The 96,059-nt window shown below is 30.8% G+C and carries 89 protein-coding genes, 3 tRNA genes and 3 pseudogenes (1 of these 95 running past the window's edge); 47 read left to right on the top strand and 48 right to left on the bottom strand.

Annotated elements, in window-relative coordinates:
• Positions 1 to 1,216, top strand: a pseudogene (locus AJN56_RS08920) (DUF2920 family protein); the annotation flags it as partial.
• A gap of 13 nt (positions 1,217 to 1,229) precedes the next feature.
• Here the strand turns inward: AJN56_RS08920 and AJN56_RS07565 are convergent.
• The 6 genes from AJN56_RS07565 to AJN56_RS07540 are packed head-to-tail and all read right to left on the bottom strand — an operon-like array spanning position 1,230 to position 6,366.
• A complete protein-coding gene (locus tag AJN56_RS07565) occupies positions 1,230 to 1,451 on the bottom strand; it encodes an acyl carrier protein (protein ID WP_002869099.1) in 222 nt (73 codons plus the stop codon).
• A complete protein-coding gene (locus tag AJN56_RS07560; protein ID WP_002818746.1) occupies positions 1,451 to 2,512 on the bottom strand; it encodes a beta-ketoacyl-ACP synthase III in 1,062 nt (353 codons plus the stop codon). Before AJN56_RS07560 ends, AJN56_RS07565 begins: the two co-directional genes overlap by 1 nt.
• Positions 2,502 to 4,064 (bottom strand): HAD family hydrolase, encoded by a 1,563-nt coding sequence (locus AJN56_RS07555; protein WP_009882875.1) that lies wholly within the window; start codon positions 4,062 to 4,064, stop codon positions 2,502 to 2,504. The genes AJN56_RS07560 and AJN56_RS07555 overlap by 11 nt, the downstream gene beginning before the upstream one ends.
• A complete protein-coding gene (locus AJN56_RS07550; RefSeq protein WP_052806393.1) occupies positions 4,061 to 5,422 on the bottom strand; it encodes a MaoC/PaaZ C-terminal domain-containing protein in 1,362 nt (453 codons plus the stop codon). The genes AJN56_RS07555 and AJN56_RS07550 overlap by 4 nt, the downstream gene beginning before the upstream one ends.
• Positions 5,415 to 5,642 carry an acyl carrier protein gene (locus tag AJN56_RS07545; RefSeq protein WP_002807223.1) on the bottom strand — a complete coding sequence of 76 codons (228 nt, stop codon included), beginning with the start codon at positions 5,640 to 5,642 and terminating at the stop codon, positions 5,415 to 5,417. Before AJN56_RS07545 ends, AJN56_RS07550 begins: the two co-directional genes overlap by 8 nt.
• Positions 5,643 to 5,646: 4 nt before the next feature.
• A complete protein-coding gene (locus tag AJN56_RS07540; RefSeq protein ID WP_002869096.1) occupies positions 5,647 to 6,366 on the bottom strand; it encodes an AAC(3) family N-acetyltransferase in 720 nt (239 codons plus the stop codon).
• Between the two features lie 142 nt (positions 6,367 to 6,508).
• Between AJN56_RS07540 and AJN56_RS07535 the strand changes: the two genes are divergently transcribed.
• A complete protein-coding gene (locus AJN56_RS07535) occupies positions 6,509 to 7,405 on the top strand; it encodes a class I SAM-dependent methyltransferase (RefSeq protein ID WP_002869095.1) in 897 nt (298 codons plus the stop codon).
• Here the strand turns inward: AJN56_RS07535 and AJN56_RS07530 are convergent.
• The 4 genes and pseudogenes from AJN56_RS07530 to dcd all read right to left on the bottom strand — a co-directional run bounded on the left by AJN56_RS07530 (position 7,400) and on the right by dcd (position 11,445).
• Positions 7,400 to 8,708, bottom strand: a pseudogene (locus AJN56_RS07530) (DUF4910 domain-containing protein). The gene AJN56_RS07535 and the pseudogene AJN56_RS07530 sit on opposite strands and share 6 nt — an antisense overlap.
• Positions 8,701 to 9,831, bottom strand: a complete 1,131-nt coding sequence (pseC, locus tag AJN56_RS07525; RefSeq protein WP_002869094.1) for a UDP-4-amino-4,6-dideoxy-N-acetyl-beta-L-altrosamine transaminase — start codon at positions 9,829 to 9,831, stop codon at positions 8,701 to 8,703. Before pseC ends, AJN56_RS07530 begins: the two are co-directional and overlap by 8 nt.
• A complete protein-coding gene (gene pseB / locus AJN56_RS07520) occupies positions 9,832 to 10,836 on the bottom strand; it encodes a UDP-N-acetylglucosamine 4,6-dehydratase (inverting) (RefSeq protein ID WP_002869093.1) in 1,005 nt (334 codons plus the stop codon).
• Between the two features lie 48 nt (positions 10,837 to 10,884).
• The gene (gene dcd / locus AJN56_RS07515) at positions 10,885 to 11,445 is read right to left on the bottom strand and encodes a dCTP deaminase (RefSeq protein WP_002856264.1); all 561 of its coding nucleotides are present in this window, start codon (positions 11,443 to 11,445) and stop codon (positions 10,885 to 10,887) included.
• 147 nt (positions 11,446 to 11,592) lie between these two features.
• Here dcd and accB point away from each other — a divergent pair, with 147 nt between their 5' ends.
• Together accB and AJN56_RS07505 are read left to right on the top strand one after the other, a co-directional pair.
• The gene (gene accB / locus AJN56_RS07510) at positions 11,593 to 12,048 is read left to right on the top strand and encodes an acetyl-CoA carboxylase biotin carboxyl carrier protein (protein ID WP_002866271.1); all 456 of its coding nucleotides are present in this window, start codon (positions 11,593 to 11,595) and stop codon (positions 12,046 to 12,048) included.
• A gap of 1 nt (position 12,049) precedes the next feature.
• The gene (locus AJN56_RS07505; protein ID WP_002854112.1) at positions 12,050 to 13,381 is read left to right on the top strand and encodes an acetyl-CoA carboxylase biotin carboxylase subunit; all 1,332 of its coding nucleotides are present in this window, start codon (positions 12,050 to 12,052) and stop codon (positions 13,379 to 13,381) included.
• A gap of 37 nt (positions 13,382 to 13,418) precedes the next feature.
• Here the strand turns inward: AJN56_RS07505 and salC are convergent, their stop codons facing one another.
• Entirely contained in the window at positions 13,419 to 14,234 is an 816-nt protein-coding gene (salC, locus tag AJN56_RS07500; RefSeq protein ID WP_002856474.1) for a peptidylprolyl isomerase SalC, read from the bottom strand.
• Between the two features lie 64 nt (positions 14,235 to 14,298).
• On the opposite strand from salC, the gene gltX reads away from it, so the two are divergent.
• The 4 genes from gltX to AJN56_RS07480 are packed head-to-tail and all read left to right on the top strand — an operon-like array spanning position 14,299 to position 18,227.
• Complete coding sequence (gene gltX / locus AJN56_RS07495; RefSeq protein ID WP_002866270.1) at positions 14,299 to 15,690, top strand: glutamate--tRNA ligase; 1,392 nt, start codon at positions 14,299 to 14,301, stop codon at positions 15,688 to 15,690.
• Between the two features lies 1 nt (position 15,691).
• Complete coding sequence (locus AJN56_RS07490; RefSeq protein WP_002854063.1) at positions 15,692 to 16,927, top strand: malic enzyme-like NAD(P)-binding protein; 1,236 nt, start codon at positions 15,692 to 15,694, stop codon at positions 16,925 to 16,927.
• On the top strand, positions 16,924 to 17,550 hold the full coding sequence (gene upp / locus AJN56_RS07485; RefSeq protein ID WP_002831283.1) for a uracil phosphoribosyltransferase: 627 nt from the start codon (positions 16,924 to 16,926) through the stop codon (positions 17,548 to 17,550). The genes AJN56_RS07490 and upp overlap by 4 nt, the downstream gene beginning before the upstream one ends.
• A 5-nt stretch (positions 17,551 to 17,555) precedes the next feature.
• The gene (locus AJN56_RS07480) at positions 17,556 to 18,227 is read left to right on the top strand and encodes an MqnA/MqnD/SBP family protein (protein WP_002854065.1); all 672 of its coding nucleotides are present in this window, start codon (positions 17,556 to 17,558) and stop codon (positions 18,225 to 18,227) included.
• Here the strand turns inward: AJN56_RS07480 and AJN56_RS07475 are convergent.
• Complete coding sequence (locus tag AJN56_RS07475) at positions 18,224 to 18,874, bottom strand: potassium channel family protein (RefSeq protein WP_002853664.1); 651 nt, start codon at positions 18,872 to 18,874, stop codon at positions 18,224 to 18,226. The two genes, AJN56_RS07480 and AJN56_RS07475, sit on opposite strands and share 4 nt — an antisense overlap.
• 10 nt (positions 18,875 to 18,884) lie before the next feature.
• A complete protein-coding gene (locus AJN56_RS07470) occupies positions 18,885 to 20,228 on the bottom strand; it encodes a TrkH family potassium uptake protein (RefSeq protein WP_002855735.1) in 1,344 nt (447 codons plus the stop codon).
• A gap of 140 nt (positions 20,229 to 20,368) precedes the next feature.
• Here AJN56_RS07470 and AJN56_RS07465 point away from each other — a divergent pair.
• Positions 20,369 to 20,444: transfer RNA gene (locus AJN56_RS07465), tRNA-Phe, on the top strand.
• A 107-nt stretch (positions 20,445 to 20,551) separates the two neighbouring features.
• On the opposite strand, the gene AJN56_RS07460 is transcribed toward AJN56_RS07465, so the two are convergent.
• Together AJN56_RS07460 and AJN56_RS07455 are read right to left on the bottom strand one after the other, a co-directional pair.
• Positions 20,552 to 20,628: transfer RNA gene (locus tag AJN56_RS07460), tRNA-Ile, on the bottom strand.
• A 53-nt stretch (positions 20,629 to 20,681) separates the two neighbouring features.
• Positions 20,682 to 21,782 (bottom strand): FtsW/RodA/SpoVE family cell cycle protein, encoded by a 1,101-nt coding sequence (locus AJN56_RS07455; protein WP_002853654.1) that lies wholly within the window; start codon positions 21,780 to 21,782, stop codon positions 20,682 to 20,684.
• Between the two features lie 77 nt (positions 21,783 to 21,859).
• On the opposite strand from AJN56_RS07455, the gene AJN56_RS07450 reads away from it, so the two are divergent.
• The 17 genes from AJN56_RS07450 to AJN56_RS07370 all read left to right on the top strand — a co-directional run bounded on the left by AJN56_RS07450 (position 21,860) and on the right by AJN56_RS07370 (position 41,424).
• Complete coding sequence (locus AJN56_RS07450; protein WP_002856495.1) at positions 21,860 to 22,828, top strand: RluA family pseudouridine synthase; 969 nt, start codon at positions 21,860 to 21,862, stop codon at positions 22,826 to 22,828.
• Positions 22,773 to 24,008: a fibronectin type III domain-containing protein gene (locus AJN56_RS07445; protein ID WP_079860188.1), complete on the top strand. Its 1,236-nt coding sequence runs from the start codon at positions 22,773 to 22,775 to the stop codon at positions 24,006 to 24,008. Before AJN56_RS07450 ends, AJN56_RS07445 begins: the two co-directional genes overlap by 56 nt.
• The gene (trmB, locus tag AJN56_RS07440) at positions 24,008 to 25,186 is read left to right on the top strand and encodes a tRNA (guanosine(46)-N7)-methyltransferase TrmB (RefSeq protein WP_002856145.1); all 1,179 of its coding nucleotides are present in this window, start codon (positions 24,008 to 24,010) and stop codon (positions 25,184 to 25,186) included. Before AJN56_RS07445 ends, trmB begins: the two co-directional genes overlap by 1 nt.
• Positions 25,187 to 25,255: 69 nt before the next feature.
• Entirely contained in the window at positions 25,256 to 25,921 is a 666-nt protein-coding gene (locus AJN56_RS07435; protein WP_002856386.1) for a cell division ATP-binding protein FtsE, read from the top strand.
• Positions 25,908 to 26,714 (top strand): FtsX-like permease family protein, encoded by an 807-nt coding sequence (locus tag AJN56_RS07430; protein WP_002855793.1) that lies wholly within the window; start codon positions 25,908 to 25,910, stop codon positions 26,712 to 26,714. The genes AJN56_RS07435 and AJN56_RS07430 overlap by 14 nt, the downstream gene beginning before the upstream one ends.
• A complete protein-coding gene (locus tag AJN56_RS07425; protein ID WP_002856100.1) occupies positions 26,711 to 27,904 on the top strand; it encodes a murein hydrolase activator EnvC family protein in 1,194 nt (397 codons plus the stop codon). The genes AJN56_RS07430 and AJN56_RS07425 overlap by 4 nt, the downstream gene beginning before the upstream one ends.
• A 51-nt stretch (positions 27,905 to 27,955) precedes the next feature.
• Complete coding sequence (gene pyrH / locus AJN56_RS07420) at positions 27,956 to 28,675, top strand: UMP kinase (protein WP_002854049.1); 720 nt, start codon at positions 27,956 to 27,958, stop codon at positions 28,673 to 28,675.
• A 10-nt stretch (positions 28,676 to 28,685) separates the two neighbouring features.
• Complete coding sequence (locus AJN56_RS07415) at positions 28,686 to 28,910, top strand: DNA-directed RNA polymerase subunit omega (RefSeq protein ID WP_002853464.1); 225 nt, start codon at positions 28,686 to 28,688, stop codon at positions 28,908 to 28,910.
• Positions 28,894 to 31,089 carry a RelA/SpoT family protein gene (locus tag AJN56_RS07410; RefSeq protein ID WP_002856156.1) on the top strand — a complete coding sequence of 732 codons (2,196 nt, stop codon included), beginning with the start codon at positions 28,894 to 28,896 and terminating at the stop codon, positions 31,087 to 31,089. The genes AJN56_RS07415 and AJN56_RS07410 overlap by 17 nt, the downstream gene beginning before the upstream one ends.
• 11 nt (positions 31,090 to 31,100) lie before the next feature.
• Entirely contained in the window at positions 31,101 to 32,306 is a 1,206-nt protein-coding gene (gene tyrS / locus AJN56_RS07405; RefSeq protein WP_009882858.1) for a tyrosine--tRNA ligase, read from the top strand.
• Positions 32,303 to 33,394 carry a nitronate monooxygenase gene (locus AJN56_RS07400; RefSeq protein ID WP_002856032.1) on the top strand — a complete coding sequence of 364 codons (1,092 nt, stop codon included), beginning with the start codon at positions 32,303 to 32,305 and terminating at the stop codon, positions 33,392 to 33,394. Before tyrS ends, AJN56_RS07400 begins: the two co-directional genes overlap by 4 nt.
• Positions 33,394 to 35,373: an N-acetylmuramoyl-L-alanine amidase gene (locus AJN56_RS07395; protein ID WP_002869089.1), complete on the top strand. Its 1,980-nt coding sequence runs from the start codon at positions 33,394 to 33,396 to the stop codon at positions 35,371 to 35,373. Before AJN56_RS07400 ends, AJN56_RS07395 begins: the two co-directional genes overlap by 1 nt.
• A complete protein-coding gene (mnmC, locus tag AJN56_RS07390) occupies positions 35,370 to 37,211 on the top strand; it encodes a bifunctional tRNA (5-methylaminomethyl-2-thiouridine)(34)-methyltransferase MnmD/FAD-dependent 5-carboxymethylaminomethyl-2-thiouridine(34) oxidoreductase MnmC (RefSeq protein WP_002869088.1) in 1,842 nt (613 codons plus the stop codon). The genes AJN56_RS07395 and mnmC overlap by 4 nt, the downstream gene beginning before the upstream one ends.
• Before the next feature lie 119 nt (positions 37,212 to 37,330).
• On the top strand, positions 37,331 to 38,470 hold the full coding sequence (locus tag AJN56_RS07385) for a hydrogenase small subunit (protein WP_002856501.1): 1,140 nt from the start codon (positions 37,331 to 37,333) through the stop codon (positions 38,468 to 38,470).
• Between the two features lie 2 nt (positions 38,471 to 38,472).
• Positions 38,473 to 40,188, top strand: coding sequence for a nickel-dependent hydrogenase large subunit (locus tag AJN56_RS07380; protein WP_070246496.1), 1,716 nt, complete (start codon positions 38,473 to 38,475; stop codon positions 40,186 to 40,188).
• A gap of 10 nt (positions 40,189 to 40,198) precedes the next feature.
• Entirely contained in the window at positions 40,199 to 40,891 is a 693-nt protein-coding gene (gene cybH, locus AJN56_RS07375) for a Ni/Fe-hydrogenase, b-type cytochrome subunit (protein WP_002855770.1), read from the top strand.
• The gene (locus AJN56_RS07370) at positions 40,888 to 41,424 is read left to right on the top strand and encodes a HyaD/HybD family hydrogenase maturation endopeptidase (protein ID WP_002869086.1); all 537 of its coding nucleotides are present in this window, start codon (positions 40,888 to 40,890) and stop codon (positions 41,422 to 41,424) included. Before cybH ends, AJN56_RS07370 begins: the two co-directional genes overlap by 4 nt.
• On the opposite strand, the gene recR is transcribed toward AJN56_RS07370, so the two are convergent.
• From recR to AJN56_RS07355, 3 genes are read right to left on the bottom strand one after another with little or no spacing between them, the layout of a single operon-like run.
• Positions 41,421 to 41,993, bottom strand: coding sequence for a recombination mediator RecR (recR, locus tag AJN56_RS07365; protein WP_002894902.1), 573 nt, complete (start codon positions 41,991 to 41,993; stop codon positions 41,421 to 41,423). The two genes, AJN56_RS07370 and recR, sit on opposite strands and share 4 nt — an antisense overlap.
• Positions 41,993 to 43,228, bottom strand: coding sequence for an ArsS family sensor histidine kinase (locus tag AJN56_RS07360; RefSeq protein ID WP_002857920.1), 1,236 nt, complete (start codon positions 43,226 to 43,228; stop codon positions 41,993 to 41,995). Before AJN56_RS07360 ends, recR begins: the two co-directional genes overlap by 1 nt.
• Complete coding sequence (locus tag AJN56_RS07355) at positions 43,225 to 43,896, bottom strand: response regulator transcription factor (RefSeq protein ID WP_002853168.1); 672 nt, start codon at positions 43,894 to 43,896, stop codon at positions 43,225 to 43,227. Before AJN56_RS07355 ends, AJN56_RS07360 begins: the two co-directional genes overlap by 4 nt.
• 156 nt (positions 43,897 to 44,052) lie before the next feature.
• Between AJN56_RS07355 and dnaJ the strand changes: the two genes are divergently transcribed.
• Positions 44,053 to 45,177 carry a molecular chaperone DnaJ gene (gene dnaJ / locus AJN56_RS07350; protein ID WP_002864607.1) on the top strand — a complete coding sequence of 375 codons (1,125 nt, stop codon included), beginning with the start codon at positions 44,053 to 44,055 and terminating at the stop codon, positions 45,175 to 45,177.
• A gap of 114 nt (positions 45,178 to 45,291) precedes the next feature.
• On the opposite strand, the gene porA is transcribed toward dnaJ, so the two are convergent.
• Together porA and AJN56_RS07340 are read right to left on the bottom strand one after the other, a co-directional pair.
• On the bottom strand, positions 45,292 to 46,566 hold the full coding sequence (gene porA / locus AJN56_RS07345; protein WP_070294448.1) for a group 1 major outer membrane porin protein PorA: 1,275 nt from the start codon (positions 46,564 to 46,566) through the stop codon (positions 45,292 to 45,294).
• A 251-nt stretch (positions 46,567 to 46,817) separates the two neighbouring features.
• Positions 46,818 to 47,273 carry a low molecular weight protein-tyrosine-phosphatase gene (locus AJN56_RS07340; RefSeq protein ID WP_002869083.1) on the bottom strand — a complete coding sequence of 152 codons (456 nt, stop codon included), beginning with the start codon at positions 47,271 to 47,273 and terminating at the stop codon, positions 46,818 to 46,820.
• Positions 47,274 to 47,326: 53 nt separating this feature from the next.
• Here AJN56_RS07340 and AJN56_RS07335 point away from each other — a divergent pair, with 53 nt between their 5' ends.
• Both AJN56_RS07335 and AJN56_RS07330 read left to right on the top strand, forming a co-directional pair.
• On the top strand, positions 47,327 to 48,511 hold the full coding sequence (locus tag AJN56_RS07335; RefSeq protein WP_002864610.1) for an MFS transporter: 1,185 nt from the start codon (positions 47,327 to 47,329) through the stop codon (positions 48,509 to 48,511).
• Positions 48,512 to 48,528: 17 nt separating this feature from the next.
• Positions 48,529 to 49,191: a DUF4230 domain-containing protein gene (locus AJN56_RS07330; RefSeq protein WP_002853237.1), complete on the top strand. Its 663-nt coding sequence runs from the start codon at positions 48,529 to 48,531 to the stop codon at positions 49,189 to 49,191.
• Here AJN56_RS07330 and AJN56_RS07325 read toward each other — a convergent pair.
• From AJN56_RS07325 to guaA, 8 genes are all read right to left on the bottom strand, one after another.
• Positions 49,188 to 49,397: a 2-hydroxymuconate tautomerase family protein gene (locus tag AJN56_RS07325; RefSeq protein WP_002853198.1), complete on the bottom strand. Its 210-nt coding sequence runs from the start codon at positions 49,395 to 49,397 to the stop codon at positions 49,188 to 49,190. The two genes, AJN56_RS07330 and AJN56_RS07325, sit on opposite strands and share 4 nt — an antisense overlap.
• 57 nt (positions 49,398 to 49,454) lie before the next feature.
• Positions 49,455 to 49,937 carry a DNA-deoxyinosine glycosylase gene (locus AJN56_RS07320; RefSeq protein WP_002869082.1) on the bottom strand — a complete coding sequence of 161 codons (483 nt, stop codon included), beginning with the start codon at positions 49,935 to 49,937 and terminating at the stop codon, positions 49,455 to 49,457.
• Positions 49,934 to 52,093, bottom strand: coding sequence for a polyribonucleotide nucleotidyltransferase (locus tag AJN56_RS07315; RefSeq protein WP_002869081.1), 2,160 nt, complete (start codon positions 52,091 to 52,093; stop codon positions 49,934 to 49,936). The genes AJN56_RS07320 and AJN56_RS07315 overlap by 4 nt, the downstream gene beginning before the upstream one ends.
• A 69-nt stretch (positions 52,094 to 52,162) precedes the next feature.
• Positions 52,163 to 54,211 carry an LPS-assembly protein LptD gene (locus AJN56_RS07310; protein ID WP_002869080.1) on the bottom strand — a complete coding sequence of 683 codons (2,049 nt, stop codon included), beginning with the start codon at positions 54,209 to 54,211 and terminating at the stop codon, positions 52,163 to 52,165.
• Positions 54,201 to 54,653 carry an RDD family protein gene (locus tag AJN56_RS07305; protein ID WP_002855813.1) on the bottom strand — a complete coding sequence of 151 codons (453 nt, stop codon included), beginning with the start codon at positions 54,651 to 54,653 and terminating at the stop codon, positions 54,201 to 54,203. The genes AJN56_RS07310 and AJN56_RS07305 overlap by 11 nt, the downstream gene beginning before the upstream one ends.
• Entirely contained in the window at positions 54,650 to 55,900 is a 1,251-nt protein-coding gene (purD, locus tag AJN56_RS07300; RefSeq protein ID WP_002869079.1) for a phosphoribosylamine--glycine ligase, read from the bottom strand. The genes AJN56_RS07305 and purD overlap by 4 nt, the downstream gene beginning before the upstream one ends.
• Before the next feature lie 239 nt (positions 55,901 to 56,139).
• Positions 56,140 to 57,600, bottom strand: a complete 1,461-nt coding sequence (locus AJN56_RS07295) for a hypothetical protein (RefSeq protein ID WP_002894892.1) — start codon at positions 57,598 to 57,600, stop codon at positions 56,140 to 56,142.
• Between the two features lie 85 nt (positions 57,601 to 57,685).
• The gene (gene guaA, locus AJN56_RS07290; protein ID WP_002869077.1) at positions 57,686 to 59,221 is read right to left on the bottom strand and encodes a glutamine-hydrolyzing GMP synthase; all 1,536 of its coding nucleotides are present in this window, start codon (positions 59,219 to 59,221) and stop codon (positions 57,686 to 57,688) included.
• 138 nt (positions 59,222 to 59,359) lie between these two features.
• Between guaA and AJN56_RS07285 the strand changes: the two genes are divergently transcribed.
• From AJN56_RS07285 to AJN56_RS07275, 3 genes are read left to right on the top strand one after another with little or no spacing between them, the layout of a single operon-like run.
• Positions 59,360 to 59,854: a hypothetical protein gene (locus AJN56_RS07285; protein ID WP_002869076.1), complete on the top strand. Its 495-nt coding sequence runs from the start codon at positions 59,360 to 59,362 to the stop codon at positions 59,852 to 59,854.
• Entirely contained in the window at positions 59,847 to 61,649 is a 1,803-nt protein-coding gene (uvrC, locus tag AJN56_RS07280) for an excinuclease ABC subunit UvrC (RefSeq protein ID WP_002894890.1), read from the top strand. Before AJN56_RS07285 ends, uvrC begins: the two co-directional genes overlap by 8 nt.
• Position 61,650: 1 nt before the next feature.
• Complete coding sequence (locus tag AJN56_RS07275; RefSeq protein WP_002869074.1) at positions 61,651 to 62,847, top strand: hypothetical protein; 1,197 nt, start codon at positions 61,651 to 61,653, stop codon at positions 62,845 to 62,847.
• On the opposite strand, the gene AJN56_RS07270 is transcribed toward AJN56_RS07275, so the two are convergent.
• The 4 genes from AJN56_RS07270 to AJN56_RS07255 form a co-directional block, all read right to left on the bottom strand.
• On the bottom strand, positions 62,844 to 63,746 hold the full coding sequence (locus tag AJN56_RS07270; RefSeq protein ID WP_002869073.1) for a radical SAM protein: 903 nt from the start codon (positions 63,744 to 63,746) through the stop codon (positions 62,844 to 62,846). The two genes, AJN56_RS07275 and AJN56_RS07270, sit on opposite strands and share 4 nt — an antisense overlap.
• Positions 63,743 to 64,765 carry a uroporphyrinogen decarboxylase gene (gene hemE, locus AJN56_RS07265; RefSeq protein WP_002856507.1) on the bottom strand — a complete coding sequence of 341 codons (1,023 nt, stop codon included), beginning with the start codon at positions 64,763 to 64,765 and terminating at the stop codon, positions 63,743 to 63,745. Before hemE ends, AJN56_RS07270 begins: the two co-directional genes overlap by 4 nt.
• Positions 64,766 to 64,944: 179 nt before the next feature.
• Positions 64,945 to 65,265, bottom strand: a complete 321-nt coding sequence (gene ciaC / locus AJN56_RS07260; protein ID WP_002866237.1) for an invasion antigen CiaC — start codon at positions 65,263 to 65,265, stop codon at positions 64,945 to 64,947.
• Positions 65,266 to 65,320: 55 nt separating this feature from the next.
• Positions 65,321 to 66,520, bottom strand: coding sequence for an MFS transporter (locus AJN56_RS07255; protein WP_002856604.1), 1,200 nt, complete (start codon positions 66,518 to 66,520; stop codon positions 65,321 to 65,323).
• A 95-nt stretch (positions 66,521 to 66,615) separates the two neighbouring features.
• On the opposite strand from AJN56_RS07255, the pseudogene AJN56_RS07250 reads away from it, so the two are divergent.
• Positions 66,616 to 67,245: pseudogene (locus AJN56_RS07250) on the top strand (hypothetical protein).
• On the opposite strand, the gene pdxA reads toward AJN56_RS07250, so the two are convergent.
• Complete coding sequence (pdxA, locus tag AJN56_RS07245) at positions 67,223 to 68,317, bottom strand: 4-hydroxythreonine-4-phosphate dehydrogenase (RefSeq protein WP_002855914.1); 1,095 nt, start codon at positions 68,315 to 68,317, stop codon at positions 67,223 to 67,225. The pseudogene AJN56_RS07250 and the gene pdxA sit on opposite strands and share 23 nt — an antisense overlap.
• Entirely contained in the window at positions 68,298 to 69,086 is a 789-nt protein-coding gene (locus AJN56_RS07240; RefSeq protein ID WP_002856096.1) for a pyridoxine 5'-phosphate synthase, read from the bottom strand. Before AJN56_RS07240 ends, pdxA begins: the two co-directional genes overlap by 20 nt.
• A 55-nt stretch (positions 69,087 to 69,141) precedes the next feature.
• Here AJN56_RS07240 and AJN56_RS07235 point away from each other — a divergent pair, with 55 nt between their 5' ends.
• Complete coding sequence (locus AJN56_RS07235; protein WP_070246493.1) at positions 69,142 to 70,116, top strand: exopolyphosphatase; 975 nt, start codon at positions 69,142 to 69,144, stop codon at positions 70,114 to 70,116.
• Here AJN56_RS07235 and AJN56_RS07230 read toward each other — a convergent pair.
• Genes AJN56_RS07230 through AJN56_RS07195 form a run of 8 tightly spaced genes read right to left on the bottom strand, consistent with a single transcriptional unit; the run spans position 70,113 to position 77,802 of the window.
• The gene (locus tag AJN56_RS07230; protein WP_002869072.1) at positions 70,113 to 71,063 is read right to left on the bottom strand and encodes an SAM-dependent methyltransferase; all 951 of its coding nucleotides are present in this window, start codon (positions 71,061 to 71,063) and stop codon (positions 70,113 to 70,115) included. The genes AJN56_RS07235 and AJN56_RS07230 overlap by 4 nt on opposite strands.
• A complete protein-coding gene (locus AJN56_RS07225) occupies positions 71,060 to 71,881 on the bottom strand; it encodes a M23 family metallopeptidase (RefSeq protein ID WP_002855938.1) in 822 nt (273 codons plus the stop codon). Before AJN56_RS07225 ends, AJN56_RS07230 begins: the two co-directional genes overlap by 4 nt.
• On the bottom strand, positions 71,878 to 73,872 hold the full coding sequence (gene glyS, locus AJN56_RS07220; protein WP_002856319.1) for a glycine--tRNA ligase subunit beta: 1,995 nt from the start codon (positions 73,870 to 73,872) through the stop codon (positions 71,878 to 71,880). Before glyS ends, AJN56_RS07225 begins: the two co-directional genes overlap by 4 nt.
• 55 nt (positions 73,873 to 73,927) lie before the next feature.
• Positions 73,928 to 74,548, bottom strand: a complete 621-nt coding sequence (locus AJN56_RS07215; protein ID WP_002854106.1) for an HAD family hydrolase — start codon at positions 74,546 to 74,548, stop codon at positions 73,928 to 73,930.
• Entirely contained in the window at positions 74,545 to 74,877 is a 333-nt protein-coding gene (locus tag AJN56_RS07210) for a hypothetical protein (RefSeq protein ID WP_002853180.1), read from the bottom strand. Before AJN56_RS07210 ends, AJN56_RS07215 begins: the two co-directional genes overlap by 4 nt.
• Before the next feature lie 9 nt (positions 74,878 to 74,886).
• On the bottom strand, positions 74,887 to 76,512 hold the full coding sequence (locus tag AJN56_RS07205; protein ID WP_002859297.1) for a cation:proton antiporter: 1,626 nt from the start codon (positions 76,510 to 76,512) through the stop codon (positions 74,887 to 74,889).
• Positions 76,513 to 76,518: 6 nt separating this feature from the next.
• Entirely contained in the window at positions 76,519 to 76,893 is a 375-nt protein-coding gene (gene hspR, locus AJN56_RS07200) for a heat shock transcriptional regulator HspR (protein WP_002869071.1), read from the bottom strand.
• A gap of 15 nt (positions 76,894 to 76,908) precedes the next feature.
• Complete coding sequence (locus AJN56_RS07195) at positions 76,909 to 77,802, bottom strand: DnaJ family protein (RefSeq protein WP_002907589.1); 894 nt, start codon at positions 77,800 to 77,802, stop codon at positions 76,909 to 76,911.
• Positions 77,803 to 78,002: 200 nt separating this feature from the next.
• Between AJN56_RS07195 and htrA the strand changes: the two genes are divergently transcribed.
• The 4 genes from htrA (at position 78,003) to AJN56_RS07175 (ending at position 81,582) form a co-directional block, all read left to right on the top strand.
• On the top strand, positions 78,003 to 79,421 hold the full coding sequence (htrA, locus tag AJN56_RS07190; RefSeq protein ID WP_002868854.1) for a serine protease HtrA: 1,419 nt from the start codon (positions 78,003 to 78,005) through the stop codon (positions 79,419 to 79,421).
• Between the two features lie 75 nt (positions 79,422 to 79,496).
• Positions 79,497 to 80,171, top strand: a complete 675-nt coding sequence (locus AJN56_RS07185; RefSeq protein WP_002853196.1) for a response regulator transcription factor — start codon at positions 79,497 to 79,499, stop codon at positions 80,169 to 80,171.
• Positions 80,168 to 81,415 (top strand): ArsS family sensor histidine kinase, encoded by a 1,248-nt coding sequence (locus AJN56_RS07180; protein WP_002853241.1) that lies wholly within the window; start codon positions 80,168 to 80,170, stop codon positions 81,413 to 81,415. Before AJN56_RS07185 ends, AJN56_RS07180 begins: the two co-directional genes overlap by 4 nt.
• A 92-nt stretch (positions 81,416 to 81,507) precedes the next feature.
• Positions 81,508 to 81,582 (top strand) — tRNA-Asn (locus tag AJN56_RS07175).
• 90 nt (positions 81,583 to 81,672) lie between these two features.
• Here AJN56_RS07175 and AJN56_RS07170 read toward each other — a convergent pair.
• Positions 81,673 to 81,921, bottom strand: coding sequence for a ribbon-helix-helix domain-containing protein (locus AJN56_RS07170; RefSeq protein ID WP_002853192.1), 249 nt, complete (start codon positions 81,919 to 81,921; stop codon positions 81,673 to 81,675).
• Between the two features lie 10 nt (positions 81,922 to 81,931).
• The gene (locus AJN56_RS07165; protein WP_002855731.1) at positions 81,932 to 82,531 is read right to left on the bottom strand and encodes a bacteriohemerythrin; all 600 of its coding nucleotides are present in this window, start codon (positions 82,529 to 82,531) and stop codon (positions 81,932 to 81,934) included.
• A 147-nt stretch (positions 82,532 to 82,678) separates the two neighbouring features.
• Between AJN56_RS07165 and dccR the strand changes: the two genes are divergently transcribed.
• Together dccR and dccS are read left to right on the top strand one after the other, a co-directional pair.
• The gene (dccR, locus tag AJN56_RS07160) at positions 82,679 to 83,344 is read left to right on the top strand and encodes a two-component system response regulator DccR (RefSeq protein WP_002853205.1); all 666 of its coding nucleotides are present in this window, start codon (positions 82,679 to 82,681) and stop codon (positions 83,342 to 83,344) included.
• Positions 83,337 to 84,527 carry a two-component system sensor histidine kinase DccS gene (dccS, locus tag AJN56_RS07155; RefSeq protein WP_002868856.1) on the top strand — a complete coding sequence of 397 codons (1,191 nt, stop codon included), beginning with the start codon at positions 83,337 to 83,339 and terminating at the stop codon, positions 84,525 to 84,527. Before dccR ends, dccS begins: the two co-directional genes overlap by 8 nt.
• 42 nt (positions 84,528 to 84,569) lie before the next feature.
• Here dccS and groL read toward each other — a convergent pair whose 3' ends face one another.
• Both groL and groES read right to left on the bottom strand, forming a co-directional pair.
• Positions 84,570 to 86,207: a chaperonin GroEL gene (groL, locus tag AJN56_RS07150; RefSeq protein ID WP_002858047.1), complete on the bottom strand. Its 1,638-nt coding sequence runs from the start codon at positions 86,205 to 86,207 to the stop codon at positions 84,570 to 84,572.
• 21 nt (positions 86,208 to 86,228) lie between these two features.
• Positions 86,229 to 86,489, bottom strand: a complete 261-nt coding sequence (groES, locus tag AJN56_RS07145) for a co-chaperone GroES (protein ID WP_002825273.1) — start codon at positions 86,487 to 86,489, stop codon at positions 86,229 to 86,231.
• 161 nt (positions 86,490 to 86,650) lie between these two features.
• Between groES and AJN56_RS07140 the strand changes: the two genes are divergently transcribed.
• Genes AJN56_RS07140 through AJN56_RS07125 form a run of 4 tightly spaced genes read left to right on the top strand, consistent with a single transcriptional unit; the run spans position 86,651 to position 90,660 of the window.
• Complete coding sequence (locus AJN56_RS07140; protein ID WP_002868857.1) at positions 86,651 to 89,191, top strand: hypothetical protein; 2,541 nt, start codon at positions 86,651 to 86,653, stop codon at positions 89,189 to 89,191.
• Between the two features lie 8 nt (positions 89,192 to 89,199).
• A complete protein-coding gene (locus tag AJN56_RS07135) occupies positions 89,200 to 89,811 on the top strand; it encodes a riboflavin synthase (RefSeq protein WP_070246491.1) in 612 nt (203 codons plus the stop codon).
• On the top strand, positions 89,775 to 90,455 hold the full coding sequence (locus AJN56_RS07130) for a polyphenol oxidase family protein (protein WP_070246488.1): 681 nt from the start codon (positions 89,775 to 89,777) through the stop codon (positions 90,453 to 90,455). The genes AJN56_RS07135 and AJN56_RS07130 overlap by 37 nt, the downstream gene beginning before the upstream one ends.
• A gap of 1 nt (position 90,456) precedes the next feature.
• Entirely contained in the window at positions 90,457 to 90,660 is a 204-nt protein-coding gene (locus tag AJN56_RS07125) for a hypothetical protein (protein WP_002853612.1), read from the top strand.
• On the opposite strand, the gene AJN56_RS07120 is transcribed toward AJN56_RS07125, so the two are convergent.
• The gene (locus AJN56_RS07120; protein ID WP_002852845.1) at positions 90,657 to 91,817 is read right to left on the bottom strand and encodes a M23 family metallopeptidase; all 1,161 of its coding nucleotides are present in this window, start codon (positions 91,815 to 91,817) and stop codon (positions 90,657 to 90,659) included. The genes AJN56_RS07125 and AJN56_RS07120 overlap by 4 nt on opposite strands.
• A 121-nt stretch (positions 91,818 to 91,938) precedes the next feature.
• On the opposite strand from AJN56_RS07120, the gene AJN56_RS07115 reads away from it, so the two are divergent.
• From AJN56_RS07115 to AJN56_RS07105, 3 genes are read left to right on the top strand one after another with little or no spacing between them, the layout of a single operon-like run.
• Positions 91,939 to 92,664, top strand: coding sequence for a plasminogen-binding N-terminal domain-containing protein (locus AJN56_RS07115; protein ID WP_002853792.1), 726 nt, complete (start codon positions 91,939 to 91,941; stop codon positions 92,662 to 92,664).
• Between the two features lie 2 nt (positions 92,665 to 92,666).
• Positions 92,667 to 94,049 (top strand): FAD-linked oxidase C-terminal domain-containing protein, encoded by a 1,383-nt coding sequence (locus tag AJN56_RS07110; RefSeq protein WP_002855885.1) that lies wholly within the window; start codon positions 92,667 to 92,669, stop codon positions 94,047 to 94,049.
• A gap of 3 nt (positions 94,050 to 94,052) precedes the next feature.
• On the top strand, positions 94,053 to 94,859 hold the full coding sequence (locus AJN56_RS07105) for a YihY/virulence factor BrkB family protein (protein ID WP_002852725.1): 807 nt from the start codon (positions 94,053 to 94,055) through the stop codon (positions 94,857 to 94,859).
• Here the strand turns inward: AJN56_RS07105 and AJN56_RS07100 are convergent.
• Positions 94,803 to 96,059, bottom strand: the 3' portion of a protein-coding gene (locus tag AJN56_RS07100; protein ID WP_002867371.1) for a ComEC/Rec2 family competence protein. The gene runs 3 nt beyond the window's last position; 1,257 of the gene's 1,260 nt are visible here — the last part of the coding sequence; its start codon lies off the right edge, out of view; the stop codon is at positions 94,803 to 94,805. The two genes, AJN56_RS07105 and AJN56_RS07100, sit on opposite strands and share 57 nt — an antisense overlap.

Here is a 96,059-nt window from a genome sequence, read left to right as displayed (position 1 = left end):
ATGCTCATAAATCAAACCTTTGAAATTGATTCTTGTGATGATGTAGAATTAAATATAAAAAGAACTAGCAAACTTGAATACCGCATTAGCTATGATGATGAAAAAGATATCAAAGCCATAGTTTTTATAGTGGGTGGTTTTGGAGCTAATGCAAATATTTCTTTTTTAGATTTTGATAGGGAATATATTGCTAAAAATTTTGATGTTGTAGCAGTGCATGTTTTTTATCATTGTTTTTGTCAAAGACGTTCAGATGTTGAGAAATATAGTGCTTTTACAATGTTTACAAAAGATGATGTGTCAAATTTATCTCAGGCTTTATTGGAAATAGGTGTTAATATCAATGTTAATCTTGAGAACGCACAACAATGTTACGAATTACTTAATCAGAATATTACTACTTTAAAATCACAAAGAAAACTAGCGCAAAATTATCAAGCGAAATTCACCTCAACTTTTATCCCACCTAATGGAGACTATCAAAACTATGGTATTATGGCAGCACTTGATCATATTAATGCTTTAAAAGATTTAGTGAAACGTTTTCCAAAACTTGCAGATTTACCAAAAATTTATGGGGGGGGGGTCTTATGGAGGATACCTATCTTTACTCATAGCAAAAATAGCTCCTTGGTATGTGGATGGTGTGATTGATAATTCGGGTTCGGCTGTTCCACCTTTAAATTATATTTTAGGAAGAGAAATGGAACATAGCTACAGTGAATATTATGAAGATTTTCCACATAATAGGATTATTTTTTTTCTAAAAACCCACTGAACGCGTAAAGAAAATTCACCTTATTTTTTTAATAATGAAAATTATTTTATTAGAACATTGTTAAATAAGGATCATTTAATTTTACAAAGTCAAAAAAATAAAAATATTATTTATGTGAGTTATCATAGTAAAGAAGATCCTTTAACTCCAGCAAATTTTAAAGAACAAACCATGCAAATATTAAAAATTTTAGGTTACGATGTAAGCTTAAATTTGATAGATGAAAATAAAATTGATGGAAAATTTATTAAAAATTTAGATCATGGTTGTGGTATACCTGATAAAGCCTTATTTAGAAAAGAACTTCCTTTAATGCTTGAAAAATTGCAAAAAAGAAAATCTTTAATGCAAGAAAATTCCATCTCTTATCCTTGTGGAAAGAAAGTGTTTATATTTAAAGATGTGGGAGATAAATTTGAATTAGAGATAAAAGATTAAAACCTTAAAGGTTTTAATCAAGCTTTGCTAAATTGATTAAATTACTCACTTTTTGACAATTTTTCAAGTCCTCGGCTGTGATTTTTAAAGCAAAAAGATTTTTGTAAAGCACCATCACAGATACAAAAGCCAAACTATCCCACTCATCTATATCATCAAGTAGCATATCTTCATTTAACTCTTCATCTCTATGCATAGCTTCTTTAAGCTCTTCTAAAAATTCAGTTTTTGTCATTATTTCTCCTTTGTGTAAATTAAAATATCTTTTGTGTATAAATCCTTGAAATTTAGCACCGCACTTCCCCAGCTAAGCCCTGCGCCAAAAGCACTCAAACTCGCTTTAAATTCTTTTGGAGTATCTAACTCGCAAAGTAGAGCAGGTAGCGAACAAGCACTTAAATTAGCGTATTTTTCCATGATAAAATTAGGAACTTTATCATCATTAAGTTTTAATTCTTCTTTAATACAATCAACCAAATACGCATTGGATTGATGAAAAAGATGAAAAGCAATGTCTTTTTCATCTACTTTAGAAAATTCTAAAATTTCTTTAAAGCTTTTAGGTTCGCATTCCAAAGCCATATTGAAAATATTTGCTCCGTCCATGTAAAGATTTTCTAATTGTCTAAACTCCTCAGTTTGCATGAGTGAATCATCGTTGAAAATATCTGCTTTAGGTATTCTCATCGCACCTTTTGGAATGATGAGTTTATCAAAATATTTCCCATCGCTTCCAAGTTCAAAAAAGGCTTCATTAAAATCCGTTTTTTCAATCAAAGTTGCACTTACTCCATCGCCAAAAATTGGGGCTAAATTCATATTTTTAGGGTGGATGAATTTGCTTAAAGTATCCCCACAAATGAGTAAAATTTTACCTAAGCCACTTTGTATTAAAGAATGAGCGACAAATAAGCCGTATAAATATCCTGCGCAAGCTTGCCCTAAATCAAAAGCTATGGTTTTAGAGCTTAAATTTAAAAGCTGATGTAAATAACAAGCCGTAGAAGGCATGAAAAAATCAGGACTTTGAGTTACTACGATGAGTGCGTCAAGGCTATTTTTATCTATATTTAAACCTTGTAAAAGTGTATTGGCTGCGTGTTTTCCAAGATCGCTTACGCAAGTGTTTTCATCGCAAATATAACGCGTGTTTAAACCTATGACTTTTTTCATTCTTTTAAGGGTTTTAATATCATTTGAAAAAACGCTTTCTAACTCATCATCAATGCAAATTTTATGTTCAGGTACGCTTACGCAAATGCCTGAAATTTTGGCTTTATCAAATCTAGTTTTCATGGATTATAAGTCCTTTAAAGTTTAAATTTTGAAATGAAACAAGGGCTGAGTTTTTTTCAATTTCTTTAGAAATTTGTTCTAAAAAGCTTAAAAATGGCATATTTCTTTCGCCTTTTTGATAGTAAAGCCTTGCATTATTGTTTTTAAGATCAAAGAAATGTAAAGCTAGTTCAAAGGCTTTAAAAAACATTCTAGTTTCAAGTTTTCTACCTAAAGCCCTACAAGAAATGCAAAGATCATCGATAAATAAATTTCCTTCTTTGCAAGAAAAAACAAAAATAGCGATAATCCCACTATCGCTTAATTTATCACTCATGCTCACACTTACAATGAGCTCTTTTTGCATGTGTTGTGTGACTTTTTCTTGATTTAAGCGTGTGTAATTAGCGATAAATTGATTGGTTTTGCCTAAAAGTTCGCTAATGCGAGGGATATTTTGCAGATCATTTTTGCTAAAATTTAAGCTGATTTCAAGATTTTGAAAATATTCTTCATCGCTTAAGCTTTTAAGCTCTTCTCTTAAAGCATTGGCTGCTATATCTTTGGCACGAATTTGATCTTCTTTGGTATTTGAAAGTTTTAAAAGATTAGGAAAAAGTTTGATTTTATAAAGTATATTTTCATCGCATAAAAGTGTTTTAACGCCTGTAAATTTGGTATTTTCAAGCTCGGCGATATTATCATCTATAAAAAGCATAGCGTTAGTATTTATATTAAATTTTTTAGCAATTTTTAAGATATTTTCACCTTTTGGCTCCCAATTGATCATTCTAGCATCAAAATCATCCCATTGTAAGATAAAATCTTTCCTTGTTTCAAAAAGTTTTTTTGCGTCTTTTTCTTCATTTTTTGAAGCTAGGGCAAGTAAAAACCCTTGTTTTTTAAAAGTTTTAATTTTTTCTTGTAAGGTTTTGTGCAAAGGACTTAAATTAAGATTATCTATACCCTCTTCACCTAAAATTCCTTGATACAAGGTATTATCAAGATCAAGTACAAGAGCTTTAAGAGCGGGTTTTACGAGTGCAGGGATGAGGCTAAGTCCTAAAATTTGTGCTAAAAAAATCAAGGCTTTATTATTAAGCTTAGAGCCTGTAAGTTCTTCTTTAGCTAGGTCTAAAATATCTTCTTCATCAAAATACTCTTTTATGAGTTTTTCTATGTTAAAAATTTCACAATTTAAAATTTTTTTATCTGTTTTAAATTCTCCTAAACTAAGAACTAAAATAGGGTTTTGTGAAATTTTTCTTAGTTCTAAAAGTCTTTCTTCTATAAAATTTTGCACATTATTTTTATAGCGGGTTAAATCTAGCCATAAAAGTTCTAAACTAGCTTCTTTAAAGTTATCAAAACTCAAGCTATCATCATAAGAGCTGAAATTAAACTCAGCTCTTAAATTAGCAAAATGTAAAAAAGGAGCAATGATGCTTTGCACTCCTTCAAAAGCATGATTTCTATGGACATTAATAAGAAGATCTTGACTTTTACTAAAGTCTAATTCTTTGGCAAATTTTATAAGCTCATTGCGTTTTAAATGAGGTGAAAAAAGATTCATTTTAGCCCCTTGTTTAATAACATAGAGACGATAAGTTCGTCTGTTTCTTTTAAATCTTGTGGAATAAAACTTAGGGTTTGATTAGTTTTTGCTCTTGGAAATCTTGGTATTTTAATTTCTATATTTTTTGTTTTTTTAAGATATTTCATATAGATTTCCATGGCTGCTTTAGCTATACTATATTCTTTCATATCTAAGGGTAAATCTTCTATAGAAGAAGAAGAAGAAGAAGAAGAAGAAATTGGACTTGTAAAGCTTAAAATTTTTTCTAAACCAAAAATATAATAATCTAAAAAATCAAATAACATTTTGCGGTCAAGTTTGTTGTTTTGTGTTGAAATTTTTGGCGTTGCAAAATAATAAATATGAGTTGGATTAAATTTTTTAATTTTTTCTATGGAAATTTTACTAGGTTTTAAGACATTGTATTGTAAAAAATCGCAATTTGGAATATCTTCTTGTATATTTTTAGTGTGATAAGTGGCTAAAATTTTTGCTCCCCCTAATGCTAAAATTTTAGCACAAGTATTTCCAAGACCACTACTAGCTCCTATGACCAATGCCTTTTGTTCTTTAAAATTTTTATTTTCTGATATATTTGGATATTTTAAAACAAGACTTTTATAGTTTAAATTTTTTACAAGTTGCGGACGAATAAAAGCTTTAATAGAGCCTTTACAAGGGCTTATAAAGTCTATTAAATAGCACTCTATGGAGTGATGTTTTTCGTAGTTATAGATCAATTGCTTGTTTTCAATATTATCATTTGAAAAATTTAAATTTAAACTAGAATAAATACTATGAAGACCCGGAATTTTCATGCCTACTATACGCGTACTAGCGAGTAGTATAGCTATATTTTGTGGATTTAAATAATTTGCACATAATGGAAAAAGCTGTTTAAACAGAATGGTGTTATATTTTAACTCTTCTTTTGCATTTTTTTCTTTTGATAAAGGATTTGAAATAGCATCGTATTTATTAAAAAAATTACTTTCATAAGGATTGTGTAATTTTAATTCTTCTTGAAATTCAAAATCAATTTTGCTTAAAATTTTATTTTTATTTGTAATTTCATATTTTTTTAAAAAATTATTTTTGGATTTTATAGATTTTAGTTTAAAGTCTTCATTTTTGAAAAGTGGATTAATGAAACTGGCTTTGATTTTTTGAATTTTAATATTTTTTTGATTTTTTTTAAAAAAGTTTTCCAGTGTTAGAAAAACTTGATAAATTCCATAGATAACTTGATCGCCATAATAAGAATTTTTGGCAAATTCTTGATCCAAATGCAAAGGGTTGAAATCACCGCTTAATTTTGAAAAAAGTTCTAAATTTTTTTGAGAAATACTATTCATTTTTTAACTTTTTAATTTCTTTTAAAAGCATATTTTGTGAGTTTAATTCTGTAAGTTTTTCTTTGTCAAATTTGATTTCAAATTCTTCTTCTAGGCTCATAATGATATCAATATGAGCCAAAGAATTCCATTCGGGACAATTATTCATACTTAAATTTGTATGTTCGTTAACTTCAATTTCTAGTATATTTTTTAAAATTTCATAAAATTGCTTTTCCATTTTTTTAATCCTTTCTTACTAAAATATATTTATCTGTATTTAAAGCTTGTATGATAATTTTTTTAAAATCATTTGTATCTATTGCTGAAATATTTGTTCCACCAAATGACTTCTTTTTAAGAGAGCCGCTTTCTTCTAAAAGTTTAGCAATGGTTGAAAGATTTAGTTCAGAGGGTTTGTCTAAGCATCTTACATAGTAATTTATTTTTTTTTCGTATTTTTGATTATTTTCATCTATTATATATCCTTGAAATGTTTTGAAATAGCGATAATCAACTCCAATTTGTTCTTCAATGTAGTGAATAAAGGTGTGTGCCCAGTCGGCACCTAGGTAGACTATTTTTGCATTATTTCTTGTAAGAATATCGTAACCAGAATTTTTTCCAAAGCAAGAATTATTTTCTACTTGAAATAAGTTGGCTTTGAGTCCGTATGCCGCAAAAGAAAAAATAGGATCATTACTCCGGGTAACTTCAGGTAGTTTACGAAAAAAATTATTTAATAATCCTACGGTGCATTTAGATTTATTTTTATCATAAATTTCATTTTTGCAAAAACTATAAGAAAATGTTGGCATAACCAAGGTGCCATTGTTTGTTAGAATTTCTAAAAAACATTCTATCAAAGCTTTTAGATATTCATTTTTTGTCAATAAAGGTATGCCTAAGTTAAAAATTTCCGTATGAACACAAATCATATCCCCGGCTTTTATTCCTATATCCATAAGACAGTTTTTAAAATCTTCTTTGGTTAAAATATTTGAATTATGCTCTATTAGTTTTTTGTTGATGTTTGATCCTTAATTTTTTGATATAATTTCATTTTATCAGGTAATATTATAACAAAATAAAAGGTAATTTTAACTTATGAAATCCAACATACAACAAATATTTGATCATATTGAAAAATCAAATCCTATTCATGCGAAATATTTAAAAAAGGTAAATTTAAATGAAGAAGAGAAAGTAGAGCTTGAAAATTTGATTCGTTTTTATTTAAATCAAGGTTTTAGTATAAATAAACAAGCTAATGCTTATTTATTATTTCTGAATGATACTTTAAAAGAAATTTATTATTTTATTGAACATGGAACTTATAGATATTCAACATTAAAAGATGTTGAAGATAAAATTTATTTTAATCATGATTATATGGAAAATTATATGATAGGGCTTGCGATATCAAATTTTATATGGGATACGCATATTGCAATTAGAAGATATTTTATTGATCTAATGCAGAATAATAATATTTTTGGCAAATATCTTGAAATTGGACCAGGGCATGGAAATTTTTTCTTACAATCGTTAAAATTTGGTCAATTTAGTGAACTATTAGGAGTTGATATTTCTCCAACAAGTTGTGAAATGACAAAAAAAATAGTTAGTTTTAATGATCATAAAGCAAAACAAAAATGCCAATTTATTTGTATGGATTTTCTTGAATATGATTTTAATGAGCAATTTGATTTTATTACAATAGGAGAGGTTTTAGAACATGTGGAAAATCCAAAGAATTTTTTAAATAAGGCTCGCAAAATTTTATCAGATGATGGAAATATTTTTATTACCGTACCTATAAATGGTCCGGCTGTTGATCATATCTATCTTTTTTCTCATCCTGATGAGGTTAAAAATATGATCAAAAATTGCGAGTTGGAGATTGTAAAAGAAGAATATTTTATGGCAAATAATTATTCATTGAAAAAAGCCTTAGAAACAAGAAATGCAATCATTATGGTAGCTTTATTAAAAAAATTATAAAATAAGTTTATATTCTAAAATTTTTTCCAAAAGTTCTTTAAATTCATAAGCTTGCATATTTAAGATATTGGCTATATCGATGATATCATTTTCCCCATCACAGTAAGCTAGAAAATTACAAGCTAAAGGAATGTCATTGGCAGTGCTAAGGGTATGATATAGTCCTCTTTTGCCAAGATTGGGCTCGCATACTATGGTGTTTTTATATACGGCGTTGATTTCTAGATTTAAAATCATTTCTTGCATGCTTTGAAGTCCACCCATTAAACCTTTTTCAGAGATAAAATTGAGATCATCTTTGCTGGTGTGGTATTGTTCGTATTCTAGGTATCTTGTGCGACATACTCCTACAATGCCAAGATTTACAAGCGGAGCATTGTATTGTCTTTCATCGCTTCCACGATCTAAAAAACTAAAAGCTTTGAAATTTTCTTTATTTTTAAGTGTATGCAAGGCAACTTTATCGCTTAGAGTGTTTTTTTTGGGTGTGTGTATGAGTGAGTAAGCATGATCATCGCCTAAGCAAGAAAGCACAAAGCCTGCTTTAACATGTTTTTTTAAATGCTCTAAATGTTTGCTAAGATAGACTATAGAGCCTATGGTTTCAGGAATGATGACAAAGCGGTAATTATACCTTCTTTTTTTTAAACTTAAAAGCCATTTTGCTAGGAAAATAGCCACCACAGGACCACTAAGCTCATTATTTGCCATGGAAGGATGACAAAGATAGGTTGAAATTAAAATTTCATCTTTTGAATTTTGCGTACTAGGTAGGATAAAATCAGCATAATCCAAAACCCCATTTTCATCATGTTTCGCATTGATATAGACTTTGTATTTGCCTTTTTTGAGTTTTTTTCTTTCATTATGCGTGAGACAAAATCCCCAACGCCTTTTATAATAACTCGTTACATAAGGAATAGCATCGGGCATTTCTTCTATGGAGTAAAGATGATTTTGAAGTTCTTCAAGTTCGATTTCTTTATCGATAGCTTCGCTATAATTTAGAAGGTGTAAATTATGCTTTTTAAAATCACAAATTTTTTCTCCTTCTGGAGTGATGATATAGGCTTCTTTAGCGTTCCATTCATCAGGGACTATCCAGTCAAAAACCTTTGTGCCACTTTTTATAGAGTGAAATTTGAGTATACCCCCCCCCCAGAGTTTTATTTAAAATTTCTAAGCTAGCTCTAAAACCTTGCCCTGTGATACTCCTAGGGATAGGAAAAAGTTCACAAGCTAGTTCATACATAGCCTTTCCAGTTTGGTTAAAATCTTGACTTCTAAAGTCTAGCTTATCCACAATATCCCTTTTTAACTTTTTCAAGAATGCTAAATAAAGTATCTTTTACAAATTTTGCATCTTTTAGATTCATTTCTTGATGACAAGGTATGCTAAGCTCGGCTTTGTAAAAATTATCTGCATTTTGGAGTCTGATTTCTCCTAAGAGTTTTTTATAAAAACTAAACTCATAAGTTGGTTTATAATGTACCTGTACGCCAATTCCTGCATGAAGCAAGCTTTCAAAAAGTTCTTCTTTTTGACAATAAAATTCAGGAAAAAGCAAGATAGGGTATAAATGCCTTGAGCTTTTTTTATAGTCTTTGATTTTTATCGTGGAAAAATAATGATTTTTTTCAAATTCTTTATCGTAAAAACTTGTGATTTCTTCTCGTTTTTCAAGATTGTGATCGAGTTTTTTAAGCTGGTTTATCCCTAAAGCACAAGCAACATCACTTAAGCGGTAATTATAGCCAAGTTCTATCATATCGCTATCCCAAAGCCTTTTTTTAACGATACCATGGCTTCTTAAAAGTTTTATTTTGGAGATTAATTCTTTATTATTGCTTACTACAGCACCCCCCTCAAAAGTGGTAATAGGCTTAACAGGATGAAAAGAAAAAATACTTAAATCCGCCATAGAACCCACTTTTTTACCCTTATACTCGCTACCTAAAGCATGGCTTGCATCATCGATTAAAGGGATATTGTATTTTTTAGCAAGATTTGAAATCTCATCCATTTCAACACTATTTCCTCCAAAATCCACCACGCTAATAGCTCCTATATCGGTGCTATTTTTTACAAGCCTTGCTTCGAGCTTTTTCTCATCTATATTGCCATCATTTTTAATGTCGATAAACTCTACCTTAGCTCCAGCTATTAAGGCCGCATTAGCCGTAGCAGCGAAGGTTAAAGGAGTGGTTAAAACGATTTTTTCTTTGATGCCTAGTGCTGTATAGGCAAGATGAAGGGCAGAAGTAGCCGAATTTAACACACAAGCGTGCTTAACACCTATGTATTCGCAAAGTGCTTCTTCAAATTCATCTACCTTTTTACCCCCTGTTAAAATTTCATCTTTTAAAGCTTTTGTAAGCGCATCTATATCGCTTTGATCAATATTTTGATGAGAATAAGTAATCATTTAAAAACCCTCAGTATGATTAATAATATCTAAAAGTTCTTTTTCACTTGCCCATTGCGGATTGTTATCCGAGCTATAAGAAAATCCATCTTTTACTTTTTGCCCTTTTTCACCCAAGGCATTGATGCTAAAATCACTCTCTTGATCCACAAGCTTGATGCTAGGACTTATAGCGTAATAGTTTTCAAATTCATAGGTTAAATGACTATCATCACTTGAAATCATAATTTCATGAAGTTTTTCTCCTGCTCTTATGCCTATGATTTTATGGCTTAAATTAGGAGCTAAAGCGTGAGCTAGATTCGTGATTTTCATCGAAGGAATTTTAGGGATAAAAATTTCTCCCCCGTGCATTCTTTCAAAATTACTCAATACAAATTTTACTCCATCTTCAAGGCTGATCCAAAAACGTGTCATTCTCGTATCGGTGATAGGAAGCTCTTTAGAGCCTTGTGCGATAAGCTTTTTAAAAAAAGGGACCACCGAGCCTCTTGAGCCTACTACATTTCCATATCTTGTAACGCTAAATCGCGTTTGTTTATTGCCTGCTATATTGTTTGCAGCGACAAAAAGTTTATCGCTTGCAAGTTTAGTAGCGCCATATAAATTTACAGGATTGCAAGCTTTATCCGTACTTAGAGCAATACATTTTTTTACCCCATTTTCAAAACAAGCATCAATTACATTTTGGGCACCGTGGATATTGGTTTTGATACATTCCATAGGATTATATTCAGCAACAGGAACGTGTTTCATCGCAGCAGCATGTATAACAAAATCCACATCACGCATAGCAACGCTTAAGCGTTCTTTATCTCTTACATCCCCTATAAAATAACGCATGCAATTAGAATTAAAAATGCTTGACATTTCAAATTGCTTCAGCTCATCACGAGAATAAATGATGATTTTATTAGGTTTATAATTTTCTAATAAAACCTTAGTATAGGTTTTTCCAAAAGAGCCTGTACCACCAGTAATTAAGATATTTTTTCCATTAAACATTTTGCCTTCCTTTGCTTAAGTTTTTTAAAATTAAAGCAACAAGTGTTCCTATTTTAAAATTCTTGGCAAGGTTATGCCCGTTTGAGCTTGATACTTGCCTTTTTTATCTTTATAAGTGGTGTCGCATTTTTCATCGCCTTGTAAAAACAACACTTGCGCTATGCCTTCATTGGCATAAATTTTTGCAGGTAAAGGCGTAGTATTTGAAATTTCTATAGTGATATGTCCTTCAAAACCTGGCTCAAAAGGAGTAACATTGACGATGATACCACATCTTGCATAAGTGCTTTTGCCAAGACAAATAGCTAAAACATCATCAGGCATTTTAAAATACTCTATAGTTCTAGCTAGGGCAAAAGAATTTGCAGGAACTATACATACATCACCTTCAAAATCTACTACATTTTCTTCTACGAAATTTTTTGGATCCACTACAGTTGAATTAACATTGGTAAAAATTTTAAACTCACGCCCTACGCGTATATCATAACCATAGCTTGAAAGCCCATAGCTTACCACACCTTTTCCTATATTTGCTTCGCAAAATGGTTCGATCATCTTGCGTTCTAATGCCATTTTTCTTATCCAATTATCCGCTTTTAAGCCCATTTTTAACCTTTTAATATTAGTAATTTTTTATAAGGATTATAACCTAAAAAATCTATATTTTTTATGATTTTTTTCTTTTTTAAAGTTAAATTTCAAGTTTTTTTATATAATACAAGATTAAGTTCTTAAATTTTGTAGGAGAATTTTATGACAAAAGAAGAAATTAAAGAGTTAGTAAACCTTTTTGCTGAAGCAAATATTAGTAAAATTAAGATCAAAGAACAAGATGGTTTTGAAATAGAACTTGAAAGAGATATGTGCTGCGATGTTCCAGCTCCTGTTTGTCCTCCAGTTCCAGCTCCACAACCTATCAATGTAAGCGTTGTAAATGAAGCTCAACCTAGTCAAAGCGCAAAATCGAACAAACCAAGTATAAACAGCCCTATGGTAGGAACTTTCTATCAAGCTCCAAGCCCAGGTGCAGCACCTTTTGTAAAAGTAGGTAGTACAGTTAAAAAAGGCGATACTATAGCTATTATCGAAGCGATGAAAATCATGAATGAAATTGAAGCAGAATTTGATTGTAGGATCGCTGAAATTTTAGTTGCTGATGGTCAGCCTGTAGAATTTGGAATGCCTTTATTTGCGGTGGAGAAATTATAAAATGGAAATTAAAAGCATATTAATTGCTAATCGTGGAGAAATAGCACTGCGTGCTTTAAGAACGATTAAAGAAATGGGTAAAAAAGCAATTTGTGTGTATTCTGAAGCAGATAAAGATGCTTTGTATTTAAAATACGCTGATGCAAGCATTTGCATAGGCAAAGCAAGAAGTTCTGAAAGTTATTTAAATATCCCAGCTATTATCACAGCAGCTGAAATTGCTGAAGCAGATGCGATTTTTCCAGGATATGGATTTTTAAGCGAAAATCAAAATTTTGTTGAAATTTGTGCTAAACATAACATCAAATTTATAGGTCCTTCTGTAGAAGCTATGAATTTAATGAGTGATAAATCAAAAGCAAAACAAGTTATGCAAAGAGCAGGCGTACCTGTGATCCCAGGAAGCGATGGGGCTTTGGCAGGAGCTGAAGCGGCTAAAAAACTTGCTAAAGAAATAGGCTATCCTGTGATTTTAAAAGCAGCTGCAGGTGGTGGCGGTCGTGGTATGCGTGTGGTTGAAAATGAAAAAGATCTTGAAAAAGCGTACTGGTCAGCTGAAAGTGAGGCTATGACAGCTTTTGGTGATGGTACTATGTATATGGAAAAATACATACAAAATCCACGCCATATAGAAGTGCAGGTTATAGGAGATAGTTTTGGTAATGTGATTCATGTGGGCGAAAGAGATTGTTCTATGCAAAGACGCCATCAAAAACTTATAGAAGAATCCCCTGCAATTTTACTAGATGAAAAAACACGCACTAGGCTTCATGAAACTGCTATTAAGGCAGCTAAAGCTATAGGATATGAAGGTGCGGGAACTTTTGAGTTTTTAGTAGATAAAAATTTAGACTTTTATTTTATAGAAATGAATACGCGTTTGCAAGTTGAACACTGTGTAAGTGAAATGGTAAGTGGGATTGATATCATAGAACAAATGATTAAAGTAGCAGAAGGTTATGCCTTACCATCTCAAGAAAGTATTAAGCTTAATGGGCATTCTATAGAATGTAGAATCACAGCTGAAGATTCTAAAACCTTCTTGCCAAGTCCAGGTAAGATTACTAAATACATTCCACCCGCAGGACGCAATGTAAGAATGGAAAGTCATTGTTATCAAGACTATAGCGTGCCTCCTTATTATGATTCTATGATAGGCAAACTTGTAGTTTGGGCAGAAGATCGTAATAAAGCTATTGCAAAGATGAAAGTAGCTTTAGATGAGTTGCTTATAAGTGGGATAAAAACGACTAAAGATTTTCATCTTTCCATGATGGAAAATCCTGATTTTATTAATAATAATTACGATACAAATTATCTTGCAAGACATTAAAATTTCCCTATTATAAGGGAAATTTTAATTGTAATTTTTATCTTAAATATTCTATATTGATTTTAGAGCGGAGTTTATCAAAATAATCCTGTATGAAATTTTGTCTTTGTTCACTTACGTAAGCGTTTAAAACTTCATTTTTAACTTGTTCGTATTCAGGAGTTTGTGTCCCATCTTTGCTTTTAACTTCATAGAGTTCATAGCCATTTTTTCCATTTAAAACAGGGGAAAAGCCTCCAACAGGAATTTGCGATAAAAGTCCTAAAAGTCTTGGATCGGCATTGCTTGTGTTTAAAGATGCATTTTGTGGTTTAAGGATTGTTTTTTTTGTATTTTTGATATTTTCTAAAGTTTGAGGATTGTTTGATAGATAAATATTTGCATTAATTTGTGTATAAAAAGTGAATTTATCTTTATTTTGTTCGAAAAATTTTTTTGCTCCATCATCACTAAAGTCAGTTTTTGCCATACTTGCGATTTTTTCATAAAGCTTTCTTTTTTCTAAATCTTTTTTAAAATTTGTACGAAATTGTTCATAGCTTTGATTTTTGGATTTTAAATTTGCTTTGAAAGCATTTAAAGTGGTTTTGTTTTGAGCAAGCATTTTATTTATAGCATCATCAAGCTCTAGATCATTGACTACAATACCCAGTTGTTTCATTTGTGAAATTTCCATTTTTTCATTGATGAGTACGCCTAAAGCTTTATTTCTATCAATTTTAAGTGCTTTCATAGTTTGATCTATATCATAAGTTGTGATAGGCTCTTTGTCTACAACTACAGCTATAGCATTAATGGTATTTGCACTAGCCAAACTTGCAAAAAATGCAAAACTTAATAAAATTTTTTTCATTTCAAACCTTTATTTAAGTATAAATATCGCATTATATCAATAAAAATTTAAGAAAAGGCAAAAAATGCACGAAAAACTTACAACGCGTTTTGCTCCAAGCCCAACAGGGTATTTGCACATAGGTGGACTTAGAACAGCTCTTTATAATTATTTATACGCTAGAAAAAATGGTGGAAATTTTTTACTTCGCATTGAAGATACGGATTTAAAAAGAAATTCCAAAGAAGCTACTAAAGCAATTATCGAAGCTTTTAAATGGTGTGGTTTAGAACATGATGGAGAAGTAACTTACCAATCAGAGCGTTTTGATCTTTATAAAGAATATGTTAAAAAGCTTTTAGATGAAGGTAAAGCGTATTATTGTTATATGAGTAAAGAAGAATTAGAAGAATTGCGTGCCAAGCAAGAAGCCGCCAAAGAGCGCCCAAGATATGATGGAAGATATAGAGAATTTACAGGCACGCCACCTCAGGGTATAGAACCTGTTGTGCGTATTAAAGCGCCTCAAAGTGGCGAGATTGTTTTTGAAGATGGGGTTAAAGGCGAGGTGAGATTTAAAGCAGAAGATATAATGGATGATTTTATCATTGCAAGAAGTGATGGAACCCCAACTTATAATTTTACTGTTGTTATTGACGATGCTTTAATGGGGGTAAGCGATGTGATTCGTGGGGATGATCATCTTTCAAATACTCCTAAACAAATTGTGCTTTATGAAGCATTGGGTTTTAAAATTCCTAAATTTTTTCATGTGGCTATGATACATGGAGAAGATGGTAAAAAGCTTTCAAAAAGACATGGGGCAACTGATGTTATGGAATACAAAGAAATGGGAATTTTACCTCAAGCTTTGCTTAATTTTCTTGTGCGTTTAGGTTGGAGTCATGGCGATGACGAGGTTTTTTCACTAGAAGATTTGAAAAAACTTTTTGATCCTTATCATATCAATAAAAGCGCATCTTGTTATAATGCTAAAAAGCTTGAATGGTTGAATGCTCATTATATTAAAACTTTGCCTTTTGAAGAGATTAACCGTCAGCTTAAAGATCTTGGCTTTGATTTATCTGTTTATGAAAAGGCAGGATTTTTACTTGATTTATTAAGAGAGCGTGCAAAAACCTTGCATGATATTATCAATGGTGCAAAAAGCATAGTTAATGCACCGCAAAATTATGATGAAAATGCAGTGCAAAAATTTGTTAACGAAAATAATTTAGAATTGCTCCAAGCATTTGCCAATACACTTAAAGATCAAAAAACAGGTAAAGATTTTGAAGATTTTACAAATGATTTTTTAGAAAAAAAAGAAGCAAAGTTAAAAGATTTGGCTCAGCCTATACGCATAGCTTTAACAGGGAGTGCGGTAAGTCCTAGTATTTTTGAAGTATTAGAATTTTTAGGGGTTGATGAGTGTAAAAAAAGAATAGACAATTTTTTAAAAGTTAGAGGAAAATAAAATGAATTTAAAAGAAGAAGCTTTAAAATACCATTTAGGTGGGAAAATTGATATTGTGCCAAGTAAGCCAATGGCTACAAGTTATGATCTATCTTTGGCGTATAGCCCAGGAGTTGCAGAACCTTGCCTTGAAATCGCTAAAGATAATGAGCTTGCTTATACTTATACAAATAAAGCTAATTTGGTAGCTATAGTTAGCGATGGTTCTGCTGTTTTAGGACTTGGAAACATAGGAGCACAGGCTTCAAAACCTGTTATGGAAGGTAAGGCTTGTTTGTTTAAAAAATTTGCAAATGTAAATGCTTATGATATAGAAATTAATGTTCATAGTATAGAAGAGATTGTAAATTTTTGCAAGGCTTTGGCTCCGACTGTGGGCGGGATAAATTTAGAAGATATAGCTGCTCCAAAATGTTTTGAAATCGAAGCAGCTTTGCAAGATTTAGGAATTCCTGTAATGCATGATGATCAGCACGGAACAGCTATTATTTCAACTGCAGGGCTTATGAATGCTATGGAGATAAGTGGTAAAAAATTTAAAGACATTAAGGTGGTTGTAAGTGGCGCAGGTGCCGCAGGTATAGCAAGTGCTAAGATGTATAGAAATTTAGGGGTTGAAAATATTATTTTAGTAGATAGTAAAGGAGTGATTTCTAAAGATAGAAATGATTTAACTCCTCAAAAACTTGAATTTGCTGTTGATTCTAAGGAAAAGACTTTAAAAGAAGTTTTAAAAGGAGCTGATGTTTTCCTAGGACTTAGTGCACCAAAAATTCTTGATGATGAAATGGTTTTAAGCATGGCAAAAGATCCTGTGATTTTTGCTTTGGCAAATCCTATCCCTGAAGTGATGCCTGAAGATGTGGCTAGACTTAGAAAAGATGCGATTGTAGGAACAGGAAGAAGTGATTATCCAAATCAAATCAATAATGTTTTAGGTTTTCCTTTTATTTTCCGTGGGGCTTTAGATGTGCGTGCAAGTAAAATCACTGAAAATATGAAAGTAGCGGCTGCTAAAGCATTAGCAGATCTTGCAAAACTTCCTGTAAGCGATGCGGTTAAAAAAGCTTATAATTTAAGCACTTTAGAATTTGGAAGAGATTATGTTATACCAAAACCTTTTGATGAAAGAGTAAAAGCTGCAGTAAGTACAGCTGTAGCAGCAGCTGCGGTAAAAGATGGTGTAGCTAAGGTGAAAAATTTTGATGAGAAAGCTTATTTTGAAAGCTTAAAATGAAAAATATTCATTGTATCAATCATCCATTGATCGAACATAAATTAGGAATTTTAAGGGCTAAAGAGACAAAGCCCTTTCAATTTCGTATGTTAATCGATGAAATTTCATCTTTTTTGCTTTTTGAAGCGAGTAAAGATTTTTCTTTAAAAGAAATTGAAATTTCAACACCTATACAAAAAACTACAGTAAAAAAACTTGATGAAAAAATTATGATTTGTCCTATTTTAAGAGCTGCATTAGGAATGCTTGAAAGTGTTTTTAAGATGATTCCTGATGCAAGTGTTGGGTTTTTGGGGTTTGTGAGAAATGAAGAAACTTTAAAGGCGGATTTTTATTTTCAAAAACTTCCCAAAGATGCAAAAAAACGCACCGCTATTGTCATAGATCCTATGTTTGCTACAGGTGGGACTGCTATAGAGGCTTGTAATTTTTTAAAAAGCCAAGGAGTTAAAAAAATAAAATTTATATCCATACTTGCTGCTCCACAAGGTTTGAAAAAATTTAGCCAAATGCATGATGATGTAGAAGTTTTTGTGGCTTGCATTGATGAAGGTTTAAATGAAAAAGGTTATATTATCCCAGGGCTTGGAGATGCAGGAGATAGAGTGTTTAACACTCTTTAAAAGAGATGATTTTTGGAAAAATTGATTATATTAATCTTTTACCTTTACATATATATCTTAAGAAATATCCCTTGCCTAATGGTTATAAAGCAAATATGGAGTATAAAAAAGGAGTTCCAAGTAAGCTAAATAAAGATTTATTTTATAGAAGAATTGATGCAGCTATCATTTCAAGCATAGAAAGTGCTAGAAAAAAATATAAAAATTTAGATTTGGGTATTTGTGCTAATAAAAGAGTTTTAAGTGTTTTAGTAGAAAAAAATACATCAAATGCCAAAGATCCAAGTTCAGCAACTTCAAACGCTTTAGCTAAAGTATTAAAACAAGATGGAAAAGTAATTATAGGTGATAAGGCTTTAAAGCTTTATCTAAAAGATCCTTCTAAATATATCGATTTATGTGCAAAATGGCACGAAAAAACAGGATTGCCTTTTGTTTTTGCTAGATTTTCTTGTGTGCAAAAAAAAGCTTTATATAAACAAATTTTGAAAAAATTTCCAAAAACAAAGATTAAAATTCCTTATTATATACTGCAAAATTATGCCAAAACAAGAGATTTAGATATAAAAGATGTTAGATATTATTTAGATGAAGTTATATATCATAAAATTTCTACCAAAGAAAAAACAGCCTTAAAGCGTTTTGTAAAGGCTTGCAAGGCTTTAAATCTTGCTTAGTGTTCAAATTCTCTAAGCTCTTTAACTGTTCCAAGGAGTATTACAACATCTCCACTATAAACTGTCGTGGTTTCTAAATCAGGTAGTATTTCCCAGTCGCTATTTAATTTTTTATAAGAAATTACTTTCATATTTTGTGCTACATGTTTTAAAGAATTTCCTGCTAATTTTTCATCTATATTGATCTTAATAGCTCGTATAGTATTTGCTGAAAGATCAAAAACTTCATAATCAGCATCTTTGGTTAAAAATTCTTTTACTAGTCTTTTAGCGCTTTCTTTTTCAGGATAAATAACCTTTGTTGCGCCTAACTTAGAAAGAATTTGACCATGGATATTAGAGGTTGCTTTAGCAATGATATTTTTAACACCTATATCTTTAAGCGCCATAAGAGTAAGGATTGATTTTTCAACATTTTCTCCTATGCTAACAATAACAACTTCAACATCATGAAAGCCTGCTTCTTTTAGGGCTGAAATATTTGTAGAATCTAAAATATAAGCATAGCTTGGAGGATTTTGTATGCTTTTTAAAGCTTCCTCATCTTTATCTGCAACGATAACAGTGTGACCTCCAGCAATGAGTTCATCTGCTACAACTGAGCCAAATTTTCCAAGTCCTATGATTCCATAATTAAGATTTTTCACGATTTTACCTTTATAAATTAACCTTTCCTTCAGGGAATTTTAAATGAATAGCTTTGTCTTGTTTGAATACCGAGAGTAAAAAAGCAAAAACACCTATCCTGCCACTTAGCATCATAATGATGATAATCACCTTACTAGGATCACTAAATAAAGCACATAAAGATAAAGTTCCACCATTTCCCACTGAAATTCCTACGGTTGCAAAAGCCGAAGAAGTTTCAAAAAGCAAGGCTATAAAATCAAATTTTGACTCTAGCAAGGAAAGCAAAATAACAGCTATTACTATATAAACAGCTGAACCTACAGCTATAATAAAAGCTTTAGATATAGTTTCTCTTGGAATTTCATGTCCAAAAATTCTAACTCTTCCATCGCGGATACTCCAATAAGCATAGAGCAATAAAACCATTACAGTTGTTACTTTCATACCCCCAGCTGTTCCACCTGGTGCACCACCAATAACCATAAACAATGATCCAAAAAATAAGCTTGCATCATGCAAATGTCCCATATCTAAGGTGCTAAATCCTGCTGTGCGGTAATTAATAGCGATAAAATATGAGCTTAAAATTTTATCAAAAAATGAAAAATGTCCTATAGTTTGAGGATTTGAGTATTCAAAAGCAAAAATAATAAGCGTTGAAGAGAAAATAAGAAAAATACTTGCAACAACAACCATTTTTGTATGTAGGCTTAAATTTTGCAATTTTTTTCTTTGAAAAAAGTATAATTCAACCAAAACAAAATATCCAAGCCCTCCAATAATAATCAAAGAAGTGATAATAAGATTAATTGCTATATCATGTTTATAAGCTATAAGTCCATGTTCAAATATAGTAAATCCAGAATTATTAAAAGCACTAATAGAATGAAAAATTCCAAACCATAAAGCTTTCTTAAAATTCATTTCAAGAGCAAAACGCATGGTGAGAAGTATAGCACCTATCAATTCTATAGTAAAAATGAACAGCAAAACTTTTTTAAAAAATTTAAATAAACCATCCATTGATGGATAAAATAAAGACTCTTTTAGTAAATTTCTTGCACTAAAACCAACTTTTTTGCGTATGAGTATATAAACAAATAAACCTATACCCATATATCCCAAGCCTCCAATTTGTACCAAAGCTAAGATAATAATTTGCCCTGCTAAGGTAAAATCAACCGCAGTGTTCTTAACTACTAATCCTGTCATACTAACAGCAGATGTGCTTGTAAAAAAGGCATCCAAAAAATCAATAGGAGTTGTATGTGCCCAGCTTGAATGTAGCAATAAAGCCCCAAACAATGCAATAATAATATAACCAGCTAGTAAAATTTTAAAAGTTCGTCTATCTAGTCCAAATTGTTTCAAAAAATTTCCATTTGATAATGATCTAAAGCGGGTATTCTATCTTATTAAAACTTTAAGGGAAATAAAATTTTATTTTTGTATTTAAACTTAAATTAAAGAAAAAAAGATACAATTACATTTTTAATTTATCAAATCATTGTGGTTGGATAGCTCAGTCGGTAGAGCAGCAGACTGAAAATCTGCGTGTCGGCAGTTCGATTCTGCCTCTAACCACCACTTTATCTTTCAGAAAATCACATCATATACTTTTTTATATAAGATTGAAATATTTAAAGAACTAAAAATTATTTTTTAAAGAAAGAGTCTATAGCTTATATGTAGAATGGTGGATTTAGCAGGACTCGAACCTGCGACCAACCGGTTATGAGCCGGTTGCTCTAACCAACTGAGCTATAAATCCGCCTAAGTTGAATTAAAAGATAAAATTATATCTTATTAATGCTTAAAAATATTTTATTTAGCCTTTATATCCGTCCAAAAATATCTAAAAGTGATTAAATGCTGTAAAATTCCAAAAAAAATCATAAAAATAGTAAAAGAACTTCCACCATAACTAAAAAAAGGCAAAGGGATCCCAACTACTGGTGCAAAACCTATAGTCATTGAAATATTTACTGCCGCATAAATAAAAATAAATAATGCAACACAATTAATAGCAACTCTAGCAAAATAATCATCTTTAAGTTTATAATTTAAACTAAGTAGATGAAAAATAAGTAAAATATAAAATATAATTAATGTCAATCCCCCAATAAATCCAAATCTTTCTATCATGTAAGCGAAAATAAAATCACTAGTTGAAATAGGTAAAAATTTAAAATGAGTTTGCGTAGCTTCATCTTGAGATTTTCCGGTTAAACCACCATTTCCAATAGCTATCATTGATTGGGCTACTTGATAACTTGGTTTTTCTGAAATAAAATCATGAATTCTTTGCTTTTGGTAGGGTTTTAAAAGATGTGTATAAATAATAGGAGAGCTAACACTTATAGCTATAACAATACTTAACCAAATTTTATAATGAACTCCCATGATAAAAAGCACTCCAAAACCAACAAGTAGTAAAACCATAGCACTTCCTAAATCAGGTTCTTTTGCAATTAGCAAAAAAGGCAAGATGATGTAAAAGCTAAGTTTGATGAATTGTTTAAGCTTGTATCCATTTTTTGGAGGAGGATTTTGATAAATAAGATAGGCAAGCATTAAAATAAAACTAGGTTTAAAAATTTCAGAAGGTTGTATAGTAAAGTGAGTAAAAGGAATTTCAAGCCATCTTTTAGCACCTAATTTTTCAACCCCAAAAATATCTACGCTTAGCAATAAAAAAATATTAATCCAATAAGCAACAGGAATAATCCAAATAAATTTCCTTATGGGAAAGAAGAAAAAAACCATAAAAGCAAACAATCCCACACAGGCATAAACAAACTGTTTTTCTGCTAAAAAAGGATTAGCTTCAAAGATTAAGAAAAATGAAATAAGAATTATGGGTAAAAATAAAATGGGTTGCATATAGTCAAAATGAGTTAAAATTCTTCTATCTAATCTAAACAAAATTTGCCTTCAGTTGGTAATATAAAGCTATAATTATAAACTAAAATTTTAAATTTATCAAAACTTCTAAGGAAAAAATGCAAACTTTTTTAGTAGATGAAAATTCAAGGCTTGATGTATTTTTGGCTAAAAAATTAAACCAAAGTCGCAATCAAGTTGCTTTACTTATAGAAAAAGATTGTGTACAGGTTAATGATAAAATTCAAGATAAAAATTCATTTAAGCTTAAAAATGGTGATATTATTTCTATTGCAAGTTTAAAGCTTTGCAATGAGATAAAACCTCAGTTTGAAGTGGATTTTGATATTGATGTGTTATACGAAGATGAAGACTTGCTTGTTTTAAATAAACCTTCAAATTTAGTCGTTCATGGAGCAAGTAGCGTTAAAAATGCCACTTTGGTGGATTGGTTAATAGAAAAAAAATATACTTTATCAAATTTAGGAGGAGAGATAAGAGCTGGTCTTGTCCATAGATTAGATAAAGATACAAGCGGAGCTATACTGATAGCGAAAAATAATTTCACCCATCAAAAATTAAGCGAACAGCTTGCAGATAAAAGCATGGGAAGAATTTACCTTGCGTTAATTGATTTGCCACTAAAAGAAGATAAAATTATAGTAGAAAAATTTTTAATGCGTTCGCCTTCTAATGCTATTAAAAAAATAGCCATAGATAAGGAAAATAAATTCAGTAAAAACGCAAAATCAGCTTTTATAAATATAGTAAAAACTGAAAATTTAACTTTGATGGCTGCTAAGCTTTTTACAGGAAGAACTCATCAAATTAGAGCGCATTTGGCTAGTTTAAATCGCCATATTTTAGGTGATAGTTTGTATGGTTATAAGGGTAAGTATGATTGTAGGATAATGTTGCATGCTTATTTTTTGTATTTTATCCATCCAAAAACCAAAGAGCAAATTTTTGTTAAAGCACCTTTGATGGAAGATTTTAAAAATATTATGTTTAAACAAATTAATTTAGGAGAGAATGATGAAAAGATTTCGCTTGGGTTTTTACTTGAGTTTTTTAACTCTTTTGCTTAGCGCTTGTAGTGTTTCGCAAATGAATTCGCTAGCTTCAAGTAAAGAGCCTGCTGTAAATGAAAGCTTGCCAAAGGTTGAAAGTTTAAAAAGTCTTAGCGATATGAGTAATATTGCTTTTGAATGGGAGCCTTTATATAATGAAAATATTAAAGGATTTTATTTATATCGTTCTAGTGATGAAAATCCTGATTTTAAACTTGTAGGCACTATTAAAGATAAGTTTCAAACTCATTATGTAGATACTAAATTAGAGCCTGGTACTAAGTATCGTTATATGATGAAAAGCTTTAATGAGCAAGGACAAATTTCAGAAGATGGCAAGGTTATAGAAGTGAGCACAGCTCCAAGACTTGAAGCTGTTCCTTTTGTTCAAGCTGTGACTAATTTGCCTAATCGTATTAAACTTATTTGGCGTCCGCATCCTGATTTTAGAGTTGATTCTTATATTATTGAAAGAACTAAAGGTGATGATAAAGAATTTAAAAAAATTGCAGAAGTAAAAAATCGTTTAAACGCTGAATACATCGATAGTGATTTAAAACCTAATGAAAATTCAAGCTATAGAATCATTGCTGTGAGTTTTAATGGGATAAAGAGTGAACCAAGTCAAGTTGTAAGTTCTACAAGCAAGGCTTTGCCTCCTCAAGTTGAGCATTTAAGTGCTAGCACAGATGGTTCTAATAAAATCATGTTAACTTGGGATGCTCCTACATATGAAGATTTTTCTTATTATAAAGTTTATTCTACAAGCTCAAGCTTCCTTCCTTTTAGTGTTTTGGCAAAGACTGATAAAAATTCTTATGAGGATATAGTAGAAGGAGCAGGTAAAAGCAAGTATTATAAAGTAACAATGGTGGATAAAGATGGTCTTGAAAGTCCTATGCCAAAAGATGGTGTAGAAGGTAAAACTTTAGGTAACCCTTTGGCTCCTAGTATTATTTTGGCTCAAAGCACAAGCGAAGGGATAAATTTAGAATGGAGCGATAATGATACTAGAGCTGTTGAGTATGAAGTAAGACGCTATGGCGGGGAGCAAAATGCTGTTTTTAAAGGCATTAAAGAAAAGCGATTAAAAGATGTAAAAGCTTTACCAGGGGTGGAATATAGTTATGAAGTTATTGCTATTGATTCGGCTGGGCTTCGTTCAGAACCTTCAAGCAAAGTTAAGGCAGCTCAGTAGTGCCAAATTTTAAAAGCAAAAAGATCAAAGAAATAAATCTACCTTATAGCAAGGATGATGTTGAATTTCTTTGGCTTGCTAAGAATGATAATGTTAGTCTTATTTATACAAAGGTTCAAGAAGAGAGTTTCTTTCTGCAGATTAAAAAAGCACAAAATGGTTTTGTGATTAAAGGCGATAAACATACAAAACCTTCTAAAATAGGTTATTTGCAAAAGGCTTTAAAAATCTTTAAAGAAGGTTTTTGTGAGGATATTATCAATGAAGCTTTTGGACTTAAAAACAATGCTTTAATTGAAAAAACACCATTTATCGTTGATAATTTTGATGAGCTTTTGTCTAAGCTTCAAGGTAAAATTTATATAGAAATAGGCTTTGGATCAGGAAGACATTTGCTTTATCAAGCAAAAGAAAATCCAAATGTTTTAATTTTAGGGGTGGAAATTTACAACCCAGCTTTAACTCAAGTAGCTAAACTTGCTAAAGTGCAAAATGTAAATAATATTTTGCTAATCCAAAGTGATGCGAGATTGTTATTGAGTGTATTAAAATCAAAATCAGTTGAAAAGATTTTTCTACATTTTCCTGTTCCTTGGGATAAAAAGCCTCATAGGCGAGTTATTGGGAAAGATTTCTGCAAAGAATGTGCTAGGGTTTTAACCCAAAATGGTCGTTTTGAACTTAGAACAGATAGTTTTGAGTATTTTAATTTTACTTTAGAACAATTTTTGACTTTTCCTGCTCCAAAATTTAGTCTTAGAAAAAATGAAAATTTAGAAATTTCAAGCAAATATGAAGATAGATGGAAAAAGCAAGAAAAAAATATATATGATCTTTGGGTGTGGAATTTTAACCAAGAGTGTAAAAACTATGAGTTAAATGAATTTAATCTCTCATCGGTTGAATTTTCTAAAGAGGATTTGAAAAAAATAGAGCAGAATTTTAAAAATATTACTATAAAAAAAGATGATTTTTTCTTGCATTTTGAAAGCATCTATAAACAAGATGAGAATTTGCTTTTAAAGGTTGCTTTTGGAGCTTTTAATAAGCCTGAACATTGTTATTTACATCTTGATAAAACGATTGATTTTGTTTTTAAAGAACCATTTAAAATTCAAGAAAATATTAAAGCGATAAATGAATTAAAAGAAATTTTAAAAGTTCAGTTTAAAATATAATTTTTCTTGAAAATTAAGCAAAAATAAAGCATAATTTAAAAATTTAAAAAGGGAAATTAAGGAAAAAGGATGCCTAATTTAATCCAAGCAAATAAACTTACTTTAGGTTATGATGAATTAGTTATTAAAGAAGCGAGTTTTGCTTTTAAGGATGATGATTTTGTTTTTATTACGGGTAAAAGTGGGAGTGGTAAGAGTACGCTTTTAAAGTCTTTTTATGGAGATTTAGAACCTATTTCTGGTAAGCTTGAAGTATGTGGATCTTTGATGAATAAAATTGGAAATTTAGAACTTTTAAAATTGCGTCAAAGAATAGGGATTATTTTTCAAGATTATAAACTTGTACAAGAATATAGTGTTGAAAAAAATGTTATGTTGCCTTTAATGATTAAAGGTTATAGCAAAAAAGTATGCCATGATCAAGCTGCTAAGCTTTTAAAGCATGTAAATTTAACTTTTAAAGCAGATAAATTGCCTAATCAACTTAGCGGTGGTGAGCAACAACGCGTCGCTATGGCTAGGGCTTTAGCTCATAATCCAAAGCTTTTGCTTTGCGATGAGCCAACGGGAAATTTGGACGAGTATTCTTCTGATATTATATGGACTCTTTTAAAGTCTGCTAGAGAGCTTTTAGGAACTTGTGTTATAGTGGTAACACATAGAATTCCTAGTAATTTAAGAGTGGATTATCGTCGTTTTAATATAGAAAATGGAAAAATGAATGAAATTTTTTAAAACACATTTATCTTTAATTTTACCTTTACTTTTTATGATGTTTGCTTTTGAATTTATTTTGATTACAAATGCAACTTTGAAGCATTATGAAGAACTTGTTAATAAAGATTATAATATTATAGTTGTCAGCAAAACTGAACTTGATCAGAATGTAGTAAAAACAAAAGTACCATTTTTTGCTGGACTTGAATCTTTAGATCCTAAGGATTTAATCGATCGTTTGAAAAATGATGTTTCTGAAAAGAATTTGAAAGTTTTAAAAGATTCTCTACCAAAATTTTATACTTTAAAATTAAATTCTTTGCCCGATCAAAATGAACTAAATTCGATTAAAAATCAACTTTTAAATATTGTAGGTGTTAGCAAGGTTGAAACTTTTTCCAAAACCCATGATAAGATATACTCTTTACTTATTTTGATGAAATTTGTTTTTTGGTTATTTTTGTTTATCATTATTTTACTTGCCTTTGTTTTGTTTTTAAAACAGATGAGAATTTGGCTTTATGAACATACCGATCGTATTGAAATTATGTGTTTATTTGGAGCTCCGTTTTGGTTTAGATCTTTTATGCTTTATAAGGTGGTTGTGATTGATTGTTTTATTGCTTTTGTTATTTTACTTGCCTTTTTTACGCAAATTTTTGATCTTTCTATTATCCAAGAAAGTTTAAAGGCTGTAGATATTATTTTTCCACCTATTAATTTTATTTTACATTTGACTTTAATTTTTTTAGCTACTTTGTTTATTTGCTTGTTGTGTGTAAATACGGTTATGTTTAAGGTTAAAAGATGAGAAAAAATATTCTTATCTTTTTTTGTTTTTTTTTGTTTGTTGATATAAGTTTAGCAAATGCTATAAATGAAAAAACAAAAAGTTTAGAAGAAAATAAACGCATACAAGAACAGTTAAATAAAAAACTTGAAGATTTGGCTAGCGATATTTTAAATGGTGAAAAAAGTTTGAAAGATCTAAGTTTGCAAATTGAAAGCTTAAATTCACAAACTTCTAAGCTTGAAGCAAGTGCTAAGGCTCAAAATCAAGAGTTAAATACTCTTACAAGCCAAAATGAAGATTTGCTTAAAAGTAAATCAAATATGGAAGGTAAGCTTATATCTTTAATGGCTAAAGATTTTGCTTATGATTTACCTATCCCTCAAGGCTATATTGAAAGTGAAGAAAGTTTTATGGCTTTTGAAATTTTAGGAAGTTTAAACAAAGTTTTAAATGAAGAAATTTTTAAAATTTCTAAAGATTATGAGGGGGTAAGCAGGCTTATTGATGATAAACAAGCTCAGATTAAGAAAATCAATGAAAGTCTTAAGGATTACAACGCTCAATTAGCCAAGCTTCAAAGTTTAAAACAAAAACAAATTAGCGAAATTAATAAACAAAAAACAGATCGAGCTATATATGCAAAAAAACTCGATGATTTGCAAGCTCAGCAAGAAGAGCTTAGAAAAACATTAAATCAATTAAAAATTATTAATGATACAGAAGATGCAAATTCAAACAAAAATGATACTAAAATAGTAAAAAATAATCAAAAAATAAGACAATTAGGTTCAAGCTATCAAGGAAGTTCAGTCAAGCGTTACACAGGAAAAAAAACCATAGCTCCATTGGATTCTTTTACTGTGAAGCAAAAATTTGGAAATTATGTTGATCCTGTTTACAATCTTAAAATTTTTAACGAGAATGTAGTTTTAAGAAGCAATAAAAGTGATGCAGTTGTTAAAAATGTGCTAGATGGAAAAATAGTTTTTGCCAAAGATACTAGTATGTTAGCTCGAGTTGTTATTGTTGAACATGATAATGGCATACATACAATATACGCACATTTAGATAAGATTGCTCCTAATATTAAAGTTGGTAAGAATATTAAAAAAGGTGCCGTAGTGGGTAGAATAAAAAATGATCTTACTTTTGAAGTAACTCAAAAAAATTTTCATATCAATCCTTTGGAACTCATTAGCTTAAATTAGCTAAATTTAATGGAATTTAAAATATAATTTCAAGTTAAATAAGGAGAAATAATGCAAGAGAGAAAAAGAGTTTTAGTAAAATTTTCAGGAGAGGCTTTAGCAGGTGAAAATGGCTTTGGTATAGAAAATTCTATTTTAAAATTCATAGCTTCAGAGATTAAAGAACTTATAAAAAATCAAATAGAAGTAGGCATAGTTATAGGCGGTGGTAATATTATTCGCGGAGTAAGTGCTGCTAAGGGCGGATTGATTAAAAGGACAAGTGGAGATCATATGGGAATGCTTGCTACGGTTATCAATGCTATTGCTATACAAGAAGCTTTGGAAAGCTCTGGACTTGAAGTTAGGGTTCAAAGCGCCATTCAGATGGAAGCATTTTGTGAAACTTATATTATGAGAAGAGCACAAAGACACTTAGAAAAGGGTCGTGTTGTGGTTTTTGCTGCAGGTACTGGAAACCCTTATTTTACTACGGATACAACAGCTATTTTAAGAGCTGTGGAAATTGATGCAGATATGGTAATAAAAGCTACAAAAGTTAATGGAGTTTATGATAAAGATCCAAAACAATTTGATGATGCAGTATTTTTAAATACTTTAAGTTATGATGAGGCTATGCAAGATAATATTAAAGTGATGGATGATACAGCTATAGCTTTAGCTAAAGATAACAAACTTCCTATTGTGGTTTGTAATATGTTTGAAGAGGGTAATTTACTTAAAATCATACAAGGTGATACTAGCCTTTGTTCAATCGTTAAAAATAATTAAGGAGAAAATTATGGATAAAAGAATAGAAGAAGTAGCGGCAAAAGCTTTGGAAAAAATGGGTAATGATAGATATCGCCTTTCTTTAGTGGTAGCAAAAAGAGCGGAACAATTGGCGAATGGAGCAACCCCTTTGGTAGACTTTGATAAAAATAAAAATAAACTTGCAGATATAGCTTTATATGAAATTGCAGAAAATAAAATCACTTTAGAGGGTTTAGTTGAAACCAATCGATGAAGAATTATTGCTTGAACAATTAATCGATAATGTAAAAAATTGTAAAGATTTAGAAGCTGCTAAGGCTTTGCTTTTCGAAATTTGTGGCCATGATGCCATTCTTGAAAAAGCGGTAGATTACTGTATATTTTGCCATGAAGGGCAGTTTAGAAAAAGTGGAGAGCCTTATGCGGTACATCCTATTTTAGTAGCAACACTGGTTGGATTTTTAAGTGAAAATAAAAGCAATATTTTAGCTGCTTTATTGCATGATGTGATTGAAGATACAAACTGCACTGAAGAAGAACTTAGAGAGCAGTTTGGTTCTGAGGTTTTAAAACTTGTTTTAGGACTTACTAAAATTATAGAAATTAGAGAAGATAATCTCATTTCATCAAAATCTAAAAAAAGTTTAACTAAATCAGCCTTGACTTTCAGAAATATGCTTTTAGCAAGCATTGAAGATGTTGGGGTTTTGATTGTGAAGTTATGCGATAGGCTGCATAATATGCTTACTCTTGATATTCTAAGAGAGGATAAGCAAAAAAGAATCAGCGAAGAAACTTTAGTTGTATATGCCCCAATAGCTCATAGACTTGGTATTTCAAGCATAAAAAATTATTTAGAAGATCTTAGCTTTAAATATCTTATGCCAGATGAGTATAAGCTTATTGACAATTATATCAATTCCAATAATCAAGAAATGCAATTAGGTTTAAATGAATTTATTTCCAAAATCGAACTTTTATTTTTGAGCAATGGCTTTAGACAAGGTAGTTTTGAAATTCAAAAACGCATTAAACATAGCTATTCTATTTATCTTAAAATGCAAAGAAAAGGCATTGGTATTGAAGAAGTTCTTGATTTGCTTGGGGTAAGAATTTTGGTTGAAAAAGTAAGTGATTGTTATTTAGCTTTGGGAATTTTACATACACATTTTAATCCCTTGGTTTCGCGTTTTAAGGATTATATAGCCTTGCCTAAACAAAATGGTTATCAAACCATACATACCACACTTTTTGATGCTAAAAGTATTATAGAAGCACAAATTCGAACTTTTGATATGCATAAAATTGCGGAATTTGGTATAGCAGCGCATTGGAAATATAAAGAAGATGGCAGTGTGGTTGCGCCTCGTCTTGATTGGCTTACAGATATTTCAATGCAAAGTATAAACAATCTTGAAAATGCAGAAGATTATAATGCTATTGAACTTTATGAATATGCTAAAGATAGTCTTTATGTTGAAGATGTCGCAGTTTATTCTCCTAAGGGAGAAATTTTCACTTTGCCTCGTGGTGCAACGGTTCTTGATTTTGCCTATGAAGTGCATACCAAAGTAGGGCTTCATGCAAAAAGTGCTTATGTAAATCGTATTAAAGTACCTTTGTTAACCGAGCTTAAAAATGGCGATATTGTGCGAGTGGTTACTAGCAATGATAAATTTTATCGCTGTTCTTGGATAGATAGTGTTAAAACAGGAAAAGCAAAAGCAAGTATAAGGGAATTTTGTAAGCAAAAAATCAGAGAGATTAATCTAGCAAGTTCTATTAATATGTTAAGTTTTATTTTTGGAGTTGATAAAAACAGAATTGAAACTTGGATAGAAAAAGAAAATTTAGCCAGACGTATTAGACAAGTAGCAACAGATAGTGCTTATTTGAAAGATATAGTTAATGGTCTTAAAAAATACGCCAAGAAGTCATATTGGTTTGATAAATATGAGATTAAAGAACAAAAAATAGGAAATTTTACTCTATATTGCAACCATAAAATCGCTAATGTGGATTTTGATTTTTGCTGCCATCCAAAAAGAGGTGATGCTGTTTTAGCTTTTGTTAAAGGTGGTAACGCTATTGTCCATCATAAGCTTTGCGATAGAGCTGATAAAATGATAGATAATAATCAAGATATGGTATTTATAAAATGGGATTCTAATATCCCTAAATCTTATAAATTGATTTTTTCTTTGGAAAATAAAAAAGGTGTTTTAGCGGAATTTTTGGCATTTTTAGCTAAAATGCAGATAAATCTATTAACAATTAATTTATCAAGTGATTTAAATTCGGCGGTAGATTATTTTGAGATTACAATAGAATTTCCTGATAATATCAATCCAGATAGTGTCAAGGATAGGTTAAAATCTCGTTGCAAGATTTTAGATTTTACATCTTTAAATGATGCTTATAAAGAAGGTTAAAAAGGTTTATTATGGATATAAAAAAAATATTAGCAGAAGTTAAGCGTGGCTGTGCAGAGCTTATTGATGAAGAAAGAATAGAAAATTTAATTAAAAATTATTATGAAAAGGGTGAAAATTTCTTTATAAAGGCAGGATTTGATCCTACAGCACCTGATTTACATTTAGGCCATAGTGTGGTTTTAACAAAAATGGCTTTTTTGCAAAAACATGGAGCTATTGTGCAATTTTTGATTGGAGATTTTACAGGACAAATTGGCGATCCAAGTGGAAAAAGTGCAACGCGTAAAAAGCTGGATAAAGAGCAAGTTTTAATCAATGCTAAAACTTATGAAACGCAGGTTTTTAAGGTTTTGGATAAAGAAAAAACACAGATTAAGTTTAATTCTACTTGGCTTAATGAACTTGGAGCTGCGGGTATAGTAGAGCTTACTTCAACTTTTAGTGTAGCTAGAATGCTTGAGCGTGACGATTTTACCAAGAGATTTAAAGAGCAAAGCCCTATTTCGATTTGTGAGTTTTTATATCCTTTACTTCAAGGATATGATAGCGTGGCTTTAAAAAGCGATATTGAAATGGGCGGAACGGATCAAAAATTTAATCTTTTAATGGGAAGACAGCTTCAAAGGGTTTATAACATAGGAAAAGAACAAGCTGTGATTATGATGCCTTTACTCGAAGGTTTAGATGGTGTAAACAAAATGAGTAAGAGTTTAAATAATTACATTGGTGTTACAGAAAAAGCTAATGATATGTATGCTAAAATTTTAAGTATTAGTGACGAATTGATGTTTAGATATTATGAACTTTTAAGTCAAAAAAGTCTAGAAGAAATCGCGCAAATAAAAAAAGATATAGAACAAGGCAATTTACATCCTAAAAAAGCTAAAGAAAATTTAGCTTTAGAGATTACGGAGCATTTTCACTCCAAAGAAGAGGCTAATAATGCTAAGTCTGAATTTGATAGGATTCATTCTCAAAATGCTTTACCAAGTGATATGGCTGAGTTTGAAATACAAGGAAAAATTTGGCTTGCTAAGGCTTTAGTTGAATGCGGTTTGGAAAGTTCTACTTCTGCGGCAAGAAGAAGCATCAGTGCTAATGCAGTAAGTGTAAATTCTCAAAAAGTTAGCGACGAGCAAATGCATTTAGAACAAGGAGAATACATCTTACAAATAGGTAAAAGAAAATTTGCAAAATTAAAGGTAAAAGAATGAATTTACAACCCTTACAAATAGGAAAACATACTATAAAATATCCCATTTTTCAAGGGGGAATGGGACTAGGTATAAGCTGGGATAGATTAGCTTCTGCAGTTTCTTTAAATGGTGGACTTGGGATCATTTCTTCTGTGGGAACAGGATATTATGAAGAAAGAAAGTATGCAAGTAAAGAATTAAATGCTAAGCCTTATGGAAGTGAAAATTTTTACTCACGCAAGGGTTTGCAAGCTTTGATTAATAATGCAAGAAAAGTTTGTGGCGATGTACCTTTGGGGTGTAATATCTTATGTGCAAGTAATGATTATGCAAGAATAGCACGCGATGCTTGTGAAGTTGGTTTTAATGTGATTGTTTCAGGCGCTGGACTTCCCACAAATTTACCTGAATTTACTGCAGATTTTCCTGATGTGGCTTTAGTGCCTATCATTTCATCTGCAAAGGCTTTAAAAATTATTTGCAAAAGATGGCAAAGCCGTTACAATCGCTTGCCTGATGCAGTGGTTTTAGAAGGGCCAAAAAGTGGAGGTCATCAAGGTTTTACTTATGAACAGTGTTTAGATCCAAATTATCAGTTAGAAAAATTAATCGCTCCTGTGGTAGAAGAGGTTAAAAATTGGGGATCTTTTCCTGTGATTGCTGCGGGTGGAATTTGGGATAAAAAAGATATAGAAAACGCTATTTCTTTAGGGGCTAGTGGCGTTCAAATGGGAACGCGTTTCATAGGAACTTTTGAATGTGATGCGAGTGAAGAGTTTAAAAGCGTTTTGCTAGCTTCTAAAGAAGAAGATATAGAGCTTATTAAATCTCCTGTGGGCTATCCTGCACGTGGGGTTAGAACCAATCTTTTAAATTTGGTAGATAAAAGAATGGGTCCAAAGATCAATTGTATAAGCAATTGTGTAGCACCTTGTGGACGCGGAAAAGAGGCGACTAAAGTAGGGTATTGTATAGCAGATAGGCTTTTTGATGCGTGGTCAGGTAAAAAAGAAACAGGACTTTTCTTTACAGGTGCAAATGGATATCGTTTAGATAAGCTTATCAGTGTTAAAGAACTTATGGAAAAATTGGTTAATGGTGAATAATGGCTAAAATTTTTGTATTTTTAGTATTTGTTTTCACAACTCTTTTTGGAGCTTATGAAAATGAACTTGCAAATTTCGATAAAAATTTTATCGGTTCTAAAAGTGAAGTACAAGTAAAATTTCATCATCAGCTCAAAAGCCTTTATATACAAAGTGTTATTAATGAAGATGAAAAAACTAAAATTGAAATTTTAAAAAGATTGATCATCAGTTCAAATACTTTAAATTTAGATGACAAGTCATATGCTAATGAGTTAAAAGAAAGTGGTATAAGTGAAGCAAGTATTAATGCTTTAAGAAAGGCTGTTGTTAAAGATATTAAGGTTCAAAATATTCCTCAAGACGCTGAAAAATCAACTTTTGAACCTATAAAAACAGTTCAAAAAAATGAAAAAAAATCATCTAACGAACAAATAAAAAATACAGAAAAAACAAATTCTAAAACTTCGCAAGCACCAAAGAGTAGTATCGTTTCTAAAGTAAAAAGCGATGATAAAATTTATGTTTTAAAGTCAAGTAAAACAAGCCAAGGTGTAGAGTTTGAACTAAATGCAGATTTGGATAAGAATCAATTAAAAAGTTTTGCTTTAGACGAAAAAGGAAACTATCGTTTTATTAGTGATTTTGATGGGGTTTTAGAAGGGGGTAAAAAAGAGTTTAAATTTGATGACTATCGTTTAGTGATTTCACAATTTAATCCCAAAACCATACGCATAGTGGTTTATGCTAAAGAAAAAATTCCTATTGATATATCTTTTAAAGAAGAAAAATTAATTTTTTCAAAAGAAACTACTAGCCAAAAAAAGACTGAGCAAGCTAGTAAAATTTCAGAGAAAAAGCAAGATCAAAAAACAGAAATTAAAACCAAAGTTTTAGAAACAAAAAAACAAGATAAAAAAACCAATAACGAAAAAGAAAATCAAGAGTCTTTATATGTTTTAGATGTGGATAAAATTTCTAATGCTGTGGTGTTAAATTTAAGTGATGATTTAGATGAAAAAGAAATAGCAGTATTTGATACCAAAGATCAAAAATTCCGATATGTTGTAAGTTTTAAGGGTGTGTTAGAAGGGAATAGAAAAAGCTTTACTTTTGGACAAAATGCGATTACAGTTACTCAATACAATCCAAAAACTGTTCGTGTGGTTTTGAGTGCTCCTAAAGAATTTAAACTCTTAAAGGAGTTGGATAATAAAAATCTCACTTTAGGTTTTTATACACAAACTACAAATCAAAATGCGAGTAAAAAAGCAAATCAAAGTTCTAGTAAAACTTTAAATACAAATTACAAATCAGGAAAGCTTGTGGTTATCGATGCGGGGCATGGTGGAAAAGATAGCGGTGCCTTAAGTGATAAAAAAGGAAGTTTAAAAGAAAAAGATATAGTTTTAAGCACGGCTTTAAAACTTGGAAATGAACTTAAAAAACGCGGTTATAAAGTGCTTTATACCAGAAGTTCGGATAAATTTATCAATCTTCGTGATAGAACTAAATATGCCAATGATAAAAGAGCGGATTTGTTTATTTCTATACATGCTAATGCAGCACCAAATGCCACAAAAGCTAAAAGTAGCGAAGGCGTGGAAACTTTCTTTTTAAGTCCTGCAAGAAGTGAAAGAAGTAAAAAGGCAGCAGAAAAAGAAAATCAAGGGGATTTTGAAGAGATTAATTATTTCTCAAAACAAAGTATTTTAAATTTCTTAAATCGTGAAAAAATCGTTGCTTCAAATAAACTAGCCATTGATGTACAAAAAAATATACTCACTCAAACACGCAAAAAGTATAAAATCGTAGATGGCGGTGTAAGAGAAGCACCTTTTTGGGTTTTAGTAGGTGCGCAAATGCCTGCAATTTTGATTGAAATTGGCTATATCACACATCCAAATGAAGGCAAAAGAATCGCCAATAAAGCTTTTCAAGATTTATTAGTTAAGGGTATTGCTGATGGAGTTGAGAGTTATTTTTATAACAACCGATGAAAAAAGCTAAGCTAATCTTTAAGGATAATACTCCTTTTTCTTTGGATTTTGATGATTTTTATTTTAATTCCAAAGACGGCTTAAATGAAAGTAAATTTGTTTATACTCATTCTTTTGAATGGAAAAATCAAGAAAATTTTATTATCGCAGAGAGTGGTTTTGGTATAGGTTTAAATTTTTTTCTTACTTTGAAACGCTTTTTACAAACTACCCCTTCTAAGCGTCCTAAAAAACTTTTTTATATTAGCGTAGAAGCTTTTTATATCGAAAAAGAACAATTAAGAGAAATTTATCAAAAACTAGGATTTTATGAAGAGTTTAAAGAGCTTTTAGAACAATTTTTAAAATTTTATCCTAAGGCTAAAGAAGGAATTTATCGTTTTTATTTTGAAGATTGTTTTTTAGATCTTGTTTTTGAAGATATAGCTGTTTTAAAAGAATTGGATTTTAAAGCTGATATTTGGTATTTAGATGGATTTTCTCCAAATAAAAACTCGCAAATGTTTGATGGAAATTTAATCTTTGAAGTGGCAAGACTTTCTAAAAAAAATACACAAATTTGTACCTTTTCTTCGGCAAGTTTTTTACAAAAAAATTTAAAAAAATATGGCTTTAGAGTAGAAAAAACCAAAGGTTTTAGAAAAAGAGAAATGATTAAAGCTTATTTGGAAAATGAGCTTGAGTTTAAAGACAAAGAAGCGTATTTTTCAAGAACATTTTCATCTTTAAAAAATAAAAAAGTAGCTATTATTGGTGCGGGTATATCAAGCGCTGTTTTAGCTTATGAGCTTAGTTTAAGAGGTTTTAAAATAGATGTTTTTGAAAAACATTTAGAATTAGGCAAGGGTGCAAGTGGAAATGAAAGTGGAATTTTAAGCTCTTTAATCTTAAAACCTAAGGTAAATTTAGGGGAGTTTTCAGAGCTTTCTTTTATAGAAGCAAGCCGTTTTTATAGACAAATCTTAGATTTAAAATTTAAGGGTGTGGTGGAGTTTGCACATAATGATTTGATGCAAGAAAGATTTGACACACAAAGAGAAAATGTTTTGTTTAAAATTTCAAAAAATCAAGCTTTTTTAGAAGAGGGTGGAGTGATTTTTCCAAAAAATTTGGTTAAAAATCTTTTTGAAAAAAGTAAAGCTTGTATATATTTTAATCATGAATTTCAAGCTTATAAATTTGAAAATGAGTGTTTTACTTTAAAATTTAAAAATGATATTGTTAAAAGTGATTATGCGGTTTTGATTTATGCTATGGGTGCAGATACAAAAGATTTTGTTTTTTATGATGAGATGAAATTAAGCAAAGTAAGAGGTCAAGTTACGCATTTAAAACCTTTTTTAAATACTCCATTTCCTTTATCTTCTAAGGCTTATATTTGCCCTGTAAAAGATGATTTGCAAGTGATTGGAGCAAGTTATGATAGGCTTGATACAAGTTTAGAATCAAAAGAAGAAGATGATAAACAAAATATAGAAAATATAGCCGAATTTATAGATAAAAATACAAAATTAGAAATCATAGGTTCTAAGGTAGGCTTTAGATCTTATTCGAGTGATCGCTTTATGATAGTTGGAAATGCCTATGATGAAGTGTTTTATAAAGAAGAATATAAAGCTTTATTATGGACAAAAAACAAGGAGCAAAAGCTAGCTAAAATGTCTTGTAATTTGTATTTTAATTTTGCTCATGGATCAAGGGGTTTTAGCACAAGTGTTTTAGCGGCAAGGTATTTGTGTGCATTGATAAATAATGAACCCTTGTGTTTAGAAAAAAAATACATCCACGCTATTCACCCTGCAAGATTTTTGATTCGCAAACTCAAAAAAGGCTTATGATTAAGCTTTAATTAAGAGTGATACTAATATTTGCTTATGAGAGTAAGTTTTTAACTTTATTTTAACTTCCTTTATTTTATTATTATAGAGAATAAATTTCATGTTATAAAGGAAATATAATGATTGATTATCATCAAATAGAGTCGCGTTTATCGGCTCTTGAAAAGCTTCCTTCTTTGAAAGACAATGATAGTATTACAAAAGCATTAGAAAAGTCAGGTTTTTCTAGAAGGGATTTTATGAAATGGGCAGGTGCTATGACTGCATTTTTGGCTTTGCCAGCGAGTTTTACTCCTATGGTAGCAAAAGCTGCTGAGCTTGCTGATAGGCTTCCTGTTGTGTGGCTTCATATGGCTGAGTGTACAGGCTGTAGCGAGAGTTTGTTAAGAAGTGATACTCCAACGATTGATAGTTTGATTTTTGATTATATTTCTTTAGAATATCACGAAACAGTGATGGCTGCAGCAGGTTGGCAAGCTGAAGAAAATTTAGAAAGTGCCATTCAAAAGCATAAAAATAAATACATTTTAATGGTTGAAGGTGGTATCCCTATGGGTGATACAGAGCATTTTTTAACCATAGGTGCACATGGAAAAACAGGCTATGAGCTTTCAAAAATAGCAAGTGAAAATGCTTTGGCAATTTTTGCTATAGGAACCTGTTCTAGCTTTGGAGGAATCCAAGCTGCAAGACCAAATCCTAGTAATGCACAGCCTTTAAGCAAAGTAACAAGCAAAACTGTGATCAATGTTCCAGGCTGTCCTCCGAGTGAAAAAAATATAGTGGGTAATGTGCTCCATTATTTATTATTTGGTGAGTTACCAGCACTTGATGTGTATAATAGACCAAAATGGGCTTATGGTCTAAGAATTCATGATCTTTGTGAAAGACGCGGACATTTTGATGCGGGTGAGTTTGTGCATGCCTTTGGAGATGAAGGGGCAAAACAAGGTTTTTGTCTTTATAAAGTAGGTTGTAAAGGGCCTTATACTTTTAATAACTGCTCAAGAGAGAGATTTAACCAGCACACTTCTTGGCCTATTCAAGCAGGACATGGTTGTATAGGTTGTTCTGAGCCTGATTTTTGGGATACCATGGGACCTTTTGAAGAGCCTATGGCTAGTCGTAAATTTGATACTGTTTTTGGCTTGGGTGCAGATAGTGTTTCAGATAAAATCGGTATAGGTGTGCTTACACTCACAGGCGTTGCTATAGCAGCACACGCAGTTATATCCTCCATGCAAAAAGATAAGGAATAAAAATGAGTCAAAAAATAATTGTAGATCCTATTACAAGAATTGAAGGGCATTTAAGAGTTGAAGTTGTTGTTGATGATAACAATGTGGTAAAAGAAGCTTATGCGGGCTCTACTTTGTGGCGCGGTATTGAAACCATAGTAAAAGGGCGTGATCCAAGAGATGCGGGTTTTATGACACAAAGAATTTGTGGAGTTTGTACTTTTTCACATTATAAAGCAGGTATAGTTGCTGTTGAAAATGCTTTAGGTATTACTCCGCCTTTAAATGCGCTTTTAACAAGAACTTTAATGAATGCGGCTTTATTTTTACACGATCATATTGTGCATTTTTATCAACTTCATGGGCTTGATTGGGCTGATGTGGTAAGTGCTTTAAGTGCTGATGTTAAAAAAGCAAGCGATGAAGCTTTTAAATACACTCCAAATCCTTATGCAACAGGTGCAGATAAACTTCTTGAAGTGCAACAAAGACTTAAAACTTTTGTAGATAAAGGAAATTTAGGACCTTTTGCTAATGCGTACTATGGTCATCCAACTTATCGTTTAACTCCTGAGCAAAATTTAATCGTTCTTTCTCACTATCTAGAATGTTTAAGAATTCAAAGAATCATTGCTCAATGTATGGCGATTTTTGGAGCTAAAAACCCACATCCACAAAGCTTAACTGTTGGTGGTGTAACTTGCGTTATGGATTTGCTTGATCCTGCAAGAATGGGTGAGTATATGGTTAAATTCCAAGAAGTACAAGACTTTGTTAATCGTGCGTATTATCCTGATCTTGTGATGGCAGGAAAAGCTTATGCACATGAAGCAAGTGTTTTAAATGATATAGGGGTAAATAATCTTTACACCTTTAAAGAATTTCAAATCGGAAGAGATGAATGGCTTTTTGAAAGTGGTATTATCAAAAATGGAGATTTAAGCAAGGTTTATGAAGTAGAAGAAGATAAGATTACTGAAGAGGCAACTCATTCTTGGTATGCAGACAATGAACCTTTACATCCTTATGATGGCAAAACAAATCCAAATTATACAGGACTTGTAGATGGAGAAAGCGTAGATCATCATGGAAATAATGTTCATTCTAAAGTATTTGATACTAAGGGTAAATATAGTTGGATTAAAGCTCCACGCTATGAAGGAAACCCTATGCAAGTAGGACCTTTAGCAAATATCGTTGTAAATTATGCTAAGGGTAATCCAAATGTTGTTCCTGTGGTAGATGAGTTCTTAAAAGAAACAGGACTTCCTTTAAATGCTGTATTTAGCACACTTGGAAGAACAGCTGCTCGTTGTATTGAAGCAAAAATCGTTGCAAATAATGCTTTAAAAGCGTTTAATAATTTAGTTGAAAATTTAAAAGTAGACCAGAGTACTTGTGTTCCTTATGTGATCGATAATTCTAAAGAATACAAAGGACGCTATATGGGGCATGTGCCACGCGGAACATTAAGCCATTGGTGTAGAATTAAAAATGGTGTTATTGAAAATTGGCAAGCTGTGGTGCCTTCTACTTGGAATGCAAGTCCAAAAGACGCAAATGGCGTAGGTGGAAGTTATGAGCAATGTTTGATAGGACTTAAAATCGCTGATGTAAAACAACCACTTGAAATCATTAGAAAAATTCACTCTTATGATCCTTGTATTGCTTGTGCGGTGCATGTAATGGATACTAAGGGCAATAATCTAAGTGAATATAAAGTGAATGTCAATTTATAAGGAGGCTTTCATGCAAAACAAAGAAGAAAAATTGCAAAGAAAAGCTGAATATGAATTTAGCATAGGTTTGCGTTTAACGCACTGGGTAAGAGCTATTGCTATAGTGATTCTTATTGGCACAGGATATTATCTTTCTTATGTGTTTCAAAGTCCTATTAGTAACGGCGAACCCGTAAATTTTATGCAAGCAAAATACCGCTTAGTGCATCAAGCGGTGGGTTTTGTTTTAATCGCTTGTATTATTTTTAAAGTATATTTGTTTTTCTGCGATAAGGTAAGTGCAAAAGAACGCAGAAGTGTATGGGATATCTTTAATATCAAATTATGGATAGAACAAGTAAAATTTTACATTTTCTTAGGAAAACACCCGCATTTAAAAGGGGTTTATAATCCTTTGCAATTTGTAACTTATTTTTTCTTTTATCTTGTGATGTTAGGTATCATTCTTACAGGGCTTATTCTTTATACTCATACTTACCATGAGGGCTTAGGTGGGCTTTTATATCATATTTTAAGACCGCTTGAAGCTGCAATGGGCGGTTTGGCCGATGTAAGAACTTATCATAGAATTTTGATGTGGGTAATTATGATTTTTGTGCCAGTACATATTTACATGGCGATTTTTAACGCAGTAAAAGGTAAAGATGGTGCTATGGATGCTATTATTAGCGGATATAAATTTGTAAAAGAAGAAAAGCATTGAAATTCTTAGTCCTTGGAATAGGTAATATCATGTTTGCGGATGAAGGCTTAGGCGTTCATCTTTGCAAACAACTTGAAAAAAACTACAAATTCACTCATTCTGAATTTACTTTAGATTTTGTTGATGGTGGAACTTTGGCTTTGCAGCTTAGCTATATCATTGCTAGGTACGATAGACTTATCGTTTTAGACTGTATAGAAGCGCAAGGTGCGAGTATAGGAGATGTATTTTCCTTTCCTTATGATGCTATGCCTAATAAAATTAGCTGGAGTGGAAGTGCCCATGAAATAGAAATGCTTCAAACCTTACAATACATGGAACTTGCAGGAGATTTGCCTAAAACGCATATCTTAGCTTGTGTGCCAAAGCGTATTGAAGCGATGAGTTTTAAGCTCTCAGATGAGCTTATACAAGGAGCTAAAATTATGGAAAAAACTTTACTTGACTTTTTAAGCAAGGAAGGTTTTACTTATGAAAAGATTGCGGATTTTTCTTTGCAAGAATTAGCCGATATTTCTTATAAAAATTACTAAATTTTTGTTCTAAAATTCATAGCTTTATTTAAAGAGATTAAATCCACATTTTCTAAATTTACACCACTTGGAATTCCTTGAGCGATTTTACTAAAAGTTAGGTTTAAGCCTTTAAATTTATCCTCTATAAAAAAGATAGTTGCATCAGAATTAATGCTATGTGTCAATGCAAAAATGAGCTCAGAGATATTTAGCTTAAGTATGATTTGCTTTAGTTTTTCAAGTTTTTCTTCATTTAACTCATCTAAAACAAAATATAGCCCATTGTAACTTTGACTCTCTTCGAGTGTTAGTATATCTTTTGGGCTTTCAACTATACATAAAATGTTTTTATTTCTTTCTTCATCGCTACAAATTTCGCAAAGCTCATTTTCGCTTAAAGCACCGCATTGCTCACAAGGTTTTATAAAGCGGATAGCATTTTCTATATTGTGTGCGAGTTTCATACCATCGATTTGATTATTTATGCAAAGGTGATAAGCAAGCCTTATGGCGGTTTTTTTTCCTATGGTAGGTAAATTTGCAAAACTTTCAACAAGTTCATTGAATTTTTCCAGGCCTTTTGCCATTATTTTTCTTTATCTCCAAAGAAAATTTTAAAGCAATGCTTTCCATCATCATAAAAATAAATCAAATCAAAATTATGCAGTTTACATACCTCTGAAACTATATAAAGTCCTAGTCCCATACCTTTGACTTGATTGTGTTTTTCTCTTGTAAAAGCTTCAAGATAATGCTCTATAGGTTCTGCTAAAGGTTTGCCTGGATTTTTAATGGTAAAACATTCTTTACAACAAAAAAGCTCACAAGTGCCATTGTTTGAGTATTTTAAGGCATTATCGATAAGATTTTTTAAAATTACAGAGAAAATTTCCATATCAACATTGATTAAAGCGTCATATCTTATATCGACTTTTACAACTTTATTAAAATCATCTATCATAAGGTGTTCTTTAGCTTCTTCAAGTATAGTGCTAAAACGACTAGGTTTAAAGTGTAAGTTGTAGTTTTTTGAAAATAAATTTTCGATTTTGGCAAATTCATTGATCAAAGAATCCATGCGTAAAAATATAGCGATAAGTCTTTCTTTTTGTCTGTCTTCTTTGATCATTTCAGAAATGATTCTCCCTTTTCCTATAGGGGTTTTTAACTCATGCATGATTGTTCTTAGGAAAAGTTGTCTTGATTGGATTAATTCTTGGTTTTTCTTGAAAGCTTTTTGAAATTCAAAGGCGATCTTGCCTACTTCATCTTCTTGATAGTCTAGAAAATCAGGTTGTTCCCCATTTGCAACTTCGGCAACTTGTCTTCTTAATTTTTTTAAAGGTTCTAAGGATTTTAATACAGAAAAATACATAAAAACAACCAACAAAGAAAAAGAGAAAAATCCTATCAATAAAAGATTATAAACCCTATCACTAGTATTTTCTTCATACAAGCCATCAAAATCTTTACATTGAACATCAAAATAAAGATTGCTATGATATTTTAAAGAAGAAAGAGTACAAAGCTCTCCGCCTGCTTTAAAAAGTGATTGTCCATTATTTCTTATAGCTTTTACAAGATTGGGATTTTGTATAGCGTTAAAACCGCTGTTTCCAAGATAAGCTCCTATTTCAACACCTGAAGTGTTTTCATAGGAGATGAGTAAATTTTTTATAAGATTTTCTTGTTTTAAACTTTCTTCTTCATTATAGGTATTCCCTTCTATTTTTAAAAGAACGATAAAAAGCACACAAACCAAGAAAAAAGTAACAACAAATAAAATAATCAGTTTGGTATGAATAGAATAATTTTTTGTCATCCTATCAGTTTATATCCTATACCTCTAACAGAAAAAATATGTTTTGGAGATTTTGAACTATCTCCTATTTTTACCCTTAAGCGACCGATGATAACATCAAGGCTTTTAGAATCTTTATCTTTTAGATTTTTACAGCGACTTACAAGCTGTTCTCTTGAAACACTATATCCGTGTTGTTGGATAAGGTATTCTAAAATTTCAAATTCAGCAGGAGTAAGTGTTAAAACCTTATCTTCATAGGTGATCTCATGTCTTCTTTCATCAATTTTGAAAGCAGAGTTAATATTTTCATTATTAGTGTGTTCAACTCTTTTTGTGCGACGAATAAGACTCATAATCCTTGCATACATTTCTTTTGGATCGTAAGGCTTTGGTAGATAATCATCAGCACCGATTTGAAGCCCCACAACTTTATCGCTTAAGTCACCTCTAGCCGATGAGATGATAATAGGAATATTGCTTTTTTGTCGGATTTCTCTACAAACTTCAAGACCATCAATTCCAGGTAAAGTTAAATCTAAAATCAGACAATCATAGCCTTGAATACCCACATTTAAAGCACTTTTAGGATTTTCAAAATTTGTGATTTTAATATTAAATTGCGCTAAATATTCAGATAATAATTGTGCAAAGTCAGGATCATCTTCTATCATCAACACATTAATCATTCTAGTGTCCTTGTAAATTTTTATGTAGTCTTTAAAATCTTTACATAATTTTATTTAAAATTTGATAAATTATTGATTTTATTTTTGCTAAAATTATATTTTTGAATTTTTAAAATTAAAATTCTAGTAAAATTTTAAATTTTTTAAAGGAATAATGTGGAAATAAGTTATTATGAACTTCTTGAAATCACGCAAAATGCTGATAAAGAAACTATAAAAAAGGCCTATAGAAAAATGGCTTTAAAATACCATCCTGATAGAAATCAGGGCGATAAAGAAGCAGAAGATAAATTCAAGCTTGTTAATGAAGCCTATGAAGTTTTAAGCAATGATGAAAAGCGAGCTATTTATGATAGATACGGAAAAGATGCTTTAAAAGGCGGTGGATTTGGTTCTAATAGCTCAGGTTTTGGTGGTTTTGAGGATTTAGGAGATATATTTTCTAGTTTTTTTGGAGAGGGCTTTGGTTCATCATCGCGTCGTAGAAAAAGTTCAAATGATGAAAAAATCCCTTCAGATTTTATCTTTAATTTAAAATTAAGTTTTAAAGAAGCGGTTTTTGGTTGTAAGAAAAATATAGACTTTACTTATAAATGCTCTTGTAAAACTTGTAATGGAACAGGGGCTAAAGATGGAAAACTTCAAACTTGTCCAAAATGTCAAGGTAGGGGACAAGTTGGAGTTTCTCAAGGTTTTATCACTTTTGCACAAACTTGTCCTGATTGTCAAGGAAGTGGAGAAAAAGCTAGTGAAAAATGTAGTGATTGTAAAGGTTTGGGTTATAATGAAAGCAAAGATAGTGTCGAGCTTAATATCCCAGAAGGTGTAGATACAGGTATGAAGCTTCGTGTCAATGCTAAAGGTAATATCTTAAAAAATGGTACTAGAGGGGATATGTATGTTAAGATCATCGCCGCTGAAGATGATACTTTTATCAGAGATGATGATGATATATATATAGAATTTCCAGTGTTTTTTACTCAAGCTATCTTAGGAGAGAGTATAAAAGTACCCACCATACGCGGTGAAGCGACCTTAAATTTACCAAAGGGTGCTAAAGATGGACAAAGATTTGTTCTTGAAAAAGAAGGGGTAAAAGATGTTCATAGTTCTCGCATGGGAAATCAAATCGTTCAAATTTCTATCAAATTCCCAACTTCTTTAAACGATGAACAAAAAGAACTTTTAGAAAAACTAAGTGAAAGTTTTGGCATCAAAGATGGTATGCATCAAGAGCAAAAAGGGCTTTTTGAAAAAATCACTAATTGGTTTAAGTCTTAATTTTCCTAAAGCGTTTTAGCTTGGGAAAATTTTTTATATAAATTTAAGTTTTAAAAATCAGGCATAAAAAAAGGCGGAGCAAAACTCCGCCTTGAAGTTAGACTTGAAAGCTTCTTAGAATTTGTAAAGAGCTTGAAGTCTTACAGTGCTATGATCAGCACTTTCATTAGTGTTTACACCTTGATCTAGGTTCACATAAGAATAGAATGCTGAGAAGTTAAGTTTTGGAGAGTATTTGTAATCTACTCTTGCAACAGCTTCAAGTTTTTTACCACCACCTAAATGATTAGTAGCTTCTGTTTTTGTTCCACCATATACGAAGTCAGCACCAACGCGAACTGTTTCGTTGAAAGTATATCCACCAGTTACATAACCGAAGATATTTCTACCAGTATCACCATTTAGTCTTGAACCAGTAGTATAGAAAATTTCCTCACCTGCAAGTAAAGAACCAAGATTACCTTGATCTTCGATTACAACTGTAGAAGCTTTTTCTTTATCACCGTAGTATAAACCACCAAGGCTAGCATCCCAACCATTTACTTCAATGCTACCTTTTAAAGCAAATAAATTGCCATTAGCGTGTCTTTTATCATCAAGTTCGCTATCAAGGCTATTTCCTAAGTAAGCACCTTCAAGTGTCCAGTTGATTCCATCAAAGATAGTTGTACTATAAGCTGCATCTACAGCATAGAAGAATGCTACTTGATCCCAGTAAGCTAACCATAATTGTGGATTAAATTGTCCGCCAGCAAGATCATAAGAACCTACAGCAGCAGCACCGTAAAGATTTCCTAATGAATCTGCTTGAAAAGGAACTGCGTTCTGTGTTGTAGATATAGTACTTTGTCCTAATAAATCTGCACCTTGCTCTTCCGCCATAAAGCTATCTACAGCAAAAGCAGCTAGAGTTAAACCATCGATGCTGTTGTTTACTACTTTGATACCTGTTCCTACTAAACCATCAACTCCATTGTCAGTCCAGATAGTGTTTAGTTGTTGTTTACCAGCGATTACGCTTGTAGCAACATCTTCATTTGTATAAGTTAAGTATAATTGACGAACAAAAAGTCCTTTTTGATCATTTTTTATTCCATTAGCACCATAACCACTATCAGCAGCATTATAGTCAAATTGAACAAAAGCTTTGAAGTTATCAGCTATAGCAGCACTGAAGTTAACTTGTGCTCTATATTTGTGATCTTGTTTGCTGTTGTTTAAATTTGAGTTGTTAACGAAATTTTTATCAAAATTACCTGTATCGTATCTGTATCTTAATACACCTGATACATCAACATCTTTGATCGCTTCTTCAAGTGGAGTAGCGTTAGCTGCTGAAAAAGCACCTGCAGCAAGAGCTGCAACTAAACTAAGTTTAACTAGTTTCATGAGAATTCTCCTTGTCAAAAATTAATAAAACATCGTAATTGTAGCACATAAATTTGGAGTTTTTTCTTAAGAAGCACTTAAAATAGTAAAAATTTTAAATCCGAAGGATAAAAACATCTAAAGAAAAGCCTAGCTAAAGGGATTTAAGCTAGGCGTGTAATTTTAAGGAGTTTTTCTTATGAATGTTTTTCGGTTCGTTTAGAAGTATAAGCCTAAAAAGTAAACGAGAAGTAATATATAGTTGTTTTAAATTATTTTGATAAAAAAACAAGTAAATTTTTACAAGCTAGGGATAAAATTTTATAAGTTTCATCAAAATTCCCACTATACCAAGGATCAGGAACTTCATCGTAGTTTAGACTAGGACTAAAATCAGTGATTTTTAAAACTTTGTTTTGGGTGTTGGTGAAGTTTTTTAAAACATTTTTGAAGTTAGAATTGTCCATGGTGATTAAAAAATCGCTTTCATCGCAAAGCTTTTGAGTGAGTTTTTTGCTTGTGAAGTTTTTGTGTTCTATGTTAAGTTGAGCAAGCTTGTTTTTGGTGCCATAGTGCATACCTTCTCCATCGTGCTCTCCTGAAGTTCCAGCACTGTTTATAAAAAATTCTTTTTCTAAATTTGCTTTTTTGACAAGATCTTTCATGATAAATTCTGCCATAGGCGAACGGCATATATTGCCTAAGCATATAAAGAGTATTTTTTTCATTTTTATCCTTGAGTTTTAATTAAAAATTATAAAAAATATCATACAATAAATCCATGGAAAATTTCAATAGAACTTTGCTTGTGTGTTGGTTTGGTGTTTTTACCACAAGTATGGGGCTTAGTCAAATCGCTCCGATTTTGCCTTTTTATATCAAAGAACTAGGACATGTTGATACGAGCGAGATAGCGTTTTATTCAGGACTTGCTTTTGGGATCACTCCGCTTTTTATGGCTGTTTTTTCACCTTTGTGGGCTTTTTTGGGTGCAAAGTATGGTTATAAAAATATGCTTCTTCGTGCAAGTTTTGGAATGTCCGTTTTAACCTTATGGCTTAGCTTTGCTCATAGTGCTTTAGAAGTGGTTTTTGTACGGGGTTTAACAGGGATAATTTCAGGTTTTACTTCTGCTGCTGTTGTGTTTATCGCCGTGATAGCGCCTAAAGAAAAAGTGGCTTATGCTTTAGGAACTCTTTCTACGGCTTCTATAAGTGGAAGTTTACTTGGGCCTTTGTTTGGTGGCTTTGTGGCTGAATTTTTTAGCATTAGTGCGGTTTTTGATGTGGTGGCTTTTTTGATCGCTTGTTCTTTTGTGACGATTTATTTTTTCATCCATGGGAGAAAAATTCAAAAAGAGGCGAAGAAAAATACTCAAAAAGTGAAAGAAAACAAAACCCTTATCATCGTTCTTTTTATCACTACTTTTGTGATACAATTTGGTACTTTTGGAGTGATGCCGATTTTAAGTATCTATGTTGAGCAAATTCATCAAGGTGGAAATTTGGCTCTTTGGGCGGGTATAGTGGTGGCTGCAAATGGGATTAGCAATCTTTTTTTCGCACCAAAACTTGGAAAAATCGCCGATAAGATAGGGCCTAGTAAGATTATTTTTGGAGCTTTGATATTTTGTGGAATTTGCTTTTACTTGCAGGCTGTAGCAAGTAATGTTTATACGCTTATTTTCGTGCGTTTACTTATAGGTGTAGGACTTGGAGGGCTTTTGCCTTGTGTGAATGCCTTGCTTAAAAAAAGTGTGAGTGCTAAAAATTTAAGTGTGATTTTTGGTTTTAATCAAACTTGTCAATTTTTGGGAAATTTTTGCGGTGCTTTTGGCGGAGGGCTTATGGCTTCTCATTTTAGCGTGGAATTTGTTTTTACTTTTGTGTGTTTGATTTTTATCATTAATGCTTTTATTTTCTTGGCGTTTGAGAAAAAATATATCTTTTCAAATCAAGGTTTATAAATTTAGAAAGGTTTAAAATGGAAATGATTTTATTTGTTTTAGTGATGATTTTACTTGTGCTTTTGTTTGTAGTGCTTTTTAGGCAGTATAAAAGCCCTAAAATAGAAGAAAAAAGCACGCAAAGTTTTAGCGATATCATGCAACTTAAATCCATAGGAGAATTAAGTGTTTTTCAAGTTTTTAGTAAAGAGATTGTCACTAAAAAAGATAGCGCTTTTAATGGAATTTGGAAAAATCTTTTAGGATGGTCTTTGAGTGAAAGACAGATTGCTTTGATTTTTGAATTTGAGATCACTTTCTTGTATGATTTAAGGGATAAAAACTTTGATATTTTGCCTTTAGGGGACGATGCTTATAAGATCATCATGCCAGAGTGTAGATACAAACACAGCATCATAGATATGAAATTTTATGATGAAAAAAATGCTAAATTTTTACCTTTTTTACTGCCTGATTCTATCAATAGTACGGGGATTAGTTTTAGTGAAAGTGATAAAAACAAACTCATAAAAGAAGCCAAAGATGAGGTTAAAGACTTGTCTTTAAATCTTATCCAAAATTTAGAAAGCAAAATCCATAAAAGTGCTAAGGATACTTTAGAAGCTATTGCTAAAGGTTTTGGGGCTAAGAGAGTGGAATTTGAATTTAAGGATAACACACAAAAGCTAGATGTAAGCTAGCTTTTTTCTTTTCTTGCTTGGGTAATGCTTTTTCCACCTAGTCCGTAATTATCCGTATCGATTTCATCGATAATTACCACAGTCGAGCTTTTATTTTTGTTTAAAACCTTAGCAAGTAAATCCGTTACTCCTGCGATAAGCTCTTGTTTTTGTTCTGTTGTAGGTTCTCCGTTTTCTTTGGTGATGCGTATATTTACAAAAGGCATTTTTAACTCCTTAAATTTTTATAATTATTCTAAAATCTAAAAAATTAAAATATTCTTTTATTTTGTAAATTTTTTGATTATTTCATAGTTTTGTAAAAGCTGTTCAAAAGAAAAATTTAAATTTGCAGGAGAAGTTGAGGGTAGGGCTATGGCTTCTAAGCGAGGGTGGAATTTAACAAAAAATCTATAAGCACTTTGTCCTGTAGTAAAAATGGCTTGAATTTTGGTTTGAGAAAGGATTAGGTTTAAATCATTGGCTTTTGCATAACTTATTGTTTTATCATCTGAATTTTTTATCTTGCAACTTTGAAGTACATCCCAAAGAGCGATATGTTTTTTTCTTAAAAAGGCTTGTTGTTCTGCGATATTTTCTAATTTTACATCAAAAAGTGTTTCTAGTATAGGCCAAAAACGATTTCTTGGGTGTTGATAATAAAAGCCGTCTTGTCTTGATTTAATAGAAGGAAAAGATCCTAAAATTAAGATTTTAGAATCTTTGTCAAAAAAAGGCTCAAAAGGATGAGTTAGAAATTCACTCACTCACACAAATCCACAGAAATTTTTCCGTTTTTAATTTCGCTGATTTTCACCTTTAAACTTTGGTTTTCGCTTAAATTAAGATGCTTGCTTTTTGAACTATGCAATAAACCATCAACACCATTTTTAAGTTCCACAAAGGCTCCAAAAGGAGCGATTTTTTTAACAATACCTTGAAATTCTTGCCCAAGTTCAAAGCCTGATATATCTTTGTCTTTAGAGCCTTTTTTAGTTCCTTTTTGAGAGCTTGTGATGTTTATGATGTAGTCTTTTGCGGCTTTGATTTGCTCGTTTTGACTACCTGCTATTTTTACTTCACCTTTTTCGCGATCTAAGTCTATAGAAACGCCAAATTTTTCTATGATTTCTTTGATGGTTTTTCCAGCTTGTCCTATGATATCAACGATTTTTGAAGGATCAACGCTAAAAAGCTCAAGTTTAGGTAAAACTTCTTCATTGACTATGATTTCTTTTGCAGCTTCTTCCATGATATTTAGGATGTGAATTCTTCCTTCTTTGGCTTGATATAAAGCTTGTTTTAGTGTTTCTTGATCGATTCCGCCTAGTTTTATATCCATTTGAAGAGCAGTAACGCCGTCTTTGCTACCGGCTACTTTAAAATCCATATCCCCATCATGATCTTCAAGTCCCATGATATCTGTTAAAACAGCATGCTTGTTATCTTCAAAGATAAGCCCCATGGCTACTCCTGCAACAAGTTTTAAGCTTGGCACTCCTGCTGCTTTTAAGGCTAAAGATCCGCCACAAACCGTTGCCATAGAACTTGAGCCATTGCTTTCTAAAATTTCACTGACTAAGCGGATTATATAAGGATAGTTTTCATCCACGCTTGGATAAAGTGCTCTTTTGGCTAAATTTCCATGTCCTAGTTCTCTTCTTCCTGGAGCTTTGATAGGACTTGCTTCGCCTACTGAAAAACCTGGAAAATTATAATTTACCATAAAGCGTTCGCTTATAGGATTTTTTTCTGTAAGCAAGTCTATCATTTGAGCATCGTTTTCCCCGCCTAAGGTTGCAACCACTAGGGCTTGAGTTTGTCCACGAGTGAAAAGACAAGAGCCATGAGCGTTTGGCAAGATATTGGTTTCTATACTGATAGGACGAACCTCGTTTAAACTTCTACCATCAGCTCTTTTGCCTTCATTTAAAATTTGCTCACGAATAAGTTTGCGTTTGACTTTAGCTAAGGTATTTAAGACACTTTCTTCGCTCCAGTCTTTAGTGATTTCAAGATTTAAAATTTCTTTAGCGATTTTATTTAGTTCGCTTGCTCTTTCGCTTTTTGCCATTTGATTGATGGCTTCTTTGATTTGTTTTTGGAAATTATTTTCTATAAAAGCTAAAATTTCAGGATGTTCAATCTCATTTTTTAGTTCGATTTGAGAATTTTTTTTGTGTTTGCTAAAGGCTTCTTCATAAGCATTTGAACCATTTAATATAGCTTTTTGAGCTAAATTTAGAGCTTCTAAAATTTCATCTTCGCTAAGTTCATTCATATTTTGTGAAGTGGTTTGAGTTAAAACATCAGCATAGGGAGCTTCGATAAAGATTTCATTTTCTTTTTGATCAGGCAAGGCTCTCATTTCTATCATCAAAAGCTCATCTTTTACACCTGCTACATAGAGATCTAGGGTGCTATTTTGAAGCTCTTCATTGTTTGGATTGAGTATGAAATTTCCATCTATCTTTCCTATACGCACACCGCATACTGGAGCTTTCATAGGTATATCACTAAGATAAAGTGCCACGCTTGCGGCATTTAAGCTCATTACTTGCAAATCTACTTTAGGATCAGCTGAGAGAACCATCACAACGATTTGAGTCGGATAAGCATAGCCTTTTGGAAAAAGAGGGCGTAAGCTTCTATCGATAATGCGTGCTGTTAAGGTTTCTGCATCGCTTGGTTTGGTTTCTCTTTTGACATAACCACCAGGGATTTTTCCTGCGGCATAAGCTTTTTCGATGTATTGGACGGTTAGAGGTAAAAAATCTTCTTCAACTTGTTTTTCTTCTCTTGCAACTGTAGCTAGAACAATGCTTTTACCTTGTCTCATTAAAACAGCACCGGCAGCTTGTTTGGCGACTTTGTCTATATCAAATATTTCTGTATTTTTGTTAATTTCTATGCTGTATTGCATTATTTTTCCTTTTTTACCAGATAATAAATTCGTAAAATTTTTTAAAATATTTAGCAAATTTCATCCTTTTTAAATTTTGTTTTCACTTTCTGCTAAAGAGAAATCGTATTTTACCCCTCCTAAAGGATAGAAGTTGAAAATAAAATAAATTCCGCTTTGATTTTTAGCTGTGATACCACCACTTGTGAGTTGTGGATCGATTCTTTCTCTATACATTAAAGAATAGTTCCAACATTTTCTTTGGTAGGTATAGCCAAGTTCCCACATGTTTGTATGAGCTCTTTGAGTATCAAACCAAATTCCACCAAATAAATTGTAATTAGGTGTGGCAATATAATTTGCTCTTGTACCAATAAAGCTATATTTTCCATACTCATCGTTTTGATAAGCATGAGAAAACATCCAATTAAATTTTGAATTTGTATTGACTTCTATTTGGCTGATGACATTGGTAAAGCGACTTTGTTCATAAGAGTAAAGCACTTCGCTGTTGAGATTGATGTTTTCATTAAAATAATAAGTTAAAAGATTTTCAAGTTCATAGAATTCATTTTGTTTATTGAGATAGTCAAGTGAAATTCTGTGTTTGAGTTTTTTTTGTCCTTCGTTGTTATAGAAATATTGCACAGCATAAAGACTTGTATGTTCGTTTTCTTTGTCGTATTCTTCAAGATAATCTTGCGTGATTTTACCTGATTTTGCTCCTGGTAAAATGTAATTCACCCCTAAATTTAAAGTATGAAAGAAATTTTCATAAGCTTTTGAAAGATCGGTGTAGAGATTAAAATCATGAGTGTTTCTGAAATAATGCTCATGGTTTCTTTCGGGATCGTTGCTATAATTTACAAAAGAAGCATAAAATCTTTCTGTAAAAGTAAAGTGTAAAAAGTCTCCAAAAAAAGCGTTGTGATACGAGATAGGCAAGTCTAAATTTAGCTCATTTGCATAAGAACCAGCAGGTCGGTAAAAATTATGAAATGAAGCATCAAATGAATAACGCAAGCGTTCATCAAAAAGGTTATTTAAAAATCTATGATATTGAAAGCTTGGATATTCTTGTAAGGTTGTATTGTTGCTAAGTTTAGATGTGTCGATATAATATCTTGCATAAGCTCCGTAAAAATTGTTTTCATCAGCTAAAAAATAATTGATTTTGGAGGTTACAAGCGAGTTAAGATCTCGATAATCCCTACTTCCTAAATTTAAATAATCCACATCGTTGAGATAGGTTGCATCTATCCATAGACCTTCTTGAAAATTATCACTGAGTAAAGATTTGATTAAATCATCTCTTGAGTATTTTAGTTCTATTCCATAGTGGGTTTGATTTTTCAAATTTTCATCGTGAAAATAGGAGCTATTTTCCCTAAAAGCACCAAAATTTAATTCTCCTGTTGAATATGGAGAATCAAGAAATCTTAAAGTAGAATAAAGTCCAAAACCACGGTTTGTTCGAATTTGTGGATCAAGTTCTAAATCCCAATTTTCTTGAGTGGCTATATAAATAGGTTGTTCATAGTATAAGCCTTCGCTACTTTTTAAAACGATTTTTGGGATTAAAAGCCCGCTTTGTCTATGAGTATCAGCGCTAAATCCAAAATAAGGTAGATAAAAAACTGGGGTATTTTTAACATATAATCTTGCATTGTAAAGATGAACAAAATTAGTTTCCCGGTTAAGCCAGCCTTTTGAAAAACGAATTTCCCAATCAGGATCTTCAACATTGCAGCTTGAAACTGCTGAAATTTTGCTTTCAAAGACTTTATCATTTAGATGGCTTGTTTTGCTTTGAAACCATACTTCAAGATTGTTATTGGAAAAGAAAAAATTACTAAAATCGGCTTGATTGGAATTTAGGTTGATTTTAGCATAATCAGAATGTGATCTTTCGTTTTGTCCCCTTAGGATGTTAACATCACCAAAAAGCTCAACATCTTCGGTTTTTTCATTGTAAATTGCTTTATTGGCAGTGATGAAATAAAAATCAGAAAAAATAACAACATCATTGTTTGCAGTAAGAATATCACCTTCTTTTTTTGCATCAAGAGCGTAAATATCAACTTGTGCTGCATTTAAAGCTATGCTAGTTCCTAGCAATAGGGAAAATTTACGCCACATCGACTACTATTGTCCTTGCTAGATAATCCTCCCAAGCTTTGCGTAAATCATTACTTAAAGCCCAAGCAAACCCAAGCATAAACGCCATAGCACTAACTTGTCTTATGGCAGATCTGATGCAACTTTGGATGAGATTGGGTTTGTCAAGAAGATTTTCATCCAAGATGATAATTTTGCATAATATTTTTCCCAAACTTGCCCCATAAAGATAAGTAAAAATTGCTTGATAACTAAAATGAAGCAAGATGAAGCCAAGATAAAAATTTCCTATAATTTGAGTCGTTTCAAATAAATCTTTTGCTTGGATTAGACGATCATAAAAAATGATAAACACAATCAAAGAAATAACCATATCATCGATTAAAAAAGCTAGAACTCTTTTTCCAAAACTTGCTATTTTTAGATTTTCACGCTCTAAGCGGTCTTGTAAATTTTCTTTCATTTAAGAACCTGATGAGCGATGTCTTTTCTGTATTGTTTTCCTTTGAAATTTACATTATCACAAAGTTTATAAGCATTTTTTTGCGCTTCTTCTATACTTTTTCCTGTGCCAACGCAAACTAAAACTCTTCCACCATCAGCCATTAATTTGCCATCTTCTAAGCTTACTCCAGCATAAGAAATATGAGAGTTTTCAGGAATGTTATTTACAGTAATTTCACTTTTTGGTGAACTTTTGTAAGGATAGTTTTCACTCGCGCATACAACCCCTACTGCAAATTCTTTTTTGATTTTGATTTTTGCGTGTCTTAAGCGTCTTTGAGTAGCAGCTAAAATAAGCTCTAAAGGATCTTCGATTAAAGGCATTAAAACTTCACATTCAGGATCGCCAAAGCGAACATTAAATTCTAATACATAAGGTTTATTTCCAACGATCATAGCGCCTATAAATAAAACGCCACAAAATTCCGCTCCTTCTTTTTTCATACCTGCTAAAGTCGGTAAAATAATATCTTTTTGAACTTTTCTAAGCAAACTTTCATTCGCTAAAGAGCTAGGGGCGTAAGCACCCATTCCACCAGTATTTGGCCCTTGATCATTATCGAGTAATTTTTTATGATCTTGTGCTGCAGGAAGTAAAACAAAATCATTGCCATCACATACTGCAAAAATGCTTAATTCATAACCATCTAAAAATTCTTCAATTACAACGAGTTTTCCAGCATCTCCAAAGCTTTCTCCGCTCAGCATTTTAGCTGTTTCTTTTATGGCTTCTTCATGAGTCTTGGCTATGATAACACCTTTTCCTGCGCAAAGTCCATCGGCTTTTACTACTATAGGAGGGGTTAAACTATATATAAAATTTTTTGCTTTTTCAATGTCATTTGTGTTTAAAAATTTGGCTGTTTTGATGCGGTATTTTTTAAGAAAGCTTTTCATAAAAGATTTTGAGGTTTCAAGCATTGCAGCAGCTTTACTTGGCCCAAAAATAGCAAGTCCTTGTTGTTTAAAAATATCTACAACACCTTCAGCTAAAAAACTTTCACTTCCTACTATACAAAGATCAAAACCTTTTTCTTTTGCATAGGTTGCTAAAACTACTGGATCTTTTAGGTTTAAATTTGTTCCAAGACTTTCGGTAGCGCCATTTCCAGGAGCAAAATAAAACTCTAAATTTTTGTCTACTCTTCTTAAGGCTAAAGCAATAGAGTATTCTCTTGCACCACTACCCAAAATCATTATTTTCATTTATATCTCCTTTTAAACCCAAACAGCCGTTTAACAAAGATTGACCCCAAAAAGTCAAAGAAAACCGCTAGGTAATTTTTAAAGGCTGCAACTTCTCGCTTTTTTCAAAGCTCAAACAATGCCACAGAACACGGTAAATCACACAATCGCAGTTAATAAAAATGTGTTGGATCACTTTAAATATCACAAACTGTTTAGGCAAGAAAATTATAACTTAATTTAGCTTAAATTTCTATGTCTTAAATCAGTTTAAATTTGGTTTTTCCTGATTTGTCAAAATGCTTTCCTTGTAAAATAATATCGGCAACATTTTCCCAAACATGTTTTTCATCAATATAGACTATATCAAAGGTGTTATCACGCATTAAAGACTGATAATTCACTTTTTTAGGTGCGTATTTTACTAAATAATACGGATTTTGTGAAAAGTTTTCAATTTTTAATTTGCATAATAAATCTAAATCCGATGTGACAACTAAAAATTTTTTTCTTTGTTCTTTTGTGATTTTTTGAATATACACTAAAAGTTTTTGATCAAAAGGATTTAGAGCGGATTTATTTAAGCGACTTAAGTAATGTTCTGCAAAAGAAAGAGAACAGAAAGAATTTTCTATATTACTCATAGTAAAATAAGAATTTTTAACCCCTGATGATTTTAAAGATAAGTGCCAAATTTTAAAATCCATTATGGTTGCGCATAGATTTAAACCTGTGACAATTTTTTTAAAGAGCTTTTCTCGTGAAAGTTTAAAAGCATTTTCGAAAATATTGTAATTTTTTTTATAAAAATCTTCCCTTATAGCATCAAGTCTTTTTAGTGTTGTTCTGTAGTATTCCGCTTCTTTTTGTAGTTTAGTTAATCTTTCTTGTCGAGCTTTAAGTTTTTCAGGGTCTGCATTGGCCGCATTGCTTTTAAGATTTATTTCAGATTGTAAAGTTTTCATTTGTGCTTCAAGCGAGGCTAGACGATTTTTTCTTGTATCTATGGTGGCTACTAAAGCTTGGTAATGACACTGCAAAGATAAAAAAGTTTCGTTAAAAATTTTAGTGATATTTGGTTTTTGATCAGCTATCATTTGCTTGTATGAATTCTCTAAATGCATCATGATGCTTTTTAATGCGCTAAATTGGGTTTGGTCTATGCTATTATCCATAAAAATTAAAGTATCATAAGCTTTAAATAAAAATCTTTTAAGTATAAGATAATCAAGTATGCAAGGAATTTCCTTTTCATCTTGTAGATTGGCTTGAAGCGTTTCTACGGATAAAATTTCATGAGCAAAATATTTTTGTATAGCTTGAGGTATAGTAAAAGAAAGAGGAATTTTTTCTATAGTGTCAAAGTCTGTCGTTCTATAAAGTTCTGTTATATAAGCACTTCTTCTTGAGTTTTGTAAATCTTCTAATTCATCATCATTATCAGTTTTCCAAAAATCATGCTCAGTGATAAAATCCCCTTCTTTAAATTCTTGAAATTTTGAAGGTTTTATACCTGTTATGGTTTTGCTTGTTTGAACGGGCTTGCCGTCTTCTGCTTTTTTTTCGCTAGAAAGAGTTCTAAATTCCACAAGCATGCCAACACTTGGCATACTTTTTTTATCATTCCAAATTTGGCGATTGAAGTCAAAAAAGGTATTTGCTGAGTTTGTAACGGTTCCACGTCCTGTAGAATCCATATAAATAGCTATTTTTCCATGCATATTTCTTCCTTGAAATTTCTTGAATAAATTCTAGCCTTATTTTTATAAAAATTTTATAATAAAAATAAGAGCTAGAAAAAATGGATTATTCCCATTCTATGGTTGCAGGTGGTTTGCTTGAGATATCATAAACAACGCGATTTATACCTTCTACTTCATTGATGATACGGCGACTTATGTTTTCTAAAACTTCGTAAGGTAAATGCGAGAAAGTAGCTGTCATACCATCACTTGCATCTACAACACGTATGCAAACTGCATTATCATAAGTGCGGTTATCCCCCATAACCCCAACGCTTTTAACATTTAAAAGCACGCAAAATGCTTGCCAAGTTTTATCATACCAACCTGTACTTTTAAGTTCTTCGAGTAAAATTACATCAACCTTGCGTAATAGTTCTAAGCTAGGGCGATTTACTTCTCCCATAATGCGTATAGCAAGCCCTGGCCCAGGGAAAGGATGACGATAAACTACTTCTTTGCTAAGTCCAAGCTCAAGTCCTAAGGCACGCACTTCATCTTTAAAAATTTCTTTTAAAGGCTCTATGAGTTTAAGATTCATTTTTTCAGGTAAGCCCCCTACATTATGATGGCTTTTAATGGTTTTGCTTGCACCTACAACAGAACTTTCTATGATATCAGTATAAAGTGTGCCTTGAGCGAGATATTTTACATCTTTATGTTTTTTTGCTTCTTCTTCAAAAACTTCTATAAAGGTATTTCCTATGATTTTTCTTTTTTGCTCAGGATCTCTAACATTAGCCAAGCGACTTAGGAAAATTTCACTTGCATCAATGCTGATAAGATCGATACCTAAGGTATTTTTAAACATAAATTCAACTTGTTCTTTTTCTCCACTTCTTAAAAGTCCATTATCTACAAAAACTACTATAACTTGTTCTTTTATAGCACTAGCTAAAAGTGCAGCAACTACGCTACTATCTACTCCGCCACTTACTGCACAAAGCACTTTATCATTGCCTACTTCTTCACGGATTTTTTCTGCTTGAGTTTTTGCAAAAGAGCCCATATTCCAAACACTTTCGCAATTACAAGCGTATTTAGCAAAATTTTTTAAGATATTTTTGCCAAATTCACTGTGTTGTACTTCTGGGTGAAATTGTAAGGCAAAAAATTTCTTATCTTCGTTGCCAAAAACACAAAAAGGGCTATTTTCACTTGTGGCTAAAACTTCAAAACCATCAGGTAAATTTTCTACTTTATCAGAATGACTCATCCAAACGGTTTGCTTTTTTGGAAGATTTTTAAATAAAGCACTGTCTTTTTTGATCTCTATATTTGCTTTACCGTATTCTTTATGTCCTGCAGGTGCAACTGTGGCTTTGTAATGATGTGCCATAAGCTGCATACCGTAACAAATTCCAAGAACAGGTAAACCCAAGTCAAATATGCCTTTATCGCAAAAATACGCATCAGTTGCATATACGCTTGCTGGACCTCCGCTTAAAATAATACCTTTTGGTTCTTTCGCCTTAATATCAGCTAAGCTTACATTAAAAGGTAAAATTTCTGCATAAACTCCTTGTTCCCTTAAGCGTCTTGCTATAAGCTGAGTGTATTGAGAACCAAAGTCTAAAACTAAAATATCTGCTTTTTTCATTATTTACCACCTATGTAATTGTTCGTATTTTTTAATGGTTTTTACCGAGCCATTTTGTTCATAGCTTGTGTATTGAGGGTTGCCTTTATATCCGCAAGCACAGAAGAAAATTAAGAAAAGAAATGCTAAAATCATCTTATGGGAAAAAGAAATAATATTAAGATGACTAAAAACGCTAGTGCTGTTATTAATGAATTGATGGATAAACCTCATTATAAGCCTTTAAAAACCTTATTTTTTTGCAAAGATTTTTTAAGTTCTTTTCCGCTTGCTAAGCAACGTTTGATTGCTAAAATTTATGTAAAAAATCATATTTTAAATATAATAACCTTACATCCAGCAGCTTATCAAGAATTAAATCATGATGATAGCAAAATTTATATTAAATTTCTCATAAAAGCATATGGACAAAAATATCCTTTAAGTGGATTTGTTGATATAAAAGATATAAAAATCTTTTCCCAAAAATACACTTATGCAGTAAATAAAAACAAAAATGATGAAAACCTCTCTAAAAATTCTTATTTGGAGCTTTCTAAGGGTGAATTTAAAAATTGCTTTAAAGATGAAAAATTATTTAAGAAATTTGAAGATTTAAGAGAACTTATAAAAAAAGGTTCTAATCTTGACTAAAGAGAATTTAGAAAATGAGCTAAAAACTCTTCCCAATAGTGCTGGAGTTTATCAATACTTTAATCAAGAAGGAAAGCTTTTATATGTAGGTAAGGCTAAAAATCTTAAAAATCGTGTCAAATCTTATTTTGCTTTTACTCCAAATTTACATGCAAATCCAAGAAATTCTTTAAGAATTCAAAAAATGATTGAAGAAACAGTGCATTTGGAATTTATCACTACTAATTCAGAAGCCGATGCTTTGATTTTGGAAAATTCTTTTATCAAACAACTGCATCCAAAATATAATATTTTGCTAAGAGATGATAAAACTTATCCTTATATTTATGTCAATTTTGAAGAAGAATTTCCACGCTTTGAGATCACTAGAAAATTAGTAAAAAAAAGCAAAATTAAATATTTTGGCCCTTTTTTTAAAGGCGCTAGAGAGCTTTTAGATGCGCTTTATTTATACTATCCTTTAAAGCAAAAAGCAAGTTGTAAATCCCCTTGTATTTTTTATCAAATTTCTCGTTGCCTTGCGCCTTGTGATAAACGCATCAGCAAAGAAAAATACCTTGAAATTTTAGATGAGGCTATGCACGCGCTTTTAAATCCTAGTATTTTAATAAAAAATTTAGAAAAACAAATGCTTGTTTTAGCACAGAATGAAAATTATGAAGAAGCAGCTAAAGTAAGAGATCAGATTGTAACGATTAAGGATTTAGAAGTTAAGGTTGAAATGGATGTTGCAAAATTAGAAGATTTTGAAGTGTTTGCTTTAGCTTTTGAAGATTCTATGCTTTCAACCTTGCGTTTTGTAGTGCAAAATGGAAAAATTATCAGTGCAAATTCTAAAATTACTCCTATAAAAAATGATATACAATGGGATCAAAATGAAATTTATAAGCAACTGATTTTAGAAAATTTTAGCATGGATATTCCTTTGCTTGCAAATGTTATTTATGTTTATGAAGAATTTGAAGATAGAGTGCTTTTAGAAGAAATTTTAAGCCAAAGGTTTGATAAAAAAATCAGTATTAAAATCCCTAAAATAGGAGAAAAAAGAAGAATTTGTGATTTGGCTTTTCAAAATGCCCTTTTAAATATAGAAAAAGAGCAAAAAAATCATGATTTTACTATACAAAAAGAATTAAAGTTTTATTTTGAGCTTGAAAATTTACCAAATGATATAGAAATTTTTGACAATTCTCATTTGCAAGGCGTGGCAAATGTTGGAGCTATGGTAACTTATAGAATAAATTCTTGGGATAAGTCAAAATATAGAAAATTTCATTTAAAACATAAAAATGACTATGATCAAATGCGTGAAGTTTTAACGCGTAGGGCTTTGGACTTTGATAAAATACCTCCTCCTGATTTATGGCTTATAGATGGGGGAAAGGCTTTGCTTGATTTGGCTAAAAAAATCATTGTAAGTAGTGGGGCAAATGTCGATATTTTAGCTATTTCAAAAGAAAAAATCGATGCAAAAGCACATAGAGCTAAAGGGGGTGCTAAGGATAAAATTCATTCCTTAAAAGGAGAATTTAGTCTAAGCATTAACGATAAAAAACTACAATTCTTACAGAAATTAAGAGATGAAGCACACCGTTTTGCTATTAGCTTTCATCAAAATACTAAGAAAAAACAGGACTTGAAAAGTTCTAAGCTTGCAAATTTAGGACTTAGTTCAGGGGTTATACAAAAACTTTTAGCGTATTATGGAAATTTTGAATCTATATATAAGGCTGATTTTAAAGATCTTACAATGCTTGTAGGCAGGAAAGCGGCGCAAAAGATAAAGGAAAATTGATTTGATATTAGCAGGGATAATTTTTATTTTTAATCTAATTTTAGCGTATTTAAGTATTGATATCTCAAAGCTTGATAGTGTTGCTGAACAACTGAAAATAGGTATGTTTTCTAGCATTTTTGTTTTATCTTTAACACTTTTTATTTTTGCTTTTAGACAAAATAGAAATATAAACAAAATATATCAAAAAATTTTTTACATGCAAAATGATTTTTTAAATTTTCAAAAAAAGATTGATGTTGATAGCGTGCTTGATTTGTTAAAGGAAAAATTTGAAACTACGGGTCAAAATTTAACTAAAACATCCCATGAAAAAGATAGATATTTGCATTTATTGGAGGAAAATTTATATCAGCTTGGAAATATATCCAATGCAATGCGTTGCTTAAATGAAGGGTATAATAAAGAAATTAATTCTTTGATTTTAAATGCCTTAAATTCTCAAAAAGATCAAATTAGATTAGAATTAAATGAGGCTTTAGAGCATCATAAAAGCATTATAGGGACATCTCATGGAAAGGTTTTGCAATTTGAAGCAAGTGTGGCTATAGTTAATAATGATGAGCTTGAGAATTTTTTACTTGCAAATTTACTTTCGTATTTTGGCATAGAAAGCACTTGTTTTAAAAATTTAAGTTTTGATGTTAATGACTTTCATTTGATTTTTATCAAGGATAAAATTTTCAATAAAAATGTAAAGAAAAATTATGATTTTATAGTGATGGGTCGGCATAAAAATACACATTATGAGTATTTTTTAACTTTACCTTTTGAAAAAAAAGATCTTGAAAATATTTTGCAAAACAAGCTTGATAAGGTTTGCACTTTAAAATTTAAAACCCCTTATCAAAATAATGTATTGCTTTTTAAACAAAATGATTTTGATGCAACCTTGTTTTTTAATATAATAGAAAAACAATGTGATAAAAATATATGTATAAATTCTTTTAGTCAATTAAAACAAGAATTAAGCAAGGAGACTTATCGTTTGATTTTACTTGATTATGAATTAATTAAATTTGATCTTGAGCAAATGAGAAATTTGCTAAGTGCTTATAAAAAACAGCATCCACAAAGCCATATCATCTTTTTTTCAAAGGAAAAAGTTAGGGATTTTGATTGTGTGAGTGAAGTTTTAAGTGATGTAAGTAGAAATGATCTTATAACTTTACTTAGAAAGTATTTACCAAAGGCCTAAGCTTTATAAAATTTAACTCCAGCTAAATCGAGAATTTTTACCTTTTTTTCTTTGATAAGTTGATTTAAGAGAGTTTTGGATTGTTCATCAAATTTCACTTCAATGTCTATTTCGCTTTGTGAGCGCAAATGAAGCATTTTTAATAATTCTTCTTCATTGAAGCTTAGTTTTTCACCTTCATAATGTCTTTTGGCTAAGAGTACAGGAGTAGAATCTATAAGTTTAGAAAGTTCTAAAAGTTTTTCTTCGCTTACTTTTTTAACGGCATAAGCAGGAGGTCTATCTATGGTGCTTAGATCAACCCTTAAAGGCATGATTTTTTTTAAAGCTTGATTAAGTGCTTCAAATTCTTCTTCGTTGTCATTAAGATCTTTAACAACTAGAATTTCCATAATCAAATCTCCGTTAAATCTAGCTCTAAAATCTGCCATTTTTTCTATCATTTTTTCTAAATCTATGTTTTTTAAAGCTCTATCAATACGATAAAAAGTTTTAGCAACTGCACTATCTAGGCTAAATTTGACCACATCTAGTTTTAGCAAAGCATTAAATTTGTCTTCGTCTAATACAGCTGTGCCATTGCTTAAAATAAGCAATTTTTTATCTTTAGCAATGCTGCGTAAAGATAAAATAAGCTCATTTAAATGAGGATAAAGACTAGGCTCTCCGTTGGCAGTAAGGGTAAGAAAATCAAATTCAACATTTTTTTCAAGCATAGCTTTAACTTCAGAGATAATTTTATATATGCTGATAATTTCATCTTGTTTTTCTTGGGCTTTTTTTGGATCAAGCTCGCAGTAAACACAATCAAAATTGCATTGTTTTTTACTAGGGCTTAAATCTATACCCAAAGATCTTCCAAAACGCCTAGAGCTAACAGGACCAAAGAGTATTTTCATTTAGCTGAACTTTCTTGTACAAGCTTGATAAAATATTTTGCATTTTCAACAGGAATATCAGGCAAGATCCCATGTCCTAAGTTGAAAATATGAGCTTTATTTTGCATGGTTTTTAGTATTTTTTCCACTCCTTCTTTGATGGCATTTTTATCATAAAGTCTGCAAGGCTCCATGTTGCCTTGAAGAGTGTATTTGTGTGATAGTTTATCACGTGCTAAATCAAGCGGGGTGCTCCAATCAACCCCAAAAACATCAAAATTGCCATCGATTCTATCCAAATAACCGCTAATGCCTTTAGGGAATAAAATTACAGGTATATTTGGGTATTTGCTTTTAATAAAATTTGAAATTTCAAGCATATAATTAAAAGAGAATTCAAAAAACTTATCATATTCTAAAGCACTTGCCCAGCTATCAAAAATTTGTATAGCATTAGCACCTGCTTTAATTTGCTCTTCTAAATAAAGTTTTAAAACTTGAGTTAGTTTATTTAGAATTTTATGTAAAAGTTCTGGGTTTTGATAAAGCATTTTTTTACACTTTGCATAATTTTTACTTCCACTTCCTTCTATCATATAGGTAGCTATAGTCCAAGGGCTTCCGCAAAATCCTATTAAAGCCTTGTTTTGAGATAATTTTTCTCTTGTAAGCTTTAAGGCATCATAGACATAATTTAATTTTTTATGTGCATTTTGATCGTCAAGTTTTTCTAAGTCTTCTAGGGTTGAAATAGGATTATCAAAAATAGGCCCTTCTCCTTTTTCAAAACGTAAATTCATACCCATTTCAAGAGGAACAACTAAGATATCTGAAAAAATGATTGCTGCATCTACATCTAAAATATCAATAGGCTGTAAAGAAACTTCAGAAGCTTTTTTATAGTCTTTGCATAAAGAGAGAAAATCACCCGCTTGTTTTCTTACTTCCATATATTCTGGCAAATATCTTCCTGCTTGACGCATCATCCAAATAGGGGTGTAGGGTGTAGGTTTTTTAAAGCAAGCATCAATAAAAATCATTATTTTCCTTTGTTTTTAGCAAAATTATAACAGAATTTGATAAATTAAATTGGTCAATTTTTCTATATTTTCTTCATATGGAGGAAATAATAAATTTTTTCATTTTATCCAGAGTTATGAGAAATTTTACGAGAATTATTGGAATTCTCGTTTGTGTAGTTTGAGTTTTGATTTGTATATTAAGCCTTTGTATTGTTTGTGGCATTTCCTGCGTCAATTGTAGCAAAAAGCTTATTTAGCAAAGTCTCCTCATTTTTTTTGTATTGATCTTCTCTCATTTTTTGCCAAGCATAAGATCTAAAATCTTCTCTAACAGCACCAAGATCAATGTCCTCATTAGTAAATTTGCTTGAGCTTGTTTTTTCTTCTTCCTTTTCTTCTTTGTTTTTTACTTCATTTAATGTGGCTTGAAATTCATCTGCTGAAGTATTTTTCTCTTTAACCTTTGTTGTGGTGCTAAAAATAGCATTTGATGTTTTTTGAGTATTATCTACTACCATTTTCTCCTCCTTTATTTAACTTTACATTAAACAAACAAGCAATTTCTATTCCAATTTATATCTTTTTTAAACTTTTTCTTTGAAATTTTTTATAATTTAATTTATCTTTGGCAAAAAGTAAGGCAAAAATCAAAGCAGGGCTTACAAAAAGTGCCGAAAATAAAGCATTAAATTCTATACCCAATCCTGCTAAAACAATCCCACCTAAAAAACTTGCTAAAGCTATGCCTACATTAAAAGCTGCTTCATTCACACTTACTGTGCTGTCTATGACTTTATAAGTATGGCGTTTAGCTTTAGCAATGCTAAGCATTTTTAGCGCAGGTATAGTGGAAAAGGCAAAAAATCCTATCAAAGCTACGCTAAAAATGATTAAAATTTTAGAATGCATGGTGAGAAATACGCTTAAAAATACTAGAACTTGTATGCTTAAAATAAGACGCAAGGAAAAAATAGCACCTTTTTTATCTACTATTTTTCCGCCCCATAAATTCCCACAAATTGCACAAATTCCATATAAAAGCAAGATATAAGCTGTATCTTGGACTTTAAAACCGCTTATTTCTACAAGTAATTTTTGCAAATAAGTGTAAAGAACGAATTGAGCCCCACAACTACAAATGGTTATAGTATAAGTTTTTAACAAATTTTGATGCGAAAAAGCAGGGATTAGATTTTTAAGACTGGTTGGACTAGGATGTAAATTTTTGGGCATCATATGCCATACTCCAAAAAATGCTAGGCTTGTAATGATAAAAATAAGTAAAAAGATAAATTTAAAGCCAAAATAATGTCCTATAAAAGTTCCAAGTGGTACTCCAGTAACTAAGGCTACGGTAAGTCCTGTGACCATTATAGCTAGAGCACTTGATTTTTTATCATTAGGTACTATAGCACTTACAGCTAAGGTAGCAATGACAAAAAACACCCCATGCTGTGTTCCTGCTACAAAACGTGCAAACGCTGTAAGATAGAAATTTTGGCTAAAAAAGATAATGAAATTTGCTAAAGCAAAAATTCCAAGATTGATTAAAAGTTGTGTATGTCTGTGAAAACGACTTAAAGGTATAGTAATAAGAGGAGCACCTATAACAACACCTATAGCATATAAGGTTGTAAGATAGCCCGCAGTTTTTGCATCTACGCTAAAATACGCTTCAACATCAACCAAAACTCCTGCCATGACAAATTCGGTTACACCCATACAAAAAGCACTAAGAGCTAGTGCAAAAAGAGCTTTTTTGTAATTTTGCATTTTAATTTCCTTATAAAAATAAAAACGCATTATAATAAAATAAAGGGTTAATTTCCTTAAAAAAATCAAAATATTTTTGTTAAAATAAAATAAAAATTTTAAAGGTAAATAATGAAAAAATTATTTTATTGCTCGGTTTAAGTTTGGTGAGTTTAGGGGCTTTGAGTTTTGATGAGCTTATTTATAAAGATGAGGTAAAACCTAGTTTTGATTGTTCTAAGGTGAAAGATGATGGCAAAAGTGATGATGAGCTTATGATATGTAATGAAATTGGCGTGCGTAATGAATTTGAGAATAAAAAACTTGCTTTAGTAGATAACATTTATAGTAGTTTGTATTAAAATATTTCAAAAAAAGCAGATAAAAAGACAAAAAAAGATTTTAAAGCTATTTCAAAAAAGATGATTAAAGAAAGAAAAATTTGTATAAAAAATATGCAAAACACAAAAGCAGGGGAAAATCCTATTTTACCTTTACTCAATGCAAGTGATTGCATGCAAGAAGCTTATGCTAAAGCTTTATTAGAGCTTACGCAAAGAGCAAAAAAAGATATAAAGACTAAAGAAGTTTTAGAGCAAATTTTTAAAAATAAAGTTGATAAATATGAAAATTTACTCACTCAAAGTTTAAATACCAACAAAGATTTGCAAGATTTTATAGACAGCTTGGCTAAAGAAGATTTGATTGATTCTAGGGCTAAATTTAAGCTTTGGAATTTAAATTGATTGCAAATTTAGCCGCTTCAAAATAACTTTTAGTGTTGATTTTAGCATTTTTATAGGCCTTATCAAAGGCCGTGCCATGATCAACGCTAACGCGTATGATGGGTAAATTTAAACTCACATTGATGCTTTTATCAAAATACAAGGCCTTTAAAGGAGCAAGGGCAAGATCGTGATACATAGCCACTAAACGATTGCAGTTTTTTAAACCAGCCTTGGTAAAAGCTGTATCAGCTACTAAAGGATAGGGTAGATAAACGCCCTTGCCTTTAAAATTTAAAAGCAATTCTTTTTGTAAATTTTCATCTTTTAAGGCTTTTTTGAAAAATTTTTCATCTTTTTTAGAGTGTAAAAAGGCATTGACAAAGGCTATAGCTTTTTCCATGATCTTTTCTTCTTCTCCACCTATAACTCCATAATCTCCAGCGTGAGGATTAAAACCTAAAAGTCCCATTTTTTTAAAATGCGTTTCTTTGTAAAAATCTTTTAAAAAGATACTTAAATTTTTAAAAGTGATTTTTTTACTCACTTTAGCTAAAGGTATATGTTCGCTAAAAAGCCCTACAAAAAGTTCTTTGCAACCTAACATCATAATGGCATTTTTTTTAAAAAAATCCCTTAAAGCATCGGTGTGTCCTTTGTATTTAAGTCCTGCATCTTCCCAAGCTTTTTTGTGTATAGGTAGAGTAAGTAAGGCATGGGCGTGTTTTTCATAGACAAAATAACTTGCCGCCTTAAAGCTTAAAAAACCATAAAGTCCACTTTTTGCATCTATTTCTCCGGCTTGGATTTCAAAATTTTCATCCACTTTAAAGCCTAAAGGAAGGCAAAAAGAGTAAATTTCAAGAGAATTTTCTTTTTTTATAAAATTAAACTCATAGTCTTTGTCATCTTTAAAAGCTACGATTTTTGCATTAAAAAGTTTTAAATTTAAAAGTTTTAAAGCTTTATTAAGTAAGCTTTCGTGGATAAAATAAAAAGGTGTGCAGATTTTGCTTAGTTCTTCATGAGAACGCACTAAAATTTCAAGTCCTATGCTGTTTATATCGCCTATACTAATGGCTAGTTTTTTCATCTTTTATAAGTTCTTTCATTTCTAAAATAGCGTTTTTAAGTCCTGTAAATACAGATCTTGCTACAATGCTTTGTCCTATATTTAGCTCACAAATTTCTTTAATTTTTACTATGAGTTTTACATTTTTGTAATTTAAACCATGTCCTGCGGCTACTTTTAAGCCAAGTTCTGTGCCTTTTTTGGCACAGAGTTCTAAATTTTGCAATTCTTTTTCAAATTGAGTTTGCAAGGTTTTTTTATCTTGACCAAGTTCTTTTAAGGCAAAAGCAGTATGAGAGATATTGCTAAAAAGTGCGTTGTGTAAATTCGCATAATGTCCTGTATGAAGCTCTATAAATTGGGCTTTTAAAATTTTTGATTTTTCTATATCTTCTAAACTAGGATTGATAAAAAGTGAAACTTCAATGTTTGCATTTTGAAGTTTTTCTATGCTTTGTTTTAATTTAGCATGATTTAAACAAAGTCCCCCTTCTGTAGTAAGCTCTTCTCTTTTTTCAGGCACTAAAGTAACGCGGTGGGGTTTGAGTTTAAGAGCTAAATTTAAAATTTCATCATTTAAAGCACATTCTAAATTGATAGGGCTTTTGCAAAATTTTATGATATTTTCCAAGTCAAAATCCTGAGCATGACGGCGATCTTCTCTTACATGCAAAGTGATTTGATCTCCGTGTTTAGCTGCTATAAAAGCAGCCTCTAAAAGATCAGGATCATTTACCATTCTAGCTTGTCTTAACACTGCGATATGATCGATATTTACACCTAAAAGCATATTTTTCCTTTAGAACTTTTTTGCTATTATACTATAAAATCAAACAAGGAAAGTCATGTTAGGTATAGATCTTGGTTCAAATACTTTAAGAGCAGTACAAATGGATGAAAAATTAAATAAATTAAAAGAATATGAATTTGTTATTGGGGCAGCGAAAAATCTAAATCAAAGTGGAGAAATTTCTAAAGAAGCCATACAAAGATTAAAAAATGCTTTGAGTATTTTAGCTAAAGAGCAAGATTTAAGCAAAGCAAGAGCTGTAGCGACTGCAGCTTTTAGAAAGGCAAGTAATACAAATGAAATTTTTGCCCATTTAAAAGAAGAATTTGGGATTGATTTTAAGCTTATAGATGCCAAAAGTGAAGCTAAGATCAGTGTTTTAGGTATGCAATCAGGTTTAAGAAGGTTTAAAATTTGGGGAGAGTTTGCGTATTGTGATTTAGGAGGGGCTTCTTGTGAGCTTTCTTTTGGAAAAAGTTTTAAAAGTTTTGATTTTGGTATTATTAGTTTTTATGAAAAAAATTGCCATTCTTATTATAAATCTTGTATTTCTTACAAAAAATTGATAAAAAAATATCCTAAATTTATCATCAATATTAAAGATAAAAAACTTAAAATTCATTTTTTAATTGCAAATCCCTATTTAAAGCATTTAGCTTTTAGGGCTTTTGATGAGGTAGCTACGATTAAAAAGGAGCTTCATTCTTTAGGAGTTAAAACGGTGGTTTTAAATTCCGGAGTTCCTACTACACTTAGCGCATTAAAACAAAATATAAGCTATGAAAAGTATGAAGTAACTAGAGTAAATGGTAAAAAACTTTGCCATAAGGATTTTTTAAATTATGCTATTAAACTTTTTCATATGGAAGAAAAAAAGGCTATAAAAGAAGTAGGTATGATGAGAAAAAATTATTTGAGTGCAGGTTGTTTGCTGTTTTATGCTTTGTTTGATAAACATAAACTTCTAGTCATTGATGAGGGTTTAAGGGAGGGAGTTTGTTTAGCAAGTATGAAAAATATAAAATTTTAGTTTTTTTGAAATTCGAAAAAATGAAATTTTTCATCAAAATTAAAAAATAAAATTTTAGCTTGAGATAAAAAACTTTCGTAAGTTTTAATGTTTTTATTTTTTGTGTATTCCAATAAATCTTCAAAACCAAAATCCATTAAAGCAAGACTTTGTTTTTTAAAAGCTAAAGGCTTGAAATCATATTCTTTGATGAGTTTTTGAAGATGAGTAAAATTAACATTATAAGTTAGATCGCTTTTGCCGAAAAAATCTTTTAACGATACTTCAAAAGGGCTAAAAACTTCGTGTTTTTGATAGATTCTTAAGCTAAAATTTTGCGCATTGAAAGTTCCATAGTCAAATCCCGCAAATATAAATCTCTCGCAAGCTTGATCTAAATCTTTAAAAAATTTTTCAAGCTCTAAGCTGAGTTCGCCTTTTGTAAGATTTAAAGCTTTGCATTTTGTGATCAAATTTTCATCCATATTTTTAAAAATAAGTTTAAAATTTTCTACAAATGCTATTTTATCATGATTTATAAGTTCGCAGGTAAAACTATCAAAAAGTTCATTGCAAAAGAAAAAAGCGTTCTTAAAATGGCATTCTTTAAGACTATTTTTGTGAGTAAATTCCACTCCTTCTAAAGTCTTTTTTTGTAAATTTTTTAATTTTTCATGTGGTTCTATGACGAAAAAAGAAATTTGAGAAAAAATTTCAGGCCTTAATTCAAGTAAAGCGGCTAAAAAATCACGACTTAAATAGCCTTCATTGGCACCTATTTCTACAAGTTCTAAAGGGGGTTGCAAAATTTTTTTATCTATTAAATTTAAAAAATGCTTGGCTAAAAGTGTGCCAAAAAGATTTCCTACGCTAACAGCAGTAAAAAAATCCCCATTTTTTCCTATACTTACAGCATTTTTATAATAGCTTTCATGTAGCCAAGCATGGAAAAAGTCACTAAATTTCATCGAAAAATAGCATTAAATTTGGATACAAAATCCAAAGGATCAACTTGTTTGCCTCCAGCTAAAATTCCAAAATGCAAATGCGGTCCACTTACCCTACCACTAGCTCCGCTAAGTCCTATAAGTTCGCCTTTTTTTATCTTTTGTCCCACTTTAACATCGATTTTAGAAAGATGATAGTATTGTGAATAAATTCCAAAACCATGATCAACGACTACCGAATTTCCTGCGAAATAACGATCTTTTGCAATTTTTACTATGCCTGAGTTGGCTGCATAAATAGGTGTTCCTATAGCGGCTCTAAAGTCCGTTCCACTATGATAACTTGCTACTTTTTCATTAAAAGTTCTTGCTTTGCCAAAATCACTTGTGATAAAAGAATTTAAAGGTATGTTAAAAGCACCGTTAAATAAAGCTTTTGGAGTATAAGAACTATAAATCGCATTGGCTTCTTTTAATTCTTTAGCGATGCGTTCTTGTACGGTTTTTGGTGGAAAAATCTTTTTGTTTTCAACTTGCAATTTTTCACTTTTATAATTACCTTCTAAAGTTTTTATGAAAATTTCTTCTTTTTTATCTTTATAAAATGCGATAAGTTTGGTGTTTTGTGGGGGATTTTTGTAAGGTAAGGAAAAAATAGCTAGAATTTTTTCTTGATTTTTAGGATGTGCAAAAGTGGGAATATTTTTATCATTATTTTTCAAAGATAAAAAATCTTTCTTATCTAGTTCCAAAAATAAAGCTTGACCTTTGATGAGTTCTAAATTTTGAGCTCCAAAAAGCCAAAGAGTAAGGCTTAAAAAAAGCCATAAGGCTTTCATAGACTTAACTCTTTAAGATCGGCGATTTTTAAAAACTCCGCATAAATTTCATAAACCAAAGCTTGGCGATTATTTTTAAGTTTTTCATCTTCAGCATTAATCATCACTTGATTAAAAAACTCATCAATAAAAGGCTTAAGTGCAAAAAGATTTTCAAGTTTTTCTTGTAAAGAGTTGGCTTTAGTTTTTTCTTGAAAAGCTTTGTAAAGTTTGCTTTCTGCTTCTTGAACAAAAAGACTTTCATCAACTTTATGAGGATTTTTAGTGGCGATATTGGCCAGTCTTTTAAAGGTTGCAAAATTTTCATTAAAATTGTCTTTTTTGCTAAGTTCTATAAGAGCATTTACGCTTTGATTGATATGGATAAGATCTGTATTTTGTGAGCTTAAAACCGCTTTTACAAAAGAAGCATTGACCGTATAAAAAGTATAAAGTCTTTCAAAAATAAAATCTTTTAAAATTTGCATATCAAAGCTTTTATAATGACTTGAAAGTTTTTCTAATAAAATTTGGATATCAAATTCTTTATTTAAATTTAGAGCGATTTTAATGATCCCATTGGCTGCTCTTCTTAAGGCATAAGGATCCTTTGTTCCGCTTGGAATTTTTCCTATGCTAAAAAGTCCTATAAGGGTATCAAGCTTGTTTGCAAGGGCTACTATGCTTGAAAATTCCGTGCTTGGAAGTGGAGCTTGTTCGGAATTAGGAAGATATTGTTCTTTGATGGCTAAGCAAATTTCATAATCTAAGCCCATTTTTTGCGCATAATAACTTCCCATAATGCCTTGCAAATCAGTAAATTCATAAACCATTTGTGTGGCTAAGTCTGCTTTGGCGTATTTTAGTGCTGTGCTGATATTTTCGATTTTATCATTATGAAGCATTTGACATAAAATTTCAGCAATTTTAATCTCTCTTAAACTTTTATCTTGCATTGTGCCTAAACCTTCAAGATAGGTCATTTTGGCAAGTTTTTCAGGTTTTAAACCATTTTGTAAATCATTTTGATAAAAAAACATTGCATCGCTAAGTCTTGCACGCAAAACTCTTTCATTTCCATGTATGATTTTTGAATAATCTTTACATACTGCATTGCTTACTACTATAAAATGATTACTTAAGCCTTTATCGTTAAAAACTGCAAAATAACGTTGATTTTCTCTCATTGAAGTGATGATTACTTCGCTAGGAATTTCTAAAAATTCTTCTTCAAAGCTTCCTAAAAGTGCATTAGGGTATTCTGTGATAGCAACTACTTCAGCTAAAAGTTCTTCATCCTCTCCAATTTGTATATTTTTTTGACTTTCTATGAGTTTAAATTGCTCAAGTATTTTTTCTTTTCTTTTGATTGGATCAAGGATAATATAGTTTTTTTCTAGTAGTTCAAAATATTCTTTTGCATTGTTAAAATCTTGCAAATCATAACTTACACTTCTGTGAATGAAAGTTTTTTTAGCACTTTTTACCCCATAACTTTGAAAATTTACAAGTTCATCATTTAAAATGCAAGCTATAGAACGGATCGCACGGATGAATTCAAAAGAATTTGCACCCCAGCGCATACTTTTGCCAAAACTAAGACTTTTTAGAAATTTTTCTATCATTTCTCCTAAAATTTCTTGACTTTGTAAACCTTTAATAGCTTTTTGATGGTATAAAACTTCCTTGCCTTTGATTTCTTTAAAAGTGAGTTCATTTTCACTGATCCCTGCTTTTTGTAGGAAGCTTTGCCCCGCAGGAGTTAAAACCCCATCTTTATAGGCGACATTTTTAGGTGCTCCTATAAATTCAGCAAAGCTATCTTCTTGTTTTTCTGCAAAATTTTCATGAAAAAAAACTAAACGACGCGGAGTATAATAAAATTTAAAATCACTTACCAAGCGGTATTCTTCTAAAATATTTTTCCATTTTTTTTCTATATTAGCTAATTCTTTTAGCAAAGGAATAGCAGGTAATTCTTCTGTGCCAATTTCTATTAATAATTCACTCATAATTTACTCTTTTTAAAATTTATTTCTAATTTTAACTAAAATTCCATTAAAAAACTTATAAATACTTTTGCAAAAAGCCTTTAAGCTCACTAGCGTTGCTAAATTCATTTTCTTTTAAATCTTTTTGATACCATTTGGCATGAAAATAAGGCAAATTAGCATTTTTAGCACATTCTTTATCTTTTTGACTATCCCCTATAAAAACGCTTGTTTTATATGGAGCCTCACTTTTTAAAAGCTCTAGCATCATAGGATGAGGTTTGGGTTCTATGCCTAAACTTACGCCTAAAATTTTATCAAAATAAGGAATGATTTGATGTTTTTTAAGTATGCTTGAAAGTGAGCTTTGCGGGGCGTTAGTAGCAATAGCTAAAAAACAATTTTTGTTTTTTAAAAATTCTAAAAGTTCTTTCACTCCTTCAAAAAGTACCACGCTTTGTTCATAGTGTTTGACAAAATATTTTTCATAGCCTTCTTTAAAACTAGAATGATGGAAATTTTCTATATTATAAAGTTCTTTTGCCCAGTCAATATTGGGAGTATTGATGGTTTGCATAATGATTTCTCTTGAAAGTGGGGCTAGGTTTAAATCCTGCCTTATTTCATTAACTGCACAAGAAATGGCATTTGCACTATCGATCAAAGTTCCATCCATATCAAAAAATACATTAATCATTCATAATCCTTTAAATAATTTTTGTGTTTTTCTTTTTTCTCACCTTGTTTTTTTTGCTTATCTAAAGCATTGGCAAGATTTAAAAGTTCGCTTTTTTCTTTGGAAAAATCTAAACAAGCATTGACAAAAAATTCAAGATTTTTTGCGTAAGTTGAGTTAAGATTTACCGCGGGATTTTTTTCAAAAAATTTAGCATTTTTTAACATTCTTTCTTCAAATTTAGTTTTATCAAAATCTTCTTTTTTAAGTGCAGATATAGCGCCATTGAAAAATTTTTCAAGATTTCTTAGGTATTTTACGCGTAAGGCTTTTTCTTCATTTTTTGTCAAAATTCTTCCTTAGGTATTTTTATGAATGCGGCATTCTAGCGCTTCTTGAACTAAATTTCTAGCGATTACTTTTTCAGAGCGAATGATGCGTATATTTTCATCTATGCTAGAAAAAAGCATCTTTTTTAAAGTTCCATTTACATGAATGATGGTGTCTATAGGTTTTGGATAATTAGCTAGCACTTGACATAAAATTTCAAGTTTAGCTTCATTTGTAACTGTGATAATAGCTACGGCACATTCTTCTATATTGGCAATTTTTAAGGTTTCTTCTTGAGCAGCATTGGCAAAAACGACATTTTCACCTCGACTAACTCCAAGTTCTACTAAATTTAAATCACTTTCTAAAACAAGATAAGGTACGCCTGTGTTTTTGATTTTTTGTACGACTTCTTGTCCTAAGCGTCCGTAGCCAAAAACAACAAGATGATTTTTAAGCTTGATATTGCTGTCAATATTTTGCACAGCGTTGGTATTAAGTGCTATATCTTCTACAACATTGGTAATTTTTCTTATATTGTTTAAAATAAAAGGCGTGATAATCATGGTTAAAATAGAAACAACAATTAAAATTTGTGAAGTTTTGATATCAAGCATATTTTTTGCTTGTAAAAGAGAAAAAATTGCTAGGGCGAATTCGCCAATTTGAGCTATGGCAAAAGCTGTTTTAAGCGCTACTCTTTTTTTGGTGTAAAGAAATAAAAAGCCAAAAACTATGCCAAATTTTAAAGCCATTACAAGAAGGGTTAAAACTATGATTAAAAACCAATTTTGTGCCACTACATCAAGTTGAATTTGCATGCCTACAGTTATGAAAAAAAGCCCTAAAAGCAAATCTCTAAATGGGATCAAGTCCGCTTCTATTTTGTGTTTATATTTTGTTTCTGCTATCAAAGCACCTGCTATAAAAGCACCCAAAGAATAAGAAAATCCAAAATAATTTGCTAAAAAACTTGCTCCAATAACCATAAATAAAACAGTACTAATAAAAATTTCCTGAGAAGAAGTGTGGATAATGAGTCTAAAAATTCTATCCACTAGATATTTACCTATGAAAAATAATAAAGTGATTAAAATAAGTGCTGAAATTAAAGTGGTAAAAAGGAGTTTTTCTATGTTTTGATTGTTGGATGAAAAAATATCTACAAGCAAAAGCAAAGGAATAACGGCTATATCTTGAAAAAGCAAAATTCCCAATGCTTTTCTACCATATTGCTCATTGATATCGCCATTATCATTTAAAATTTTAAGCACCACTGCGGTTGAAGAAAGCGCTAGTGCAAAGCCTACTATAGTAGCGCTTTTATCTCCAAGTCCTAAAATTCCTATAGCAAGTAGCATAAAAACAAAGCCACAAGTAAGCATCTGCAAAGAGCCGTTTAAAAAAACTTCTTGTTTCATTGCCATTAAATGCTTAAAAGAAAATTCAAGCCCTATGGTAAACATTAAAAACACTATACCAAATTCGGCTATATGAGTGATTTCGCCTTTGCCACTTAAATGATAAATTTCAGAAATGATTTCTCCAGCAGCTATATATCCAATGATAGTTGGAATTTCAAATTTTTTAAATATGACATTTAAAACTATAGCTATAGCAACGGTGATTAAAAAAATTTCTAAAAAATTATCCATTATTTTTTATTTTTTCTCATAAAAAATCAAATCAAAGCTATTTTTATGCTTAACAACGGCTTTACTAGCCGCTTCTTTGTCTTGTTGTTTGCTTAATTCTGAGCGTAGTTCATCAATTAAATTTTCAAATTCGTGAAGTTGGTTTTTCAATTTTAAGATAACATCTACTCCAGCAAGATTGATTCCCATGTCTCTTGTTAAACGCAATATAAGTTTAATACGGTCAATATCTCTTTGAGAATAAAGTCTTATTTTGCCATCGGTTCTACTTGGCTCTATCAATCCTTCTCTTTCGTATTGCCTTAAGGTTTGTGGATGTATGCTTAAAACTTTAGCCACAACACTGATTAAATATACAGGTTCATCATAATGCTGTTCCATATTTTATTCCTTTCTTTAAGGTAATTTTTCTTTTAAGAGTTCTATAAATTTTTCATCAAGGGTATCTAAATTTGGCAAAACAACATTTAAATTCAAATACATATCCCCATAAATATTACTTTTTCTATTTTGCACCCCATAACCTTTTAAACGAATTTTTTGGTTATTTTTTGAATTAGGCGTTATGTTAATTGTCGCTTCTTCCTTGCCTTCTTTGAGTGTTTTTATATTTATTTTTCCACCAAAAAGTGCAGTTTTTAAAGAAATATCAACCTTTTGATATAAATCATCATCTTCTCTTGTGTAAATAGGACTTTCTTCTATTTTTACAATAATGATTAAATCGCCTCTAGCTCCATTTCTGCTTTGTTTTCCTTTAGAGCGAATTCTTAGTTTCTCACCTTCTTTTATACCATGTGGAATTTTAAATTTAATGGTTTCGCCTTGAAAATTAAAACTATGTTCCCCGCCTTTAACAGCTTTTTCGAAAGGAATGTGAAGCTCTAGATTGCTGTCTAAAATTTCTTCTTCAAAACCTCCAAATCCTCCAAAACCACTGCTAAAGCCTTTTGAAGAAAAGCCGTTAAAACCCCCTCTTGAGCGTCCACCAAAGCCTCCTCCAAAGAGATCTTTTAAAATATCGTCCAAATTTACCCCACCAGTATTTCTTGAAAAATCATGAAAACTTTGTCCACCAAACATAGAATCGCCGTATTGGTCATACTGAGCTCGTTTTTTTTCGTCACTTAAAATTTCATAAGCAGCATTAATTTCTTTAAATTTTTCTTCAGCACCTTTTTCTTTGTTGATATCAGGATGATATTTTCTAGCTAGGCGACGGTAAGCTTTTTTTATTTCATCTGCACTAGCGTTTTTGCTAACTCCAAGAGTTTCGTATAAACTATTCATGTTATATTTCCTTAAAAATTTTTACTTGATTATTATAGAGGATTAAATTATAACATAAACTTTAGCCTAAGTCAATCAAGTTTTATAAATTTTTATCACTCAAGGTTTTATTTACAATTTTGTAAATTTTCGGTTTTATACTATGAAGACAGTAAAATATTTTACGAGATAATTTATCTTTAAGAACAAAAGGAAATAAAATGAAAAAGATTTTTTTATCATTAAGTTTAGCAAGTGCTTTATTTGCTGCAAGTATTAATTTTAACGAATCGACTGCAACGGCTAATCGTGTGAATCCTGCTGCTGGAAATGCAGTGCTTTCTTATCATGATTCTATTAAAGATGCAAAAAAATCAGTGGTTAATATTTCCACCTCAAAAACTATTACAAGAGCAAATCGTCCAAGCCCTTTGGATGATTTTTTTAATGATCCTTATTTTAAACAATTTTTTGATTTTGATTTTCCTCAAAGAAAAGGAAAAAATGATAAAGAAGTGGTGAGTTCTTTGGGATCAGGGGTGATTATTTCAAAAGATGGTTATATAGTAACAAATAATCACGTTGTAGATGATGCTGATACGATTACAGTGAATTTACCAGGAAGCGACATAGAATATAAAGCAAAACTTATAGGTAAAGATCCAAAAACAGATTTGGCTGTTATAAAAATAGAGGCTAATAATCTTTCAGCTATTACTTTTACAAATTCTGATGATTTAATGGAAGGAGATGTTGTTTTTGCACTTGGAAATCCTTTTGGAGTTGGTTTTAGTGTTACAAGTGGGATAATATCTGCTTTAAATAAAGACAATATAGGTTTAAATCAATATGAAAATTTTATACAAACAGATGCTTCTATCAATCCAGGAAATTCAGGTGGAGCTTTGGTGGATAGTCGCGGATATTTAGTAGGTATTAATTCAGCTATTCTTTCTCGTGGTGGTGGAAATAACGGCATAGGTTTTGCCATACCTTCAAATATGGTTAAAGATATAGCTAAAAAACTTATTGAAAAAGGCAAGATTGATAGAGGATTTTTAGGTGTGACTATTTTAGCTTTGCAAGGTGATACTAAAAAAGCTTACAAAAATCAAGAAGGAGCTTTAATCACTGATGTTCAAAAAGGTTCAAGTGCTGATGAAGCAGGGCTTAAGCGTGGAGATTTAGTTACTAAAGTTAATAATAAGGTTATAAAAAGTCCTATTGATCTTAAAAATTATATAGGAACTTTAGAGATTGGTCAAAAAATTTCATTAAGTTACGAAAGAGATGGAGAAAATAAGCAAGCAAGTTTTATTCTTAAAGGTGAAAAAGAAAATCCTAAAGGCGTACAAAGCGATTTGATTGATGGTTTGAGTTTGAGAAATTTAGATCCAAGACTTAAGGATCGTTTGCAAATTCCAAAAGATGTTAATGGTGTTTTGGTTGATAGTGTTAAAGAAAAGAGCAAAGGAAAAAATTCTGGTTTCCAAGAGGGTGATATTATCATAGGTGTTGGACAAAGTGAAATTAAAAATTTAAAAGATTTAGAACAAGCTTTAAAACAAGTTAATAAAAAAGAATTTACCAAAGTTTGGGTATATCGCAATGGTTTTGCGACTTTGCTTGTGCTTAAATAAAAATAACGGAAGGATTTTCCTTTCGTTATAAATTTTAGTTTAAAATTAAAATTAAGTTTAAAATAAAGGAAAACTATGACAAATATTCTTATGATAGAAGATGATTTAGAATTAGCAGAAATTACAGCTGAATATTTGGAAAAATTTGATATGAAAGTTGATATAGCTCATGAACCTTATATAGGTCTTTCTAAGCTTGCATTAAAAGAATATCAGCTTATCATTTTAGACCTTTCTTTGCCAGGGCTTGATGGGCTTGAAGTGTGTGAAGAGATTCGTAAAAAGTATGATACGCCTATTATTGTTTCAAGCGCAAGACATGATATTACAGATAAGGTTAATGCTTTAGAGCTTGGAGCAGATGATTACCTACCAAAACCTTATAATCCAAAAGAATTACAAGCACGTATTAAAAGTCATTTAAGACGTATTTCAAATACAAAAAGCGCCATAGCAAAAAGTGTAAAAGATCTTGTTTATGATCAATATAAGCATATTATTACCATGAAAGGACAAGAGCTTACTTTAACTAATGCTGAATTTGATATTTTAAGCTATTTGATTAAAAAAGAGGGTGGAGTGGTAAGTCGTGAAGAGCTTGTTTATAATTGTTCTTCTATTAGTGAGGATTCTAGTAATAAAAGTATAGATGTTATTATCAGTAGAATTCGTCAAAAGATGGGAGATGATCCAAAAACTCCAAAATATATTCACTCTATACGTGGAATAGGTTATAAGCTTACTCAATGAATAAATCTTCGATTTTTTATACTATAACTTTTATTTTTATTTTTGCTGGGGTTAGTGTTATACTTGGCTTTTTGTGGCTTATAGAATACGATCAGCAAAATTATACTAGAGAATTAAACACAAAATATTCTTTGATAGCTAATGCAAGGCTCTTAAATTTTGCAGGAGTTATCAGTGAAAAAGAATTTGAAGAGCAGACAAAAAATTATAATAAAATGGATGAGATAACAGAAGCAAAGCAGATCCGTAAAATTCTTTTTAGAGGTGATGTTTTAGCTAGGGTTGAGGTTAACAATGGCTTAATCGAGATTATTTCTTATAATAGACAGGTGTATTTAAATATTATTTATGATGGAAAGGTTTATCTTTATAAGGATCAAGATTATCAAACCTATAGGTATTTTATTATCAAAGCTATAGCTGTAGCTGTGATTTGTATTCTTGTATTGCTTTATATTTATATATTTAAAAAATTAAAACCACTTAAAAGACTTAAAAAACAAATTGATAAATTTGCCCAAGGAAAGCTTGGTGATATAGAAGATGTAAGCACTGGGGTGGATGAAATTTCACAAGTAAGTGAAGCTTTTTATCAAGCTATTGTTCAAATTCGAAAGTTAAACCAATCTCGTCAGTTTTTTTTAAGAAATATTATGCATGAACTCAAAACTCCTATTACTAAAGGGCTTTTAACTTTAGAAATGATAGAAGATAATAAATATAAAGAGCGCTTAAATGGGGTTTTTACTAGACTTGAAATTTTAATTAATGAATTTGCTGCTATTGAGCAAATTACTTCAGGGGCTGCTTTTATAAATAGAAAAAAATACAATATTTTAGATGTTTTAGATGAAGCCAAAGAAATTGCAATGCGAGATGATAGCAATATACGTATTTTTATGGAAGAAAGTTTTTTTGTAAATGTGGATTTTAAACTTTTTACTACGGCGATTAAAAATATGATAGATAATGGTATTAAACATTCTGAAGATGGGTTTGTGCAAATTGATATTATAGATGATTATATTTGTTTTAAAAATCGTGGTCCTGAGCTTAACAATACTTTAGAATACTATACTCAAGCTTTTACTCAAGGATCAAAACAAAAATCAAGTTTTGGATTAGGGCTTTATATTGTAAATACTATTTTAGAAACACATGGAATGAAGCTTGATTATTTATATGAAGATGGGGTAAATTTGTTTTATTTTAGAAATTTAAAAAGTGTTATTGTTAAGGAGTAAATTAATTTTTTTACATAAAAAATGCATTTTTGTGAAAAAACCCTTGACAAAGTTTTTTAATTTCACTATAATCACATTTTACTTTTAAATATTCCGGATTAGCTCAGCGGTAGAGTAGTCGGCTGTTAACCGATTGGTCGTAGGTTCGAATCCTACATCCGGAGCCACTTTTTTAACTCCATTTTTAATATTCATAAATGTATTTTAATATAAAAAATTAATAAGTCTTTATCACAAAAAAATTGTGATAAAGTTTTTTATTTTGTTTGTTTAAGATTTTTGACAATTTTATCTATTTTTTTACTTGCCTTTTGATAATCCCCATCTTTAAGTTCTTCTAGGGCATTAACAGCAAAAGAAAAATCTTCAACTTCATTAAGATAAGCCTCTATGGCTTCTTTTACTATGGTTGATTTTGGTTTAGAAAGATTTTTACTTAAATTATCCAAACGCTCCTTAAGCTCTAAAGGCATTCTAAAAGAATAAGTTTTTACATTGCGTTTCATTTTATCCTCCTTAAGAATATTTTTTGTAAAATTTTATAGCTTGTTTACAAGTTTTACAAGTAAATTTATGACCTTGTAATTCTATTTTTTGATGAATGCTATAAGGAACATCGTGAATTTTACCAGGACAATTACAGGTATAAAGATAAAATTGTGGATGCTCATTATCTTCATCTTCTGCTGCTTCAAAGCTAATATCGCCACCATCATCTGTAGACAAAGAAGAACTTCTCCATTTTTCAACTTTCATGTCTTCATATAGTATGTGTTCTAAAAGCCACTTTTTAGCCACTATATAAAGTTTTTCTTTAAGATCATTGGTTGATTTGATATCTTTGATTAAATTAATCATGGTTTGGATGATTTCTTTATGTATTTTTCGATGTTCTTCTAAATTTGGATAGCCTATTAGCTGCATGTATTTTTCTTCATCATTAAAGTGATCTTTCATATAATTAAAAAATTCAGCCAAAAGTTCTTTGACTTCATTTTTACTTACAGATCTATCTGATACAACTTCAACTTTTGCAGCAAGTTTAAAAAGCTTTTTATGCTGCTCATCAATTTTAGCATTGTGCACACTATAGCTGTTATCCCATTTTGGAAGCATTTTAACTCCTTAAGGAAAAATTTATTTGTATGAAAGGATTATAGATAAAAATAAATTAAATAAAAATGAAATTTTATTAAATAATTGATAAGAATTTTGATACAATGATATATATTTAAGAGATTTGAAGTTAGAAAGATTTAAATTATGGCTGCTAAAATTTTACTTTTAGAAGATGATTTGAGCTTGAGTGAGATCATTGAAGAGTTTTTAAACGATGAGGGATATGAAGTATTTTTATGCGATAATGCGCAAGAAGCTTTAGATATGGCTTATGAAAGATATTTTGATCTTTGGATTTTAGATGTAAAAGTTCCTTTAGGAGATGGATTTTCATTACTTAAAGAATTAAGAAAAAGCGGAAAGCAAACTCCAGCAATTTTCATGACTTCTTTAAACACAACAAACGATTTAAAACAAGGCTTTGACGCAGGTTGTGATGATTATATAAAAAAACCTTTTGAACTTGCCGAGTTATCTATCAGGGTTAAAGCTTTGCTTAAAAGAGCTTTTTCACATAAAAATGAAGATTTTGAAGATTTAGGAGATGGATTTAGATTTGAATTTACTACACAAATTCTTTACCATAATAATAAAGCCTTGACTTTACCGAGTAAAGAAATTAAGCTTTTGTCTTTATTACTTAAAAATAAAAACAACTTTTTAAGTACAGAGAGAATTTTTGAAGAACTCTGGGATTATGATGAGGAGCCTAGTGAGCTAAGTTTAAGGGCTTATGTGAAAAATTTACGTAAAATTTTAGGAAAAGAAAAAATTATAAATCAAAGAGGCAGGGGATATTGCTATGGCTAAAAAAGTCATTAGGCAAATTTTATTAATCTACCTAACAACTACAGGTATTTTTTTAACTATTTTTTTTGCATTATGGTATCAAAAATTATATGAAGAATTAGTTGTTTTAAAGGGTGCCACTTTGAGAGAAAATCATAGAAACATTGTTATAAGCATCTTAAATTCTCGTTTTACCCCTATAGATATAAGTGCAAAAAATATTGCTCAAAGCACAGCACTAAAATTTGCTATATTTGATGCTAAAAAGATTGTTTTTAGTAATATAGATTTTGATTTAAGAAAGGCAAAGATAGAGCTTAAAGGTAGAGGTATTTGTGATAATAAGGTTTTTTTCCTTGCTCCTATGAGTGCAGATCATTATTTTTTAAGACATGCTAGCAATGAAGAAGTAAATACTAACGATGGTTTGCAAATTTTAATACAGGGTGAAGATGTTGGCAAAGATCTTTTTTGGATTAGAACGAAAGTTTTTAGTTTTGCTATTATGGCTTTTTGCATATTGGGTTTAATATCTTATATTTTAGTAAAAATTGCTCTAAAGCCTTTGGAGGATAAAATCAGCACACTAAATCGTTTTATTAAAGATTCAACTCATGAACTCAATACCCCATTAAGTGTTATTTTGATGAGTATAGAACAACTTGAGCATCAAAATTTAGGAGATAATACTAAATTTACAAGGATTAAGCTTGCTGCAAAAAGTTTATCTCAAGTGTACTCTGATCTTGTTTTTTATAATTTCCCTAATACCTTAGAAACAGAAAAACAAAAATTTGATTTAAGAATACTACTTGAAGAAAGATTGGAATATTTTAAAGTATTTTTTGAGCAAAAAAAAATTACACTAAAGCTTGATTTAAATCAAGCAAATATTTTTGCTCCTAAAAGTCAAATTTCTAAATTGATTGATAATCTTATAAGCAATGCTATTAAATACAATAAAAAAGGTGGAGTAATTTCTATAATTTTAAAAACCAATTTTTTAAGTATTGCGGATACAGGTTGTGGAATTTCAAAGTCAAATTTAAATCATATTTTTGATAGATATACAAGATTTAATACCGATCAAGGAGGATTTGGTATAGGGCTTTCTTTGGTAAAAAAAGTTTGTGATGATAATGATATTAAGATTATTTGCGAATCTGTAGAAAATCAAGGGAGTGTTTTTAAATTAAATTGGTAATCAGCAAGGAAAATCCTTGCTGATAAGAGGTTAGAGCAGATATTACATCATTCCGCCCATGCCACCCATTCCTCCCATACCGCTCATATCTGGCATAGTAGGTTTATCTTCTTTAATTTCACTAATTGTTGCTTCTGTGGTTAAAAGCATACTAGCTACAGAAACTGCATTGAGTAAAGCTACTCTTTCTACTTTAACAGGATCGATAATTCCACTTTCAAGCATATTAACATATTCACCTTTTGCAGCATCAAATCCTGTGTTTTCATCTTTAGCATTTTCTACGCTATTTACAACCACACCTGCATCAAATCCTGCATTTTCAGCAATTTGTCTTAAAGGTGCTCTTAAAGCTCTTTCAACGATAGCTGCGCCAATTGCTTCATCACCCTGTAAATCAAGTTTGATTTTAGCTTTTGCTTTGATAAGCGCTGCACCACCACCGATTACTATACCTTCTTCAACTGCTGCTTTAGTAGCGCTTAAAGCATCGTCAACGCGATCTTTTTTCTCTTTCATTTCAGTTTCAGTTGCTGCACCTACTTTAATAACTGCAACACCACCACTTAATTTTGCAAGTCTTTCTTGTAATTTTTCTCTGTCATAATCTGAAGTTGTTTCAGCAATTTGTGCTTTGATTTGATTGACTCTCGCATCAATATTTGCTTTTTCGCCTGCACCATTTACTATGGTTGTATTGTCTTTATCGATGATTACACTAGAAGCTTGTCCAAGATCTTGTATAGTCGCACTTTCAAGAGTTCTTCCAAGTTCTTCAGAAATCACTTCTCCACCTGTTAAAATCGCTATATCTTCAAGCATAGCTTTTCTTCTATCGCCAAAACCTGGAGCTTTCACTGCTGAAATATTAAGAACACCGCGAAGTTTATTTACAACCAAAGTTGCAAGCGCTTCACCTTCAATATCTTCAGCGATAATTAAAAGTGGTTTGCCTGTTTTTTGAATTTGTTCTAAAACCGGTAATAAATCTTTTAAATTTGTAATTTTTTTATCAAAAAGCAGGATATAAGGGCTTGAAAGCTCTACTGTCATTTTTTCTGCATTAGTGATAAAATAAGGGCTTAAATAACCTCTGTCAAATTGCATACCTTCAACTACATTTAATTCATCATTGATTGATTTTGCCTCCTCAACAGTGATAACACCATCTTTGCCCACTTTTTCCATAGCATCAGCGATTAAATTTCCGATTTTTTCATCAGAGTTGGCTGAGATTGTAGCAACTTGTGCAATTTCTTTTTTATCTTTTACTTCGCGAGAAAGTTTTTTAAGTTCTGCTACTATAGCTTCGCAAGCTTTATCCATACCGCGTTTTACCTCGATAGGATTTGCACCTGCTGTGATATTTCTTAAACCTTCTTTGAAAATTGCATGAGCTAAAACCGTTGCAGTAGTTGTTCCATCGCCTGCTTGATCAGCTGTTTTACTCGCTACTTCTCTTACGAGTGAAGCACCCATATTTTCAAGACTATCTTTAAGCTCTACTTCTTTAGCAACACTTACGCCATCTTTAGTAATGCTTGGAGCACCAAAGCTTTTTTGGATTAAAACATTGCGTCCTCTTGGCCCCATAGTTACTTTTACCGCGTCATTAAGTTTTTTAACACCCTCATAAAGTTTATTTCTTGCTTCATCTGAAAAAATAATTTCTTTTGCCATTTTTTATCCTTATTTTATAAATTATTTTAAAATTCCTAAGATATCATCTAAATTTAAAACTAAATATTCATTATTATCAAGTTTAATTTCTGTTCCACCGTATTTAGCAAACACGATTTTATCACCATTTGCAATATCAGTGATTTCTTTACTTACTGCTACTACTTCACCCATTAAAGGCTTTTCTTTAGCATTATCTGGTATAATTATGCCTGAGGCTGTTGTTTTAGTTTCTTCTACGCGTTTGACTAGAACACGCTTTCCTAAAGGTTGAAAATTCATTTTTGTCCATCCTTAAAAATATTGATTTTAGCACTCTTTAATTTAGAGTGATAATATCATACTATAAAAAATGAATTTTGTCAATACTTTAAATTAAAATATTTATAAAAGTTTAGTTTTATAGACTAAAGTTATTTTATAAAATAAACTAAAGGATAAAAATGAAAAAGATTTTTTATGGAGTTATAGCTTTTGTTGTTGTGCTTTTGATTGCTATTTATACCATACTTTTCACAAGTTTTGGTAATAATATAGTGGCAAATATAGCGCAAAAAAAGATCAAAGAAAGTGCGGGATTAGATGTAAATATCACGCATTTTAATTTACATTTTTCAAGCCTTGAATTGCAAGCAAATATCGCAAATATGGCAGATTTTAATCTTCAGGGAGCTTTGAGTCCTTTTAAGCTTGGATTTGATCTTGACTATCTTATTTCTTTAAAGCAAAATTATGCTAAAAATTTAGGTTTAAATTTAAATCAAAACCTTTCTTTTGGCGGTAAAATTCAAGGCAAGGCAAGTGATTTTACTTTAGATGGAAGGGGTTATTTACTAGGTTCAAATGTACTTTTAAATGCGAGAATGTATAATTACAGCCCTGTCGCTTTAAATTTAGATGCACAAAATCTTAAGATAGAAGAAATACTTCATCTTTTATCTTATCCTAGTTATGCTAAAGGTTTTTTAAATGCTCAGGCAAAAATTTCAGCACAGAATTTAAAACCTGATGGAAATATTATCATAAAGCTTGATACAAGCTATATAAACTACGAGGCGATAAAAAAAGATTTTTCTTTAGACTTGCCTTTAAATTCTAATCCTAAAGCAGAAATTTTAGCTAATGTTAAAGAAGATAAGATTTATGCTGTAAGTAAAATTTACAATGATTATCTTAACTTACAAACCCAAAAAACTCTTTATGATATGAGTAAGAATATTTTAAGTACTGATTTTAATTTAAATATTCCTTCTCTTGCAAAGCTTGAAAAACTTACAAAAACTAGATTAAATGGTAGTTTGGGCGTGATAGGCGAAACAAGTGTTGTAAATAATGCCTTATCAAGTTTAAATGCTCAAGTTATCGGACTTGGTGGAGAGGTAAAGGCAAGTTTGAAAAATAATAAAATTTTTGCAGATATTAATGAAGCAAGTTTGGAAAAATTATTAGCTCTTGCAGGATATGGAGCTTTAGTTTCTGGAAATTTAAATGCTAAACTTTTAAATGCGGATTTGGATTTTTCTAATTTCGATCTTGAGGCAAAAATAAACAATGCAAAGATTAACACCAATGAGCTTAAAAAAATTGCTAAAATAGGACTTCCAAATACAATTTTTAGTCTTGATGCTAAAGCAAATGCAAAAAATAGTAATATTTCTTACAATGCTTTACTTGCTTCAAATTTACTTAATATCAAAAAACTTCAAGGAACTTATAATTTAAAAAATAGTGAGTTAAATACAGATTTAAATGCTTTTATTGATGATTTGTCTCAGTTTAGTGCTATAGCGGGACAAAAATTACAAGGTAAGGCAGATCTTAATGCAAAAGCTCATATTATAGGTACTCAAATACAAAATTTAAATGCAAATGCAAATTTGGCAGATGGCGTAATCAAAGCTGATTCAAATGGTAAAAAACTTGATTTGAACATTGATAAACTTGATTTATCTAAACTTTTTGTTATAGCAGGTATGCCAAATTATGCCAGTGGGGTTGTTAATGCAAAAGTTAATTTAGATAATATCGATTTTAACAACCTTAATGGTAAAGCAAATTTAGAGGCTAAAGGCATTTTAAATGCTGCAACTTTAAGTAAAATTTTAAATAAAAATTTTCCAAACAATATAAGTTATGATTTAAATACCAAAATTAATTTTAAAAACAATATCGCTCAATTTGATTCTGTTTTAAATTCATCTTTAGCTGATCTTACAAAACTACAAGGAAGTTTTGATATAAGCAAAATGCTTTTAAATTCGGATTTTAATCTAAAGATAAATGATTTTTCAAAACTAGGCTTTTTGTTGGATAGAAAACTTAAAGGTAAGGCAGAATTTAATGGAAAGGTAGGTTTTGATAAGAATTTAAATTTTGTTGTAAATAGTCCAAATTTATTTGAAGGGAGGCTTCAAAGCACACTTAAAGATAACCTTTTGCTTGCTGATTTAAATGGAGTGGATTTAAGTAGTCTAGCTCAAGGTTTAGATTTTATGGATGTTTATCAAGGTAAGACAGATGTGAAGGCAAATTACAATCTTTTAAGCGAAGAAGGAGAGGTTAATTTGGATATGAAAGAGGGTAAATTAAAACCAAATCTTATTACCAATGCTTTAAAAATTTTAACACTAAAAGATATTACCAATGATGTTTATCGCACTGCTAATGCTAAAGCTTTGATTAAAAAAGAAAATATCAAACTTGATCTTAATATGCAAGCAGATCGTTCTTATATTTTAGTACAATCAGGAGCTTTAAATTCTAAAAGCGGAGCTTTAAATTTGCCTTTTGATATTAAACTCGATAGAGCCAATTTTAAAGGAAGTATTACAGGAACTACGGAAAATCCTAAAGTGAATTTAAATGCAGGAAGTGTGTTAAATTCTATTAAAAATGTAGTAGGTGGCGGTGTGAGTGATGGTGCTAAAAGTACGGGCGATAAAGTTGATAAAGCGGTGAATAAATTATTAAATAAGATTTTTTAAGGTAAAAAATGTTTAATGGACTCATAAGAGAAATTGCTAAAGTTCAATCATATCAAAACAATACTTTAAGTTTAAAAGCCAAGTATCGTCCAAATCTTGGAGATAGCATAGCCGTAAATGGAGCTTGTTTAAGTGTAACAAAACTTTATGAAGGGGGTTTTGAAGTGGAGCTTTCTCGTGAAAGTCGCACTCATATAGCTATAGAAAATTTAAAAGATAAGGTTCATATAGAACCTGCTTTAAGATATGGCGATAGAATCGATGGGCATCTCATGCAAGGGCATATTGATTTTATCGGCACGCTTGAAAAGATTCAAAAAGATGAAAATGGAGTGGATTTTCATATATCTTTACCTAAAGAAGCTATGAAATTTATGGCAGAAAAAGGAAGTATAGCTGTTGATGGGGTAAGCCTTACTATCAATGAAATTTTAAAAAATGGCATTAGGCTTACTATTATTCCTATTACTTTTAAAGAAACGCTTTTTAAAGACTATCAAATAGGTAGAAAAATTAACTTAGAAAGTGATTTACTTGCTCGTTATATTTATGCACAATTGCAAGGTAAAAACAAAGGATTATCATGGGAAGAAGTGGAAAGAATTTCTTATCTCTATTAGTAAATGATAAAGTCGGTATTTTTTGTGCTTTTGATAAGGATTATAATGTTTTTAGAGCTAAGGTTTATAATGAGAATTTATTTTCTCATTTAGATTTTAAAGACATTGAAAAATGTGTTTTTATGGATCAAATTCACTCTCATAAAGTTATTATTTATGATGAAAATTTAAAAAATCTAAGTTGTGATGGGCTTATAAGCAAGGAAAAAAATATCGCTCTTTGCGTGTTAAGTGCGGATTGTTTGCCTTTGATTTTATATCATGAAAGTGGCATTATAGCAGCTTTGCATTCGGGTAGAAAAGGAAGTTTTGAAAATATTCTAAAAGAATGCGTTGATCAAATTGTTATGCAAAATCCACATTTAGATAAGAATAAATTTCATCTTTTTATCTTACCTGGAATTTGTGCTAAAAATTATGAAATAGATGGAGAAATTTTAGAATTTGCTAAAAAAGAATTTAGAGAATTTGTTCAAGACAATAAACTTGATTTAAAAGCTTTGGTAAAATTTCAAGCTCAAAATTTAGGCATTGGAGATATTAAAGATTGTGGAATTTGTAACTTTGATGATGAGAGTTTTTTTTCTTATCGTCGTGATAAAACGCCCAAGCGTTTTGTGAGCGTGGTTTATTTAAAGGATTAAAATGTATGAAAGAAAAGATTTAAGAGTGTTAAAAATCATTCAAAAAGCTAGAGAATTTGGCGATGGGGATTTGTTAAATGAAGCTTTGGTGAAACAATTAATTGATGCAGATTTTTGTGAAATTAATGAAAAAGAAAAAGAAGAGCTTGCAACTCTTCTAAATTCTTTAATCAATGCAAAAGATAAAGCGTTATTGAGTAATTAAAATTCTATATAATTTTCAAAATCCTCTTCTTTTGGAGGATTAGGTTGATTTGAGGCTAGGGCTTCTTTAACAACCTGCTCGTATCCAGCTATGATATGTTTAAAATTCTCTTTTGCTTTTCCACTAAGTTCTGATTTGGCGATTTTTACAACAGATGCAGGATTTATAGCTTTATTATTTAAATACACTCCAAAATGCAAATGAGGACCTGTGCTCATACCTGTTGAACCAACATATGCAATTACTTGTCCTTGATTTACCTTTTGTCCGTTTTTAATTTTTGCAAAACGACTAAGATGAGCATATAAAGTCATATAACCTGAGTCATGCTTGATTTGAATTACATTTCCATAACCACCTTTTGTGCCTATAAAGGTTACTACTCCTTTGCCAGCACTTTTTACAGGAGTTCCAGTAGGTGCAGCATAGTCTATACCAAGATGAGCACGATAGCGTTTTAATATAGGATGATATCTTGCTGTTGTAAAAGGAGAGGAAATTCTAGTGTAGTTCACAGGTTTTGTAAGTAAAAAAGATTCTAATTCTTTGCCATCGCGATCATAGAATATATCATTATAAGAAAAGACTTCTCTAGCGCTTTTATTGATTTCTACCATTGCCATTTTTATATTTATATCACCCCAAAGTTTACCCATGCGTCTTTTTTGTTCATAATATAGGGTTACTTCATCACCTTTTTGGATATTGCGAAAATTTATACTTCCTCGAAAAGCACGAACCATAGCACGAGCTAAAGTACTGCTACCACTTTCTTCATAGACATCTTGATAAGCAGAGCTTTTAATGGTTAAATGTAAAATTCTATCTTCTTTTTGATAAGATACAGGAGTAAAAGCAAGAGTGTATTGTCCATCTTTATCTTTATAGATATGAATTTGTAAATCATCACTAATTGGAATTAAAACTTGTTCTATGTTGTTGTTTTCATCTTTTAAAACTTGATATTTTATTTTATAGGCTATATCAGAAGCAAGTTCTTGATCTTCTCTATCAAGTCCATAATAAAGCGACATAGGTATGGAATTTCTTTGTAAGAATTTAAGCAAGGTATCTCCATTATCCCAAGTTAGCTCTTCAACACTTAAAGCTGCAAAACTTTGAACAACAAAAATAAATAAAAGCAATAATTTTTTCATGAGATAACCTTAATTTTTAAAAGAATTTTGAAATTTGAAAGCTATATTTTACTTTATTTTTCTTACAATTGCTTAACAAAAAAGGATTATAATTCTATAAATTTTTATTTAAGGAGCAAATTTGTTTAAAACTATAGTGTGTTTTTTAGCTTTAAACCTTAGCCTCTTTGCGGTTGGATTTGATTTAAAACCTATAAAAAGTGAACTTGTAAAAGTTGATGATATTTATGGTTATATTAAAGATAGTGATGATATAAAACTTTATTCAAGTGGCGTAGTAGTGCAACATTTTAGCAATTCGCAAAGTATCATCGCTAGAGCAAGTGTTATAGATAAAAAAAATGGTTTGGCAAAATTAGAATTTAGTGTTTTTTCAGCTCTTAAGCAAGATGCTTTGCCTTTACCAAATGTTTTACCTAAAGTAGGTGATGAGGTTGTTTTAAATTTTCTTTATGATAGAGGATTGGTAATTGCTCCTGATGAGCAAACTTATAATGAACTTGTTAGAGAATTTCCACAGATATATTTTACCCATATTGACATTTTTGGAGCACAATTAATTAGAACGGCCACTCTTTCTCCTAAGCGTTCAGATTTTAGGCAATTTTGTGATGATAATGCGGTTGGCATTTTGGTTGTGGCTTTGGAAAATCAAGCAGAAGTTGTGGATTGTCAAGATTTTAATAAGCTTTATGAAGTGCCTATAAGCAAGCCAACTAGCGTTCAGGTTCCTTTTTATTCTCGTATAGGTGGATATAAAAGTAATTTTTTTGATTTTAACTCTCAAGAAATAGGGAATTATTATAGATATTATGATGCTTTGATTAATCTTCCTAAGGTGCAATAAACATGAAAAAAGAATTTGAACAATATTTTAAACGATTTTTAGGAGAAGAAAACGCTTATTTTGATGAAATTCACAAAAGAGCTTATAGTTACGATGCGACAAAAAAACATTATTTACCCGATGGGGTTCTTTTTCCAAGAAATGAAGAAGATATTGCTCAAATTTTAAAATTTTGCAATGAAAATAATATCATAGTCATACCTCGAGGCTCAGGATCTGGTTTTACAGGAGGAGCTTTAGCTGTTAATGGCGGGGTGGTGCTTGCTTTTGAAAAGCATATGAATAAAATTTTAGAAATTGATCTTGAAAATTTAGTGGCTGTTGTGCAACCTGGGGTTATTAATATACATTTACAAAAAGAAGTGGCTAAATATGGACTTTTTTACCCACCTGACCCTGCTAGCATGGAGTATTCAAGCTTAGGGGGTAATGTAAGCGAAAATGCTGGGGGAATGAGAGCTGCAAAATATGGCATTACAAAAGATTATGTGATGGCTTTAAGGGCTGTTTTGCCTAGCGGAGAAATCATTCGTGCAGGGAAACGCACTATTAAAGATGTAGCAGGTTATAATTTGGCAGGAATTTTAATCGCTAGTGAAGGTTCTTTGGCAGTTTTAAGTGAGCTTACTTTAAAATTAATACCTTTGCCTAAATTTAAAAAAACTGCTTTTGCTATTTTTCCAAGTGTAAAAAGTGCTATGAATGCGGTTTACAAAAGTCTTGCTAGCGGTGTAAGTCCTGTATCTATGGAATTTTTAGACAATCTTAGCATTAGAGCGGTTGAGAGCAAATTTAATAAAGGTTTGCCTATAGAAGCTGGAGCTATTTTGATTGCTGATGTGGATGGTAATGTTAAAGAGGCTATTGATGAGGATTTAAGAAATTTAGAATATTATTTTTTAGAAGCTGGCGCTAGCGAATTTAAAATAGCAAAAGATGAACAAGAAACCGCAGATATTTGGTTTGCTAGAAGAAATTGTTCTCAAAGCATTGCCATGTATGGAACTTTAAAACTTAATGAAGATATTACAGTTCCGCGTTCTAAACTACCTACTTTGCTTGAAGGTATAGATGAGATTTCTAAAAAATATGGTTTTAAAATTCCTTGTTTTGGACATACAGGGGATGGAAATGTGCATACTAATGTTATGGTTCCTGATAAAAATGATAAAGAGCAGGTGAAAAAAGGCTATGAAGCTGTGGAAGAGATTTTTAAATTAACAGTGAAACTTGGAGGAACTTTAAGCGGAGAGCATGGTATCGGACTCTCTAAGGCACCTTTTATGAATTTAGCTTTTTCTGAAGCCGAAATGAATTTAATGAGAAATATTAAAAAAGCTTTTGATCCAAATAATATACTAAATCCTTTTAAAATGGGACTTTAGAAGGTGAAAAATTTTTTTACTATTTTACTAAATTTGCGTGATAAGGAAATTTTAAATTATGCAGCAGCGCTTAGTTTTTATACTGTATTATCTTTAATACCTATTTTATTTGTATGTTTTTCTGTTTTTACGCAAATTTCCAGTTTTAAAGCTTATTATGAAAAAGCAAAGCAAGTAATTTTTGCTTTTTTAATACCAACGCAACAAGATGTTGTTGCTACCTACATCGATACTTTTTTAAAAAATAGTGTAAATTTAGGTATTGTAGGTCTTATTGCTATGGCATTTACTTCTTTAGCTTTTTTTTCAGGCTATGATTTTGTAATCAATCGCATTACTAAAAATGAACCTAAAGGACTTTGGCAAAGTATTAGTTCTTATTGGACTCTTTTAACTCTTGTTCCTTTGGGGCTTGGGCTTAGTTTTTATATTTCAGGTTTTATCCAACAAACTTTAGATGATTATAAAATAGGGTTTAATTTTTTTGAAATTTTACCCTTTGTAATTATTTGGGGTTTATTTTTTATATCTTATTCAAGTTCTGTTCATAAGGGAACTCTTAAAAGTTTAGCTTTAGTATCTTTTGGAGCGGGTACTATTTGGTATATAGGAAAAAATTTATTTGTATATTACGTGGTATATAATAAAACATACGCTAGCGTTTATGGATCTTTTTCTACTATTTTATTCTTTTTTATTTGGATTTATATTTCTTGGATTATTTATCTTTTTGGGCTTAAACTCTATTATTTTCTAAATCACAATCATAATGAAGGGAATAAAATTCGCAAAAATACAAAGAAAAGCTAGATATTTAAATCGCACAGAGATTAAAGAAGCAATAAGATAACTTATAAAAATCCAAAATGGGATATGGATATTAGTTCCATAAATTTTAAATTTAAAAAATTCATCTAAGATAAAATTGAGCAAATCTCCATAGTTTATAAGATGCAAAAATAATACTAAAGGATAAAATATTACAAAAATTCCACTCAAAATAATACCTAAAATTTGTTGGTAGCTTATAAGTGGAAAAAAATAAAGCACAGGTAAAACCATAGCAAAAAAAGTCCAAATATTAAGCAAAATAATATTTATAAGATTATTAAATTTATTTGCAAAATGATGCATATATAAAAAAATATAAAAAACACCTAAAATAGAAAATAAAAATCCAATACTAAATAAAAGTCTAGGGTAAAGAGAAATGCACAATAAAATACTACAAAAAAGCGTAACGAAATTAATGATTTTTATATTTTTACACAATAGATAAAAAATCCAAAAAGCCATAATCAAGGAGCGCACAAAAGAAGGGACAAATCCTATTAAACAAGCATAAGCTAAAAGTAGTGCAAAAATTAAAATACTTAAATCTAAACGTAAATTTCTATAAGGAAAATATCTTTTTTGGAAAAAACTATAAATTGGAGCTAAAATAAAGAAAATTAAACTAAAAAGTAAGCCTATGTGATAACCGCTAATTGCTATAAGGTGTGCTATACCGTAGTAATTTACATCGTTTCTAAGCTCTAAAGATATGGGCAGTGCAAAAAATAAAGCACCATAAAATTCTTTAATCTTTTCATTTGTATGTTGATTTAAGAAGTAAGATATAATGGGATTGTATTCTTTTTCTTTTAATTTTTCAAAATCATAAGAAGGTGCGTAAAAACTTTTACTCAGATAGTCTTTAAAGTTAATATTATGGGTGATAATTCTAAGGCTTAAAAATTGATTCTTGCTTAAATTTAAATCCTTAAAACTTGTAGTATAAAAAGTGAAGTTTTCAGTTTGTAACTTTAAAACCCAGTATTTTTTATTTTTTTTATTATATTTTATATATTGGTGCGTTAATAGAGCGTTGTCTATAAGGTAATGTTTTTGGTTTTTAAAGTTTAAAAAATTATTATATTCTAAAAGGATATTAAAAATAAAAATAACAACAACAGAGAAAAATAAATAATGAAATTCTTTAAAAGAGTAAGAAAAAGAATTCCATAGAGA

It is taken from the genome of Campylobacter sp. BCW_4319, from assembly GCF_001764435.1.
Classification (GTDB): Bacteria; Campylobacterota; Campylobacteria; order Campylobacterales; family Campylobacteraceae; genus Campylobacter_D; species Campylobacter_D jejuni.
The sequence above is the reverse complement of the archived record's forward strand: the minus strand, read 5'-3'. Positions and strand labels throughout refer to the sequence as shown.

Coding starts and splice junctions, on each gene's coding strand:
- AJN56_RS07565 (WP_002869099.1), bottom strand. CDS start 1,451: ATGACAAAAACTGAATTTTTAGAAGAGCTTAAAGAAGCTATGCATAGA.
- AJN56_RS07560 (WP_002818746.1), bottom strand. CDS start 2,512: ATGAAAACTAGATTTGATAAAGCCAAAATTTCAGGCATTTGCGTAAGC.
- AJN56_RS07555 (WP_009882875.1), bottom strand. CDS start 4,064: ATGAATCTTTTTTCACCTCATTTAAAACGCAATGAGCTTATAAAATTT.
- AJN56_RS07550 (WP_052806393.1), bottom strand. CDS start 5,422: ATGAATAGTATTTCTCAAAAAAATTTAGAACTTTTTTCAAAATTAAGC.
- AJN56_RS07545 (WP_002807223.1), bottom strand. CDS start 5,642: ATGGAAAAGCAATTTTATGAAATTTTAAAAAATATACTAGAAATTGAA.
- AJN56_RS07540 (WP_002869096.1), bottom strand. CDS start 6,366: ATGGATATAGGAATAAAAGCCGGGGATATGATTTGTGTTCATACGGAA.
- AJN56_RS07535 (WP_002869095.1), top strand. CDS start 6,509: ATGAAATCCAACATACAACAAATATTTGATCATATTGAAAAATCAAAT.
- pseC (WP_002869094.1), bottom strand. CDS start 9,831: ATGATTACTTATTCTCATCAAAATATTGATCAAAGCGATATAGATGCG.
- pseB (WP_002869093.1), bottom strand. CDS start 10,836: ATGTTTAATGGAAAAAATATCTTAATTACTGGTGGTACAGGCTCTTTT.
- dcd (WP_002856264.1), bottom strand. CDS start 11,445: ATGGGCTTAAAAGCGGATAATTGGATAAGAAAAATGGCATTAGAACGC.
- accB (WP_002866271.1), top strand. CDS start 11,593: ATGACAAAAGAAGAAATTAAAGAGTTAGTAAACCTTTTTGCTGAAGCA.
- AJN56_RS07505 (WP_002854112.1), top strand. CDS start 12,050: ATGGAAATTAAAAGCATATTAATTGCTAATCGTGGAGAAATAGCACTG.
- salC (WP_002856474.1), bottom strand. CDS start 14,234: ATGAAAAAAATTTTATTAAGTTTTGCATTTTTTGCAAGTTTGGCTAGT.
- gltX (WP_002866270.1), top strand. CDS start 14,299: ATGCACGAAAAACTTACAACGCGTTTTGCTCCAAGCCCAACAGGGTAT.
- AJN56_RS07490 (WP_002854063.1), top strand. CDS start 15,692: ATGAATTTAAAAGAAGAAGCTTTAAAATACCATTTAGGTGGGAAAATT.
- upp (WP_002831283.1), top strand. CDS start 16,924: ATGAAAAATATTCATTGTATCAATCATCCATTGATCGAACATAAATTA.
- AJN56_RS07480 (WP_002854065.1), top strand. CDS start 17,556: ATGATTTTTGGAAAAATTGATTATATTAATCTTTTACCTTTACATATA.
- AJN56_RS07450 (WP_002856495.1), top strand. CDS start 21,860: ATGCAAACTTTTTTAGTAGATGAAAATTCAAGGCTTGATGTATTTTTG.
- AJN56_RS07445 (WP_079860188.1), top strand. CDS start 22,773: ATGATGAAAAGATTTCGCTTGGGTTTTTACTTGAGTTTTTTAACTCTT.
- AJN56_RS07435 (WP_002856386.1), top strand. CDS start 25,256: ATGCCTAATTTAATCCAAGCAAATAAACTTACTTTAGGTTATGATGAA.
- AJN56_RS07430 (WP_002855793.1), top strand. CDS start 25,908: ATGAAATTTTTTAAAACACATTTATCTTTAATTTTACCTTTACTTTTT.
- AJN56_RS07425 (WP_002856100.1), top strand. CDS start 26,711: ATGAGAAAAAATATTCTTATCTTTTTTTGTTTTTTTTTGTTTGTTGAT.
- pyrH (WP_002854049.1), top strand. CDS start 27,956: ATGCAAGAGAGAAAAAGAGTTTTAGTAAAATTTTCAGGAGAGGCTTTA.
- AJN56_RS07415 (WP_002853464.1), top strand. CDS start 28,686: ATGGATAAAAGAATAGAAGAAGTAGCGGCAAAAGCTTTGGAAAAAATG.
- tyrS (WP_009882858.1), top strand. CDS start 31,101: ATGGATATAAAAAAAATATTAGCAGAAGTTAAGCGTGGCTGTGCAGAG.
- AJN56_RS07400 (WP_002856032.1), top strand. CDS start 32,303: ATGAATTTACAACCCTTACAAATAGGAAAACATACTATAAAATATCCC.
- AJN56_RS07395 (WP_002869089.1), top strand. CDS start 33,394: ATGGCTAAAATTTTTGTATTTTTAGTATTTGTTTTCACAACTCTTTTT.
- mnmC (WP_002869088.1), top strand. CDS start 35,370: ATGAAAAAAGCTAAGCTAATCTTTAAGGATAATACTCCTTTTTCTTTG.
- AJN56_RS07385 (WP_002856501.1), top strand. CDS start 37,331: ATGATTGATTATCATCAAATAGAGTCGCGTTTATCGGCTCTTGAAAAG.
- AJN56_RS07380 (WP_070246496.1), top strand. CDS start 38,473: ATGAGTCAAAAAATAATTGTAGATCCTATTACAAGAATTGAAGGGCAT.
- cybH (WP_002855770.1), top strand. CDS start 40,199: ATGCAAAACAAAGAAGAAAAATTGCAAAGAAAAGCTGAATATGAATTT.
- recR (WP_002894902.1), bottom strand. CDS start 41,993: ATGGCAAAAGGCCTGGAAAAATTCAATGAACTTGTTGAAAGTTTTGCA.
- AJN56_RS07360 (WP_002857920.1), bottom strand. CDS start 43,228: ATGACAAAAAATTATTCTATTCATACCAAACTGATTATTTTATTTGTT.
- AJN56_RS07355 (WP_002853168.1), bottom strand. CDS start 43,896: ATGATTAATGTGTTGATGATAGAAGATGATCCTGACTTTGCACAATTA.
- porA (WP_070294448.1), bottom strand. CDS start 46,566: ATGAAACTAGTTAAACTTAGTTTAGTTGCAGCTCTTGCTGCAGGTGCT.
- AJN56_RS07340 (WP_002869083.1), bottom strand. CDS start 47,273: ATGAAAAAAATACTCTTTATATGCTTAGGCAATATATGCCGTTCGCCT.
- AJN56_RS07335 (WP_002864610.1), top strand. CDS start 47,327: ATGGAAAATTTCAATAGAACTTTGCTTGTGTGTTGGTTTGGTGTTTTT.
- AJN56_RS07330 (WP_002853237.1), top strand. CDS start 48,529: ATGGAAATGATTTTATTTGTTTTAGTGATGATTTTACTTGTGCTTTTG.
- AJN56_RS07325 (WP_002853198.1), bottom strand. CDS start 49,397: ATGCCTTTTGTAAATATACGCATCACCAAAGAAAACGGAGAACCTACA.
- AJN56_RS07315 (WP_002869081.1), bottom strand. CDS start 52,093: ATGCAATACAGCATAGAAATTAACAAAAATACAGAAATATTTGATATA.
- AJN56_RS07310 (WP_002869080.1), bottom strand. CDS start 54,211: ATGTGGCGTAAATTTTCCCTATTGCTAGGAACTAGCATAGCTTTAAAT.
- AJN56_RS07305 (WP_002855813.1), bottom strand. CDS start 54,653: ATGAAAGAAAATTTACAAGACCGCTTAGAGCGTGAAAATCTAAAAATA.
- purD (WP_002869079.1), bottom strand. CDS start 55,900: ATGAAAATAATGATTTTGGGTAGTGGTGCAAGAGAATACTCTATTGCT.
- AJN56_RS07295 (WP_002894892.1), bottom strand. CDS start 57,600: ATGCATGGAAAAATAGCTATTTATATGGATTCTACAGGACGTGGAACC.
- guaA (WP_002869077.1), bottom strand. CDS start 59,221: ATGAAAAAAGCAGATATTTTAGTTTTAGACTTTGGTTCTCAATACACT.
- AJN56_RS07285 (WP_002869076.1), top strand. CDS start 59,360: ATGGGAAAAAGAAATAATATTAAGATGACTAAAAACGCTAGTGCTGTT.
- AJN56_RS07270 (WP_002869073.1), bottom strand. CDS start 63,746: ATGAAAATACTCTTTGGTCCTGTTAGCTCTAGGCGTTTTGGAAGATCT.
- hemE (WP_002856507.1), bottom strand. CDS start 64,765: ATGATTTTTATTGATGCTTGCTTTAAAAAACCTACACCCTACACCCCT.
- ciaC (WP_002866237.1), bottom strand. CDS start 65,265: ATGGTAGTAGATAATACTCAAAAAACATCAAATGCTATTTTTAGCACC.
- AJN56_RS07255 (WP_002856604.1), bottom strand. CDS start 66,520: ATGCAAAATTACAAAAAAGCTCTTTTTGCACTAGCTCTTAGTGCTTTT.
- pdxA (WP_002855914.1), bottom strand. CDS start 68,317: ATGAAAAAACTAGCCATTAGTATAGGCGATATAAACAGCATAGGACTT.
- AJN56_RS07240 (WP_002856096.1), bottom strand. CDS start 69,086: ATGCTTTTAGGTGTAAATATCGATCATATCGCAGTGTTAAGACAAGCT.
- AJN56_RS07235 (WP_070246493.1), top strand. CDS start 69,142: ATGTTAGGTATAGATCTTGGTTCAAATACTTTAAGAGCAGTACAAATG.
- AJN56_RS07230 (WP_002869072.1), bottom strand. CDS start 71,063: ATGAAATTTAGTGACTTTTTCCATGCTTGGCTACATGAAAGCTATTAT.
- AJN56_RS07225 (WP_002855938.1), bottom strand. CDS start 71,881: ATGAAAGCCTTATGGCTTTTTTTAAGCCTTACTCTTTGGCTTTTTGGA.
- glyS (WP_002856319.1), bottom strand. CDS start 73,872: ATGAGTGAATTATTAATAGAAATTGGCACAGAAGAATTACCTGCTATT.
- AJN56_RS07215 (WP_002854106.1), bottom strand. CDS start 74,548: ATGATTAATGTATTTTTTGATATGGATGGAACTTTGATCGATAGTGCA.
- AJN56_RS07205 (WP_002859297.1), bottom strand. CDS start 76,512: ATGGATAATTTTTTAGAAATTTTTTTAATCACCGTTGCTATAGCTATA.
- hspR (WP_002869071.1), bottom strand. CDS start 76,893: ATGGAACAGCATTATGATGAACCTGTATATTTAATCAGTGTTGTGGCT.
- AJN56_RS07195 (WP_002907589.1), bottom strand. CDS start 77,802: ATGAATAGTTTATACGAAACTCTTGGAGTTAGCAAAAACGCTAGTGCA.
- htrA (WP_002868854.1), top strand. CDS start 78,003: ATGAAAAAGATTTTTTTATCATTAAGTTTAGCAAGTGCTTTATTTGCT.
- AJN56_RS07185 (WP_002853196.1), top strand. CDS start 79,497: ATGACAAATATTCTTATGATAGAAGATGATTTAGAATTAGCAGAAATT.
- AJN56_RS07180 (WP_002853241.1), top strand. CDS start 80,168: ATGAATAAATCTTCGATTTTTTATACTATAACTTTTATTTTTATTTTT.
- AJN56_RS07170 (WP_002853192.1), bottom strand. CDS start 81,921: ATGAAACGCAATGTAAAAACTTATTCTTTTAGAATGCCTTTAGAGCTT.
- AJN56_RS07165 (WP_002855731.1), bottom strand. CDS start 82,531: ATGCTTCCAAAATGGGATAACAGCTATAGTGTGCACAATGCTAAAATT.
- dccR (WP_002853205.1), top strand. CDS start 82,679: ATGGCTGCTAAAATTTTACTTTTAGAAGATGATTTGAGCTTGAGTGAG.
- dccS (WP_002868856.1), top strand. CDS start 83,337: ATGGCTAAAAAAGTCATTAGGCAAATTTTATTAATCTACCTAACAACT.
- groL (WP_002858047.1), bottom strand. CDS start 86,207: ATGGCAAAAGAAATTATTTTTTCAGATGAAGCAAGAAATAAACTTTAT.
- groES (WP_002825273.1), bottom strand. CDS start 86,489: ATGAATTTTCAACCTTTAGGAAAGCGTGTTCTAGTCAAACGCGTAGAA.
- AJN56_RS07140 (WP_002868857.1), top strand. CDS start 86,651: ATGAAAAAGATTTTTTATGGAGTTATAGCTTTTGTTGTTGTGCTTTTG.
- AJN56_RS07135 (WP_070246491.1), top strand. CDS start 89,200: ATGTTTAATGGACTCATAAGAGAAATTGCTAAAGTTCAATCATATCAA.
- AJN56_RS07130 (WP_070246488.1), top strand. CDS start 89,775: ATGGGAAGAAGTGGAAAGAATTTCTTATCTCTATTAGTAAATGATAAA.
- AJN56_RS07125 (WP_002853612.1), top strand. CDS start 90,457: ATGTATGAAAGAAAAGATTTAAGAGTGTTAAAAATCATTCAAAAAGCT.
- AJN56_RS07120 (WP_002852845.1), bottom strand. CDS start 91,817: ATGAAAAAATTATTGCTTTTATTTATTTTTGTTGTTCAAAGTTTTGCA.
- AJN56_RS07110 (WP_002855885.1), top strand. CDS start 92,667: ATGAAAAAAGAATTTGAACAATATTTTAAACGATTTTTAGGAGAAGAA.